This window comes from Cohnella sp. GbtcB17, assembly GCF_019091135.1.
Lineage (GTDB): Bacteria > Bacillota > Bacilli > Paenibacillales > Paenibacillaceae > Cohnella.
On sequence record NZ_JAGXJW010000014.1, the window covers coordinates 23,437 to 138,779 of the forward strand.

The window sequence follows — 115,343 nt, forward strand, 5'->3', positions numbered from 1 at the left end:
ACATAGAATATCGAACCCGTCTTGCCGTCGCTCTCCGCTCGAACCGTTCCGCCATGCGCTTGTATGATTTCTCTGCAAATCGCAAGCCCGAGCCCGCTGCCCGCGATTCCTTTTTCCAAGCCCGGTCGATCATACTTGTAATTGCGATCGAAAATTTGCTCGAGCTGATCCGGAGGAATACCCGAGCCGGAATCTTGTACGCTAATGATCGCATAGCAGGGATCGTTCACGTCGTTCACTTCTAGCGCGATACGCACCAGCCCGCCTCTCGAGGTGAACTTCATCGCGTTCGATACCAGATTAAACAACGCCTGTTCTAATCTTTGCGCATCCACCTCGACGATAGGCAAGTGAAGTCGCTGATCTTCCGTATCTCCGGTATCCAGCATAAAATCCAGCCCTGCGTCACGTACGACCAGCTCATATTGTTCGAAAAAACCACGCAAGAAGCGAATTACGGGAACCGGCTCCATTCGGTACGAGACTTGTCCCGTCTCCAAATGCGACAGGAAGGACAACTCCTCAATCATGCGGTTGATCCGTATCGTGTTATCGCGGATATATTTCAGGTACTGTTCATCACGTTCCGGCTTGACCCTGTCCTGAACGGCTTCTACATAGCCAAGCATACTGGACAGCGGCATGCGCAGATCATGCGTAATATAGGCAAGGAGCTTCTTCCGCCCTTGCTCGGAATGAAGCAACCGGTCATACGATGCGCGTAGATCGTCGTGGGCTGCGGACAAGGCCTGCGTGCGTTCCTGCACGGTCCGTTCCAAATTCGCATTCATTTCGGTCAGCTTATTGTTGGCGTCAAGGAGCTCGCGGGCAATTCGCTCCTCGTTCGATGCCGCCCTCGTAAATCTGGAAGAGAGCAGCATCATCTGGGCGATCGTAAATACCAACAATCCAAGCGGAGATGTATTTCCGATCAGCGACCATCCGTTGTAATATAAAAAATCGTCGATCACCGTAACTAAAGTAACTACCGACACGACAAGGAAGGTTAACGCACCAACCTGACGCCCCACGGCCGCCTGGACCAGCCCGACCATCAGGTACACCATGTGCAGAACGACGATCACGCCGATTATCGGCAGCAATTGCGAATAGATGAGCGCAGGGGTCGCCGCCACAACTAGACAGAGCGCGGCGGTCGCGATCCGGGAGCCCAGACGAAACCATCGCGACACATAATTCGGGAAAATGCAATCAAAATACATGGTGATAATATAACCGCTGACGCAAAGAATCAGATATTCGATCTTGAACTGCAATTCCCACGGAAAACGGGGAAACCATTGCGTAAGCATCAGCTCCCCGACCAGCAAGGATCGGATGCCGAACAATAGGCTGAACAGACCGAAATACAACGGCGCCCTGTCCTTGCGTCGCTGCACGAACAACAGCAGATTATACAAGCCGATCACCAGCAAGCTTGCCGTTATAAACGTCCCTGAGGCAACGCTCAGATTTTTCTTCGCCGTTAATGCATCGCTGGCACCCAGCTCTATGTATTTGGTAATGCCGCCTCGCTTATGATTGAAGTTCGCCACTTGCATAACCAGTTCTACCGTGCTGTCTGCAGGCTGGAAGAACACCAGCTTCGTTGACAGACGCGGCGTCACGGCTTTCCTGTCCTGACCGACCACGCCGACTTCGGCCAGCCGTTCGCCATTCACCCATAATCGATAGGCATGAAAAATGGTAGGCAGCCGCAGCGCAAGCCGCTCATCCCGATCCCGTTCGCTCAGGCGGATGACCAGTCGGAAGGTAGCAAAGCCTTCTCCTGGGAGCTCCTGGCCATCCAGCGAGTAGCCTAGCCAGGATCGGGGGATGTCGATATATCGATTGACCTTTTCTTCTCCTTGTTCCGTACGGCTCTGTATATCCGCAGGCGACAGCAGCTCTTGCCAGTAAAATGTCCATTCTCCTTTTAACTTGATCGGATTCTCGCCGACATGAACCTGCGTTAAATCCAGGATGCCTGCTTCGCTTTGGAACTTGGGGGTATCCGGCCTGGACACGACTGCATAGCTTGCGACCAAACCAACAACCACGACAATAGCGATATGGAGCAGGATAGAACGAGAACCGAATCGGAGAATACCCCTCATCATGAAGTCGACCCCAATCTGCGAGATGCGTCAAAACAAGTTGATTCCTTCATGATAGCATCACGAATGCAAATCCGTACAAAAAAATAGCGGAGCAGGAATGACATCCCTTGCGCCGCTGTTTTTCTAGGGTAAGCTATACGGTTAGGAAAAGATCGACAACGTCCTGAATATCTTGTTTCGTAGACATCGGCGTTCCAAAAGGATTGTTCCTGGACTCCTGATAGGCCAATCGAAGTTCATCTAAGATAGCGTCCAAATTGGCAGCGTCCACACCGGTGATGCCGGCGCGAGCGAATGCTTCTACGGTAGGGGAAGCTCCTCCGCCGACAGGATTTAAATAGGCGTAGATGGCATCTACCGCCATTTGTTGAATCGTCTCGTCGACAATCGCTTGAATGTCGGCCAATGTTCTCGGAAGCGGCGAATGCGTTGATACAGCAGGAACTAAATAATATTGGACGTTGTACAGGTTCTCAGCGGTAACGCCCGTAATTCCCGCATCTGCAAAGGTCGTTTCATCGACATGGTCCCAATCGCCCGACTCCGATGCTTCATTGATCAAATCTAGCGGCGTTTTGGAAAACGCAGGCGTGATCGTACCCGTGTATGGCATGGTTGCCGTTGCCGGAGGCGTGGCCGAATCCGTCGCGCTGATCGTAAAGTCATATGCACCGCTAATGCTTGGTGTTCCGGCAATTTCTCCCGTGCCTGGATTCAAAGTCAGCCCTGCAGGCAGTCCGCCATTCGTCACTGCATAGGTCACGGCGCCCGTTCCTCCGGACAGCTTGGCTACGCTGCCGGTATAGGATTGACCCTCGGTCAAGGGCGAGATCGCGTCCGGCAAAACGATGGGCAGCGCGACCGTATATTCGAATGTCGCGACCGGGCTATCCGTCGAACCGGGCTTAACGGCGATGGCTTTGATCGTTGTACTGCTCGTAAGGACGATCGGTCCCGTATACGGCGTGCTGGATGCGGTCGGCTCGCTGAGATCCGTCGTATAGTACACCGTCGCAGATACGGTCGCCGAAGTCAAAGTAACTTGCGCTCCCGAAGTCACAACGCCGCCTGCAGGAAGTGCCGCAGGCATCTCAACGGCAGCTTGAACCAGCGGCGGAGCCGGTGTCCAGGACTGCGCTTCCTGTTTTTTCTTTTCTTCTTCCGCTTTCTCCCGTTCCTCTTCCTTCTTCTTCTCTTCTTCCTCTTTCTTTTTTTGTTCGACCTGTGCTATGTATTGCGACTGGGCTTCGTATGCGCTCGTAACAAGCAAATCGCGCGTTGCGTTGGTTTGACCGCCGAACTGTCCATCCGCTCCGTTGTCCAACAATTTCTTTTCCAACGCCAAGGCGACATACCTCTTCGCCCAGTCGGATACAGTAGCATCATTCACGCCCGGCGTTGCCTTGGCTTCCTCGTTCATGTCGAGTCCGCGAACAAGGAAAGTGGCGAGCTGCTCCTTCGTTACCTTACCGGCAGGATCGAAAACCCCCTCGCCATACCCATCCGTAATCCCTGCTTTTTTCACCGCCTCGATGTACGGCAACGCGTATCCATTTGCAGAATCGTCGGCTTTGACGTCTTTGAATGAAGACGTTTTTACGTCCTTATCCACCTCCAGGTCAAAAATCAACGCTGCAACCTTAGAAAATTGCGCCCGGTTCATCTCATCCGCGATACCGAATTTGGTTTCGCTCACGCCGTCGAATATACCGGCAGAGATCAACGCGTCGAACTTGGCTTTCGTCGCAGCATCCAGATCCTTCAAGTCCGAAAAGTCGGATGAAGTTTTCGTAGCGCCTGCGGCAAAGCCGATCGAAAAATGGAAGCACAGCAGCACCGCCATCAACACGCCGACCACTTTTTTCCTCATTGTTTGTCCCCCTGAAATAAAATGTCGATTTTTCTCCTCCCATTTTATCAGGGTGTATTCGTCTATATAGGAAACGTAAAGAAAACTTTAAGATTCGCAACAAGGCGCCTGAAACCATCGGAGGCTTCTTTATATTTCTTTTGCATATTCCGTATTTTCAATTGCCCTCGTAAGACGCGGCAATGGGATGCCTGCCTTTTTTGCTTCTCTCACAACTTCACGTACCGCAAAACCTGCCTTACTATTGTTGTATTCCATAAAAAGCCGCGGCAAGCTGCCCTTTGCAAAAATAACTTTGTTAAAAAGGATGCCGAGAAGTACGGGCGGAATCTTAGTCAACAGCAGCAAAATCATATCACTCTTTGCGCCTCTTGCTTTAAGTACAGGGACCATTTCCCTCATATGCTTACCGACATTTGCAAATGAGTCACGATGGTTCATGATCGCTGGGAAGCTTCCCCGTTTTAGCACCTCGGCCTCCATCGCTGCATTCATGGCAAAGTGATTCCATAGCCAGCTTTGCATATCCTTAATCCAACTAATTTTAAAATGGGCACTTTCAAATAGCCCTTTGACCTTGTTGTTAATAAGCTCGGTGCCTGGCCGTGGTTTTTCTAGAAATACCATTTTCATAAAACCGCCCCTAAGCTTATTGTCCGCGATGCCGCCTCCTGCTCCGGGGAAGCCGAAGACAACATTGTTCATTGGCAATGGCGCGATCGACGACTTCAGATCTTGCCAAATGTTATTGAATAGGAGGATAGGGGTATTTCCTGCAGCAGTGGATAGGAATTGTGCGGCTTGCGGAAGTTGTTCTGTGTTGACGCTCACAATAATGAGATCATAATCGGGAAGAATCTCCTCATGCAGTTTGACGTTCCAGCTTTCTTTGATGAGCTTTTTCCCCTTTCGTGCGTCCCACATTTCAAGCGCTATACGGCTTCCTAAGGTTTCTTTCCTCCCCTTTCTAACATAAAACTCAACGGTATGACCTGCCTGTTCGAAAGCCCATGCATATTGGGTCGATATTAAACCTCTGCCGAAAAATAAAATTTTCATGTCAGACTCCCCCAAAGAGTTGATTATCTGTCATTGATGATCCAACAACGTGTTGTATAATGATATTGTATGGATTCGCCATACAGTCATCAACCATCAGATTTTTAATATCTGTCGGATCATCTATGGAACCGGAAATGGAGGCAAAGCATGAACAAGCAACCTGAGATTACGGACAAAACCAGGCAGGCCTTTATCAATGTGTTCTGTGATTTATATAGCCAAAAGCCAATTGAAAAAATATCGATTCAAGAGATCGCCAACAAGTCAGGCTATAACCGCAGTACATTTTATCAATACTTTACAGATATTTATGAGCTGCTGAACTACGTCGAAGAGAAGGTTTTGAAATCCATTAACGAGGAAATGGCAAGCAGGGAGCTTTCTACGCATACTTTCCAGGATGCGCTTCAATGCTTGGAAAATGCAGAAGAAATTTCTGTTCTCAAAGCCCTCCTGGGCGACTATGGTTCCGTTCATTTTGTTGAACGCCTGAAAAGAGAAATTCCCTTTGAGAAATTGATTGTGAACCTTCCAACAAATGATAGTTTGGCGCCATACCTGATTGAGTTTTATATATCAACATTAATGTCTTTGTTTCGCCTTTGGATTCGCAACGGCAAAGACTTATCGTCGGAAGAATTGGTCAAGCTGATCGATGGCCTATTTGCAAATGGGATAACGCCGTTTCATACTCGACTTCACTGACAGCAGTTGTCAGTGAAGTCGTTTTATTATGAGGATAACCACTCATTACAGATGAAGGGTTGCTGTTACCAAAAGAACTTGATGAGGAGATCTAAAAATGAATCGTGCCGTATATCTTTATGTGTTTGATACCATGTCCGATTGGGAAATCGGTTATTTAACCGCCGAACTGAACACCGGACGATACTTCAGACAGGGGCTGGCTCCGGCAAAAATAGTCACTGTTGGCGTAGAAAAAACGCCAGTAACGACAATGGGCGGATTAAAAATAATGCCCGATATTACAGTGGATGAGTGCAGCATGAATAGTTTAGATGCACTGATTTTACCTGGTGGAAATACATGGGCGGAGGCTGTTCACGCACCCATATTAAAAATGGCCGAGATATGTTTAAAGGAAGGGGTAGCAGTTGGAGCCATTTGCGGTGCTACCTTTGGACTTGCTCAAGCAGGATTGTTAGATTCACGTTGGCACACAAGCAATGACTTGTCCTACCTTAAAATGATTTGCCCTTCTTACACGGGCGAAGCCTATTACAAAGCGGAATCTGCTGTCACCGATGGGAGCTTGATCACTGCATCCGGAGTAGCTCCAATAGAATTTACTGTTCATGTTTTAAAAGTGTTAGATGTATTTTCTCCCGAAACATTAGACGCTTGGTATCATCTTAACAAAACGCATGAACCTAAATACTTTTACGAGCTCATGAATTCGATTCAATGACAGTATAGGGATATACCAGCTCAGGTGAAATTACAGCCTGGGCTTTTAAGCGGTACGAGGCCGAAGACGGATGAGGTCGACCTGAATTCGCCAGTCCGATATTGTCGGCTTCCCGAGACATAGTGTAAAGTAAATGGCTAAGCGGGATGTCCGAGGGGAGGGACGGCTTATCCTGATTCGATTCGGGGATATGCCCTTGAAGCAGAAGCTGTTTCTGTGCATCGCCTTGCTGATCGTCGTGCCGCTGCTGCTCGCGGGTTTTTACTTGAACCACCAGTTCTCGCGGGCTACGCTCAGCAAATCGAGCGATATCGCGCTGCAGACGCTGAAGCAGACGAGACAGAACTTCGACTCCCTCATCTCGGACACGAACGATCTCACGCTGCGGATGATGGCGAACGCGCAAATCCAGAAGTTTTTGAAGGAAGAGTACAACAAGGAGTTGGATTACGACCAGATCTACCGGGATTTGATTGCATGGCTGGACGATTTGAAGGGCTCCAAAGCCTATTACGATACGATTAGTATGATCGCCGGCGACCGGATCGTGTTCCAGATGGGTACGCTCGACGCGGTCGTCGACGCCGGGCAAGCGCGAAGAGCCTCGGAGCTGATGGGCAAGCTGTATTGGACCTCCGATGACAAGCGGCTGTATGCGTATCGAAGGATCATGGACTTCAATAAATACGGCAGAGACCTGGGCGTCGTCAAGCTGAATGTTTCCGAAGAAGCCGTGCATCGTTTCTACGAAGGCATCCATTCGTATGAGAGCTCGCGGATCGACTTGCTCGACGCCTCCGGCAAGGTGTTGTCTTCGACAGATCGAAGCGCAATCGGCAATACGTATGCCTATTACGATGCGATCATGCCGGGGATCACCGGCAGCGGCAACGAGGGCTTCTTCGGGAAGAAGCTCGGCGGCGAGAAAAACATCGTCTTGTATTATCGGATCGCAGGCCCGGACTGGGTGCTCGTCCAGACGATTCCGGAGCGCTCGTTCACGTTGTTGAAGACGACGCTTAACACCGTACTCCTGATCGCGATCGGATTATGCGTGCTGTTCGGGTTCCTGTTCTCGCTCGTGCAGCACCGCTATTGGATTAAGCCGCTGGGCAGACTCCGCGCGGAGATGGCCAAGCTGCGCACGGGCAACTTCAACATCGCCCTCGAAGGCGCGTCCAAGGACGAGATCGGGGAGATCCACCTGGGCTTCATCCGGATGGCCGGGCAGCTCAAGCAGACGATCGACGACGTCTACGTCAGCCGCATCAGGCGCAGAGAAGCGGAGCTGACGGCCCTGCAGGCGCAGATCAATCCGCATTTTCTGTACAACACGCTCGATTCGATTCATTGGCTGGCCCTGAAGCACAGGAATTACGACGTAAGCGAGCAGATCGAAGCGCTGTCCGAAATTTTTAAGCATGTATTAAGCAAAGGACAGCCGATCGTGACGATCGGCCACGAGCTGGAATTTCTGGAAAACTACATGTTCATCCAGCAAGCGAAATACGGCCAACGAATCAAGCTGCGGGTCGAGGTCGATCCGGAGCTGCTCGCGCACCAGGTGCCGAAGCTGATCCTGCAGCCGCTCGTTGAGAACGCTATCCTTCACGGGTTGGAAGAGAAGCTGGAGGGCGGAACGATCGAGGTTCGCATCGAAAGGTCTGGCGGCAAAATCCGGCTGGCCGTATCGGACGACGGCCTCGGCGCGGATCAGGAGCGCATCGCCAGGATGTTATCCGATGATGGCGAGCGTCAGGACGGCTTCGCGCTGAGGAACATCGACGAGCGGATCAAGCTGCAGTACGGGCGGGAGTTCGGCTTGACCTTCCGCAGCAAGATTAACGAGGGGACGGTCGTCGAACTGTTCGTCCCCGCTGCCGAGAACGCGAACGAGGAGTTGGCGCGATGAAGCTGTTGATCGCCGACGATGACAGGCAAATTCGTGAGGGCATCAAGGAGGGGATCGATTGGGCTTCCCTGGGGATCGAAGAGGTTCTGACTGCGTCGAGCGGAACCGAGGCATTCGAGCTGTTCTCCGCGGCGCTGCCCGAGCTGGTCGTGATGGAGGATGATATGCCGGGCATGGACGGCTTGGAGCTGCTGAGGCGGATTAAGGACGCCCGGCCCGCGACGAAGGTGATCATTCTTAGCGGCTACAACGATTTTAAATATCTCAAGAAGGCGATCCAATGGGATGCGGCCGATTACGAGATGAAGCCGATTCGCGCCCGGAGCTTGATCCGGCTCATCAAGAAGGTTAGCGAGGAGATCGTCCGGGAACGGGTGTCGGAAGAGACGTTCCGCAAGTATCTGGCGTCCCACAAGGAGCTCTTCGTCGAGGACCTCGCGAACGGGCGAATCGGCGACCGTCTTATTTTGCTGGATGGATTGATGCAATATTATCGCTTCGACGCGAAAGGGACGCTGCTTCTCGTTCGAATCGAGCGCGATAGAAGCGGGGCGGAGGCGGAGGCGGCCGAAGCCCGCTCGTCCAACGAGGCGATGCTGCTTAGCGCGGGAGAAGGGCGGGAGTCGGAAGCCGGCGAACTATGGCTGGAGACGAAGGATGGCGCCTTGATCGGTCTGATTAAGCTGGAGACGGCTTCGTACCTGTATGCCCGGCATGCCGCAGTCTCGTTGAAGAACCGGTTAACGGATCGCATTCGCGAGGCGTATGCGGCCGGCGGATGCTCGTGGTCGGCGGGAATCAGCGGGCCGGGCAGCGCCGCTGAATTCAACGGCCTGCTCATGCAGGCGAAGGAAGCGCTCGATCGGAGACTGTATGCCGGCAAAGGCGCGGTCCATGCGTTCGGCGATGCGGATCGGCTGCGGGACGACACGATCCGCGGTGTTGCCGATGACGAGGATTTCAAAGCGCTTATCCGCGAAGCGGGAGCGGCGCGTCTGGCCGAGCGAATCGACGCCGAGTTCGCCAGGCTGCGCGAGGAGAAGGCTTATAGCGAGAAAAGCGTGGCGGCCTATTGCAAAACCCTGATTCGCTTGCTCGTCCTCGTACGGGAATCGTCCGCCGAGCTTGCCGAATTCGTACGGGTTCGATCCGAGCAGCTGGACAGCCTTCCCTTCAACGAGCTCGGGGAATACGCGGATTTTGTCCGAACGGCCTACGATGAAGTATTCGGGCCTTACGGGCACGCGGGAGCCGCTCGCCTGAGCGCGCTCATGCAGCTGGCGGACGCTTTTATCCGGCAGCATTATACGCAGGAGTTGACGGTCGAGCGGGTCGCGGAATACGTGGGCAAGACGCCAAACTATTTTAGCCACCTGTTCAAGAAGGAGATGGGCGTTCCGTTTCGGGAATACGTCAACCGGCTAAGGATCGCCAAGGCAAAGGAATTGATCGAACGGACGACGGACCGCATCTACGAGATCGGCGAGCGGGTCGGATTTTCGGATTACGCCTATTTCACGCAAGTGTTCCGCAAGCTGGAGGGCTGTCCGCCGACGGCGTTCAGGAAGAACCGGCTCTAACCGGTACTAAGCGGCCGCAAGCGTAAAATCGAAGATTATCAAACGTTTTCGTAGTTTTTTAAAATAGTGGCGGCCATAAGCGAACCGTATAATGGGATCTAACGACGCGCGCTCGTTAAGTTACCCGGAATACGGTTTTTTCTTTTCCCGTTCGGCAAATAGAGGAGGTCTTGGCATGTTGAAAAGAGGGAAGGCGGCAAAGCTTCTGACGGTACTGCTTGGCACGACATTGGCGATCGCGGCTTGCGGCAAGTCCGAGGAGGGAGCTTACGCGCCCGCTTCGGCGTCCGCCGGCGCTTCGGCGACGGCTTCTGCACCCGGCGGCAAGTCCGGAGAGAAGCTGAAGCTGACGCTCATGATCGCTCCCGTGGACGATCCGAGCAGCAAGATCGAAGAGCAAATGGTCGCCGAGCATTTCAAGGATAAATATGACATCACGTTCAAGGCATGGGATTCGAACGCCGAGAAAACGTTGAAGACGACGATCGCTGCGAGCGAGCCGATCGACGTCGCGATGTACTGGCCGGGCGCGATGGAGACGTTCGTCGATTCCGATATGGCGCTGGACCTGACCCCCTATCTGGAGGCGGACGACGGGGCATGGAAAAAGACGTTCGTCGGAAATGCGCTTGCGGCGGGAACATACGACGGCAAAGTGTATGCGGTTCCATACGCGGCGGTGTATCCGTTGCTCGAGGTGAATAAGGATATTACGGACAAAGCCGGCGTCGTTTTCCCCGATGGACCGCTCAGTTGGGACGACTTCATGAAGGCGCTTGCGACGATTAAAGAAAAGACGGGAATCATGCCTCTCGGCTTATATAAGGATTGGGGAGCCTGGGTGCCTCGCAACAATCTGATCACGGTGTGGCCGGACGAGCAAACCCGGAGCGACTTCGCAGCCGGCAAAATCCCGTTCACCGATCCGCTCGCGGTCAAAGCGTTCGATGCTTCCAAGGAGCTGTACGACAAGTTCGTATATCCGGGCAAGGGCGCGCTGTCCACGACGCTGGAGCAGGTGAACGTCGCGTTCAAGGCGGGCAAGATCGCGATCAAGGCGGACGTCAACATTCTCGCCGCGCAGTCGGTCAAGGAATCGGGATTGCCCAACGTCCAGATCGTCAGCTGGCCGATCATGGGACTGAACCATGTCCTGGGAGGCTCGAACGGCTACATGATCCCGGCCAACGTGCCCCATCCGGAAGCATCCGTAGAGATTATCAAATACTTGACCAGCGCCGAGGTGCTTCAGAAACGGGTCGATGCGGGCGCGCCGGTCACCGTAAGCGGGGTTAAATCCGACGACCCCAACTTCGCGTTGTACGCGAAGGATATCGCGAACATCCAATCCGAGGAAGTCATGCATTTGTCGACGAAGATCACCGACATTCTCAATGCGAAGATGCCGGCGAGCTATATCTTCAACGGGAAATCCTCGCTGGAGGAATTGGAGAAGCTGAGGCTGGAAGCGATCAAATAAGGGGCGAAATACGGCGGAGCGGGCAACCCGGGACCCGTTCGTCTCAGGCTGCCCGCTTCGCTCGACAGGAGGTCCGACGCATTGAAATTCGGCAAACAGAGTTCGGCTTTAACGCTCAAAACGAGACTGCTCGGAACGTCGTTCCTGATCCCCGCTTTACTGTTCATCGGGGCGACGATGGTCGTTCCGATCGGATGGAACGCGGTTCTCTCCTTCGCGACCTGGAACGGCATGGGGGCGATGAAGGCGGCCGGATGGAGCAACTACACGGCTTTTTTCCAAGACACGGTGACGCTCAAAGGATTCTACTACTCGATCTTCATCGCTGTCGTGTCCTCCGCGATCGCAGTGCTGTCGGGGCTGCTGCTCGCGCTCTTGATTCACCGGACCGGGCGAAGGGAGGGGGCGTTCTACCGGTTCGTGTTTTTCGCGCCGGCCATGATGCCGCTTGTCGTCATCGGCTTGTTGTTCACGTTTGTCCTGAGTCCCGATACGGGACTGCTCAACCACGTGCTGCGGGCGATGGGCCTTCAAAGCCTGGAGCATGCGTGGCTCGCGGAACCGGGAATTGTCCTGTGGACGATCGCCGTCATCGGCGGCTGGCGGTTCTCGGGATTCGTGATGATGCTCGCCTACACCGCGATCGTCGCTCTGCCCGGCTCGCTGTTCGAAGCTGCAAAGCTGGAGGGGCTCGGATACGTCCGGCAAGCCCGCCTCATCATCCTCCCCCTCATCATGCCGACGATTCGATTGGTCACGATGCTGATGCTGATTCTTTCCTTCAAGACGTACGACATCGTATGGGCGATGACCCGGGGCGGGCCGGGCGATTTCTCGCGGACGGTGCCCGTCAGAATGCTCGACGTCGCTTTTCGGTACAATGAATTCGGTTATTCCGCCGCCATCTCCGTCATGCTGACGATCGTCGTGTCGGTGATCATCGCCTTGTCCAGGAAGCTGACGAAAGGGAATGTGTATGAATACTAGAATGCCGCTGGGCGGGTATGCGATGAGGGCGATTCTCGTCTGCCTGACGGTCGTCAATCTGTATCCGCTATTGTTTACGCTCTTAACTTCGCTCAAGACGTCGGACGAATTTTTCTCGGACATCTGGGCGCTTCCGCGCTCTTTCTTCATCGACAATTACACGCAAGCTTTCGAGGTCGGCCGGCTGGGCGAATATTTCTACAATAGCGTCGTGATCGCCCTGGTTACGCTGTTCATGGTAACGGTCGTAGCCGCTTTTGCCGCCTATGCGCTCGCCCGGCTTCAGGTTCCGTTCGCCGGGGCGATCGTCGGCTTGCTCTTGATCATTCAAATATTGCCGACGGAATCGATGGTGCTCCCGCTCTATATGATGATGTCCAAGCTTAAGCTGCTCGGGGTCACGTACGTTCCCGTCACTTTCGCTTACGTCGGGTGGCTGCTTCCCGGTACGATCGTCATCCTGCGCAACTTTTTTCTCTCGATTCCTTCGGAATTGCTGGAGTCCGCGAGAATGGACGGCAGCGGGGAGATGAGCACGATGTTCCGGATCGTCTTCCCGCTGACGGGAGGAGCGATCGCGACCTGCACCGTGCTAAACTTCTGCTTCGTCTGGGGGGAGCTGCTATGGGCGCAGATCTCGACATTGACGACGGAGAAAGGACTGCCGCTTACCGTCGGATTGATCAATTTCCAGGGCCAATACGCGACGGATTGGGGCTTGATGACGGCGGCGATCTGCATGATCCTCGTTCCGCTGTTCCTGCTCTTCGTATTCCTTCAAAAATACTTCGTGCAAGGTTTGACTTCCGGCGCGGTTAAAGGATGACGATCTTGGAAAGGGAGGCGGCAAACGGATGTTTGCAGAGACGATGCCGCTGCAGGTCGGAAGCGGGAATGCCCGTCTGCAGAAATACGTATTGCACGATTCCCGGGAGTATCGGACCGGCCGGCTGCGGCCGGCCGTCGTCGTCTGTCCAGGCGGGGGGTACCTGAGCACCTCGGACCGGGAAGCGGAGCCGGTCGCGCTGCGGTTCGCGGCGCACGGGTATCATGCCTTCGTACTGAGATACACGACCTGGTTCGGCGAACACGTACACGACTTGAACGAGCGTCCGCCGGGCAACGATAATGCAGCCTTCCCGCAGCCGATGCTGGAATTGGCCGAAGCGATGGCGACGGTGCGGAGGAACGCAGCGGAATGGCGCGTGGATCCGGGGCGGATCGCCGTCGTCGGCTTCTCCGCGGGCGGACATCTTGCCGCAAGTCTGGGCGCGCATTGGTCGGGCGACATGCTGCGGGAGCGGTTTGGGGCGGAGGCGAGCCTCTTGCGTCCGGACGCGCTCGTGCTCGGGTACCCGCTCGTCGACCATACGCTCGCGCTCGAGCGGGAGGAGCAGGAGGCGTACAAGAAGCTCGTCTACCGGGCGCACTTCGGACGACCGGATCCTTCCATTGATGAAATGGAGGCGAACAGTCCGCTGCGATACGTGAACGACGGTACGCCGCCGACTTTTCTATGGCATACGGCGGCCGACGAGCTCGTCAGCGCCCGCAATTCGCTGCTGTGGGCGATGGCGCTCGGGGATCGGGGCATACCGTACGAGCTTCACGTGTTCGAAAGCGGCGTTCATGGACTGTCGCTGGCCGATGACACGTCGGCGGCGGACGATACGCATATTGAAGCAGGCTGCCAAAAGTGGTTCGAATTGGCCCTGACATGGCTAAGGAGCAGGTGACGGGTGATGGCATTCGAAGCATGGGAGACTTGGGAAACGCCGGAGGAAGGCGGCTTCGACGCAGGCAAGCTTAGCCTTGTCGAGGAGCTGTTCGAACGGCGAATCCGTGAGAAGAAGCTGGCGGGAGCGAGCTTCTTCGTATCGCGGGGCGGCAAGATCGCGCTATGCTCGGCCTTGGGCGATGCGGATAAGGAAGAGGGGCGGAAGCTTCGGAAGGACGCGGTATTCCGGCTCGCTTCGATGACGAAGCCGATCGTGGCGGTCGCCGTCATGACCTTGGTCGAGCAGGGGAAGATCGGGTTGACGGATTCGATCGGGACGTTCATACCGGAATTCGGCGGGGAGGGTTATGTTGCGGTTCCGGACGTTCAAACGTCCGTTGCTGCTTATGAACCGGACCCGGAGGCTCCGGCCGGAGCGATGCCGACAATCGGGCTCTCTTATGCGCTGGAGCCTGCGATCCGTCCGATCAAGGTGCGGGATCTGCTCACCCATAGCTGCGGCTTGGGGCAAGGCCCGGTCGGCTTCAGCGAGCTGCGGATGCCCGGCGAAGGCGCGACATTGGCCGGACATATCCCTTCTTGGGCGAGCGTGCCGCTCGATTTTCAGCCGGGCGCGTTGACGGGGTACAGTCCGATCGCGGCGTTCGATCTGTTGGGAAGGATCGTCGAGGTCGCTTCGGGACAGCCGCTTGATCTTTATTTGCGGCGGGCGATATTCGAGCCGCTCGGCATGCGCGATACGACGTTCGTTCTGTCGGCGGAGCAGCGACGCCGGATTGTAGCTATGTATGAGAGCGTCGACCAAGAGCTAAGACGAACGGAACAACAATACCCATTCTTCCATCCGACCTACTATTCCGGGGCCGGCGGCCTGTTCGGAACGTTGGAGGATTACTGCCGCTTCGCCGGGATGCTGGCCGGCGGAGGGGCGTTCGCAGGGACGCGGATCCTCGGTGCGGACACGGTGAGGGAGATGGCTTCGCCGCAGCTTCCGGACGCGATGGAGGGCTTCCCCAAGTGGCAGACGTGGGGACTCGGCATACGCGTCATCACGGACGGGGAGTCCGCGGGGACGCCGCTGACGACGGGCAGCTACGGCTGGAGCGGCGCGTGGGGGACGCATTTCTGGATTGATCCGGGCAAGGACCTCTTCGCCGTGCTCATGACCAACCTGGCCAACGCTGGCGGCTCCGAGGCCGAAGCCTCCCGCGAGTTCGAGATCGCGGTGACGGGAGCCATGTTATAGCGGGCGGCTAAGAAGCTGAAATAGCCAAACGGGATGAAGCAGAGGCATTCGCTGCTTCATCCCGTTTGCGTTTTACTTGTGCGACTGCGAGCCCAGCGTCAAACCGATCTCCCGCGTTGCAGCGTCCCAGGAGACGTCAAAGCCGAGCGCTTCGCCCAGGAAGCGGAACGGCAGCATGGTGCGTCCGTTCGAGAGGTAAGGAGCGCCGAGCAACTGCTTTTCCTCGCCGTTTACGACAGCTGTCTTTTCGCCGATGATCAGTTTCATCGATACATGGGCGGTGTCTACCCGCACGGTGTGCGTGGCCGCGTCCCAGCGAATGTCTCCGCCGACAGCCTCCGTCAGGAAACGAACCGGCAGGTAGGCGCTGCCATCGATCAAGGCGGGCGCCGTGCCGTAGCCGGGATCGATCTCGAACGCCTCGCCGTTCAGCTTAAATTCGCGCTCCCCGATTCGAAGGGTAAGGCGGCTTTCTTCGGCAAACGGGTTGATCACCTTTTTGTCGCTGTACATCACCATATAATCGATAATGATTTTGGCGGCTTCAGGCCGCATATCCATCTCGAGGTCCGGATCGAAGGCCACGTCTGCGACCGTTTTCCACACTTGCGGCCAGCCGGCGTCCTTCATCTCCTCCTGCGCTTGGACGATGGCATGAATCAACGCAGCGGTGAAGCTGTCCGGCAGCAGACGGCGTGCTTCCTCCAGCCACAACTCCGCCTTGCGCGTATCGAGATAATCGTCCATTGCCAGCAAGTAGCCGATGACAAAGCGCTCATCGCCGCGCAGCTCGGACCGCTTGAGCGTTGCAAGCGACTGGCCGTACGCATGCTGCGCATAGGCTTCCGCGCGCTGGGTCGGCTCGGTCTCCCAGCCTATGGCATTGATGACGGCGGCGCGCAGGGCGAGCGGCGAAGATTCATCGGCCAGGTAGGCCGCGAGTTCGGCAGTCATGCCGTCCGCTTGGAGGGCTTTCTGGACGATCGGTTCGTCCTTATACGCTTCATAAAAATCGGTGGAGGTGACTGGAGAATCGGCATGTGCGGCTGGAATCGGCGTTAGCGCAAACAGCATCGCTATCAAAGCGCATAATAGGATGAACGGATTTTTCTTCATATAATAGCGATCCCTTCCCTCATCTTTTTTATGAATTAGCCGAAAGCGCGTATCTCGAAACGGACGACGACATTCAGGGGGATTGGCGGCCGTTGGGTGTATGTACGGATCGCGGTAATCTCTCCGCCCTAGCGGACATAGACGTAGACGGGCGTCCGGTACAGATCGGCGCAGACGACCGTCCGCACCGGCGTCCAGCCCGGCAGCGCGAAGCAGACGCTGATGACGCAGGCGCCGGGCGCCAGATGCCGCCGGAGCAGCGGCGCAAGGCGATTCATCGCGCCGGGATAGAGGTAGCAGATCACCGCGTCGGTGTCCTCGTAAGGGTACGCGAACAAGTCGCCGCGCATGAATCGCATTCCTGGCCGTCCCCTCGCCAGCAGCCGCGACACCGCAAGCGGCAGCGGCGAGTTTTCGATGCCGATCAGCCGCCAACCGGGACAGTGCCGCGCCGTATGCAGCGCCAGGCTGCCCCAGCCGGAGCCGGCCTCTACCGCCGTGCCGCGCGGGCCCAGACGCAGCAGCTCCGCCGCTACCGCACGGCGGACGGGGGCGGACGCCGGCATCGGCGAGATGCCGTTGCGCCAGCTGTGCCAGACGATGGACAACACGGCCAGCAGCACCGCTCCCGCCGAGATCATGCCGAACCACCAGCCGGCCGTATACGCTGCCACGGCCACGTCAGCGCGCCTCTGCCGCGAGCTGGCTGGAGGGCGGGGCCGGTTCGATCGCCGGCTCGTCCTGGTCAAACCTCCTGAGCGTATCGCTCATTTCCGCTAACCGCCCCTTCGAAGTAAACATGGATTTCCGTCCAGTGAGAGGCTTGCGCTCTCAATCTCTCCATAGCATAAGTAGCCTCTAAGGGGGCTGTCAACGTTTTGGGGCTTTGCTTGAATCGCTGCAGTATACGCTCAACCTAGCAGCCTACGATTCATTTCACCACATCAGATATGAAAGTGCAATCAATGGCATTATATTGATATTTAATCCTTTTCGAGGACTTTTATAATGAAATTGTTGCAGCAATGCCAGCTCTACGAGCTCTATGATATTGCATGCGGGAGGATGAGCGATGAGAAGAGGATTGCCGGGAATGAAGCGCGTTCCGCTCGTCAGCTTTCTGTTAAGTCTGCTGATGGCAACACAAGTCTTCGCAGCGGGTTCCGAGGTCGCAGGCGGGTCCGGGGGGACAGCGTCCCCGTCCGTTCGGAGCGTTGCAGTCGGTTCCGCTTATGGCGGGCATTGGGCGGCCAAGCCGTTGGACAGATGGTCCAAGGCGGGGTACTTCAGCATGTTGGCGAATCCGGTGACGGACCCGAACAAGCCCATCACAAGGGCGGAATGGGCTGCGCTCATCGGCGAATTGTTCGGATACAAGGCAACCGATACGGCGAGCTTCAAGGACGTGGCCGAAGACGATTGGTACTACGGATCCGTCATGCTGGCCTCGTCGGCCCACATTCTCAACGGCTCCGGCGATTATTTTCGACCCAACGAGCCGGTCAATCGGGAAGAGGCGGCCGTATCGATTCTGAGAGCGCTGGGTCTGGCGGACGATGCTTCCGATCAGGCGCAGTCCTACGGGGATTATGGCGAGATGTCGAGCTGGAGCAGGAATGCCATCGGCGTGGGCAGGGAGAAGGGTCTCCTGAACGGCACGGCCGGCGGCGATTTTCAGCCGCGGCGCGCCATGAGTATGGCGGAGGCGGTCACGCTGCTGGACCGCATCGCAACGGTGATCGTGAGTGAACCCGTCGAAGGCGGCAAAGGGTACACGCTGACCTACTCGCAGGACGTGGCAGGAAATTTGTTCGTCAATGCCTCTCGTGTCAAGCTGAGCCATATGAAGGTCAAGGGCGATTTGTACATAGCTCAAAGCGGCCCTGATGCGGAAATCCGGCTGGATGACGCGCAGGTGTCGGGCCGCATTTACGTGACCGGCGCGGACCATGTGGCGGTGGACGGGAATGTAACCGAGAAGCAGATGTCCATCTCCCAGGCAGCCGGCCAGGTTTCGGTTGAGGCGCCCGATCCGTCGGTATATACGGCGCAATCTCCCTCTAGCGTCAGATTCGTTCTGACGGAGGGCGGATCGCAGACGGCCGGGCCGACGGCGACGCCGGTGACGGTGTATACGCCGCCGGCGCAGACACCGACGCCAGCGCCGACCGAGTCGCCAACGCCAACACCTACACCAACGCCGACTGAGTCGCCGACGCCAACACCGACACCAACGGGGTCGCCGACGCCGACGCCGGACAACAATGACGAACCCATTCTGATTCACGTGACGAACCGAATGCTGGACGGAGAAGATTACGCCGTCGACAAGATCAAGCTGTTCGACGAGTACGAGCAGGTGTTGGCGGCGCCTCCGAATTCGGCCGATCCCTATATGCCGCCGATCGATAGCACGGCATCTTCGAACGCGAATACATGGCGAACCGCTGGGGCCAGTCAGTGGATCGATGCGTCCGTAACGAACCTGAACCTGAATTTGCTGCGCGACTACAAGCTGACTGAGATCGACCTGTATGACGGCGAGAAATACGCGCCGTCGACGTATACGGCGGACGGCAGCAGTCCCTATGAAGTCATGGGCGGCACGATGGAAGTATACGCCGGAGACCGGAAGCTCATTTCCTATCCGCTCACCAACGAAGGCAAATGGGTGAAGTTCGATCTGGGCGAAGAAGGGGTCACGGCGAGTTCGCTGAGGTTCCGCAAGATTCCGATCGACGAGAAATATTCTTGGTCGGGCGGCGGCAGCGATATTTATTCCAAGCAGTTTACGTGCGACGTGAATATTGTCGAAGCTGCGCTGTACGGCGTTCCACTCGGCGAGGAGCCGCCGGAGGAAGAGGAGTGGCAGCTAAGTCCGCAGGAAGGCGTAACGCCTTTCGATCCGTCGAATATCACGTTCGGCAAGTTTGTCGGAACGAACAGCTTTTTCAACATGCCGCAGGACGTGAATCAAGCGATCGGCTTCATCCGGGAGTATCATACGTGGAACTGGACCGAATGGTCGGCCAACGGAGAGACGGCGGACGGGCAGCTCAACGACTCGGCCACGACGCAAAATCCCGAAGCGAAATTCAACAACACCTGGGGCGCCTTCGACAGCTTCTATCAAGCGCTGAAGGACCGGGGCGTCGGCGTCGCGATCACCTTCCAGGGCGGCGTGGCGAATTCGGGCAGAAGCAATCCGCGGCCGAACTGGCAAGGAGATCAGGACCCGAAGAAGGCCGGCTCCTACCTGGCGCACGGCAGAAGCTTTTTCCAGCACGCCGCGCGATACGGGAGCAACACGAATCTCGATCCCGACCTCGTCAAGGTTGCGCCCGGAACGGAGAAGAAGATCGGCATGGATCTGGTCGAGTACTACGAGAACTGGAACGAGGAAGATCTGCCGGGTCACTTCACCGGCGCACAATTCGCGGCGATGACCAGCGCCGACTACGACGGTCATATGGGGACGATGGGACCGGACGTTGGCATCAAGCAGGCCGACCCCAACGCGAAGCTCGTGCTGGGCGGATTGGCGGGTATTTTCTATAACGACGAGTCGGCCGGGCAAGGGCAATCGACGCGCCAATTTTTCGAAGATATGATGAAGTGGTTCGACCAGAACCGGACGGAGGACCAGTGGAAAGCGGCGCATAACGGCTCTCTGGAGGGCTATGTCCGTTATCCGTTCGACGTCATCAACGGTCATTATTACGCCGGCGAAGGCGTGAAGCATCCGAACGCCGAAAATCAACTGACGGGCATGTCTCCCGAAGAAGATCATATCTATGAGAGAATGTCCAACTTCGTGAAGCTGCGCGACGACTATTTGGCCGACAAGGAAATCTGGCTGTCCGAGTTCGGATGGGATGTCGCGCAGGGGACGCAGTCCAGCGCAACGATCGAATACGAGAAGAACGGCGTAACCTACAATCCGGGCATCAATACGGGACTTGATGCGGAAGAGGTGCAGGCACGCTGGATCGTCCGCGAGTATCTGATGCTGGCCGCGGCCGGCATCGACCGCGTGCAGCAGTACATGATGCCCGATGCGGGCTCGTACGACACCCGCAACGGCCGGTTCAATTCGAGCGGCATGATCGCGACCGACTACGACGATAACCAACAGATATCGACGCGGAAACGGCCGTCGTGGTATTATGTCGGCACGATGAAGCAATATCTGGATACGACCCGCTTCGATTCGATCGTCGAGAAGGGCGGGGCCAGCGGGCTGGAAGGCCCATGGGTGCTTAAATTCAAGGAGACCGCGAGCGACGACGGCGTATACGCCTTGTGGCTGCCAACCTCGCACGGCGACGAGGGCGGCGCCAATAAGCAGGATTATACGCTGAGTCTTCCGGAAGGGACGGCGCATGCCTCTCTCGTGACGCTTGAGGATAAGGTGCTAGGGGGCAATCAAACGCCGCTTGCCGTCACGGACGGCAAAGTGACGGTTTCTGTCTCCGAGAAGCCGATCTTCGTCCGTATGACCCCGAACAACAACGAGTAGAACCGTGCTTTGCATCGAGGAACAACCGACGTCTCGCAAGAGTCGTCGGTTGTTTGCTATATGGCGCACGTCGTGCAATTTCACGAAAGGGGCGGCTCGAAATGAACGTATTTCGGAAACGGCAGTGGAGAATGACGATCTTCCCGAAGCTGATCATCGCGTTCCTGCTGGTGGTCGCTCCGATCTACGGCATCGGTCTCGGGATGAACCAGATGAGCGAAAAAAGCGTCCGCGAGGAGCTGTCGAAATCGCTCAATTCGCGGGTCGATTTTTATCTCAACCTGCTTGAGGTAGAAAACGAGCAGGCAAGGGGGCTGCTGCAGCAGTACGTCGTCGACAAAGACATCCAGCACGCCGCTTTTATCAGCAATATGATGACGATCGGAGAATGGACGGAAACGGTGCAGCGCATTCAGGACAAGCTGCAGCTGATCAAGAGCTCGAACCGCTACATTAAAAGCGTAAGCGCGCATATTTTGACGCTGAAGCGGACGATATCGAGCGACGAGACGATCACGGACACGATCAGTCCCGAATATGAGGCTGTCGCTTCCGTATTCAAGCTCCGCGGCGTCGGCAACTATTACTGGAACGGCCGGCTGTTCATGGCGATCGCTTATCCCGGCTCCGACCTGCCGAAGATGAAGGAAACGTACGCGCTCTCGATCGAGATCAACGAGGAGATGATGAAGCAGTCGCTGCACAATTTCTCCGACTACAAGAACGCGGGAGCGAAGCTCATCAATCCCGAAAATGGCTGGACTTTGGACGATCAGACCGACGGGGAGCTTACCGAAGAGCTGACGGACTATTTGAGGAATCGTCCACAGAGCGACGCGGGCGAAGGCTACGCACAGATCTCTACGGGCAAGAAAGCCTACTTTGTCGCTTACAAGCGTTCGCCTACATTAGGTTATTATTTGATCGCCTACGTGCCGTCGGTCGAGATGGTCGGCGAGATCGAAAAATTCCGGATGCTGCTATGGGGGCTCTCGTTCGTCTCGCTCGTCTTTATCGTCGCCTACTCCTACTGGCTGTATCGGCTCATCCGCAAGCCGCTGCATCGGATGATCGCCGGATTCCGCAAGGTGGAGGCGGGCAAGATGGAGCCGATGCCGCTGCCCAAGACGCAAGACGAGTTCTACTACTTGTTCCAGCGGTTCAATATGATGTCGGACAATCTGAAGGTGCTCATCCAGGAGGTATACGAGCAGAAGCTGCGCGCGCAGACATCGGAGCTGAAGCAGCTGCAGTCGCAGATCAATCCGCACTTTCTGTATAATACCTATTTTATTTTGTATCGCTTGGCGAAGATGAACGATAACGACAACGTCCTCCGCTTCAGCCAGCACCTAGGCGAATACTTCCAATACATTACCCGCAACGGCTCCGACGATGTGCCGCTCGACGCGGAGATCAAACACTCGCGCGCATATGTGGAGATCCAGAATATCCGCTTCGCGAAGAGCCGCATTGCCGTCGAGTTCGGCGAGCTGCCCGAAGGCTGCGGCGACTTGCGCGTGCCTCGGCTCATCCTGCAGCCGTTCATCGAGAACGCGTACCAGTACGGGCTCGAGACCAAACGCAGGAACGGCAAGATCGCCGTGACGATGACCGAGCGGGAGGGGCAATTGCTCATCGCGGTCGAAGACAACGGCGAGCGGCTGTCGGACGCCGACCTTCAGCGGATCCAAGCGAATCTGGAGAAACAGGGCGCGGCGATGGAATACACCGGCATGCTGAACGTTCACCGCCGGCTGCAAATCCGGTTCGGCGCCGCGTACGGCGTATCCGTCGCCCGCGGCGAAATGGGCGGCATGCAAGCGACGCTGAAACTGCCGATGCCACAGTCCCTCGATCAAACCGCGCCATCATCGGATCCCAATGACGCAAAAGGAGCGTGACGGCCATGTACCGAATGGTAATTGTCGATGACGAGCCGATCATCGTGGAAGGCTTAAGCGAGCTGTTCTCGCAGTCCGACTATCCGCTTGAGGTGTATCAGGCGTTCGACGGACAGGAGGCGCTGGCGATCGCGCGGAAGCTGCGCATCGATATTCTGCTGACGGATATCGAGATGCCGGAGCTGAACGGCATCGAGCTGCAGAAGGAGGTGCTGCGCCTCTGGCCGCGCTGCAAGTCGATTTTCCTGACCGGCTACAATGCGTTCGACTATATCAAGTCGTCGATCCGCGCGGGCGCAATCGATTATGTGCTGAAGACGGAAGGCGACGATCCGATCGTGGCCTCGGTCGAGAAGGCGATTCGCTTCCTTGCCGAGGAAGTCACCTACGAAGGGCTGATCGATAGCGCCCGCTCGTCGCTTAAGCTGGCGCTTCCGGCGCTGCGCAAGGAGTATTTGACCGGGCTGCTGGAAGGGGAGACCTCGTCGCCCGCCGCCCGGAGGGAGCGGTTCGCGCAGCTGGAGGTGCCGCTCGATCCCGATCTGCCGGTCGTCATGGCCGTCGGCCGGATCGATCGTTGGCGCGAGGATGCGGCCGGAGGCGACAAGGCGCTGTTCGCCTATTCGATCAACAACATTATGGAAGAGTTCATCGCGCAGGAGTTCGATTTGATTCACTTCAGAGGCGATCAGGAACGGCTGATCTGGCTGCTGCAGCCGAAGATTGCGTCGGGCTATCGTCAGGCGATCGCGGGCAAGCCGCCGCAGCACGCAGGCGCCGACGCGGAGGCCGAACCGGAAGCCGATCTGCACGCTTACTTGCTCGGGATGCTCGAATCCGTGCAAACCGCCTGCAGCCGATATTTGAAGCTCGCGTGCTCGTTCGTCGTCTCCAGCGGCCCGTTCGCATGGGACGCGCTCGCATCCAAATACGAGCGGCTGTCGCAGCTGTTCGGCCGCGGGCTCGGACTCGGCAGCCAGATGCTGCTGTCGGACGGCAGGGCGAAGGGAAGCGGGGACGAGCAGACGCGAAGCAAGGTCAAGCGCATTCGGCTGCTCGACCAATATTTGATGCAGAAGGAGCGCGTAAAATTCGAGCGGCTGTTCGACGAGATCGCCGAAGCCGTCGGCGAGCCGGAGACGCTGGAAGCGGGCTTGCCGCTCGAGGTGTTCTACGAGCTTGCCGCGATCTTTATCCCGCATCTGAACCGGTTCGAAGCGCTCGGCGCGGCGGACGGGATTCCGGGCAAGCTGTTCTCGATCCGCGAGCATCGCTCCTGGCGGGAGGCTGCGGGCTTCTTCCGCGAGCTGGCGAATCTGCTGTTCGAGCGCATGGATGGCGGCAACGAGCAGGAGACGAGCGAAGTCGTCGAGCAGCTTCACCGGTACGTGGAGACGCATATCGAAGGGGATCTGTCGCTCAACCGGCTGGCCGAGCACGTCTTTTTAACACCTTTTTACCTATCGAGATTGTATAAGCAAAAGACGGGCCACAGCATCAGCGACTACATCACGAGGACGAGAATCGAGCGCGCGAAGCGGCTGCTCGGTGAGAGCCCGCTTAAAATTCACGAGGTCGGCATGCGGATCGGGTACGACTCGCCGTCGTATTTCACTCGTTTTTTTAAGAAGGCGACCTTGTTGACGCCGCAGGAGTACCGCGATTCGCTCAAGTAGATATAAAAGGATAAGGAATGTAATCGCTTTAATATATTCGCCGTGCCGTGTCGACCTCATAATGAAATCGTACCGTATTTACCGCAACATACAGGGGAGGCAAGCAGATGGTGTCAAAAAAAACGGAAGCGAAGGCGAGAGGTTCGGTCCTGCTCTCCTTGCTGCTTATCATGACAACTGCAACAGCTTGCAATAACGGCAACGACAGCGGCAGCTCGCCAAGCGCCTCGACCGACGCGACGGCAGGCACAAGCCCGAGTTCGGCGGCTTCGCCGGCGGCATCGGGCCCGAGCGGTCCGGAAGGCAAATACGATCCTCCGATCGAAGTGACGACCGTGCGCGCCGTCAATCCGGCCGATACGTATGCGCCCGGCGAGACTTTCGACGAGAACATTTGGACCAAAACGTTCGAAAGCGATCTTGGCATTAAGGTGAAGAACCTCTGGAAAGTAAGTACGGAGCAGTATCAGAACAAGGTCGCCGTCATGCTGGCTTCGGGCGATATGCCCGACTTCATGGATGTGGACGCGCAGCAGTTCCAGACGCTCGTTGAGGCCGGATCGATCGCGGATCTGACCGATGCGTACGACAAATACGCTTCCGAATTCACGAAGAACTCCTTCCAGGGAAAAGGCGACCTGCGCCTCAAAGCGGCTACGATAGACGGCAAACTCATGGGGATTCCGAGAAACGGCGGAGAAACCGCCGATACCCAGCTCATCTTCATTCGCAAAGACTGGCTCGACAATCTGGGGCTTCAGCCGCCGAAGACGATAGACGATATCAACAAGATCGCCTTGGCGTTTACGAAGAACGATCCGGATAAGAATGGCAAGAACGATACGTACGGATTAAGCCTCGACTACAATCTGTTCAACGGCTGGTCCGGTCTGGACGGCTACTTTAACGGCTACCACGCGTATCCGTTTAATCCGACCAAGGGGACCGGCACGAATCTGAACTTCATCAAAGGCGCGGACGGCAAGGTGCAATGGGCCGACGTTCAACCGGAAGTGAAGACCGCGCTCGGCAAGCTGGCCGACTTGTTCAAGCAAGGCGCGATCTATCCGGAATTCAGCGTTATCGACGGCATCAAGTCCGCCGAGCTCGTGACGTCGGGTAAAGTCGGCATGACGTTCGGCGCGTCCTTTGTGCCGGGATGGCCGCTTGGCAACATGTACAAAGACGTGCCGGGTTCGGATTGGGGCATCTATCCGCTCGTATCGTCCGACGATCAGCCGGTGCTCGTGCAAAGCACGACCGTATTGCCTTCGCGCTACTTTGTCGTCAGCAAAAAGTCCGAACATCCGGAAGCGCCGTTCCTGATGCTCAATACGTATATGGAAAAGCTCTACGCGCACTTCGATAAGAAGTATCATACGGTCACCGTGGATGGCAAAGATTACGGCGAATTCGCACTGTCGCCGATTAGCGGCAACATGCCCGACAACAATCCGAAGGCGGCCGTCGCGGTTCAAGCCGCAATGAAATCCGGCGATACGTCGGCTCTGAACGATGAACAGAGGCAATACTACGATCAAGTGAAAAAGTTCCAGGCCGGCGACAAGACGATGTGGGGCGCGAGCAAGACGTGGCTGGAGGACGGCGTATTCAGCCTTCAAGGCCAATATGTAGCCAACAACCAGGTTTTCACATCGGCGTATCTCGGCAACCCGACGCCGACGATGATCGCGAAAGGCCCGTCGCTCCGCGACGAAGAGGTCAAGATGATGACTTCGGTCATCATGGGCACCAAGCCGCTCGACTACTTCGACGAGTGGGCCAAAAACTGGTTGGCGTCCGGCGGGCAGGATATTCTCGACGAAGTGAACGCCAGCGGTCAAATTCAATAGGAAGCAAAGGGGGGATAGGGGCTAGCCGCTGGCCGCTGTCCTCTTTTGCATCACGGCAGGAGGGATCGCCATTGAGCCGCAGAAATTGGAGACTGGAATGGCCGCTGCACCTGATGCTGGTGCCGGGCATCGTCATTGTGCTGCTGTTCAGCTACGGTCCGATGGTCGGCATCGTCATCGCCTTTCAGAATTTTGTCCCGGTGAAAGGGATCTTTCGTTCTGAATGGGTCGGGCTCGAACACTTCAAGTATATCTATCACTTGCGCGAGACAAGAGAAGTGCTGTGGAATACGGTATTTATCGCTTTCCTGAAAATCGTCGGCGGGCTCGTCGCGCCGCTGGTCACCGCGCTTCTGCTGAACGAGATCGTAAAGAAGTACTACAAGCGCACCGTCCAAACGATCATCTACATGCCGCATTTTATGTCCTGGGTCATTATGGCGGGCATCTTGATCGATGTGCTCTCGCCGACATCCGGGATCGTGAATCAGTTCCTCGCGTGGCTCGGATTCGACAAGGTATTTTTCCTCGGCAATGAAAAATGGTTCCCTTACGTGCTGGCGGTAACCGACGTCCTGAAGGAATTCGGCTTCGGAACGGTTGTCTATCTGGCGGCGATCACTGCCGTCAATCCGTCCTTGTACGAAGCGGCCGTCCTGGACGGCGCGGACCGCTGGCAGCAAACGCTGAACGTGACGATTCCCGCAATCGTCCCGATTACGATCCTGCTGACGACGCTCGCGCTCGGCAACGTGTTGAACGCCGGCTTCGACCAGGTGTTCAACCTGTATAACCCGTCCGTCTATTCGACCGGCGACATTCTCGATACTTACGTTTACCGGATCGGCCTGGCCAGCGCGCAATATGGCGTAGCGACCGCCGTCGGCCTTTTCAAGTCGGTCATCTCGCTCGTTCTTATATCGTTGTCTTATGTCATCGCCTATCGCACCGCCAATTATCGCATTTTCTGACCTGCTGCAAGGAGGATTGACATGGTTCAACACTACTCATGGAGTCGCAAGCTGTTCATTGTCTTCAACTATACCTTCCTTGCGGTGTTGTCTCTGATATGCATTTTGCCGTTGATCAATGTCTTCTCCGTCTCCCTAAGCTCGGCCGCCGCGATCGAAGCGGGCAAGGTGACGCTCTGGCCGGTCGACTTCTCATGGAAGGCTTACGAGTTCGTCGCGAGAAAGCGTGAGTTCCTCGTCTCGATGGGCATCTCGGTAGAGCGCGTGCTGCTGGGCGTCGCCATCAACATGCTGCTGACGGTGCTGACGGCCTATCCGCTGTCCAAGGAAGCGGCGAATTTGAAGTTCCGAACGGGCTATGCCTGGTTTTTCGTCTTTACGATGCTGTTCTCCGGCGGATTAATTCCATCCTATATGGTCGTGCGCAGCCTACACCTGCTCGACAGCATCTGGGCGCTTGTGCTGCCGGGAGCGCTGCCGATCTTTAACGTAATCTTGATGCTCAATTTCTTCAGAGGCCTGCCGAAGGAGCTGTCGGAGTCGGCATTCATCGACGGCGCCGGACATGGGCAGACGCTCTGGCGGATCGTCATCCCGCTCTCGATGCCTTCGATCGCTACCGTCACGCTGTTCGCGATCGTCTCGCACTGGAACGAATGGTTCAACGGGCTCATCTACATGAACGATCCGATCCATTATCCGCTTGCCAGCTACTTGCAGACGATCGTCGTCCGTATGGATATGTCCTCCATTACCGACCCCACGATGGTGCGCTTGCTGTCGCAGTTGAACGACCGGTCGGTGCGCGCGGCGCAAATATTTCTCGGCATGGTGCCGGTGCTGTGCGTATATCCGTTCCTGCAGCGGTACTTTATGAGCGGCATGACGCTGGGAAGCGTCAAGGAATGAGCATCACTCTAAACACGCTTCCCTCTTCCGAACTCGACTCCAATTCAACGGTCCCCTCAAAAAAGCCGAGCAAATGGCGGACGATCGACAGGCCGAGGCCGGCTCCGCCATGCCTGCGCGCCCGCGAAGCATCCACGCGATAAAAACGCTCGAAAATGAGTTCCCTGTTCGAAGGGGATATCCCCTTCCCGGTGTCCGCCACCCGAACCGCAACGCGTCCATCCTCCTGCGTTACCGTCAGCGTCACGCTTCCGTTTGGCCGATTGTACCGGATGGCGTTGTCAAGCAGGTTGCGGAACACCAGGAACAGGAAGCTCTCGTCCCCTTTCACCTTAGCGGAGAAGGGCGCCGCCAAATGGAGCTTCACGCCGTATTCGACGGCCATCGGTGCCATAAAGGAGACGGCATCCGTGAGGATGTCGGCAAGCTCCACCACCTGGTGCTCGCGGTCAGTGCGATCGTACGAACCGTCGGCCAGCAGCAGCAAATCCTCCGTCAGCGACTCCAGTCGCGACAGCGTCCGCTCCGTGGTCGCCCTGTAATCCTGCCAGTCGCTTGGATCGATACCGTCGTCGTCCCCGGAGACCTCCAGGTTGGTGCGCAGGATGGACAGCGGCGTTCTTAATTCGTGCGCAGCCGCGGAGACGAAGCGGGCCTGCTGATCGAAGGCGCGTTCCAGCCCGTCCAGCATCGTATTAAACGCGATGCCGAGCTTCTTCAATTCGTCGTGAAGCTGGTCGATCTCCAGCCGTTTGTCGAGCGTGGTCGCGGTGATGCCGGCGGCGGTCTCGCTCATCCGTTTCACGGGCTTGAGAATCATGGATGCGAGCCATTGCGCGCTTAGGATCATGCCGGCAAGCGCCACAAGCAAGCTGATGATCCGTCCCTGCATCTCCGATACGATCCCGGTAGCAGAGAAAAAGGACTCTAAGCCCGTATAGGCGATAAGCATGGCTGCCAAATAAAGAATGGCGAACAGTGTCAAACGGGATCGGAGGGACAGTCGATTCCATCGGTTCACGTCGTTGCCTCTTTCTCTTCGGCCGCGCGCAGCGTCCACCGGTACCCATGGCCTTGAACGGTTTGGATATACGCGTCTCCTGCCTCCGGATCATGCTGCGAGAGCTTTTTGCGCAAGGAATTGATGTGAACCCGGACCGTTGAGGTGAGCGGATCCGCGTTGATATCCCATACATGCTCGAGCAGCCGCTCCGACGAGATGACCTCGCCGGGATGGAGCATCAAATATTCGAGCAAGCCGAATTCTTTTTTTGTTAATGGAATGAGCGCATGTTCGAACCAGACTTCCTTTGTCTTCGAATCCAGGGCGAGCCGGTCGAACCGCAGCACCGGGCTGCTCACGGACGAACGCCGGCGCAGGAGCGCCCGGATGCGGGCAAGCAATTCATTGAACACGAAGGGCTTGCGGAGATAATCGTCCGCCCCGGAGTCCAGTCCTTCCTCCACCTCGTCGGGGTGGCTGCGCGCGGTCAGCATGAGAATACATACGTCGCGATGGGGCGAGGACCGACGAATGCGTTGGCAAAGCGAGATGCCGTCCAGCTCCGGCAGATTGATGTCGAGCAGGATCACGTCGTATTCGTTGGTGTCCGCCAGCTCCCACCCGGTCAGCCCGTCATACGCGCTGTCTACGGCATAACCTTCTCTTTTTAACCCCTTGGCTAACGCACGCGAAAGGTCTTCCTCATCTTCGACGATAAGGATTCGCATAAGACCACTCCTTCCTGATACCGAGAATAGCACAGCAAACGCGTTTTCGCGATGCAAACAAAACATGCGGACTTTCGGCGAACGACTTAACAAGACTTAACAAGGATTTAACAGCCCGAGCTTTATAATCGGAGCTAATCTTCTTTTTGCATGGAGGATCACGAATTGAACGGAGTGAAGGAGGAGGTCTTTTGTTAATCGAGGTCGTATCGGCCGGACCGGGGTGTTCCATTTGTCAAAAGGCGCTAAGTCTCGTGAGGCAAGCGGCGGCGGAATTTTCGCAGATCGAGATCCGGGAGTTAAATGTCGTCGAGCAATTCGAACGTCTGCAGCAGCTGAATATTTTCAGCGCAGGAGCAATTCTCATCAACGGGAAAACGGAATTCGGCACTTTGCCCAAATTGTCCGAGCTTCGCGAACGTGTGTATGCATGGCTGGATGATGAAGAAGAGACCCGATAAAAGGAGAAACGAATGGAAGACCTCTATCATTTTACAATTACGGGCGGCATATCCGTCTCGATCTACGTCCTGGTATTTGTCGTCGGCATCGTCAGCGCGGTATTGGCCTGCTACTTGCCCGTGCTCGCGATGTTTGCGGGTTACGTTCAGCGAGGCGCTGCCGATAATAAAAGAAGGGCCTTGCTGATCGCGATCAACTTTATTCTAGGTATGGTTGTCACTTCACTGGCGGTCGGCTTGATCGTCGCGCTGCTTGGCCAACAGTTCCTGCCCTTTGTTGAAAAATATCGTTTGCTGACCTGGGTGCCGCCTATCTTTGATATTTTGGCCGGACTGCAGCTGCTTGGCGTCATATCGTTCGCCATGCCGACATTCCAAAAGTCGTTGAACCGACCCGAGCATCCGCCAGGCGCCGCGGCCGCGTTCAAGCTGGGCATTCCGTATGGACTCGTCATCTCGCCCTGCGCGATCCCGATCTTTTTTGCGCTGATCAGCTACATTGCCCTTCAAGGAAGCCCGCTGCACGGCGCGCTGCTCATGACGGCCTATTCGCTGGGAAAAGGCGTAGTGCTTGCGGCGGTTGCGGTCTTCTCGATCTCGATTTTGCGCAAATTGGCCAAATGGGGCGGTCCGGTCAAAAAAATCGCCGGCTATGTATCGATCGCGCTTGGTATCCTTTTCCTCGCGATTGGATTTATGAAATAATAGTAGGATCATATAGGAGGGGAATCATCCATGTCCTTAAATCAAACGCTGGAAGAAATGAAGCAGCAATTTGTCGCGCATTCGCCTATGGAGGTCCAGGCCGCAATGTTCCGTTCGATCCGGGAGCAGCAGGAGTCGGGCGTACAGTATGGGCTGCAGGAAGGGGAGAAGGCGAAGGACTTTACGCTGAAAAACGCGAAGGGCATCCCCGTTCACTTATACGACGAGTTGGCTAAGGGACCTGTCGTGCTCACCTTCTATCGCGGCGGCTGGTGTCCGTACTGCAACGCGCAGCTTCGCGCCTACCAGAAGGTGCTGCCGGAGATTCACGCGCTGGGCGCCAGACTCATCGCCGTCAGCCCGCAAAGCCCGGATAATACGCTGTCCCATCAAGAGAAGGAGGACCTGCAGTTCGAGGTGCTCAGCGATACGAACGGTCTGGTCGCCGCCTTTTACCATATTTTATACGACGTGCCTTCGTATCTTCAGGAGCTGATGTCGAACCAGTTCAAGATGGATTTGGCCGAGTACAACGCGACCGACCGATGGATTCTCCCGATTCCGTCCACCTTCATGATCGATGAGTCCGGCATCGTCCGGTCCGCGTACGTCAACCCGGATTTTATGAAGCGTCTGGCGCCGGAGGATATTCTGGACGAATTGAGGAAGCTGTAAGCTGTAATTGATATAAATCAAAACGAAGACCTATGCGCCTGATGACGCATGGGTTTTCGTTTGGTCTGATTGTCTATCGCATGCGCGACTTACAGATCGTCGAACTTCTTGAGCATCTTGCGACGCAGCTTGAAGCCGAACCGGCGCGTGTACACATCGTTGTTGGCCAGTAGACGATAGGCTTCTAAGAGCGTGAAGTGACGGGTCATGATGAATAGACCGACCGCGATCAGCACAAAAAACAGCGGATAGTAAGACATTAAATTTTCAAAAGCCACAATTTCCTTGCGAACGAGCGCAAGGGGCAAGCATCCCGCCGTGAAGACGGCTATGCCGAATAGAATGAACAGTCTGTTTTTTTGCTTCAAGTGTGCGTGGCGCTGGCGAATTTCCTGCAGAAACGGCTGATCGATCAAGAGCGGTTCCTGCTTTAAGATCTTGTACGACATCTCTTCAAAAAGCGTGGTGGAAGCCAAAAATCCGATGCCGATCGTACCTATAATAACTGTCGGAAGCAAGTAATAAGCCACGTCCCGGTCGAACAAGTAGTACGGCACAAAGGCCAGCGCCAAAAAGAAGATGCCGAAGGAGAGGGATCGGGCATACTTGCGGGAATATACGAAGTATCCCTCGGCCATTTCCTTGCTGACGTAATAGCCCGCCTCTCGCTCCGAGCGCGGTTCTACGGCGTCTTTCAACAGAAAATCCATCGATACTTCAAAGATGTTGCCGATCATGAGCAGCTTCTCCGTCTCCGGGTAGCCTTGACCGTTCTCCCATTTGCTTACGGCCTGCCTGGTCGTTCCTAACTGTTCGGCCAGCGCTTCTTGCGACAATCCTTTTTCTTTGCGCAGACTCACCAGCTTTTCGCCGAATGTCACCTTTAAAACCCTCCCCACCCGCGATTACATGGCTTGCTATTCGATCAGTTTCGTTTTCAGGAAAAGGCCGACGGCCAGCCCGACCACGCTGTAAACGGCGATGCTGACAATATGCCACACAATCACCTTGCGTTTTCCCGTACCCGCAGCCAAAGACGTGAAGGCGGCGATATGCCCCGAAGCGATCAACGGCGAGATCAGAGCGAGTCCCGGCACGCCATACTTATCGAAGAGTTCGCGCGCCCGCTCTGAACGACGGCGAACGAATCCCGATTTCTTGTTCGGACGATTTCTCAACCAGCGGAACAAAGCATGAAAAGGCGCGACGATCGTCATTACGGACAGTAAATTGCCGACGAATCCAAGCAGAAGTACCCATACAACCGGCAGCTCGAGTACGGTTCCGGCCATGGTGGCCAGCATCGCTTCGGCAAAAGGAATGCCGGCGACCAGCAATATCCCTGCATACTGAAGCACTGGGTCCCAGTCCTTTAGATGCTCTACCACAAATTTTAACATATCCTTCGTCATGGTTATCCTCCCGATTTAAGTGATGTGTGCTGATCTTTCGCAAGTCAGCCTTAAAAAATTGTAAAACCCCCCCTTGCCGCAAGCTAGCGACTAGGGGTTGCGTCTTGTCAACTTGGCGTTGCAGTCCTGTTATATCAAGCATTTTTGCAATTTTGGGGCGGGTGCAAGGAAATGGAACGACGCTGTTGAATAGTACTATAAATTGACATTTTTCGAGCGTGACGAGAGGAGCGGATAGCGTTGCTTTCCACTGGAGGTTCGGGTTATCAATATCCGATTCGCGGAAAAAGGGGGACGATGATACACGCCATGTTGGCCAGACTGCTTGCCGCGGTCCTATTGGTCGGGCTGCTTCAGCCTTTGCAATGGTTATCCGGAACGGTAAAAGCGGCTCCGCCGGATCCAAGCGCAGCAGCGACCTCCTTGTTAGCTTTCGGACAAAACGACCGGGGGCAATTGGGGCTCGGGCATACAACCGATCAAAGCGTCCCGGTAGCCGTCGATGTTGGCGCCCAGGTGCGGGCCGTGGCGGCTAGCGGCAACTTCACGTTGTTCGTGACGGAGGGCGGCGATGTGCTCTCGACCGGCAACAACACTTACGGCCAATTGGGACTTGGCGACACGACGACGCGTCATACGGCGCAAGCGATCGCCGGGATCGCGGATGCGGTCGACGCAGCCGCAGGCAGAAACCACTCGCTGGTGCTGACGGGTAACGGCGACGTTTATTCGTTCGGTCTCGGCGTCGACGGGCGTCTTGGGCATGGGAATGCGAATTCCTTAAACGTCCCGGTCAAGATCGCGGGCCTTCCTCCCGCCAAGGCCGTAGCGGCTGGCGGCAGCCACTCGCTGGTGCTAACGGTGACCGGAGAAGTATATGGATTCGGCAGCAATAACTTCGGTCAGCTGGGACTTGGAAAAGCCGTTTCTTCTGCTGCAGTGCCGACCAAGCTCGCGCAGCTTCCTCCTATAGCGGCCATTAGCGCGGGAACGGACTTCTCGCTGCTTCTGACGGAAGCCGGAGACGTCTACTCTTTCGGCCTGGGCGTGAATGGACAGCTCGGCCTCGGCGCGTCGGGGGAAGCGGAGATTCGCTATACGCCTGTGCGAATCTCTGCGTTGGATGCGGAAAATAAACGGATTCGGCAGATTGAGGCGGGCGGTTCGCATGCGCTGCTGCTAACGGAGGACGGCGAGGCCTACGCCTTCGGGCTAAACGGCTTCGGACAGCTCGGACTGGGCGATACGCTGGATCGATCGGTACCTACGAAGGTGGCCGGCCTGCCCAAGCTTACGACAATCGCGGCGGGTGGGTATCATTCGTTTGCGATGGGCGAGGATGGCGCGTTGTATGCCTTCGGCTACGATTCGTCCGGCCAGCTTGGCGATCGGGACACCGAATCTCAGCTTGCGCCGGTGCGCATAAAAGGACTATGGAACATTCAATTCATCGAAGGCGGGGCGTATTCTTCATTTGTATCGGGCAGTCTTGCGTCGCTGATCTCGCCGACCGAGGCGATCTTCGAGAAGTATGAACGCGAACAGCAGGACATCGCCGTATCGCTGGAGCTGAACGGCAATGCGCTGACCGCTATACGCAACGGCGCGACCGAGCTTGTTCCGGGGACGGATTACGTGCTGGAGGATGGCGGGACGACGGCGATCGTCAAAAAAAGTTATTTGGCTGCGCTTGGCGTCGGCGCGGCGCCGCTTCGATTCGAATTCAATCGTGGTCCGGCGGAGCAGCTGAATTTGTCGGTCATTTACACCGCGAGCAAGGAAAAGCGGGCCTTCGGGTTTGGAGACAATGCGTACGGACAGCTGGGACAAGGAGATTCCGCCGATCGGAGCGTCCCGACCGCGATCGATACGCCGGCCGACATTGCGGCGGTGGCTGCGAGCAACGGATATACCTTCTGGCTGACGGAAGCAGGCGCGTTGTACGCGGGCGGGTGGAATGCCAACGGCGAATTGGGGATCGGAGGCGGGGGCAATCCGGATGAACCGCAGCCGGTATCCGCGCTCCAGAGCGTTCCGGTGAAAAGCGTCGCATCCGGCTACCAGCATACGATCGTCGTATCGGCTGACGGCGATGTGTATGCGTTTGGCATCAATTTGAACGGTCAGCTGGGACTCAGCACTGGCACGACGCAAAATATACCGGTGCGGCTTGGATACTTGCCGCCCATCGCCGCGGCCGCAACGGGGAGCGATCATTCGCTGCTGCTGTCCGTGGCGGGAGAGGTTTACGCAGCCGGCTCGAACAAATACGGACAACTGGGGCTTGGACAGACGACGTCCAGCTCCAGCTTCGTGCGGATTCCCGACCTTCCCGAGATCAAAGCGATCGCGGCCGGCGAACAATATTCGCTGCTCATCGCGGCCAACGGAGACGTCTATGCCTTCGGACGCAATCAATACGGTCAACTGGGGCTCGGGCACACGACGGACGTCAACGTGCCGACTTTGATCGAAGCGATGGACAAGCCCGTCCAAGCGGCCTCGGCGGGAGCAAGGCATGCGCTGCTGCTGACCGAGGACGGAACGGTGTACGCTGTCGGCAACGGCAATCGCGGTCAGCTCGGCCAGGGCAATACCGCCAGTCTGAATGTGCCGACGGTCGTGGCCGGCGCGGTTGACGCAGCCAATGTTGCGGCGGGAAGGGATTTTTCGTTGTTTACGACGAATAACGGACAAGTTTATTCGTTCGGACTCGGCGACCAAGGCCAGCTGGGACATGGCGATACCGCGAATCGTCTGGTGCCGGAAAAAATCGCCGAGATGGACGGCTACTACGTGAAGTCGGTCGCGGCGGGAGCGATGCACGCGGTCTTGACGATCGCGCCGCGACCGGCGCGCGATAGCGCGATCAGCCCGACGCAGGCTCCCTTCGATAAAAATCCGCCGAACCAAACGGATATCGCGGTCGTGTTGAATTTGAACGGCAATGCTTTGACCGGCATCGCGAACGTCGGTACCGCGCTTCAGGCCGGGATGGATTACACGCTGTCGGCCGATACGGTCACGATTCACCGCGGCTATCTGTCCGGCTTGGCCGTGGGCTCCGCCAACCTGACGTTTTCGTTCAGCGCTGGCGCGCCGCAGACGTTAGTCGTTGACGTCACAGACAGCACACCGAGTGCAACGCCAACGCCGACGCCGAGTGCGACACCGACGCCGACGCCGAGTGCGACGCCAACGCCGACGCCGAGTGCGACGCCAACGCCGACGCCGAGCGCGACACCGACGCCGACGCCGAGTGCGACGCCAACGCCGAGTGCAACGCCGACATCGACGCCGAGTGCGACGCCAACGCCGACGCCCACGCCAGTCACGCCGCCGAGTGCGCCGACGGGCGTGACGGCGACGGCGGGCGTGAAGGAGGCAACGGTGAGCTTCGGCGCGCCGAGCGAAGACGGAGGCAGCCCGATCACCGGCTATCGGGTCGTGTCTGCGCCGGATAGCGTAGAGGCGACCGGCAGCGACAGCCCAATCACGGTGCCGGGCCTGCGTGCGGGCGTGTCCTACACGTTTACGGTGCAGGCGATCAACGCCGCGGGCAACGGTCCGATGTCGGCGCCGTCGAATGCGGTGACGCCCGAAGCGCCGCCGGCCACGCCGACGCCATCGCCGGCCACGCCGACGCCATCGCCGGCTACGCCAACGCCGCCGCCGAGCACGCCGCCGGTCACACCGACGCCGGTCACGGTGCCGGGCGCGCCGACGGGCGTGACGGCGAAGGCAGGCGTGAAGGAGGCGACGTTGAGCTTCGTCGCGCCGAGCGCCGATGGGGGGAGTCCGATTACCGGCTACCGGGTCGTGTCCGCACCGGATAATCTGGAGGCGATCGGCAGTGGCAGCCCGATCACGGTGACGGGCCTGCGCGCGGGCGTGTCCTACACGTTTACGGTGCAGGCGATCAACGCAGCTGGGAGCGGTCCAATGTCGGCGCCGTCAAATTCGGTGACGCTCGAAGCGGCCCCCGGCTTGAACGGCAGCCCTTCCCTTTCGGATATGACCGGCCACTGGGCGAAGGCGGCTGTAGAACGAGCCGTCACGCTCGGCATCGTCACCGGCTATCCGGACGGCACATTCAGGCCGGGCGCGAACGTGACAAGACAGGAGATTGCCGCGATCCTGATTCGTTCGCTGCCCGTCGATACCGGAGCCGCTCCGCCGGCTTTCCGTGACGCCGGCGCAATCGGCGACTGGGCCTCCGAAGCGGTCGGCCAAGTCGCCGCGCTCGGACTTATGGTTGGCTACGGGGACGAAACCTTCCGTCCGAACGAACGATTGACAAGATCGGAGCTGGCGATTCTGATCCGGCGTGCTCATGCGCTGAACGGCAAAAAAGAATTCAAGCCGGTCGATCCCGCCATGCCTGCGGCATACGCTGACGAAGAAGCGATCCCGCCATGGGCAAGAGAGGCGGTTAGCGATCTTAAACAGCTGGGCATCATGAGCGGTCGCGACGACAACCGTTTTGAGCCTGGCGCATATGTCACGCGCGCGGAAACGATCGTCACGCTGGTGAGATATTTGGAAAATATCCGCGAGGTTTGAGGCAAAGCAAGGGGCTGTCCAAAAGCCGAACAGCCAAACGGGACGAAGCAGAGAATACCTGCTTCGTCCCGTTTGCGTTTCCGATCTCATTTCTACATTTGCGCCTGAACCTCCAGCATTTTGAGCAGCATGACGACCGCTTCTGAACGCGTTACTGCATCGTTCGGAACAAATTGATTGCCGCCACGACCGTTCGCGATACCGAGCTTTTGAATCGCTTCGACTGCGCCTTTCGCCCATGCCGGAATGTCTTCGTCATCCGCGAAGCTGGTTGTTGCATTCACGTTGCGAGGCAGCTTTAATGCATGGGCGATCATAGTCGCCATCTCCGCGCGAGTGATGTGCTTGTCCGGTCGGAAGCTCCCGTCCTGGTACCCGTTAACGATTTCCATTTGCAGGGTGAGCGCGACTGCCCGCTTCGCCCACTGACCAATTTGATCGTTATCTGTGAATGTTGCCGCAGCGCCATTCCCATCCAGCTTCAAAGCGTCAGCCAGCATGACGGTAAACTCGGCGCGAGAGACAGCGTTGTCCGGTTTGAACGTTCCGTCCGGATAACCGCCGACGATTTTTTGCGACACCGCTTGCTTGATGCTGCCTTCAGCCCAGTGTCCGGCAATGTCGGTCAATTCGACGAGCGGGGCAGCCGGTTTCGTCTGCTCTCGATAAATGCTCAGCCTATATTCCTTCCGGATGCCGTTCTCCGCTTGCACAGTCAATACCAGCAGATTATCTTCATCCGTTAAATCGACTTTGACGCTGTCTGTGATAGCCTTGCCATCCAAGGTCACTTTTGCCGAGATATCTGCTTTTATCGGTACAAGGGAGACTTGCTCGGCTTCTGTTCGTGCCGTATATGCTGTCGTTCCCGGAGCAAACGAAGGGCTTAGCTTCAAAGGCTCGCCCTCAACCTCACCCCATACTTGCAGATCCGTCAGATCGGCATTGCCGGATAATACGTAACCGCCTCCGGCCGGTGATTGGACTGTCGTGGCTTGTTGACTTAGCGCTTCGCTGACATTGCCCGCCGCATCGAAGGCTACAATTTTAAACGTATACGTCGTATTCTCCGTCAGCTCCCGGATGGCGGCTCCATAAACGCTCCCGCTTACCGTTTCACGTTCGTTATCGTTGACATAGATTCGATAGCCGCTCACGCCCGCATGATCCGTCGCGCTTGGCCACGTCAGCTCTGCACTCGTCGGTGCGATATCCGATACCGTCAGCTCGCTGCCGCCCGGCCATCGCGGCGCTTCGCTGTCCGGTTGACGCTTCACGTTGATCGTGTAAGTCGATTGTTCCGTTTGATCTTCTGCTGTGACCGACAGTTTTATCGGATTATTCCCTACCTCGAGCGTTTGGACGTTGCCGCCGAGCACTTCATAGGCTGCCGCCGCATCGTAGGTTGCCGCCGTGACCGTCAATCGTTCTGTGGCATAAGAAACTTCAAGGGTATAGGTGAAAATATCGGGCTGAAACCCTTGCAGCAGCGTATCGTCCACGTAAATGCCGTTTAAACGCGCAATTGTATTTTTGAGTACGACGACGGACAGCGCCGGCTGCACTGTTGCCGGGTTGTGAACAAACGCCGGCAGCTGCAATTGACCAACCACCTTGTAGGTGCCCGCTTGATCCGGGTCATAGTCGGTCTGTTCCCAATCCCAATTCACATTCACATCCAATAAAGACTGGTTTTTTACACGCACCTGGACTTTCTCCGGAAAATGCTTCTTCAAATCATCGAGCTGGATGCCTTTACCCACCTTGATGTCCGCCGGAGTTACAACCCCCGTCACAGTCGTATAGGGGATGGCGGCTGCCGGCGTGGAAAATCCGCTTTCTTCCTCCTGCGTGACCGATGTTACCGCAAACCAGTATCGTTTTCCTGCGGTCAAATGGTTCACGACATAAGCGGCTTGCGTCACTTCATTTTCATTGACAAGCGTCCATTCATCAGGATCGGCTGGCATATCCGAGCCTTCATACGTATAGATCCGGTAGGATTCCACTCCCCCCAACGGTTGCCATGACAGATTTACTTTTTCTTCCTCTGCGGTTGCCTGCAGCCCGACTGGAATGGCCGACAAGATGTCGGCATCCGTCAGTTGAACGGTCTGCCATGCCTGAATGAGACGATCCGAATCCACTTCATAGACTTCCAGGTACTGGCCTGCCTGAACATTTGGAATATCCGATCCTAACGTATACGCCGTCGCTTCGGCAGGCAAAGCATCCCATACCCACGGGCGAGCGTTGCCGAGGCTGCTTAACCTGTAGGCGAATGAATGGTTGGACTGGCCGGGCACGGCCGTCACTTTTGTTGTGCCGACCGCGCTCCCCGGGCTAATTTGAAGGGAAGTTATATCGGGCGCCGCTTCCTTGACGACTAGCTCAAGCGTTGCCGTAGCGCTTGCTTGACCGGCATCCGTAGCCGTAAGTTCGATATTGAAGCTTCCGGATTGCCGGGGCGTGCCTTGAAGCACGCCGTTGGCGTTAAGACTCATGCCAGCGGGGAGCCCGGTCGCCTGCCAGGTCAACCCGCCTAGGGCGCCATCGAATGCGGTGAGCGTGAGGGAGTAGGGAGCATCCTTATTCGCATCGGGCAATGCAGCCGTCAAAATCGCCGGGCGCAAATACGGATAACCGTCGTTTACGTTTGGATGTATGGCCCAAGTATGTACGAAGTCCCAGTCCGAATAGGTCGATTGCTGCTTCATCTGGGCTGTCGTTTGGCTGAACACTTCGGGCGTTCCTTCAACAATGCCGACGCCGTTCGCTTGTCCTGTTGCCTCCGTATCGAAATAGGATTTCCGAATTTTGGTTCCGGAAAATGAACTGCCCGCAAATCCCCCCTGTGGCATGGAGCCCTGCGAGCTTACTTTCCCCGTTGCGTAGCCTGTATCCACGTTTGCATAAATGATAAAACCAACGACCCCGCCAATGTAGTCTACCGGATTGGTAACGTCTCCTCTTGCATAAACGTTGCTAATCGTTCCGACCCCTTGCGTACCTGCCAGTCCGCCGCTTCTCCGATTTGGACCGCTTGCGCCAATTACGGTTGCAGTGGAAAAGGAGCTCGTGATCGAAGAATTGAGTGCCGCCCCTACCATTCCCCCCGTTGTGCTGGCGATGGCACCAGGCCCTGTCGTCGCATTGACGCCGACCACTTTTCCCAGAACGTAGCAACGATCGATACGGCCTCCATTAAGTTCCCCAATCAGGCCGCCCGTGAAGGTAGAGCCGTCACTGGTAAATGTGCCGCCCTCAATATCTACAGCGACGCCGAGATTTTTGACAACGCCTGAGGATTGGCCGAAAAAGCCGACATATGGCAAGGATGCGATCGGAATCCGAATGTTCGAGATCCGATATCCGCTTCCGTCAAAGGTGCCGCTAAAGGGGGCTTCACCGTTCCCGCCAAAAGGAATCCACTCATTACCGGACATATCGATATCGTTTATCAATTGAATATGGCGCGACAAATATAACGATTGATGCTCATCGATATAGGCAAGCTGTTCTGCGGTGGACACTTGCACCCAGCCGTCCGCTTCGGGCGGAACCGGGTCGGCAGCGGCATGCGCCTTGGGGGCCAACGACCCGGTTTGACCTGCCAAGGCAAATAGGAGCACCCCGATTAAAAAAATAGAAAAACGTTTCATATTCCAAATCCCTCCACGCATAGATGAGCAATCAACGTAAAGTATAAATGGCAATGTGGGAGCTGGAATCTACCTCTGGTTATAGGGAGGGTTATAGAAGCTGTCTTTTCTCGTAAAATGCAGGAAAATGTCGAATCGAATAGAACTTTACGAGGTGACCTATAAATATAGTGGCAGACATTTGGTGCGAATATGAGAATGAGACAGGAAACGGGTACGACGAGAAAACAATTGACGGTATTGCTCGGCATGATCGGCGTATTTACCGTCGTTTCATCGCTGTTTATTTATGAGTGGCTCAAACCCACGTTTCAGTACCCGGAAGCGCGAGCCGGGGTGTTGGACGCCAGGCAATGGGATTTTGCGGAGCAGGGAATCGTGCCGCTGCAGGGAGAATGGGAGTTCTATGCGAACAAGCTGCTGACTCCGCAGGACTTTCTCGCCAATGGCAGGGCGTTGGAGTCGGAGCGCACAATCGTCCGTGTGCCGGGAGGTTGGAAGAATTCCGATTCCTCCGGCAGCGGGTACGGCGCGGGGACGTACCGTCTGCGCATCGAGGTGAGCGAAGCGAATTTTTATAGCCTCAGAGGCAAAAAGATTCGCTTGTCCAGCCATATTTATATGAACGGGGCGGACCTCGGCGGTGCCGGCCAACCGGCTTTGTCGGCCGACCGATTCGTACCGAGCAACCTTCCGTTTATCGGCATGATCAAGGCGGATGGGGATACCGTCGAAGTCCTGATCCAGATCGCCAGCTACCGCTACATGAAAGGCGGACTGGTGCAGGCGCCGGAGTTCGGTTTGACGGACGACGTGTGGGCGAGGCGGGATAACGCGCGGCTGGCGGATATGATCGTCATGACGACCATGCTTGTTTTCGGCATTTATTTCGCAGGTACGTTCAAGCAATGGAAAAAGGAGCCTTATCTTTTTTTCTTTAGTCTGTTCTGCCTGTCGTTAGGGTTGTTTTTCAGCTTCGACAACGAGATCGTCATGGCGTCCCTGTTTCCCGCGATGACCTTTCCGTTTTTGCAGAAGATGCTTTTTATCCTGCCTTATGTGTCGATCTTGTCGTTCGCGCTCTATGTCTATTTGTACCTGGACTACAAGGGAGGCTGGGGATACAAATGGCTGAGCCGGATTTCATTAACGTTTCTCGCGGTTCTGATCGTCATTCCGAACGCCTATCTCGTTCATATTCTTTGGCTGGGAGTCGCCCTTCATATCGCCGCCTTCGCTTTTGTCATTCGCTGGATTTTCCGGTATCGGAATAGCGGAGTTCATATTTACTATATTTTGTCGGGCTTGTTTTTCCTGATCATCAGCTGGGTGTATGCCCAGACCCGTTATCAGTTGGCGCTCGACAATCCGTACTATATGATCGTCACGCCGCTGCTGCTCGTGCTGTCGCAATCGTTCCTCATGTCGGACAGAGCCCGCGAGGCGTCCGAGCGCAGCGAGCGCTTGGCCGAGCAGCTCATCGCGTACGACCGCCAGAAAGACGAGTTTCTCGTCCACACATCCCATGAGTTTAAGACGCCGCTCCACGGTATTATCAATTTGGCTCAGGTGGTGATCGACCACAGCGATTCGGGGCTGACGCGGCGGCATCGAGACAATTTGGACTTCATCATCGCCCAAGCGACACGCCTATCGAGCCTGGTCAACGATATTATCGATTTTCAGAGCCTGCAGCGCGGCAGTTTGGCGTTCCACAACCGGCTCTTCGATATCGGTGGCACGGTGCAAGGGACGCTCGAGGCGCTTAAGTACATGCGCAAGAACGATCAGGTACAGCTGGTGAACAGGGTGCCTCCGGGAACCTATTATTTGTTCACCGACGAGAATCGCCTGAAGCAGATTCTGGTGAACCTGGTCGGCAATGCGCTGAAGTTTACCGAACAAGGGAGCGTGTCGATCGCCGCCGAGTCCCGCGAGGGCTGGCTTCATTTGACCTTTACGGACACCGGCGCCGGGATGAGCGAAGAGCGGCAGCACGCGCTTTTCAAAGGCGATCCATATACAGGCGAAGGAGATCAGGCGGATTTGGCGTTCCAATCTTCCGGTCTGGGACTTAAGATCTCGAAGGCGCTGGCGCTGCAGATGAGCGGCGATCTGGAGCTGAAGCGGTCGGAGCCGGGCAAGGGATCCGTGTTCGAGCTTCGGCTGCCCGAGGCGGAGGCGCAAAGGGAGCCGGGGGCTGCGCAGAAGGAGACGGAGGCCGCCGCGGCAGAAGCCGCTGCCGGTATGGAGCCGCAGTCGTTGCCGGGGGCAAGCTCGCCGATAAGCGAACACCTATCGCCTCACGAGGTCGTTCAATCCGGCAAGGCGAAAATCTTGCTAGTGGACGACGACGCGTCCAACATCAAGGTGCTTCAAGAGTGGTTTACGTTCAGCGGATATCACATGCTCACGGCTTACAACGGAGCGGACGCGCTTCAGCTGATCCAGGAGCATCGCGGCGACCTGTCGCTTGTTCTGCTCGACGTCATGATGCCGGAGCTCTCCGGGTATGAGGTGTGCAGGCGCATTCGGGCGGAGTACCCGCTCTATAAGCTGCCCGTCTTGCTGCTCACGGTGCGCAACTCGCCCGCAGATGTCGCGATGGGCTTCGAGGCGGGAGCCAACGACTTCCTGGTGAAGCCGTTCAGCGGCAAGGAGCTGCTGGCCCGGGTCGAGACGCTGCTTCAATTAAAGGGAGCGGTCGAGCAGGCCATTCGCATGGAGACGCTGTTTTTGCAATCGCAGATCAAGCCTCATTTTGTCTACAACGCGCTCAGCGGCATCATCTCGTTATGCTACAGCGACGGCGCGCGGGCGGGCAAGCTGCTGGGCGAGTTCAGCAACTATTTGCGGCTCAGCTTCGATCTCGATCCCCGTCACGCCAAAGTCAGTCTGAAGCGCGAGTTGTCGCTCACTAAGTCCTACATCGAGTTGGAAAAAGCTCGTTTCGGCGCACGTCTGCATGTGGAATGGGATACGGATGCTCAAGCGGGGCCGCTGATTCCGGCACTGACCTTGCAGCCGCTCGTTGAAAACGCGATACGCCACGGCATTATGAAGCGGCTGTCGGGAGGCACGGTGATCGTTCGGGCGAAGCTGGAGCGGGAGGGGCTGCAGATTGCCGTTCAGGACGACGGGGTCGGCATGGCCGATGAGCAGTTGAATCGGATGCTGAAGCCGGAACGGATGGATGGAAGCATCGGCCTGATAAATGTACATAAGCGGCTTATGAATGAATATGGGCAAGGCTTGCGGATCGAGAGCTTGCAGGGCAAGGGAACAACGGTCTCCTTCCTGATTCCTTCCCTCGCAAGGGCGAAAGAGGAAGATGCATACGGAGAGGGGGGCGAAGGATGATGAGAGCCGTTATCGTAGACGACGAGCCGCTGGTTGCGGAGCAGATCGACCGGATGCTTGCCGGCGCCGGCGTGGCGGTGCTGGGCTGCTGCGCGAATCCGCACGAGGCGCTCGGAATGGCCAGAGCGCTGCAGCCCGACGTACTCTTTTTGGATATCGAAATGCCGGAGCTGAACGGACTCGAAATCGCGGAGCAGGTATATGCGGACAAACTCGACATGGAAGTCGTATTTATTACCGCTCACAATCAATATGCCATCGATGCGTTCCGGGTCAATGCGCTCGACTACTTGCTCAAGCCGGTGATGGAAGAGGATTTGCGGCGTTCGCTGGAACGCGTCGCAAAAAGGCGGCAGCACCGCACAGGCGCTGCAGGCGGCGACGGGCAACGGACGGTTGCCGTAGAGTTGTTCGGGCAGTTCGCACTTTATTTGGACGGAGGTCTGGAGCCCGTGCGCTGGGTCACTTCCAAGTGTGCCGAATTGCTCGCTTATATGCTGCTGCAGTCTTGGGAGAAGGAGATCAGCAAGTGGGAGCTTTTCGAAGCGCTTTGGCCGACCCAGAACGAGGAAAAGGCAGGCATCAATCTTAGAAGCACGGTGAGCCGGATCAACAAGACATTAAGGGATTGCGGCTCCGGGATCGCGCTGACTTCGATCAGGAACGGCTACAAGCTGGCATTTTCCGAAGAAGCGCTGGGCGTAGACGCGGCTGAGTTGGAGCTATTCGTGCTGGACGCCGTCGAGCCGGGACCGGACAACCTGGCGCATATCGAACAGCTCGTTCAGCGCTGTAGCCGACCGTTCCTGCAAGCGTTCGACGGCGCCTGGTGCGAGCCCTACCGCAAGCAGTATCGCCAGTATTTTCTGCACCTTGGGAAAAGGCTGCTCTCGTATTACGAACGAACCGATACGGAGCCGCTCAAAACATTGCTGCTGGCCGAGCTGCTGATCGAACACGACCCTTACGACGAAGCGCTGCGGATGTCGGCGCTGAAACTTCATCATCGCATCAGCGGCGCCCAACGCGCGGCCGCTTATTATGAGGCGTATGCCAAGTTGCTCCGTGCCGAACTGGGGACGTTGCCGGGGGCTGCGCTTGCCGCGTTGCTTCGCGGTTTGACGAGCTGAATGTGGGTTGGAAGCGAATCGAATGGGAGTTGGGCGCGAGTCGGAAGTGAGTTGAATGCAAGTGCTATCGTGCAAAAGTGCATCATACGAGGCGGAGACGGTGTTTTATGGCGAGCTACCGCGCAAATGTGCGCGATAGCTCATCTCTTTAAGCGAGAACCCGGGAGTTTCGGGTGAAAATCGTGCACTTTTGCGCGATAGAAGGAACGACGAACGGGGACAGCGCTCTATCGTACACTTTTGCGCGATAGCATGAAGGATCGGGGAACTTGCTCCAGCAATCCGGGGGCGGGTTCCTTTTTGTTTGCAACAATTTTGCAACATCGCTCGGGTTATAATGACGCCATCGTATATCAGCATGAAGGCGAGTGAATTTAAACGATGATTAAACGTTGGGTATCGATCGTTACCGTATTGTTTTTAATGATGACACTGATCCCTCAATACGCATGGGCTGGTCCTATCGACACGTGGACGCTTCGCAGCCCGTTGCCGACGGGGAATACGCTAAGCAGCGTTACATTTGGAAACGGTACCTTCGTAGCGGTAGGCAGCAAAGGAACGATTCTAACCTCAAGCGACGGAGCAAACTGGACGAGCCGAACGAGCGGCACTGTGAATATATTGAATAAGGTGATATGGGGAAGCAGCCTGTTTGTCGCGGTCGGTGCAGGAGGGTTGATCCTCACCTCCGCCGATGGAGTGAGCTGGACGAGCCGAGCGAGCGGACTTACGACGAACATTGCCGGGATCACTTACGGTAACGGCCTGTATGTGGCGGTCGGGAACAACGGCAGGATCGTGACTTCCAGCAATGGCGTAAATTGGGCGAGCCGAACGAGCGGCATTAATACCTCTTATATTTTGTATGACGTCGCTTACGGAAATGGTACGTACACGGCGGTGGGGAGCAGCGGAGTCGTTGTAACTTCCAGCAATGGTGGCGTGAACTGGACGAGTCAGACTAGCGGCTATGCTTATTCACTAACGGACGTTGCCTACGGGGACGGCCGATTTGTGGCTTTGGGCGGTCAGAATAGGACGCTGTTCTCCAACGATGACGGCGTGAGCTGGAGAACTAGCGGGACCAACTACTCAACAGCTTATGGCATCAGCTTCGTCAATGAGCATTATGTAGCTGTAGGCGACAGCGGCGCGATCTTGACCGGTGCCAACGGCGTAAGCTGGACGAACCAAAGCAGCGGGACGACCATACCGCTAACGAGCGCGGCATATGGCAACGGAACGTATGTCGCGGTGGGGGAAACCACGATCCTGACTTCCCCTGACCGCGTGAACTGGACGAGCCGTATGAACGGCACCTTAAGTACGCTGCTTGGGATGGCTTACTTAAACGGTATGTTTATGGGGGTAGGCGCAACAGGCACGATTGTCGCTTCCGGCGACGGAGCGAACTGGACGACTCGAACGAGCGGCACGCCGAATCATTTGTATGGCGTCGCGTACGCGGAAGATCTGTATGTGGCGGTGGGCTTAAACGGTACGGTCGTCACTTCTGCCGATGGCGCGAGCTGGACCAAACAAACAAGCGGCACGTCGAGCCAACTAACCGGTATTGCCTACGGTAACGGCAACTTCGTGGCGATTGGCACCGGCGGAACGATCTTAACCTCCGGCAATGGCTTGAACTGGACGGGACGAATGAGCGCAACCGGAAATAATCTGAAGGGCGTTGCTTTCGGAAACGGTCTGTATGTGGCGGTCGGGAACGGCGGAACAATTGAGACTTCTATTGACGGGATCAGCTGGACTTCGCGAACGAGCGGCACATCGAACCCGCTCAATGGCGTCGTTTACGGAAACGATATGTATGTAGCAGTCGGGAACGGCGGTACGATCGTGACCTCTCTTGACGGGATGAGCTGGGCCCCTCGAACAAGCGGCACTGCGAATCAACTCAGCGGCGTTACGTATGGAAACGGCATGTATGCAGCGGTAGGCGTCGGCGGAACGTTATTGACCTCCGGCAACGGAGCGAATTGGACAAGCCGGGCAAGCGGCAGTGCGAATGATCTGGCCGCCGTCGCTTATGGCGACAGCACGTATGTCGCGGCTGGCGCAAATGGAACCATCGTTCAATCCGAAAAGGTGCCGCCGGCCATCAACAGCGTGAGCGTCAACCCGGATCACGCAACCGTGCCGCAGGGAGGCAGCAAGCAGTTTACGGCGGCGGTAGACGCGATTAGCGGCGTGATGACGACGGTCAAGTGGGCGAGCAGCGACGCCGGAGGCAAGGTGGCGGTGGACGGCACGGGGAATGTGACCGTCGCAGCGGATACAGCGCCGGGCGATTATACGATTACGGCAACGTCAACGGTCGACAGTAGCAAGAAAGGTACAGCGACGATAACGGTCACAGCGGTGCCGCCGGAGCCGAAGCCGACGGCGGACGTCGACTACGCGGCGGAGCAGTTGACGGGATTGGTCGCGAATGCCAACTACTCGGTTAACGGAACGGCGGTAACGGCGGATGACAACGGCAAGGTGAAGGTCGAGGCCAGCTGGCTGGGCACGTCGTTAAGCGTCGTGAAGAAAGGCGATGGTACGACGACGATGGACAGCGCGGCGCAGACGCTTGCTCTGCCGGCACGCCCGGCGGCGCCGACCGCGGGCAAGACGGACGAGACGACCATCGGCGGCAACGACGGTGCGTTGACGGACGTAACGTCGGCCATGGAGTATAAGCGCGGAGCGTCCGGCAGTTGGCAGAATGTGACCGGCTCGAGCGTAACAGAACTCTCGCCGGACACGTACTACGTGCGTGTCAAAGCGACGTCTTCTTCCTTCGCTTCGACGGCGCAGACGGTGACGATCGGAGCGTTCGTAGCGACGCCGGAAACGAAGCCAACGGCGGATGTCGACTACGCGGCGGAGCAGTTTACGGAACTGGAGTCGAACGGAGCCTACACCATTAACGGTACGGCTGTGGTTGCGGATGGAAACGGCAAGGTGAAGATCGAGGCTAGCTGGCTGGGCACGCCGGTAAGCGTTGTGAAAAAAGGCAACGGCACAACGACAACCGACAGCGCGGCGCAGACGATTAGCCTGCCGGCACGGCCGACGATCCCGACCGCAGGCAAGACGGACGAGACGACCATCGGCGGCAACAACGGTACGCTGACGGGAGTAACGCCGGGCATGGAATACAAGCGGGGAGCGTCCGGCAGTTGGCAGGATGTAAGCAGCACCAGCGTTACAGATCTGACGCCTGATACCTATTACGTGCGCGTTAAGGCGACGTCTTCGTCCTTCGCTTCGGAAACGCAGACGGTCACGATCGCGGCGTACAACGCGTCGGCTGAGACGAAGCCGGCGGCGGATGTCGACTATGCGACGGAGCAACTGACGGGATTGGAGCTGAACGGCGCCTACTCCATTAACGGTACGGCTGTGGTGGCGGATAGCAACGGCAAAGTGAAGATCGAGGCTAGCTGGCTGGGCACGCCGGTAAGCATCGTGAAAAAAGGCAACGGCACAACGACGACTGACAGCGCTGCGCAGACGATTAGCCTGCCGGCGCGTCCCGCGGCGCCAACCGCAGGCAAGACGGACGAGAGTTCCATCGGCGGCAACGACGGTACGCTGACGAACGTATCGCCGGCGATGGAGTACAAGCGGGGAGCGTCCGGCAGTTGGCAGGACGTGAGCGGCACGAGCGTGACGGCGTTGGCGCCTGATACGTACACCGTGCGCTTCAAAGCGACGTCGACGTCGTTCGCTTCGACAGCGCAGACGGTCACGATCGCGGCGTTCGTCGGGACGCCGGAGCCGGAGCCGGACGCGAAGATCGACTACGCGGCTGAAGAGCTGACGGGGCTGGAGCCGAACGGCGCTTATTCTGTGAAGGGTACGGCGGTAACGGCGGATGGCAGCGGCAAAGTGAAGATCGAGGCCAGTTGGTTGGGCACGTCGATAAGCGTCGTGAAAAAAGGCAACGGCACGACGACGATCGACAGCGCGGCGCAGTCGATTAGCCTGCCGGCGCGCCCGGCTACCCCGACCGCGGGTAAAACGGACGAGAGCTCCATCGGCGGCAACGACGGCACGCTGACGGACGTAACGTCGGGCATGGAGTATAAGCGGGGAGCGTCCGGCAGTTGGCAGGATGTGACCGGCACGAGCGTAACGGGGCTGGTGCCGGATTCGTACTACTTGCGCGTCAAAGCGACGTCTTCGTCCTTCGCTTCGGCGACGCAGACGGTGACGATCGCAGCGTACAACGCGTCGGCTGAGACGATGCCCGCGGCGGCGGTCGACTACGCGGCGGAGCAACTGACGGGATTGGAGCCGAACGGCGCCTACACCATCAACGGTTCTGCTGTCGTGGCGGACAGCGAAGGCAAGCTGAAGATCGACGCCAGTTGGCTGGGCTTATCCGTGAGCATCGTGAAGACAGGCAACGGCACGACGACTACCGACAGCCCGGCGCAGACGCTTGTCCTGCCGGCGCGTCCGGCAGCGCCGGTCGATATCTCCGTGACGGATGTCACTTATAACGGAGCTCATGACGGCTCGATTCTCCATATCCAACTTGAGATGGAGTACAAAGAAGGCAGTAACGGTGCATGGACGAAGGTGAGCGGGACATCGGTTGTCGGGCTCGCACCGGGCATTTATTACGTACGGGTAGCGGCTACGGCAACGAACTTTGCCTCCATCCCTGCACAGGTGACCGTCCATGACTCCGATGCAACCATTCCGGGAGCTCCTGACATAAGCGCCGACGATGCGAGCAATAAGATAGTCGGTTTGGACACGACGATGGGATTCTCGATCGACGGCGGCGCCTATATCCGGTATGACGGCACCAACATGCCGGAGCTAAGCGGCGAGCACACGGTCCAGGTGAGGGTGGCGGCCAGCGGTTCCGTTCCGGCGGGGCCGTCGACTACAGTGATTTTTACAACGAATGTATCCGTTCCTGCCGGTGGTTTGACGGTGATCGCGACGGATCCGAGCGGCGCAGCCCATGACGGCAAAACCTTGATAACGGTAACGCCGGCCGTCGCCGACAGTCACCGGCTGGTCTACTTCAACTTCGGCAGCGGCACCGTAGTCGTACCGAATGTCGGCGACACGCTTAGCGGCTACTTGAACGTCCCGAACGACCGACTCATCACGGCAGCGAACGGCGACAAGATCGGCGTAGCCGAAGTAGACGCGCAAGGGCGCGTCGTGTATTTTGGTCAAACGGCAGCAAAGGTTGTCACGGAGCCGCAGACTCCCGAGCCTTCGAACGAAGCACCGACCGGAACTGCGGGTCCGAAGGAAGATTCGGTCGATGTCCTGGTTAACGGCAAGGTTGAAAATGCGGGCAAAGCAACGACGACTGAGTCGGGCGGCGTCAAGATGACGACGGTCGCCGTCGATCCGGCGAAGCTGCAGGCGAAGCTGAAAGCGGAGGGCATGAATGCAATCGTCACCATTCCAGTCAAGTCGTCGTCGAACGTCATTGTCGGCGAGTTGAACGGCCAAATGGTTAAAAGCATGGAAAACCTTTCGGCGACGCTCGTTCTGCAGACGGACAAAGGAACGTACACACTGCCGGCGAAGGAGATCAACATCGACGAGTTAGCAGGCAAGCTCGGCAGCGGCGCGAAGCTGGAGGATATTCGGTTTAAAGTCGAGATCGCGCAAACGCCGGACACCATGGCCAAGGTCGTCGAAAACGCAGCGTCGAAGGGCGAGTTTTCCGTTGTCGCGCCTGCGGTCGATTTTACGGTGTCGGGCACCTATGGCGGGAAAACGGTCGAAGTCACGACTTTTAACGTCTATGTCGAGCGCACGGTGGCTTTGCCGGACGGCATCGATCCGAATCGCATCACGACGGGCGTCGTCGTTGACGCAGACGGAACCGTACGGCATGTGCCGACCAAGGTTGTTCAGATCGAAGGCAAGTATTATGCGAAAATAAACAGCTTGACCAACAGCACGTACTCGGTCGTTTGGCATCCGCTCGAGTTTGCCGATGTCGCGAACCACTGGGCGAAAGCCGCCGTTAACGACATGGGCTCGCGAATGGTCATTGACGGTACGGGAGGCGGCCGGTTCAATCCCGATCGGGCGATCACCCGAGCCGAGTTTGCAGCCATTCTGGTGCGCGGCCTGGGGCTGAAGCTGGAGCAGGGGGCAACGGCGTTCGCCGACGTGAAAACGACGGATTGGTACGGCGGCGCGATCAACGCGGCATACGCGTACGAACTCATTAGCGGTTATGAGGACGGCACCTTCCGACCGAACGACGAGATTACGCGCGAAGAGGCCATGACGATTCTATCCAGAGCGATGGCGATGACCGGACTGAAGGCGAAGCTGCCTGCGCAAGCGGACGATGCCATCCTTCGGTCGTATAAAGATGCATCAGCCATCTCCGACTGGGCGCGAAGCAGCGTTCAAGACAACGTGCAGGCCGGCCTTGCGTCCGGACGAGGTGCCGCCGTGCTTGCGCCGAAGGCATCTATTACGAGGGCTGAGGTAGCAACTTTGATTCAACGGCTTTTGCAAGCTTCCTGGTTGATTTAAGGCAGGATATCGCTCAATAAAAAGGAGACAACAATGAAATCTATGGCGAATCAGTCGAAAAAATGGGGTATTCTTTCGAGTTTGCTGGCTGCCACGCTGCTGATGCCGTCCGGATGGGGAGGCGGCAAAGCCTATGCCAAACCGACGCCGCAGGCTCCGGCTTACACGGGTTCTCTTACTTGGGTGAATTATACGGAGCCCGCTTATCAATTAAATCCGCCACAGTTTCCTACGAATCCTGGGGAGACCTACATGCCGATGTTCATGGATATCGACAATGCCGGCCATTTTTATATTTCCAAGCTTCGTTTCTTGTCAATGATCGGCAGTACGCCTCTTCATTCGGGCAAAATCGAGAAGCTTTCGGACAACGGTGAGACATCCACCGATATTACGTACGATTCCGGCGTGACGACGCCGATCGGCATTGCGGTGAATGATGCAGGCGATGTGTACGTGGCCGACAATACCTGGATTATGGGCACTGCCAGTAGCGCAACCCCCAATACGGCCAGACTGTTGAAGCTGACGCACGGAACCACTTCCTGGGAGCAGATCACGCCTGTCGGTTTGAAGTATGCCATGGGCGTCGAGGTGGATCGGCAAGGAAACGTATACGTAATCGACGGCATATACGGCAACCAAACGGGGGTAACGCCGCATATTTGGAAATGGAATCAAGCTCAATCGACGTGGACCGATATCGCAACGAGCGCGGTCACAAATCCGCTCGATATTGCAGTCGACAGCGCCGGAAATGTCTTTATCACCAATACAAGACAGTCCCCGAGCATCGGCACGAGTCCGTATCAAGTTCTCAAGCTGACAGCGGGAAGTACGAATTGGACGGATATTACGCCTTCATCTTCAGGCATTTCTTTCGCGGCGTACGGGATTGGAATTGATAGGTACGATAATGTATGGGCTGCGAATATGGCGGCGGGGTTAACGGGTGAATCCATCGCAATGAAGCTCGCAAGCGGAGGAGGTTCCGGGGATTGGGTCGAGACCGGTATCCTTTCGAATGCATCCAACCAATACCAGATTTTCGATGTCGCGGCCGACAGCTCGGGTTACATTTACGGCACCAACTATTTATCGGGCAATATCTCTACTTTGAGAGCTGCTCTCGTCTATGACGGCAACGGCGGCACAGGCAGTTCCCTGGCAGCGACGCCTGTAGGCTACTTGCCGAACGAAACCGCGATCGTGGCCGATCAAGGAGACTTGGTCAGGCCGGGATATGTGTTCAAAGGCTGGAGCACAACAGGCAATATGCCCGTCGATTACGCGCCTGGCGACACGATCGTGATGACCGAAACCAAAAAGCTTAGGGCGGTATGGGGGCTTCCTGCTGTCATAACGGGTATTCAATTGGATAGCACCGCCTACACGCTGGATGTCGGCGGAACACACCTATCGGCAGCGACTGCGCGTTATGACGATAACAGCACGAAGGCGCTCAGCTCCGGCGTGACCTACAGCTCCAGCAACTCGGAAGTCGCCACGGTTGACGCTTCGGGCATGGTGACGGCGGTGGCAGCCGGCGAAGCGACGATCACTGCACAGTACGGCAATTATCAGGCCCAAGCAAGCGTAACGGTTAACGACACGCCGCCGGCTCCTGCCATAACGGGCATTCAACTGGATAGCTCCGCTTATTCACTGGATGTCGGAGGCACGCATCAATCGGTAGCGACGGCGGTCTATGACGATAACAGCACGAAGGCGCTGAGCTCCGGCGTGACCTATAGCTCCAGCAACTCGGAAGTCGCCACGGTTGACGCTTCGGGCATGGTGACGGCGGTGGCAGCCGGCGAAGCGACGATCACAGCCCAGTACGGCAATTATCAGGCCCAAGCAAGCGTAACGGTTAATGACACGCCGCCGCCGGCTCCTGCCATAACGGGCATTCAACTGGACAGCTCCGCTTATTCGCTGGATGTCGGAGGCACGCATCAATCGGTAGCGACGGCGGTCTATGACGATAACAGCACGAAGGCGCTGAGCTCCGGCGTGACCTACAGTTCCAGCAACTCGGAAGTCGCCACGGTTGACGCTTCGGGCATGGTGACGGCAGTCGCTGCCGGTCAAACGATCATTACCGCCGTTTACGGCGATTATCGGGCGGAAGCGAACGTAACGGTTAACAACGCGCCGACTCCTCCTCCGACGACACCGGCACCGGCGAATCCGGACGTTGAGATCTGGGTAGACGGCGTGAAGCAGGATCAACTGGCAACTGCTCAGCATCAAACGGTAGGCGGGCGCACCGTCACGACGGTTAAGCTGGATAACCAGAAGGTGCTGGACAAGCTGTCGCGAGAAAACAGCAAGCTGTTGACTATCCCGGTCGGCGGAAGCAGCGACGACGTGATCGGCGAGCTGAACGGGAGCGTGATCAAGGCGCTGGAATCCAACGCTGCCCGGCTTCAGATTCAAACCGGCAAAGGCACGTATACAATCCCGGCTTCCCTGATCGATATCGGAGGCTTGTCCGCGCAGTTAAGTGCAGGCTCGAATCTTCAGGACATTACGATCCGCATACAAATATCCGCATCGTCCGCCGATAAGACGGCTCAGGTGCATGAGGCTGCAAAGTCCGGTCAACTTCAGACGATCGGAAGTCCTGTCGATTTCGAGATTACTGCAGTCTACGGTACGCAGAGCGTTCCGGTAAACAAGTTTGGCGGTTACGTAGAACGCAAAATCGCGATTCCGGACGATGTGTCGCCAAGCGGCATCACGACGGGCGTCGTGCTGACGGACGACGGATCGCTGCATCACGAACCGACGGTCGTCGTACAAGAGAACGGCAAATATTTCGCGAAAATTAACAGCTTGACCAACAGCACTTATTCCGTCATCTATAATCCTCGCGCAATGGGAGACGTGAGCTCGCATTGGGCGAGCGCCGAAGTGAACGACATGACTTCCCGTCTTATCATTGAAGGCGTAAACGATACGGAATTCATGCCTGACGCGGCGATTACGAGAGCGGAGTTTGCGGCAATCGTGACGAGGGGGCTTGGAATTCAATCCAGGAGCTATACTGGCGGCTTTTCGGACGTCGCTTCGGGCAACTGGTACGCGGGCGCCGTTCAAGCCGCGGCCGACTATGGCCTGATCGACGGATATGTCGACGGGACGTACCTTCCGAACCGGAACATTACGCGTCAAGAAGCGGTGGCCGTGCTGATTCGTGCGGGTGCGATCCCCAAGCTGGAAGCCACTGTGACGACGAATGAAGCGAATCGTGCGCTGAGCGCCTTCGCCGATGGCGGCGACGTGCCGAGCTGGGCTCGTTCCTCTATCGCTAGCGCTATAAACCTGAACCTCTTGAAGGGACGGGGTGGCAAGCTTGATCCAGAGGCCAATCTGACGCGCGCGGAAGCCGCCGTGATCGTACGCCGACTGCTTCAGGCCGCCGATCTGATCAATTAATCGCAAAAGGTGCAAAACCCCGTTTCCGATCGTATCGGAGGCGGGGTTTTTGGGCTGCATGAGCCGAGTCCGTCGGAATACGCCCGCACGGTGCGGGTGAGAATGTCCGATTCATGGTAGCCGGTGAACGAATCGAATCGACGGATCACGCCTGGACAGTCGCAGCGTTCGGTCCGGCTACCCTGCGGCCCGTTAATTTGGATGCCGGCAGAATGCCGGCTTTGGCGGCGCCGACCATTCGGTCGCCGTCAACGGCGACCTCGAACTTCAGATGCAGGCGCATCGGCTTCGCGACCCGCATCGACCACTGCAGATTGCCCTTCGCCACAACCGGGTTCAACAGCTCGACCGTCTCCCCTCCCTGCGTGGCCGTGCCTTGGATACGGCCGTCTCGGGTCGCGATGGAGAGCTGGACCGCAAGCTTCCCGACCGGCGTCGCGATCGTCGTCTCCCATTCTCCGTCATAGACGGACATCGACTCGCTAGTGCTCAACGGACCGGCGATTGTGGATTCCGCGAAGTCCGGCTCCTCCGTCTGCGCTTCGTCCGCCGACAGCGGACGAACGATAGGCGCCAGCCCTTGCTGCCGCCAGGGCGTCCCCCGCCGTTCGTATTCGAACAGCCTCTCGATTTCGTGCGCTATACGCGGCCCCAATTCGCGCTCCACGAGGTACAAGGCGACGTCGAGTCCCGAGGTGACGCCGCCTCCGCTGACCAGATCGCCGTCGTCGACGACGCGCGCCGGGACGGGGATGGCGCCGGTTGCTCCGAATATGCCCATGCCCAGCCGGTGGGTGACCGCATGCCGGCCTTCCAGCAGCCCGCCCATCGCGAGCAGCAAGGAGCCTCCGCATACGGTGGCGACCGTGACGTCCGGCCGTGCGAGCGCCTGTCCCATCAGCCCGGTCAAGTCCGTCGTCATGGCCCGACCGAGAATGGCCGGGACGGAATCGTATCCGTCGCCCTCGACGCCGCCGGCGGCGCCGGGCACGAGCACGATGCCGCCGCGTTCCGGCGACAGCCTACCGCTCGCTTCGATCCGCAGTCCGCCCATGCCGCTCGGGACGAATCTCGGTCCTTCGGCGGTGACGAGCTCCAAAGCGATGGCGTTATCCAAATAGAGCGAGACGGCGCTGAACACCTCGTAAGGCGCAAGGGCGTCCATGAGATCGAAGCCGTCGAAAAGCACGATTTGCACGTTTAACATGAAGGTCTCCTCCTGTCGGTCCTGTCTGACGCGTGACGCTTTCGAATCTCGCCGTCAGCCTTCCTCGTACATCCTAACAACCGAATGTCACGAACGTAGAGGCCAAAGAGTCACAAAATCGTATACGTTTGAGCACAGTCCCGTCAGAAGACGCAGGGGGGCTTTTTGTTTTTAATATTACTTTATATTGACATAATACAAATTTAAATGAAATATAAGGTGGAGGTAGACAGGACGAAGCGCTGCGGCGAGCGACTACAATGTCGTCATCGACGCGTTCGAATTCCGTTAATGCGAGCAACAAGGCGACCAGGTATGAACGAAGGTCGATAGTTGACGGGGCTGCGAGCAACAAGGCGGCCAAGTATGAATGACGAACGATAGTTGACAGGGCTGCGAGCAACAAAGCGGTCAAGTATGAACGGCGGTCGATAGTTGGCGGGGCTAGTAGTCGCGAACGACGGCGAACGGGATACCCCGTTCGCCGTCGTTGTTCAACGTGGCAAATGCCGGTTCAAGCTGTCAGTTCGAATCCGCCTGTTTACGAAACGCGATAGGCGACATGCCCGTCTTTTCCCGGAACCCCCGTTCAAAATGAGCCAGCGTATTGAAGCCCGACGCGTAGCAAATCTCGGTAATCGACGATTCCGAAGCGAGGAGCAGCGATTTCGCGAAGCGAACGCGCAATTGCTGCAAATAGCCCCGGAACGAGAGGCCAGCGCCGCCTGCTTCGCCACCGCCTCTAGCGTCAGATCCTCCCTGAAATGATGCTCCGTGTAGAGCACGGCCCTGCGAATCGCCAGCGGCAGCGTTCGCGAGTCCTTGGTGCGTTCGAGCGATGCCGATCCGCGACAAGCGCGGGCATGCTTCAGCAATATGCGTTCGAGCAAGTTTTCGAGCATCTTCCGTTTTCGGCCGGGTGTCGTTCGCTTCGTTCCAGATCGCGGCAAAATCCGCTGACGCTCCCTCTTCCGGCGCATAACGATGCCCGAGATGGGGCGCCTCCGAGAACAGCAGAAACCGCAGCTCATCGTCCAGCATGTCCTCGGAGAAGATAATGTTAATCAGCTCCAGGCCATCGCTCGTAAGCGGGCTCAGATGATGAAAATCCGCGGGCGTGAGCAAAAAAGTGCTGCCGGGTCCCACCGGATAAGATTGACCGTTCCAATCGTTGGTCCCTTCTCCGGACACGATATGCGTAATTTCATAAAATTCATGCCAATGCAGCCCGGTAGGGCCGCGGAGACTTCCGGAAAACACCTGGATGGAGGCGTCCTTCGGCATAAACTGTTCCATCGTCAGCCGTTCGGGCTGCTGGGTCATCCGTATTTCGCCTCCATCCTCGTCTCCAGCCTCTTTTTCGTCAGCCGCCTATTTCCATGCCTCGCTGCCGCGGAAGCTCATATGCTGCGCCTGATCGAACTTGGGTTTTTGTAAATAGCTATTAACGCCAGGCACCGCGTTTCCTCTCAGCAGGAACGCGCTTGGCCAGTTGTCCACGGTGATGCGCGTGGATGTCGGGATGTACCGTATGGTCAACCCGCAGCGGCGCAGCGGCGAAAGATTCGCTTCCAACCCGTGAATAACGTTCGGATGATGCACGGACACGTCGCCCGAGCGAAGAATCAAATCGACCGCCTTGTCTTCCTCCACGAGCGACGGGTCGACCTCCGACTCCAATACGCTCATGACCTGCGTATTCTGCTTCATTTCCTGCAGCTCCATCGTCTGCGTGCCGGGGATGACGCGCAAGCAGCCGTTTTCCCGCACAGAATCGTCAACGGCCAGCCACAGCGTGACGACGTTCATCGGCGCAAGCGGCCAATAGCTGCCGTCCTGATGCCACAGCACCGGCCTGCCGTCGAAGGGCGGCTTGCTGATGTAATGAGATGCGAACAAGGCGATGTCCGGTCCGATGAACTGTTCGGCGATATCGAGCAGCCGATCGTCGCTGATCAGCCGGATCCAAAACGGATCGTTGGCAAGCAGATCGTTGCCCAATTGCTCCGGCCGCTTCTCGGGATACTTTTTCATGAGCCAGGCAATATGTTCTTTGGCTTCCCCCATCAGCTCGGCATCCAGCACGTTCTGAAAGACGGCGTAGCCCAGTTGATCATATTGCTGCTTTTTTTCCGCCAATGCCATTTGATTATTCATATGAGCACCGTCCTTGAGAGGATTAGTTGATGAATCTCTCGTTATTGTAGGATATGGGCGCGGAAGCCAGCTTTGCATTTCTACATAATGAGTATGCATTTACTCAGGTGTTGAAGGAAGGCGGATCGATCGCTACCGACTTGCGCCCTGATAGAGGTTCGCCTTATACTTTTTCGGACTAACCCCGGTGTATTTGGTGAACACGTGCGTGAAGTAAGCCGGCGTATCGATCCCCACGGCGCTGGCGACTTCGGATACCTTTTTGAAAGGGTCCTTCAGCAATCGCTTGGCGATCTCGATCCGGTGCTTGTTGATCGCGTCGACGATCGATTCGCCGGTTTCTCGCCTGTACAGGCGGCTGAGATAGCTGCTGTTGACATGGATATGGTCGGCGATGATCTGCAGCGTCAAATTCCGGTTGAAGTTCTCGCGGATAAACTTCTGCGTCTCGATGACGATATAATTGTGCGGCCTGTCGCTGGATAGGACGTCCGATAGTTCGACGATGAGCTTCTCGACGATATGCAGCAGGCTATGGATGCTCTTGCTCTCCTGGATTTGCTTGTACAGAGAGGACTCGTCGCCGGCCTGGATCGAAGCCGCCTGCTGTCCGGTCTCCAGCAGCTTGAAGCAGTAAGTGCCGATTAGCAAGCACGCGGCCTTGATGTTCTGAACCGGCTCCTTGGCGCGCCTGTACTTCTCCATCCATTGGTTCAATCGCTGGATGGCCGTGTCGTATTGTCCGGCTTGCAGACATTCGTTGACCTGCTGGGCCACGTTATACGGTCTGTCTTCAATCGCCGGGACGTGTTCGGAACGGGGCGCATAGACCGACACATGATTTTCGTTGTAAAAGCTGCCTTCCATGGCCTGACAGGACTCTGCGTAGGCGGATGCGAGCGTCGTCACGTCCCCATGCATGCCGCTGATGCCGATGCTGACGGAGAAGCGCATAAAGCTCTCGGCCATGAGCAGGATCTCGTTGCAGGTAGCGGCGAGCGTTCGGATGCAGTCGTCGGAGCGGCGACCCGGGTAGGACACGATTGCCGACAGCGAATTGGGGTTCAGTACGAGCATGTCGTGGGGATCCGCTTGAAATGCGAGAGATAGATACTGCTGTATGGCGTCGGCAAATTTGTGGAAGTCCTCGGAGGCGCCTCTGTCCGTCTCGCGGAGAGCCGAGTCTTCATGAATCTCGACGTGAACGATAAAATAATCGGCCAGTTGAACGCCAAGCGCGCGGGCGCCGTTCAAGAGCGCCGCTTTATCGGCCACGATGCCGCATAAGGCGTCCTTTAGAAACTTCTCGCGGACTTCGCTCCTGCTGTCCTTGACCATATTCTCCAGCTGGATCAGCTTCCGTTCGCGGTCTTTTTCCTTCAGCAACAGCTGCTTGGCTTTGCGGACAGCATCCGGGATTTTTTCGCTCGGATTGGTCTTCACGACGAAGTCGACGGCCTGGTATTGGATGGCGGATTGTGCGTACGAAAAATCGGCGAACGCCGTTAGCAGGATCACCTTGATATGCGGATCGTTCTCGTAGACATAGCGAGTCAGCTCGATCCCGTCCATGCCGGCCATACGAATGTCGGTCAGGATAATGTCCACCTGATGCGTCGATAGCAGCTGAACGGCCTCCAGCCCGTCGCCGGCCTCGCAGACCACCTCGCAATCCAGCGCGTGCCAATCGATGAAGCAGATCAGTCCCTTCCGGATGACCGCTTCGTCATCGACGATCATGACTTTATACATAGGATGTCTCCCCCCGATCTGCAGGTATGCGAACCGTTACTTTGGAGCCAAGATTCCTGCGGCTTTCGATATCGATGCCATAAGCGTCTCCGTAGATCAGCTTGATTCGCTTGTTGGTGTTGTTCAGTCCGATATGGTGATGTCCGGTTTTTTTCTTGCCTGCGCTTAGCGCATGGTCTTTGTCCATCAAGCCGCTCTCGAACCCCAGCCCGTTGTCGGTAATCTCGAAATAAATCGTATCGCCTTCCCTGCGAATACGGAGGGTGAGCGTGCCTTTGCCTACCTTTTTCTCAAGTCCGTGCACGATGGCATTTTCCACGAGGGGCTCGATGCTCAGCTTGGGGAGCCGCAGGTCGAGAATGGATTCGTCTTCGACCTCGATGGCGTAGTCGAATTTATCGTCGAATCTTTCTTTTTGGATGTACAGGTAGAATCGGATGAACTCCAGCTCCTGACGGATAGGGATCATGTCCGTCCCTCCTGAATAAATCCCAGCCTGCAGCAGCTCGGTCATGGCGGTAACCATCTTGTAGACGGTCTCGTCCTTGGACAGCCGGGCTTTGTAGCCGATCGTGATCAGCGTATTGAACAGGAAATGGGGATTCATCTGCGACTGAAGAAATTTGATCTCCGATACCTTGACGAGCAGCTGCTTTTCGTAAACTTCGCCGATCAGATGCTTGATCTCGCCGGTCATTTTATTAAAGGTGCCGCTTAGCAGGTTGAGCTCGACGTCCTTGTACGACGGCATGACGGTGTTGTAATCGCCCTGCTTGACTTTGTTGAAGCTGTGAAACAGATCGCGGATGAAACGGGTAAAGCGAAGCGAAACAAGGATGCCCGCCGCTGTGGAGACGGAGGCGATCAGCACGATGATCCATACGTAATTCCGGATGCTGTCGGACAGTTTGGCAAGGATCTGCTTTTTGGGAATGCCGACGATAAACGTCAGTCCGGTGCCGCCGATGCTTTGCGACGCGAATATGTATTTCTGCCCGTCCAGGCTGACATCGTTCACGGTCGTGCTGTCTTTGAGCTGCAAGATCGACGGCTCAACCTGAAGTCCGAGCTGACGCTTATCCGAGCTGGAGTATACGAAGCCCCGATTATCGATGATGTAGGCCATAGAACCCGGAAAGCCGATGAGCTCTGCGTATTTGGCGGACAAGTCCGCCTCGCTGGTGCCGAAGATGAGGACAAGACGCTGCGTCGGAATATCGATATTCGATACGATGCGGGTGAAGTAAAGGGTCGGATCGCCGGCGCTAGGCGGCAGAATCTCTTTTCCCCTCACTTTGTTCTTGCTCACCGTCCGGTACACGCTCAGATTATGCTGGTTGGTCTGCTCGATATTAGGCTGCGACTTCAGGACGGAGATGAAGTTATCCGCGTCGAAAAAGACATAGGCTGTCGACAGCAGGCTGATATTCCAGGCGTTGTTGAACATCAGGCTGTACTTGAGATCCTCCTCGATCTCGCTCTTGTTCAGGAACTTCTTATAAAAGTCGTCGCCAAGGGAGACGTCCTCGACGGACCAGGTTCTGACCGCTTTGTTGGATAGGAAATGAAGGGACGTATTGTCGATGATTTGAAACGAATTTTCGATATTGTCGTTGGTCTGATGAATGAGCTGGGACAAGTTTTCGTTCGCATTTTTGGTCAGCATGTAGGAGATGCTCCAGTGAAAATAAAAGCCGGCCAAGGTCATCGGAAGGAGAATGAGCAGAAAAACGGCAGCGACGATCTTATGACGGATCGGAATGCTCGCCAGCACATTCAAGTATTGAAAGGGTTTACAATTACGGATATTCGGCATGATGACTGCTCCTCGGCGAACGATACTGAAAGCAAAGCCTATTATAATACCATTTGCGCATCCCCGGATAGGAGAACGTGGTCCAGCGGACCTCGTAGCGGACAGGAAGTCAAAAAAACATAAGAAAGTTAAAAATAACGGCAGTAAAGACGTGCCGGCATCTCCGCTTGTATCCTTCCCGATGCAAAGCATCAAAATAACGCAACTCATGATGTCGAAAAACGATTCCCCTTTTGTCTTATAATGAGCTCGTAGCGCTACGGGGGAAATCAAGCAAGCGGTTGCAAGACAGGATCGGCTATTTGGAGGGGGAAGCAAAGTGAAAAAAACGATCTACAAGACAAGCGCCGCCATGGCAGGCGCGCTCGTGCTGCTCGCGTCCGTGACGGCATGCGGCTCCAACAATTCTTCGTCGCCGGCCAGCGGCGCGCCGTCGTCCGACAGCCCGCCGGCTTCGGCGACAGCTTCGGCGCAAGGGAGCGAACAGGCGGCCGCCAAGGCGCCGGTTAAGATCAAATACCTGACGTACCGGGTCGGTACACATGCTTCCGCCAAGCTCGAAGCGGAGCAGATCAAGCAGTTCAACGAGAAATACGGCAAGGAAGTCGAAGTACAAGTCGAGGAGATTCCGAGCGATTCGGCTTATGAAGATAAGATCAAGATCTTGGCGGCCTCCGGGGACATTCCCGACGTGGTCATGGGCAAAAACGGGATCAACGATATTCTGATCAAAGGCAATCTTGCAACCCCTTTCAACGATTACCTTAGCCAGGACCCCGAGTGGGCGAAGGAGATCGGCGACGAGGCGCTTGCGGCCAACACCCGCGAAGGCAAAGTCTGGTCGATCAGCGACCAGAAACAGACGGTGGGCTACTTTTATAACAAGGAAATGTTCGACAAGGCCAGCATCAAGCCCGCGCAGACGTGGGACGAATTCATGAGCAACAACGAAAAGCTCAAGGCCGCCGGCTTCGTGCCGCTGGCGCTGATGACGGGCGAAAATGCATGGACGACGAACCTGATTCTGGCCTCGATCGTAGGTACCAGCGGAGATGCCGGCAACAAGTTCATGAACACGCTGCACCCGTCGGATTTCAATACGCCCGAGATGATCGGCGCGCTTAATCAAGTAAAAACGATGCTGGAAAAATATACGACCAAGGACGCGCTTGGGGCCGGTTATGCGAATGCAGCCAACAACTTCTGCCAGGCCAAAGCAGCTATCATCGCAAACGGGCCTTGGATGATCGGCGACTTCAGCGATACGACGAAGTGCGCCGCGGGCTTCGACCAGAAGGTCGGCATCGCCGCATTCCCGGGGAACGGCATGATCTCTTCCTATGAAGTCGGCTATATGAACGGCGGCAAGACGCAGGAAACGCGCGATGCGGCCGAGAAGTTCATCCGCTTCAAGACGGGTCTTGAAGGCCAGCGGATCGCGCTCGAATTCGGCAACGTCGTGCCGGTGTCCGATCAGGTGCAACCGTCCGAGGAGCTGAAGCAGAAGTACCCGCTGCTCGTGGAGTCGATCGCGGTCGGCAATCAGTCGCAGGTCCATTACGGTTCGCTCGACTCTATCGTGTATCCGAACGTGACGGATGCATGGAAGCTGCTGTATCCGGAATTGGTATTCGGCAAGTCGACCGCCGAGGAGATCGCCAAGAAGCTGAGCGACATCGCCGCCAAAAACAAATAGTCGGCGCAGGCAGCCGGAAATCGCGGCCGGACGCTCCCCATTCGCCGGGGGCGTCCGATCGCCCGAAAGGATTTTGACGAATGACCAACTATAGAGGCTATATCGCGTTGTTTCTGGTGCCGACGGTCGCCTTGTTCTTGCTGGTGTATGCCGTATCCATCGTCATTTTGTTCGGCACTTCGTTTACCGAGTGGTCGACCGGCTTGAAGCCGGCGTTTGTAGGTTTCCGCAATTTCATCGATATGTTCGCGAAGGATACGAGCTTTAAGGAAGGCTTCTGGAACACCGCCTTGTGGGTACTGCTTCAATCCACGGTCCACGTGCTCATCGGCCTCGTATTCGCCATCATCCTGAACATGAAGGAATTTTACTGGAAGTTTGCCAGAACCGTATTCATGTTTCCCAACATCATCTCGGGGGCGGCGGTCGGCATGCTGTTCCTGTGCATGCTCAATCCCAACTTCGGCGCGGTCAACAGCATCGTCCGGCTGTTCGGCGATTCCGAATACGCGCAGAACTGGTTCATGGATTACGCGACGGCGTTCCTGTCCGTTACGATGACCTGGCTGCCCTATGCCGCCGTCGTGACGATTCTGATCCTCGCGGAGATCGCCGCGATCCCGGACAGCCTCTTCGAATCGGCCAGAATCGACGGCGCCAGCGAGCTGAAGATCAATTTGTTTATCGTCATCCCCATGCTTCGCAATATCATCGGCACCTGCGTGATTCTCGCCGGCACGAGCATGCTGCAGAAGATGGACATCATCATGATGACGACCGGCGGCGGTCCGGGCAATACCACGTTGAATCTGCCGATGTACATTTACAAGACCGCCATGATGGACAACAACTTCGGCTATTCGAATGCGGTGGGCGTCTTCCTCATCGGCTTCGGGATCGTCTTCGTCCTGCTGGTCCGCTATTTATTCAGAATAGGCAGCTCTTCCACGTGAGCGGGTCGATTGGAGCAATAGAATGAAAATCGCATTGGCTATCTGCAAATATTTGTTCGTCCTTGTTATCGTTCTGCTCTCGTTAGGCCCTTTTTTATGGATGTTCATGGCCTCCTTCAAGACAAACGCTGAGATCTTGTCCAACTCTCTTGCTTGGCCATCCCATTTTCGCTTCTCGAACTATACGATGGCCTTCAAGATCGCGCCGTTGTCCCGCTTCTACATAAACAGCGTGATCGTCGGTATCCTCGGGACGGCCCTAAACCTCCTGATCCTGGGCATGTCCGCCTACGTGCTGGCGCGGTTCCAATTCCGCGGGAAGAAGCTGCTGATGGTCTTGTTGTCGCTATCCCTACTCATTCCGGGCGCCGCGATGCTCCAACCGCTCTACCTGACCGTGAATACGATCGGACTGTACGACAAGCTGATCGGACTGATCATCGTATATGCGGGGTTCGGCCTGCCAGTCTCGTTATATATTTTGTCGAGCTACTTCCTCACGATTCCGAAGGAAATGGAAGAGTCGGCTTATCTGGACGGCGCGGGGTTCATCCGCACCTTCTTCAAGATTATTCTGCCGATCTCGCGGCCGGGCTTCGGTACGGCGGCCGTCCTGCAATTTCTGCTTTGCTGGAATGAATTTCAGTTCGCGATCATTCTCACGACGGGCAACCAGAGCCGGACGCTGCCGCTGGCGCTTTATTACTTCAAGAGCCAGTTCGCAAGCGACTACGGCGTCATGTTCGCCGCCACAATGATCGTCATCCTGCCGAGCATCCTGGTCTATATCCTTATGCAAAGACAGGTCATTTCCGGGCTTGCGGCCGGCGCCGTCAAGGGCTGATCGCCGCCCCGACCGGCAACGGTCAAAAATAAGAGAGAGAAGGAGATTACGATGCGGAAAATCAGTTTGACGATGCTGGCTTTGATGATCGTCCTTGGATGGTTGCTGCCGAACGCCTCTTATGCCGAGGTCACTTCCAACTACCAGAACCCGCTCACGGGCGGGGCCGATCCGACCATCGCGAGGGCTGCCGACGGCTATTACTATTCGGCTTCTTCGGGCGATAACAATATCACCTTAAAAAGACATGAAACCCTTCTCGGCGTAGCCACCGCCAAAAGCAAAATGGTATGGAAGAAGCCGGACAATTTCGGTTATGTGTGGGGCCCGTACATCTATCGGCTGGACGGAAAATGGTATATCTATTTCTCCTCCGGTCCGGAGAACAGCTTCGGATACGGACATCCCAGCTCCTACGTGCTGGAGAACCCGTCCTCCGACCCTTTTGAAGGCACCTGGACACTAAAAGGAGAGTCCGCGAACGCGGACGAAGACGGACAGGTGACGACGAAGCAGGGGCTGCTGAATACGCAAGGCTACGGTCTGGCGTGCGGCGTGGTCACCCTGAACGGCGAACAATACTTCACGTATACGAAATACTATTATTTCGACGACCCTAAAAATCCCGGCAACCTGAAGTTCGACGAGAGTCCGACGATCGTCAAGATGAAGAACCCGTGGACCCTCGAAGGCGAGGAAACGACGGTCGCCATGCCGCAGTACGACTGGGAAAAGAAGAACGATAATATCAACGAAGGCGCCGCGGTCGTCGAGCGAAACGGCAAAATCTATTTTGCTTATTCCGCCAGCAGCTTCATGAACGATAACTATGCGGTCGGCGTCTCGGTAGCCGATGCCGCCTCCGATATTACGAAAGCGGAATCATGGATCAAACACCCTGTACCCGCCCTTAAAAGATCGGATGAAAACAGCTCCTACGGACCGGGCTCGCCGTTATTCCTGAAGTCCGAGGACGGTACGGAGGATTGGATTCTGTACCACGGCATACCGACGCACGGACAGGGCGGAGGCAACCGCGGCATCCGGGCCCAACAGATTCATTGGGACGACAACGACTTTATCAATCTCGGCATTCCGTCCAATCCAGGCACGGTGCTGAGCAGACCTTCGGGCGAGGAAAAAAGCGAAGTTTACGAGGCGGAAGCGGCAAGGCTGTCGGGGGCTTCCAAAGTCGTCGGCAACAGCGCTTATGCGTCGGACGGCGTGTATGTCGGCTTCGGCAACGGCAGCGCGGACGACTACGTCGAATTTACGGTGAATACGAGCGCTGAAGGAACCTACGCGCTGGATTTTAGATACAACAACGGCTCGGCCGCCGCCGTTAACATGCAATTAGCCGTGAACGGGCAGGCGCCCGCTCCGATCTCGTTTGCGTCTAACGCAGGATCCGCGGCAAACTTTAATCTGAAGACCGTCTACAATATCAAGCTTAACGCCGGGAGCAATACGATCCGGCTGTCCGGCCAGAGCGCGCTGGCGCTGGACGCCATGATCGTCAAGAAAACCGCCTTGTACGAAGCGGAGGATGCGCAGTTGTCGGGCAATGCCCAAACCAATACGGACCATCAGGGATACAGCGGCAGCGGCTTCGTCGGCGGACTATGGATCTCGGAATCCGCGGTCGCCTTTACGGTCAACGCGCCGCATGCAGGCAGCTACTCGGTGAAGCTGCGCTACAGCCTGGGCTTTAACGACGCCAAAGACAGAACGCTCAGCATGTACGTCAACGGCCAAAAGGTCAAACCGGTCGATTTTTTTAGCCTGAAGAATTGGGACCAATGGGCCGATCGCTACGACAATGTTTCCTTGAAAGAAGGAAGCAATACGATCACGTATAAGTACGACGACGGCGATTCGGGCAACATCAATCTGGATTATATCGCCGTGACCGAAGCCACGACCTGGACGTACGAGGCGGAAAGCGCCAAAACGACGGGCTCGAAGGACGCGAAGGTCGTGCAAGCGAAGGAAGGCAATACGGGGATCGGTTATGTGAACGGGCTGTCCAAAGCCAATTCGTCGGTAGAATTCGCTGTAGACGTAGAAAATGCGGCTTCCTATGACGTCAAGCTGAGATATGCGAGCGAAAATACAGGCAAAACGTTGGCGTTATACTTGAACGGCGCATACGTGAAGCAGATCGCGCTCCCGGCTACCGGAGGCGCCTCGGTCTGGAAGGAGCAGATGGAGACGCTTCGCTTGCAGGCGGGAAGAAATACGATTGCTTATAGAAGCGAATCCGATACGGCAAGTGTGATCAAAATCGACAGCATCCACCTTAACAAGCGCACGCCCTGGAAGTATCAGGCAGAGGATGCGGCAAGAGACGGCAGCTTGAACGTGGCCAAAGATCATCTGTGGTACGAAGGCAACGGCTTCGTAGGCGGCTTCGAGCAGGAGGGCGATTCGATCCGGTTCGAGGTCAACGTCCCGAACACGGCTTCCTATACGACCACGCTCAGGTATTCGGGCGCGCAGTCCGCCAATATTACGATGACGATGTACGTGAACGAGGGCAAGGTCAAGCAGGTGTCGCTGCCTCCGACGGCGGACTGGGATTCGTGGATGGACGCCACGGAATCGGTCAACCTGAAGGCCGGCAAAAACATCGTCGAGTTCATTCGCGAGGACGGGGATACTGGCAGATTTAATATCGACAGTCTGACGATCGATAAATTCAGTGGCGGCTATACGCGCTCTACGGCTACGAAGATCATCCCGGAAAAAATGGTGAAAATCCAGCCGAAGCACAGCGGAAAAGCGCTGGACGTCGACCGCGTGTCGAGCGACCCGGGCGCGGTGATCAATCAATGGTCCAACGGAGACGGCAACAACCAGCTATGGCGCTTCCTGGATCTCGGCACGGGCTACTATCAGATCCAATCCGTTCAAAGCGGCCATGTCATCGATATTTTGGCAGGTTCGCCGATCGGGCAGATCGCTCAAAATACGAGAGCGATCGGCAACGCGATACCGGATACGCAGCAGTGGAGCTTGGAACCGGACGGCGACTACTATAAAATCGCGAACAAGAGCAACGGCAAAGTCATCACCGTACAAGATGCATCGACCAAAGACGGTGCGAAGGTGATGGTGGCCGATGACGAGGCAAAGGACAACCAGCGGATGAAAATCGAGATCCGCAACCTTAGCGACAGCGATTTCCGCGTGGTGACGGACGTATCAGCCGTGCCGGCCGCCATGAAGACCGGGCAGGCGCTCACGCTGTTCGGAACGGTGTCGCCCACGAACGCCACGCGCAAGAGCATCGTTTGGAGCGTAAAGGATGCCGGCAAAACCGGCGCCGCGCTCAATAGCAATGTGTTGACCGCAACAAAAACGGGCACCGTGGTCGTAACTGCAACGATCGAAGAAGGAAGCGCAGTCGGCGCCGCCTATTCGAAGAACTTTACGATCAACGTCACCAGGGACGACGCGGAGCTCAGCCCCGAGCACGCGGACTACGATCTCGTCGCACCCGGCGATGTCAGCACCGCGATCGTATGGAACCAAGCGGCCTCTGTCACGGGTGTCGTCTATGGCGGAGAAGACGGGCAGCCGGTTAGCCTGTCCGAGGAAAATTACGCAGTAGCGGACAACGTTTTGACGATCAAAAACGAATTTCTGGCTGCGCGTGGGCTAGTCAAAGGCAGCAAGGTCGAGTTTACGGTTTCCTTCGACAAAGGTCGTCCTGCCGTCTTTACCGTCGATGTCATCGACAGCACTTCCCCGATCAGCCACAGCATCACGGTGGAGACCGAAGGGTCTGGCACGGCGAACGCCGACATGGATTCGGCGGTCAAGGATACCGAAGTGACGCTGACGGCGATGCCCGAGGCGGGCAATGTCTTCAAGGAATGGCGGGCAATCAGCCCGGCCGATCTGAATATCGTCGGCAACACGTTTACGATGCCTAACGAGGCGGTGACGGTAAGAGCGGTATTCGAAAAGATTCCTGCGGCTACGTATTCGGTAACCGTAAACGACAGCTATGCTTCGGCGTCCGGAGCTGGCAACTATACGGAAGGTACGGTCGTTACAATTCAGGCGGGCAGCCGCAGCGGTTATACGTTTGCCGGCTGGAATTCGAGCGACGGGGTCATCTTATCCGACGCCGGCAATCCGGCCACGACATTCATCATGCCTGCGCATCCTGTGACGGTAACGGCTGCATGGATCAGCGTCACGGACGGCAGCGGCACGCCGAACAACACGGGAAGCCCCGCGCCTGCTGCTCCAAGCTATACGGCGGCGATTCGGTTGACGAACGCGTCGGGCAACGGCTCCAAGGATATGTCGCTGCCGGTTCAGGTCAATGCGAAGACAGGAACGGCGGTGCTGGATATGACTTCGAGCAGCGGCCTTGTGCCCAATGCTGGAACCTCGGTCATCACCGTGCCGTCCATCCCGAATGTCGGTACGTTCACCCTGGTCATTCCCGTATCCGAGCTGTCGACGACTGCCCGGCAGGGCGCGCTGACGGTGAATACCGACAAGGGTAGCATCACGATTCCGTCGAACATGCTGACGGGCGCAGCCGGCGCTAAAGCGGAAATCTCCATCGCACAGGGCAACAATTCCGCACTGTCCGAAGCTGCAAAAGCAGCTATCGGGGAAAGGCCGATGATCAGTCTTTCCGTAAAAATCGACGGGAAGGCGGCAGCGTGGAACAATCCGGGCGCGTCCGTAACGGTGGCGATTCCTTATACGCCGTCGGCGGCCGAGCTTGCTCATACGGAGAGCATCGTTGTATGGTACGTCGATGGCAGCGGTCAGGCGACCGCGGTTCCGAGCGGACATTACGATGCGAGCACCGGCACGGTGACTTTTACCGCCACGCATTTCAGCGACTATGCCGTAGGCTTCAATCCGCTCAGCTTCGCGGACGTAGCGGCAAATGCCTGGTATAACCAAGCGGTGGGCTTCATCGCAGCGAGAGGCATCACGACGGGCACGGGCAGCGGCAGCTTCAGTCCGAATGCAAGCCTGACCCGCGGCGATTTCATGGTCATGCTGATGCGGGCTTACGATATCGCACCGGATGCGGGCCTATCGGATAACTTCGCGGACGCAGGCAGCAAATACTACACCGGCTATCTGGCTGCGGCCAAAAAGCTGGGCATCGCCGAAGGCGTAGGCGACAATCTGTTCGCGCCCGACAGAGCGATTACCCGTCAGGAGATGTTCACGCTGCTGTACAATGCGTTAAATACGACCGGTAAGCTGCCGCAGAGCAGCTCCGGCAAGACGCTGTCCAGCTTCGGCGACGTTGGACAGATCGCGCCTTGGGCCAAGGATGCGATGACGGTGCTTGTCGAGGCCGGCACGATCGGAGGCCATGGCGGACAGCTGGCGCCGACGAGCACGACCACACGAGCAGAGATGGGGCAGGTGCTTTACAACCTGCTGACGTAAAGCGTACGCCATCAGTGATGGGATGCGCCGATTTTGAAGCAGAGCAAGTAAAACGGGATGAAGCAGAGATCTGCTTCATCCCGTTTTTATCGCTATAATGATCCAGCACATGCCGGCTTTCTCTTTTACCGGTAATAGTTCATGATCTCTCCTACATATCGTTGAAAATCCGCCACGTAAGAAGCCGGCGCTACGAGCTTTAGTTCCGTTCCAAAGCCGGCCAAGTGCCTGAAAACGATTTGGCTTTGCGGAATGCGTATGGTCGCCGACAGCCACTCCGCGCTATGGGGCGCCAGGCTGCTTCTTCCGTACCTTTCGATAAATTGATCCCTGATTGCGGGCGAGATGAGCGCCTGGACTTCGACGAGCTGCGCCGAGAAGTCTTCTATGAGCTGGCGGTTCTTCGCGTCGTCTCTGGGTACGAACGTCTGCTTGTCCAACGTCAGATGGTCGGTTCTGGACAGCTTGAACGTTCGATACGCCGCGCGCGTCAAGCAGAACCCGATCAAGTACCAGCTCGACTCGCTAAAGTGAAGCTGATACGGCTCGACGGTTCGCTTCGTGGGCTTGCCGTTTTTATCGATGTAGTCGAAGGTCAATCTTCTACTGTGCCGGATCGCCTCCTGGCATAGGCGCAAGCTGTCCGCCATCTCGTCGCGGCCGCTCCAGTCGTAAAAGGACAGCTGAATGGTGTTTTTCAGCGGCGCGGCGCGAACCATCGATTGAATCTTTTTGATCGTGACTTCGACTTCCCGGCTCACATAGATTTGCTCCAACCCGCCCAGGGCAACCAGTATATTCTCCAGGTCGCCGCTGTTCAGAAGGCGCTTGTCGATCTTGTATTCGTCCATAATGCCGTAGCCGCCATTGGCGCCGTGGATCGCGTAGATCGGTATGTTCGACAAGCCGAGCGTCTCCATATCGCGGAGGACGGTTCGTTTGGAGACGTTGAACAAGCGCGAGAGCTCCGTCGTCGAGACGGTTTCCTTTTGCAGCAGGATCATGACGATCGCGATTAACCGCTCGATTTTATCCATCTTATTTCTCCCGCCCGGCTGGAATGATGACAATATGCTGTCACCTATCATAGCTTATGCTGCTCTTATCACAAAGAGGAGGTTTTCAACATGGCGGTTATCGCGTATTTGAACTTTGACGGGAATGCGGCGGAAGCGATCGACTTTTATGCCAAGGCGTTCGAGGCGGATGAGGTGAAACAAGTGAAATACGGGGACCTTCCGCAGGATCCGAACTATCCTTTGCCGGAGCGCGAATTGGACATGATCATGGAGTCGTCGATCGCATTCGCCGGCGGGAAGATCATGATATCCGATCTGCTGTCCGCGATGAAGCAGGGACCGGGCGAGCCGGTGAAAGGCAACAATGTGCTCATCAGCATCGCGAACGAAAGCAAGCAATCGCTGGAACGTTACTTCGAGCGTCTGTCGGTCGGCGGCCATGTCATCATGCCATTATCCGAGCAGCCCTGGTCTTCTTGCTTCGGCATGTTGGTGGACAGATTTGGCATATTCTGGAAGTTTAATAGCGATGCGGACAAGTTTCTGGATCGCGTGCTCGCGATGAATGGAAATTAAAAATCTGCTGGACGTCCAAACGAAAGAGGAACTAAGGGCCTGGCTCCGCGAAAATAGCGGGACAGAAAAGGAATGCTGGGTAGTCGTCGGCATGAAGCCGGCTTCGGGAGCGCTGCTTTATCTGGACGTCGTCGAACAAGCCTTATGTTTTGGGTGGATCGATAGTACGAAAAAGAAAATCTCAGAGACGGAGGTTGCGCAAAGACTTTCTCCCAGGAGCAAAAAAAGCGCATGGACCGAATTGAATAAAGCGCGGGTGCGCCGGCTCGAGCGGCTGGGGCTGATGACGGAGGCGGGCAGAAGCGTCCTTCCGGATCTGCGTCCGGAAGCGTTTAAGATCGATCCAATCATCGAGCAGAGGCTTAAGGCGGACGCGACGACTTACGAGAACTTCGCCCGGTTCCCGGCTCTGTACCGAGCCGTCCGAATCGATACGATTCAAAGCAACAAGAAGGATGACGAATTGTTCGCCAAGCGATTGGAGAAGTTTATTCAATACACCAGGCAAAACAAGATGTACGGCCAGTGGCATGATGACGGACGGCTGCTAAATGAATGAGAAAGGGAGTTATAGCAGGTCAGCCGGATGATCCGGCTGGCTTTTTTTGTACGTCTGCCACTGGGGCAGCGGACCCGGGAGACGTTATTTTCGTAAAAACGGTCCAATTGCAGTCGTTACGGACCGGAGGGACCTTATTAACCAGGATCCAGGCTAAAAAAGGCCGGCGACCTCGAAATAACGGCCACTGGGTCCGCAAGCGGGCCACGAATGGCGAGAGGAACAAAAATAACGTCCCCTGAGTCCACAAACGAACCACGAATCGCGAACCACGAACCACGAACCACGAATCGTGAACCACGAACCGCGAATCGCGATAGGAGGAAATTTAGCGATCCAGGCAGGAAAACGGAGATCGATGTCGAAATCCTGTAGGTCGAGAAGCCGGATGAGTCATCTTCCTATTGTTTTGAAAAGGAAAGGGGCGGACTTATTGCGTTATGCGATCGGAAGCGCGGTAATCAGCGCATGTTTGTTGCTCGGTACGACCGGACCGTCTATTGCACAGGCGGCTTCCTCCCAGTCGAAGAGCGGCGCCGCGGTGAAAACGGCTGACGTGAAGGCGAGCAAAACGTATGCACAGAGCACGGTCGATCGTCTGAACGTTCGGACATCGCCGAAGCTGACGGCGTCGGTCATCCAGATGATCGGCAAGAGCGGCAGCTACGAGGTGTTGGACAAGCAGGGCGACTGGCTGAAAATTCAACTGTCGGACAAACAGGCGGGCTGGGTGTTCGCCGATTATATTAAGCAGACGACCAAAGGTTTGAAAAGCGGCGTTACGACGGCGGTCGTCAAGACGCGTGCCGAGCCGTCGGTCGTGAAGATCACGGATGTCACCAACCTGCGAAAAGGTCCGAGCACCGAGGACGATATCGTGGGCAAGGCGCAGCCTGGAGATACGTATCCCATCCTCGACAAGAAGGGGGATTGGTACCGCATCTCCCTTGGCGCGAAGGGGACGGCCTATGTAGCGGACTGGGTCGTGTCGACGAGCGGGGGCGTGGAAGATTCCGGCACGAAGACGGCGAATGCGGCGAGCGGCCGTCAGGTTTATATTTATCATACGCACAATCGGGAGTCCTGGAAAAACGTCGCAACGCAAACCAAGGGCTCGTCGATCGACGATTCGAAGGTTAACATTACGCTCGTGGGCGATCGACTGGGAACTGCGCTGCAGAAAAAAGGCGTCTCGGCGTTTACGGCGGACGACGATGTCACGGAGCGGCTCGCCACAAAGAACATGAGCTTTTCGCAATCGTATACCGAATCTCGCAAAATCGTACAGACGGCGATGAGAGAGAACGCGTCGCTCGGCTACTTTTTCGATATTCACAGGGATGGCGACGTGCCGCGCAAGCAGACGACGGTGACGGTGGGCGGCAAGACGTATGCCCGGGTGCTATTCGTCATCGGCACGGGCAATGCGGATTACAAAGCCAACAAGCAATTCGCGGAAGCGCTGAGCGCACGGCTGGATAAGAAGTATCCGGGATTGTCGCGAGGCGTGCTCATGAAGGACAAGGCGCACGGAGACGGCGAGTACAACCAATCGCTGTCGCCCAACAGCATGCTGCTCGAATTCGGCGGCGCCAACAATACGCTGCAGGAAGCGCTGAATACGGCCGACGCGTTTGCGGATATATTCGCCGCTTACGTTGGGACGAAGAAGCTGTCTGTCTGAAGAGAGCCAAAGAAAGCCGAAGAGAGCCACGGAAAACTTCCTCAGGGAGGTTCACCGTGGCTTCCTTTTCAGGATGAGCGCTCCTGCGCACTCCCCACGATTGAATCACGTTCCTCGATCGTCTGTTGGATGTACTGTCCGAATGCTTGTAGCGTTGTAAACAGCTTGTCGGGCTGGAGCATTTTCAACTGCTCTATGTCGGCTGTGTCTGCCCATGCGGCGGATACAATCGGAATGCCGGCTTCCCTGGATGCGGTTATATCGCTGGGTGCATCTCCCACATATATACTGTCCGCAGGCGAGATCCCAAGCTGGTTCAGCACGTTTTGAATCCCCTGAACTTTTCTCGGACCTTGCGGAGAGCCGGTCTCAATCACCTCGAAATAAGAACCGATACCGAACAGGTCCAACGTAATTTTAGCGCTTCGCTCACCCTTGCCCGTAACCAGGGCCAGCCGTATTTGCTGGTCTTTTGCGTAATCAAGAACCTCTCTCATACCCTCGAATGGAGCGGTACACATCGTATGCAGGTCTCGATAGTGCCGAATGTAATCTTCAATTCCTTGTTCATAATAGTCGGGAATCAAAGCTTGAATGGATCCTTCTTCGGAAGGTCCAAAGGTATCGATAACTTCCTGATCGCTCAGAGCTTTGCCGGTCAACGGTTCGATCGCTTTTTTGAAAGCGGCGATACACAGCGGTAATGTGTTTCCAATCGTACCGTCGAGATCAAAAATGATGCATTTCATTGAGCTTCTCCTCCTCTTTACGCGTTGTTTCAAGCATTTCGTTCTGCAAGCTTGCAAAACCAACGTAATGTATGGAATGCTTTTCATGTCAAGCAGGCGAAACTCTTATACATAAATCAATAGGAACGGCTCTCGGGAAGGGAGTGGGGATCGTGGCCAACATTAAAGATATTGCAAAACTCGCCGGCGTGTCTGTTACTACAGTATCGCGCGTCATCAATGGCATTCCGTATGTAAGCGAGGAAAAGAAAGAGGCCGTGTTGCGCGCAATGGAAATGACGAACTACGAGCGGAATATGAACGCTGTTCATTTAATTAAAGGAAAAACAAATCTCGCCGGCGTGGTGGTTCCCTCCATAAAAACACCCTATTTTGGTCTCGTCGTCGAGAGCATCGCTGAAGAAGCCTTAAAAAACAACTATAATTTGGTACTCATTCAAACCAATTACGAAGAGTAGCGAGAGCTGGAAGCATTAAAAATGCTAAAACTGAAACAACTGGACGCCCTCATTATTTGTTCAAAGATTAGCAATTGGGAAATTGTTGAGGAGTACACCGGTTACGGTTCCATTATCGTATTTGAGGATGCGAGAGGGCGTTCGGTGTCGTCCGTGTTTGTCGATCATTATAAAAGTTGTAGAGACGCGTTGGCATATTTAAGCGGCAAGGGTCATCGTAAAATTGGCTGCTGCTTGGCCAGGAAATCAGGGACGAGCAGTAAACAAAGGGAGGCGGCGTACCGGGATTATTTGCGCAGCATAGGTGAACCGTTCGATCGGAATTACATCTTTTATGATACCGTTCATTTTGAAGACGGCGAATGGATCGTAGAACGATTGACGGCGATGCACAATCCCCCGACTGCGCTTCTTGTTACGAGCGACCAAGTCGCAGCCGGAATATTAGCATGCTGCAAAGAGCGAGGAATCGATGTGCCGTCCAAACTTGCCATCGTCGGGTTTGATAACCAACCGATCGCCAAAATTTTAAATATCACCACTTTTGAAATTCCCTTAATGGAGATCGGCCGGGAATTATTCCTTCGCTCGCTTGGCGGAGGCTTCGTTCAAAAGGAAATACCGGTCAAGTTGATTGAACGCTCTACCGTTTAAGATCCGGTGCGCCGGGAGAGCCGCCGGATGTTGTGTGCCTCGAAGCAGCGGATGGATGCGGCTCTCGATCGTGTACTTTTGCGCGATAGCCCTATCTATGTCTTTTTGCTGCTCGGCGTGGAGCGGGAATCTCGCCCGTCGCCGCCAAGCGCCAGCACCGCTACGATCCGTTCCTGCGGCCGGACGCCGAACGGCTTGCAATGCTCTGGATCGTAGATCCATTCCGGCATTGTGCGGCGGACGGGCCACGGCTCGGATGCGGCCAGCAATTGAAAGTTCTGGATTAGGCAGCATACGGCCGCGTAATCTTCCTCGCGTTTATGGGAATCCGATTCCTCCTTGGCCACGACCAGGAGGAACGCCGCGGCAGCATCCCCGTTCAGAGCGCGAAGCCGATCCGCCGCTTCGCCGCCTCCTGCATAAATAAAACGCCACGGCTCGCGCAGTCCGTCGTTGGGCGCCCAGACGGCATCGTTCAGCAGGGCCAGAACGCTACGCGAAGATACCTGAAGATGGTCCGCATACCCGCTCACGTCACCTTCAACGATCGTCCACTTCTGCTCCGCCGGCGTTCTTTTGCGCGCTCTCGGCACTTTTTCATAGTACCCCATGCTTAAAATGCCGGCGAATCGCTCGCCCTCCCGCAGACCGATCTCCCGCTCAAACGCAGCGCTGTTCAATATTTGATCCGTATACCACAGCATGCCGATTCCCAGTTCCCAGCCCAGCAGCTGGACGTTTTGCATGATGCTGCATACCGCCGCATAATTTTCGTCGCTCTGCCGCTGCGTGCTGCCGGATTCCGCGATGAAGACCAGGTGTGCGGGCGTATCCGTCGCTTGCTTTTTGATCAGATCGATCATTTTGCCAGGCAGGAGCTTGCCGAGCGTGCTTCCCTTGATCTTGGCGATCATGCTGTCGGCCAGCCTATGGCGCGCTTCGGGCGTGCGATAGCAGAGGCTCCGCCAATGCGAAGCGCCATCTCCTTCGGCCCGGTATAGATGCGCGGCTTCATTCAGCAAGGAATCGATCGTCTCTTGAGCAACAGGCCGTGAGCTATAGCGGCGGACGGATCTTCGTTCCCGAATCGTCTTGGACCAATTCATGATAGATGCCTCCCCTTCGCATCGACGGAGCGATGGTTCATTCAATATTGTTTACAGGTAAACTATAATCACGGAGTTCGATTCTGTCAAATTAATTTCATCCCGCGATTTCAATGTGATATATTTGTTTATAAATAAACGATGTTCTACCAATCCGGCAGGAGGCGCTTTGACATGACGAACACATCCGACGGACTGAAGCGATTGCTGCACAGCCGATTCAACCACTATCTGCATGTATTCGAGCAGACGGTCTCTTCCGAGATCGATGCGTTTGCCGATCTTGCGCGCGTGCAGGGCATCTCGTCGATTCCAAGCCATATGACCAGCGTTCACGTCATCGATTGCATCGGGCGCCACGAGCCCATTAACAACACGTCGATCGCGGAGAAGATGAATCTGTCCAAGGCGAGCATCACGAAAATAAGCGCCAAGCTGTTAAAAGAGGGCTTCATCAAGCGAAGCCAGTTGAACGACAACAAAAAGGAAGTGTACTTCAGCCTGTCGACCAAAGGCAGGCAGATCTTCGAGGTGCACGATATGATGCACGACAAGATAGAGGCTTCTTTCATACGCGCGCTAGACGCCTTTTCCGAATCCGAGCTTGCGGCATCGCTGAAGTTTATCGAGACGCTGATCGATCAGACCGATAAGATGGTGAAGGGCGAGATGAAGCTGTAAGGCGGTCTGTCGGCCGGGCTTGACTGGAATCGCCCATCCGGCGAAGATAGAGGCAGAAACGCAAAGGGGTGACTCGGCCATGACCGTTTCCGCGCGCAGCAAAGTCGATTTTTTGCAATTGGCGCCCTATGTCCGTTATATCCACGAATACGACGGGCCGGGAGACATCAAGGTGCCGCCCCGCTATATCTACGACCATGAGCTTGTCTTCTTCACGCATGGAGGCGGCGTCTACGCCATTGACGACGTGACCTACGCGGTGGGCGCAGGCGACCTGCACGTCATTCGGCCCCATCAGCGCAATTCCTGCGTCATTCCCCCCGGACACTCGCGTTATTTCGCGGTTCACTTCGATTTTCTGTATATGGGCGCCACGCTCGATTTTCCGCCGGAAGTGTACACGGACTGCGATTATACGCAGGAAACGCTCCCCGTCGAGGAAGGCTTGGACGAACGTCCGCTCGTCGAGCCGGGGGAAGTCGAATTTCCGTCCTTGATTCGGACCGGCGATCCGCTTCATTACGAACGATTGTTCACAGACCTGCTTCGCGCGTTCACCGAGCGGACACCCGGCTTCCAGCTGGAGATGCGCGCGATTTTGCTGAAAATATTGCGCCTCATGTATCTGGATACCGCGTATGCGGAAGAGAGCGCCAGAAAGCAGCAGGGGAGGGAAGAGATCGACGCGGTCGTTCACTATCTGCGCGACCACTACCGCGAGAACATCGACTTCGCGCGGCTGGCGGCCGATCTGGCGCTGTCGCCCAACCACTTGCGCGCGATGTTCAAGAAAGCGACGGGAAAATCGCCGATGGCATACGTCATACAGTGCCGCATGGAGCGGGCCAAGGAGCTCATTCTGGAAGGGAAGCATTCGATCAAACGCATCGGCGAGATGGTCGGTTACGACGACGCGCATTACTTCAGCCGGCTGTTCAGGCGATACGAAAAAAGATCGCCGAGACAGTATGCGGACGCGATGCTTCCCGACGTAAAATCGTCCACCTTTTCCGATATCCCCTCTAACTACAATCCGGCTCCCCGCGCCTATAATGAAGGCAAAGCAATGAAGCGGGTGTTCGAAGGAGAGCAGACTAAAAATTAGACAAGGAGGACGTTGTTTGCAAAAGACGCCATTCGATGACGAGGCCATGATCGCTCACGTTGCATATGAAGGCAAGGAGGGGCCGGCATGCTAGCCGGCCTTGTTCGTACGATTCGCTCCCGTCTGCTGTACAAGATGCTCATCAGCTATTCGATTCTGACGCTCGTCCCGCTCGTCGTCGTCAGCGCCGCCTTCTATGTCCGCTCCGATCAGCTGCTGGAGAAGAAGGAGACGGAGACGGTGCAGCAGGACCTGAACGCCACCGCGAGCAAGATCGACGCCCGGCTGCATGAGGTGCGCAAGCTGCTGTCGGAGCTCGGGCGGCAGGAAGCGATCCGTTCCCTGCTGCTGATGGACGCCCGCGAGGGAATCAGGCCGGGGGACGAGGACCACCGGCGGCAGGAAGCGGCCGCGGCCGAGCTGATGCAGTCGGAGCTGGAGCAGGCCCGCAACAATGTCGGCGAATTCGTCGACAATATGTATCTGATCAACAAAGCGGGCGACATCTATGCTACGGATTCTGGTAAGCGCTTGCAATACGTATCGGCGTTTGGGCTGCTGCCCTTCGAGTTCCCGAACGTGCCGCAATGGGCGTTTTTTACGGACTACAAGCGGATGGCCTGCGATCTGAAGCTGTATGCCGGCGGGGCTGCGATGACTTCGGAAACGGAGATCGGCATGCTCGTCCTGACCCTCGATCCGGCCAAAGCCTCCCAGCTATACGAGACCTACGAGCCTGGTACGTTTTATATCGCGAACGCGGACAATTTGATCGTATCCTCCTCCGACCTGTCCGACATCGGCAATTTGCTGGACTCGGGCGTTCAAGAGGACCGGCTCGTCGTGCGGCAGAAATCGCAAACGTCCGATTTTCAATATGTCCGTATCGCGACCGCAGGCGCGAACGCGCTGGTCAAAAAGCAAACGCTGTTCGCGCTGGCGGTGACACTGGCGGCCTGGGCGGCCGTGTTTATTACGACCTATCAAATTTTGAAGCGGATCACCCATCCGATCCGGCGGTTGTACCGGCTCATGCGCCAGGCGGAGCTTGCGGAATACCGCCTCTTCCCGAACATCCGCGGACAGGACGAGATCGCCATGCTCTGCCGCGGCTACAATCAATTGGTCACCCGGACGGAGGAGCTGATCGAGACGAACTATAAGAACGAGCTGAGGGTGCGCGAAGCGGAGCTGAAGGCGATCCGCATGTATATCAACCCGCATTTCCTGTACAACATCATGGAATATATCAGCGTCATCTCCCAGGCGCCGGATAAAGCAAAGTACGTGCCTGATGTCGTGCGGAAGCTGTCGGCCATTTTCCGTTATTCGATCACGCCCGGCGGCACCTTCGTGCCGCTTGCGACGGAGCTGCAATACGTGGAGAGCTTTCTGCAGATCCATCAATACCGCTTCGGGGAGCGGCTTCAGTATTCCATCGTCCTGCCCGCGATGTTCCGCCAGGCGGCCGTCCCCCGGTTCATGCTGCAGCCGCTCGTGGAGAACAGCATTCTGCACGGCATCGACCGCTTGCCCGAAGGCGGCAAGATCGAGATCGAGGTCAAGGAGGCGGACTACCATCTGGAGATCGTGATCCGCAATCCTTCGCCCGAGGAAGAAGCCGCGCCGGACGGCTATTCTCCGCGAGCCGGCGAGAAGCGGGCAAGGCGCGGGCTCGGCTCCGGCATGGACAATGTGAACGACCGCATCCGGCATCATTTCGGCAGCGAGTATGGCGTCAAGCTGACTCGCGACGGGGGCTTCGTAACGGTGCGGGCGACGATACCGATCCAAATATGGCAGGAGGAATCGACGGGATGAAAATGCTGGTCGTGGACGATGAACGGGAAATTCGAGACTATATCGCAGGTATGCCGGAATGGGCGGACATCCGCTGCAGCGTGGCGGGGGTCGCCGCGAACGGGGCGGAGGCGCTGACCCTCGCGCGCAGCATCCGGCCGGATATTCTGCTGACGGATATCCGCATGCCGGTGATGGACGGCATCGCGCTCGCGGAGGCCATTCGCAAGGAACTGCCCGAGCTGCCGATCGTTTTTCTGTCCGCCTACAACGAATTCGAATATGCCAGGCAAGCGATCCGCCTCGGCGCCGTGGACTTTATTACGAAGCCGTTCGTCGCGGCCGATCTGGTATGGGCAGTGAAGCAGGTGCAGCAGCAGCTCATGACGGAATGGAAGCACCAGGAGGCTTTTTTTGCCTTGTTCGGCGGGACGGCGGAGCGCGACGAGGAGAAGCTGACGTGGCTGCGCGACCGCAATCAGCCGGACGAGCCGTTTATCCTGCTCTACGGCGAGCTGGATACGGTCGCGGGAGCGGCCGGAGAGCGAAGTCCGTTCCGCGAGCGCGCCGTGCTGGCGGCGGTGATGCCGGCGCTGGAACGAAGTCCCGTTCCCTATTGGACACAGGGAACGAATGCCGGCCTCTATGTGTTATTGCGCGGGAGCGGGATCGATCCCGCAAGCCTGCAAGAAGAGGCGTTCGAGCTTGCCAGGCGAATGGTGGAGCTGGGAGGCACTGCGAACGAGCTCTCCCTGTCGGTCGGGATCGGCCGGGCAGAGCCGTCGCTGCTCCGCTTGCCGGACGCGCTCCGGCAGATCGCGGAATGCATGGAATATCGGATGCTGATCGGCAAGCGGTCCGTCATCGCCTACGAGGCGATCCGGTCGATAAGAAGCGAGAAGGATCGGCAGCTGCTGTTGTCCACTAGCCGACTGGAAGACCTGCTGCGCATCGGCGATCGCGATGGCATCGCGAACGCGCTGCGTGAGGCCTACCGGGCGATGCTGACCGTGGGCGCCGGCAAACCGGACATTCAGCATTTTTGCATCAACCTGGTCGAGAAGGCGGAGAACGTGATGGAGGAGTTCGGTCTCTCGATCGATCCGAAGGACAAGCTGCGGATCCGGGAGAAGCTGCTGTCCAGCGTCATCCTGACCGATATGATGCGGGATATCGAGCAGCTGCTGCAGGGCTGCGCCGTCCGGATCGGCACGCTGGTCGAGCAGGCGCCCAAGCGGCTCGTCGCCGAGACGAAGGCGATCATCGGACAAGCGTATGCGGACGAGCTGACGCTGCGGATGGTCGCCGAACGGCTGAGCGTCAACTATTCCTATCTGAGCCGCGTGATCAAGAAGGAGACCGGCAAAAACTTTTCCGATCTGCTGTGGCTCACCCGCATCGAGGCGGCGAAGGCCAGGCTGCTGAGCGAAGACTTGAAGGCGTACGAAGTGGCCTACGCGGTCGGGTTCAAAAATTACGCGCATTTCAGCCTGCTGTTCAAAAAGGTCGTGGGGATGTCTCCGAGCGCCTACAAGCTCCACGCCTCTGCGCAGCGCGACGGAGGGAAGTAAAACACAGCAATGATAAACCAGAATGCAAGTATCCATGCGAGAAAGTGAAGCGATTACAATTGAGCTAGCAAGTTATCCTGTTGGAGATAAGCAGGAGGGAGCTCTCGAATGGGCAGCGGTTACGAGGTAGCGGTTTACTACTTTCCGCAGTGGCATGCGGATCCGAAAAACGAAGCGAGCAAAGGGAAGGGATGGACGGAATGGCCGTCGCTGCGAAGTGCCAAGCCCCGCTTTCCCGGGCATGAGCAGCCGAAGCGGCCGCTCTGGGGCGAGATTGACGAAGCGGATCCGCGCGTGTCGGAGATGCAGATTCGGGAGGCGGCCGACCACGGCATTACCTGCTTTTTGTACGATTGGTATTGGGACATGGGCGGGGGAGAGGGGCCGTTCCTGCAGCGCGCGCTGGAAGAGGGATTCCTGCAGGCCGGCAACCGGGATCGGCTGAAGTTCGCGCTCATGTGGGCGAATCACAACGAAGCGTCCCGGGCGCGGTTCGACGCGATGACCGATTATATTGTGGGGCATTATCTCGGTTACGACAACTACCTGACGATCGACGGGAAGCTGTACTTCTCGATCTACGAATGCATGACGCTAATCCGTGGGTTGGGCGGCATCGAGGCGACGGCGGAAGCGCTGGCCGACTTTCGCCGCAAGGTCAGGGAAGCCGGCTATGCGGATCTGCATCTTAATTTCGTCGAGTGGGGATTAAATCCGCGGCATGCCGACATCATCGGCCCCGACGCGAACGCGCTGCTCGCCAGGCTTGGCGCGGACAGCGTCACGTCCTACGTATGGCTGCATCATACAGAGCCAGAATCGTTCCCCGGCGTCGACTATGGGGCGTGGTCGCGGCAAGCGACGGGGATGTGGGACGACTTGCAGGCGCGGTTCGCCTCCGTACCCTACTATCCGAACGTAACGATGGGGTGGGACCCGAGCCCGCGCTGCGATCCGGATCTACCGTACGTCCGAGGGGATTATCCGTATACGCCGGTCGCCACGGACAATACGCCGGCCGCTTTTGAAGCGGCGCTGCGAGAAGCCAAGGCGTATCTGGACCGCACGCGGCTCTCGCTCCCGATGCTGACCGTCTATGCATGGAACGAATGGACGGAGGGGGGGTATCTGGAACCGGACACCAAGCACGGCATGGGTTATCTAGAAGCGATCCGAAACGTATTTCATTCTTGACCGAGAGGGAGAGATTCAGATGCGAAAAATCGTTTGCTTCTGTGTGTTGTTCGGCTCAATGCTGGGATTGGCGGTGCTTGGGGGAATCCCCGGCGCCCGGACGGCGTATGCCGCCGACTATTCGGTACAGCAGTGGCAGGCAGTCGAAATTTCGTTGAACAGCTCCGTTACTTACGCGGATCCGTTCAACGGCGTGGACGTGACGGCGACCTTTACGGGGCCGGGCGGCACGATCATTACGCGTCCGGCGTTCTGGGACGGGGGCAACGTGTGGAAGGTCCGCTTCGCGCCCACGAAGACCGGGAGCTGGACGATGACGACGACCGCTACGGATACGGCGAATGCGGGCCTGCACAACGTGACGAAGACAGTTGATGCCGTGAGCTATACGGGCAGCAAGGATATCTACAAGCACGGCTTCCTGAAAGCGAGCACGAATGGCCGTTACCTCACCTACGCCGACGGTACGCCGTTCTTTTACCTGGGCGATACGCACTGGATCCTGCCCCATGAGCGGTTCTCAACGTCGAACGTGACAGGTGTCGCATCTCAGTTCAAGTACACGGTCGACAAAAGGGTCGCCCAAGGCTTCACCGTCTATCAATCGGAACCGATCTGGCAGCCGCACGGCGGCGGGACGCACGCGGGCGCCGACGAGGAAGCGGTCGCCAATCTGAGCGACGGCTTTACGAGCGCCGATCTTGCGGGCTTCGCGAACCTCGATCGAAAGTTCAAGTACATCGCGGATCAGGGCCTCGTCCATGCCAATGCACAGGTGAGCTGGGCGAACGATCCCGCAAGCTACGGCGTCTACACGAACGCGTATATGGCCAAAGTCGCGCGATACTGGGTCGCCCGCTATGGGGCATATCCTGTTATCTGGACGATCGCGCAGGAAATAGATAAAAATCAATACGGCAATTATGATGCGACGACGATCCAGAAATGGTACGCGGTCGGCCAAAGCATCTCCGACAACGACGCTTACAGCCATCCGCTGCTGCCGCACATGGAGGATACGAGCTACACGGTCGCTTCGACCTCATGGTGGGCGAGCAAAGCCTATCACGACGGCTGGGCCGTGCAATGGCAGGGCGACATGACCGGGATGAGCATCGCCAAAAACTTCTGGAACAATGCCGTCGCCAAGCCTTCGGTGCTTTATGAGAGCGCTTACGACCAATTTTGGACCGACGGAAACGGTGCGTTAGGCGCTGCCTACAAGGCGTTCCAGTACGGCATTTACGGCTATGGCTACGGGGCGGCCGGCGTGTGGAACGACATTTATGCCAAACCGGGAGTGCCGGACGATTATGGCACTGGCTATGAGATGCCGGCCAAGTATTACTGGTGGTACGATGGCGCTAATCTGGCGACGGGAGATCGGCTCTCTTATTTCAAAGCCTTCTATACGAGCCTTGAATGGTGGAAGCTCACACCGCGGTTCGACGACGGCGCTTGGGGTTCTTTCAGCGACGGATCGCGTTCTCTTCTCTCGTCGGACGGCAACAGCACCTACGTGGTGTTTTTCTTTAACGGCACGACGGCGTCCGGGACGCTCAAGCAGATGGACAACAGCCGCCTGTATACGGCACGGTGGTTCAATCCGCGCACCGGCGCGTATTCGACGATCTCCAGCACGGTGCATGCTTCGGGCGGGCTCTGGTCGATACCGGGTAAGCCGGACGCCTCCGACTGGGTACTGCTCGTGCAGAAGACGACCGCCGCGGCGCCAACCAATCTGGCGCTGGGCAAGACCTATTCCAGTTCGTCGTCCTGGGATACGAGTCAAACGGCGCCCAAGGCGTTCGACCAGAACTATATCACCGATTGGCAAGCGTGCAACGGCTGCTGGAGCGGGCAATGGCTGGCCGTCGATTTCGGCGCAAATACGACGTTTAACCAAGTCGTGTTGACCGAATACAACAACCGGACGCAGGGATACCGAATCGAATACTGGAACGGCGCGACCTGGCAGACCGCGTATACAGGAACGACGATCGGCGCGACATTCATTCCGAAAGTGCTGACGTTCCCCGCCGTGACGGGGAGCAAAGCGCGAATCTATTTTACGTCCGGCAACGAGAACGCACCGATCCTTTACGAATTCGAGCTCTATCATCTTTGAGCGCCTCTGGCAGGGTGACAACCGAGACGACAAAGAACAGAAGTAAAATAGAGCGATGATAAACATGAATGCAAGCATCCAAGCGTTGCGGCAAGGCCATTATACTTTGGGGTGTAAGCCATCATTCTTAGAGAGAAGGTATGTGTATGAAAAAGAGGGCGATGATCCTGTGCGCGCTGACGCTGCTGGCGAGCACCGTGTTCGCGGGCTGCAGCAATTCCAAAAATGCGGGCGGCAGCTCGGGGAGCTCCGAGACGCCTGCTAGCGCAAGCAGCAGCGCAACGGATTCCGGAGCGCAGCAAAGCGAAGTCGTTTCCAACGACAAGAAGTTTACGATTCGTGCCGGAGCCTGGTTCCTGGATGACCGGGCATACCAAGTGGCATTCAAAAAAGCGATTGAAGATGGTTACAAGAAGCTTTATCCGAATGCCAAGATTCAATGGGACGTTACGCTTGGAGCGACTTACTTTGACAAGCTTAAAGCGCAATTCGCCTCTGACACCGCGCCGGACGTGACGTTCTACCAGACGCTCGACTACGCAAAAGCCGGCAATTTAATGGACCTGTCGAACGAGCCTTGGGTCTCCAAAATGTCCGAATCGTCGAAGAAGGATCCTACCTTGAACTATGAAGGCAAGATCTATGGAGCGTCGGGCTGGGGCTACTTAGGCGGAGGCATATGGTACAACCAGGAGCTGTTCGACCAATTGGGCATTCAACCGCCGAAGACGGCGCAAGAGTTTCTTGACGCTTGCGAAAAAATCAAGGCGGCCGGCAAAACGCCGATCGCGCTCGGCTTCAAGGACTTGTGGACCGCGGATATGTTTCTCATGTGCTGGCTGCAATCGTATACGTTCCCGAACGATCCGGACTTTGGCAAGAAGCTGTACGACGGGACCATCAAGTTCGACGACGCGGTCATTCAAAAGGTCTATCAGAACATCGAGACGATGAAAAGCAAGGGCTACTTTAACGAAAACGCGCTTAGCATAGACTGGCCGCAATCGGCACAGCTATTCGCTTCCGGCGAAGCGGCGATGATCGTTCAAGGCCCATGGATGCCTGCTTCGAATAAAGAAAATATCGCCAAGGGCGGTTACGATTCGTTCCAGATCGGTTTCTTCCCGTTCATGGACGATCAGGGCCATCAAAGCCTCGTCGTGAACTCCGGCAGCGGACTGGGCATCAACGCCAAAACCAAGCTGGTGCAGGAGTCGAAAGACCTTGTCAATCTGATTCTGAGCCCGGAAATTATGGGGCCGTGGCAGGAAGGAGAGGGCAGCCTGCCGACGCTGGAGGGCGTGGAAGTGAAAAGCACGGATCCTGTAAACGATACGATTAAGCAGTATTTGGACAGCGGACTTACGCTGCCTTACAAACTCAGCGCGTTTATGCCGGCCAGCGCAAGCAATGCCATGGTAGACGTTCTTACCAAGGTCGTCTCGGGCGTCAAGTTCGATCCTTCGGATCTGCAGGCGGCGCAGAATGCCATGGAAAAGGATAAGGCGACAGTCGTGCTGCCTCAATCGTGATTTTGCCTGAATAAAGGAAATCTAAAGGCTTTGTATCGACTTTAAGCCGCTACCGTTCAACCGCAGCAACTGCGGTTGAACGCATTATTACTTGAGAGAGGGAATTGCGGCGATGAATTTGAAGCGAAAGCAGGTCGTGGCGGCGAGCCTTTTTTTAGTTCCCGCAGCCGCCATATTCCTTTTGTTTTTTTATGTTCCTTTTATCCAAAGCATTTATTATTCATTCACCGACTGGAGCGGAATCGGGGCACCGACATTCATCGGTTGGGACAATTACCTGCACGTCTGGAAAGATCCGCATATGACGGAGGGGCTTAAAAATTCGTTGAAGATGGCGATTTTTGGCCTCCTCGTGCAAAACTCGCTGGCGCTGCTTGTCGCGATCTCGCTTAATCGGCAATTTCGCACGCGCTCCTTCATTCGAACGGCCTTTTATTTGCCGGTCATCATCAGCCTGGTCGTGGCGTCAGTCGTATGGGGACAAATGCTGCAATTCGATGGATTTATCAATGCGGTGTTGAACCAGATCGGACTCGGAGCCATCACGGAAGATTGGCTGGGCAATGTAAAGACTTCCTTCCCGTCCATCATCTTGCTGACACAATGGCAGGCGATCGGCTATTGCGCCATTATCTATCTGGCGGGCCTGCAGGCGATTCCCAAGGACATGTACGAAGCTGCGGAGATCGAAGGTGCAAGGGGCTTCTCGCTGTTCCGTTACATTACACTGCCCATGCTTATGCCGGCTGTATCTATCGTACTCTTCCTTACGGTGGTCGGCGCGCTTAAGCTGTTCGATTTACCGTATATTCTGACCAACGGCGGTCCGGGCACCTCATCATATACGCTCTTTTTGGCGGTATATAATGCGGCGTTCAAGGAAAACAACTACGGCTATGCCACCGCGGGCGGCATCGTGCTGGCCATCTTTATCGTCATTGTATCCATCGTACAATTGACCTTCACGCGCCGTAAGGAGGTCGAGCTCTGATGAACGATTCCAAGCGGGCCTCTCTCGGCATGGAGATTGCGCTGATTATAGCGGCATTGCTATTTATGCTGCCGGTGCTGTATTTGGTCGCCATGACGTTTAAGGAACCCGGCATCTTCTACAAGCCGCTTAAATTACCGGACCAGCTGTATCTGGAGTATTACAAGCAGGCGCTAGGCGTGGAATTTTTCCGCAGCTTGTGGAACACGCTGCTCATCACGATCGGAGGCTTGTCGCTGACCATTTTCGTCGCCTCCATGGCCGGATATGCGCTGTCACGCCGGAAGGAACGGGGCTTCCAGATTTTTTTCTACTTGTTTATGTCAGGCATGATCATTCCAACCGTAGGCTCGCTCATTCCCTTGTTTAAACTGGCGACTTCTCTTCATCTGATCAATACGCGACTCTTGCTTGTCTTTTTATATACGGCAGGGTTCATTCCGTTTGCTTCCTTCCTTTATGCTGCGTTCACGAAGTCGATTCCGCGCGAGTTGGAAGAATCGGCAAATATAGATGGCTGCGGATCCGTACGGACATTCTGGGTCATTATTTTTCCCTTGCTGCTGCCGGCTACCGGTACTTTTATTCTCACGAACGCCTATGGAATCTGGAATGACTTCCTGACTCCGCTTATTTTCCTGAACTCGTCGGAGAAAATGACGCTCATGCCGATGATCGTACAGTTTATTTTCAACAAGCAGTCCACCAATTTCGGTCCGGTATTCGCGATCAGCGTCCTGGCGATGCTGCCTCTGCTTCTCTTTTTCATATTGACGCAGAAACATATGCTTAAAGGGCTCGTTATGGGCTCGGTCAAAGGATAAGCAAGCAGTGCTGCACCGGCGAGACAAGCTTGAGACGGGTTTGAGAGGAGCAATAGCAGCTAAATGAAGGAACTATTTTCAAAGTTTAAGAATCCCGGCAATGAATATCGGGGCAAGCCCTTCTGGTCCTGGAACGGAGAGCTTGATCGCGCAGAGTTGCTCAGGCAGATCGACGTATTCGAGCAAATGGGGTTCGGCGGTTTTTTTATGCACTCGCGGACCGGGTTGATCACGGAATACTTGGGAGACGAATGGTTCGAGCTGACGAAGGCTTGCGCGGAAGAAGCGCAGAAACGGGGGATGGAGGCCTGGCTGTACGATGAAGACCGATGGCCGAGCGGCACTGCCGGGGGGATGGTCACAGAGGAGCCGCGATTCCGCCGGAAGTTTGTGAAGATGCAGATTGTTCCGTCAGATCAAGCTCGTTGGCAGGATTCATGGATTGCCGCCTTCGCATGCAGGCTGGAAGACAATGCTTATTATGACGGTCGAAGATTAAGGGAAGAGGACTTGTTAGTATCTGTGTCAGAATCATATGTCATTGCCTTCGAGATCGTCGAGATGGAACCCGACAGTTTTTATAATGGACAGACCTATGTGGATACGATGAACCGCGAAGCAACGGAAGTTTTTATAAAGATTACGCACGAACAATACAAGAATCGCATGGGAGACCTGTTCGGAAAGGCAATCACAGGTATATTCACGGACGAACCCCATCGCGGACCGCTTATGACCTCCTTCAGCATAACCAACGCGTCCCCTGAGTTTTTGCTTCCCTGGACGTATGAACTGTTTGAACGCTTCTCTGCCAAATTCGGTTACGATTTGTTGGATCGGCTGCCCGAGGTGTTCTTGTTGCCGGAAGGTCGAAAGATCTCGCAAGTGAAATGGCATGTGGTGGACCTGCTGCAGGAGCTGTTTATCGACGGCTACGCAAAGCCGCTGGATGAGTGGTGCCGTTCGAACGGCTTGGTGTTAACCGGGCATGTTCTGCATGAGGATTCCCTTAGTGCGCAGACGGCCATGATCGGATCTGTCATGCGTTACTACGAGCATATGGAGTATCCCGGCATCGATATCCTGAACGAAGGGAACCGATGCTATTGGGTAGCCAAGCAGCTGTCGTCGGTGGCCAGACAAATCGGGCGGAAGTGGCTGCTGTCCGAATTGTACGGCTGCACCGGCTGGCAGATGCCGCTCGAAGGTCACAAAGCGGTCGGGAATTGGCAGACGCTGTTCGGGATTAACTTGCGCTGTCACCACTTGTCCTGGTACACGATGGAGGGCGAGTCCAAGCGGGATTTTCCCGCCAGCATCTCCTTCCAGTCGGCGTGGTGGAAGGACTATCGGACGGTGGAAACCTACTTCGCCAGGCTGGGTACCGTGATGAGCCATGGGGAACCGCAATGCGAGCTTCTGGTCATTCATCCGATCGAGAGCGTATGGTGTCAGGTCCGTGCCGGGTGGGCCGACTCCCTGGAAGCCAATACGCCGGAAATCCGGCTGCTGGAAACGCAATTCGCCGATGTATTCCATTGGCTCGCGGGCTCGCGGGTCGACTTCGATTACGGAGACGAGGAGATCATGCAGCGACTGTCCGCGGTCGAACGGGATGAAGATGGCCATGCGGTGTTCAGAGTCGGTAAAGCAGTATACAGAACGGTTCTGATTGCGGGCATGACGACGATCCGTTCTACTACTCTGCGGCTGCTGGAGGAATTCCGGAATGCCGGAGGTACGGTAATCTTCGCGGGAGAAGCGCCTGCATACGTGAATGCCGAACCCTCGGGCGAATGCCGGGCGCTTGCCGAGCAGTCGGTACAATTGCCGCTGCTTGAAGAAGCGGTATCGCAGATCGGGATTCATCTGCGGGGTGCGCAGGTGTCTGTATGCGACGAGCAAGGAAGGCCGATTGCCGACATCTTCGCGCAGGTTCGCAGAGACAATGACGACACGTATGTCATTTTACTCAACATCAATCGCGATGCCTATTATACGAACGTGAAAGTGCAAATTCCGTATGCCGGATGCGTGGAAGAATGGAACTGTATGACGGGAGAGCGGTTTGCGGTGCCTTTCAAGCAGATGGCAGACTCGGCGGAGCTTATCGCCGATTTTTCCCCGGCAGGCGAGCGGATATTCGTACTTGCCAAGCAACAGGAGGATGAACTGCCCCAGCGGAGCAGCTTGCAGACTGCGGCGGCATATGAACTCCAGGGCCCCTATAAGTTCAAGCTTGACGAGCCGAATGTATGCGTACTGGATCGCGCTTCCTGGAGGCTGGGCGAAAACGAATGGGAAGAGGCGTGCGAGATTCTGAAGCTGGACCGCAAAGTCCGCCAGGAACTCGGGTTCCCCTTCCGATCGGGTGACATGGTGCAGCCTTGGCATGTCATCAAACATAAATCGCCGACGCATCGTCTCGGGCACCAATTAACGCTGGCCTATGAATTTTATCGACAAGGAGCAGCCGATGCTGATTGCTGGCTTGCCGTAGAGAGACCGGAACAGAAAAACATTGCCGTCAATGGTGAGACGCTCACGTTGCAGGGCAACACGGAATGGTGGGTCGACCCTGTATTCCGAACGATCCCGATTCCGGCGGCATATCTTCGGGATGGAGAGAACCGGATAGAGATAACGGTTGACTTCGACGCGGCAACGGACTTGGAGGCGGTCTATCTGCTCGGTCACTTCGGCGTAGAGGTGCAGGGGACGAGAAAAACAATCCGCGATTTGCCGGATCGGCTCGTAATCGGCAATCTGGCGGACCAGGGACTGCCGTTCTATGGCGGGACAGTCAGCTATGAGCTGCCTTACGATTCGTTAATCGAACAGGTCATGGCACATTTTGAATCTATCGGAGGATCCTCTATTTCATTGGAGATACCCGCTTACGAAGGTGCATGCCTAAGAGCGGGAAGCCCAAACGCGGCGATGGCCTCAATCCCCTGGAGGCCTAATGTAACCGATGTTTCTGAAATCGTTTTCTCCCATGCGCCGCTATGGCTGGACGTTGTTCTGACGCGTCGAAATACGTTCGGCCCGCTCCATATGGAGCCGATTCATAGTTCGTCTTATGGCCCGGATCATTGGTTGACGGAGGGAGACTTCTTCAAGGAGCATTACATGCTTGTCCCCGCCGGGCTCATGCAAAACCCGCGGCTTTTACTGAAAACCAATAGACTCGCCGAGGAGTGAATCGAATCATGGTTAATAAACGGCTAGTAAGACTGATTGCACCACTGCTTCTTCTGTGTATAATAGTCCAAGTTTTGCCTATTGGAGTCGTGCAAGCTGAAGAGAGCAAGACATACAGTGAAGCGCCGGCAGAATCCTATCTTGTTTCTAATGGAGCTTCTGTTAACGTGCTTAACGGCATGGTATTCCACGAAGGCGATCCGGCTAACTTGACGGACGGCAAGGCGGATACGTTGTCCGGAGGGTATGGACTGGTCGACTTCTATGTGGATCTGGGGCGGAAAATGCCTTTAAATTATGTGAACATTCTATTCAGCCGAATGTGGGACGGCGTGAATACGGTTTATGTTTCGGATGATGCTCAGAGCTGGCAGCAGATTATTACCGGTTCAGGCAGTCAGTACGAGTATATCAAGGATACGACCGCTACCAACGGAGAAACCCAGACGAACGAGTTGGGGGCACTGTTGCCCGAAGGAACCGAGGGGAGATATGTCCGCATATCGACCAAGGATTGGGCTAATTTTTATGAAATACGGGTGTATTCCTCACAGGAGGTTGTTGCTCCGAATACCGATTACAGCGAAGCGCCTTCCGGATTAAGAATCGTCTCCACAGGGGCTCGGGTTACCGGCTATAACGGCATGAAATTTAACGATGGAGATCCGGTTAACCTGACGGACGGCAATCCTGCAACGATGGCAGGGGGCTACGGTCTGGTCGACATGTACGTGGATCTAGGCCGCAAGCTTAAGCTCGATTATGTTAAGGTGCTTTTCAACCGGATGTGGCACGGGACGAATAAGCTCTATGTGTCCGACGATGCTGTGCATTGGACAGTGGTCGTGAGCGGCAACGGGGCCGAATACGACTATATGAAGGATAAATCCGCTACGGACGGAGAGCGTCAGCCGAACGAGCTGGGGGCGCTGCTTCCCGAAGGGACGGAAGGCAGATATGTTCGTTTGACGGCACGCGATTGGGCGAACGTATATGAATTGCAAGTCTATTCTTCTCAGCCAATTGCGGCGGAGAGCATCTTGGTAAGAGGACCGGCGAAGCTTGAGGTCGTCAACGGTCTGTCCATGAAAATGAATGCCGAAGTTCAACCCGCAACGGCCACGGAATCATCGGTCACATGGAGCGTATATGCTAAAAATGGCTCGCCAGGCGCAGCGGTTATCGATCCCGCGACCGGTCTGCTGACTGCCAAGTCGCCGGGTGTCGTAACCGTAGAAGCAACGGCTGCGGACGGCTCGGGAATAGCCGGCTGGACCGACGTCGTCATTTTGCCTGAGGCAGAAGTGTGGCGGGAACTGGAAATGTCGCTCGAAAGCGGGAAATCCTATGGAGATCCTTTCCTGGATGTAGACGTAACCGCTACCTTTACGGGTCCGGACGGCGAGGTATTAACTCGGCCGGCTTTCTGGGACGGAGGGAATACGTGGAAAGTCAGATTTGCTCCTACGGCAGCGGGAGAATGGAAAGTAACGACGGTATCGAACGATACCGCGGACGAAGGCTTGAATCGGACGGCGCCGATCACGTTTACGGCCGTACCTTACGAGGGAACGCTGGAAATCTATAAGCGGGGTTTTCTAACGACAGGCGAAAACAAGCGTTATTTTATGTACCACGACCAGACGCCATTTTTCTATTTGGGAGACACGCACTGGCTCATGCCGGACGAAGATTTTGAATCGTCAAATGTCGACGGCATCGATTCTCAGTTCAAATATGCGGTCGACCATCGCGTCAGCCAAGGCTATACCGTCTATCAATCGGAGCCGCTGTATGCCAATGGGATCGGACTGAATGTGACGCGGGGCATTCAAGCGGACAGCTTGGCCAAGCTTGCGGATATCGACCGGAAATTTCAATATGTCGCGGATGCCGGGCTTGTCCATGCGAACGCGGCGTTGACCTTCCATAGCGTGCTGAATGTGACCGATCCTGATTTGCTCCAGCGTTTGGGCAGGTACTGGCAGGCCAGGTATGGCGCTTACCCGGTATTATGGACGACGGCGCAAGAAGTCGATCCTCCCGTGTTCAATAGCGACGATAAGTACTGGCACTTTGTAGCCCAGGGCATACACGACAGCGACAGCTACAAGCAGCCGCTAACCGCCCACATGGCGGTGGTGCCGACGTTCGAGACGACATGGGGAGATAAGCCGTATCATTCTTGGTTTGCGGCACAAATTTTAACCTTTACCAAGGAACTGTTTGCGTCCTATATGGCGTTTCCGATCATCAAACCGATCGTCACTTATGAATCGGCTTACGAGCATAACGGGGTGACGTCCGATAAGGCGCGGACCGCGCCGTACATCGCATTCCAGAACGGCTCGTTCGGCTTCGGCTATGGCGCCCAAGGGGTATGGGCGATTCAGCATTCGCCGGACGACTGGTTCCACTATGGCCCTTATTACCGCTGGTTCGATGGGCTGCAAGCAACGGCGGGCAGCCAGATGACTTACTTTAAACGGTTCTATTCGGATATGGAATGGTGGAAGCTGACACCCGTGTTCAGCGACACCAGTTATGCGGACTTCGCGGCCGATGCCCAATCGTTCCTAAGTACGATTGGCAACCATACGTACGTCGCCTATTTCGCCGATAGCTCCAAGAAGACAGGGAAGCTGAAAAGGATGGCGAATACAACCTATAAAGCGCAATGGTACAACACGAGGACGGGCGAATATACGCTCATTTCCGATCAAGTGGTACCGATTAACGGAGAGTGGACCGTTCCAGAGAAGCCGGACAAGCAAGATTGGATATTGCTTGTCGCCTCGGCCCAATCCGCTGTTGCACCCAAGCTCACGGTATCCAGCGAGAACAATGCGACTACGATTTTTACGCAGCATGGCAAACTTCAGATGACGGCGAATAGGGCCGGCAGCGACAGGACGAACGATGTGAACTGGAACGTGGTCAATCCGGACGGCTCGGTTACCGATCTGGCTTCGATTGATGCGACCGGTATGCTGACGGCGCTGGGCAACGGTATCGTTCGCGTTACCGCAACTGCCAAGGACGGCAGCGGAATGGCCGCCAAAACGGTTATTATTGCCCGGCAAGACAAGAGCGAGCCTCCTGCCCTGGCTCGGCATATTACGATCAAGGACGGGGGCAACCGTCAACTGCTGGCTTACTTCGATCCTGCCGATTCGCTCAATCAGTTGGTCGAATGGGCCGTATACGAGCCGGATGGCGTTACGCCTACCGACAAGGCAAAAATCAGCGATACGGGCGTTATTCAACTTCTCCAGGAAGGCGCAGTAAAAGTGGTGGCTACCGCGCTTGACGGCTCGGGCGTCAGCGGAACCTACGATTATACGATCGAATTCAACGACGTCATCGTTAATCCGCTATTCGAGGGGGCGACCGTCACGGCATCCTCTACGGATTATGTTAACGACTATCGTCCGATCAAGGCCATTACGAGCCAACATGGAAATTGGACAGGGTGGACGTCAGGCCTGGATGAAAAGACCTCGTATGACAACCCGCAATGGCTTGAGGTGCAATTCAAGCAGCCGACGGCTTTTAATCATGTCGAGATCTATTCGACCAGCGGGTTCCAAATGAAGGATTTTGATGTCGAATATTGGGACGGAGGCCAGTGGCTGCCACTTTATTCAGTCAAGGGCAATGGATCCGAAGCGGTTAAGGCCCTGATTCCCGAGGTTTTAACGGAGAAGATTCGAGTTATCTGCTATAAGGGGGATTCACTGGGAATCACCCGGGTCAGCGCAATCGAAGTGTACATGGATAGCGAATCTCATGATGCAAGACTGAAGGGGATTGCCGTTGACGGCAGTTCGCTTGCAGGGTTTGATTCGGGTAAAACGAGCTATGATGTCCAGCTTCCTGCCGGAACAACTGTCGTACCGGTCGTCACCGCAGCGTCCATGCATCAGAAGGCAAAGGTCACGGTTACGCAGGCGGCGTCTACGACGGGTAAGGCCGTTATTCAAGTGACGGCGGAAGACGGGATCAGGAAGTCTGTCTACGAGATTCAGTTCTCTGTCGCTTCGATCGTAGATCCGCAGCAGCCAGGATCCGGCACGGGAACGAATCAAGGGACGGATCCGGGTAAAGTGCCGGACCCGGATAAAGATCCGGATACAAAGCCTGACGATTCGGATTCGGGTGTTAAGGTCACTTTGTCCGATGTGCCGGGCAGTCACTGGGCGGCGGACAGCATTCGCAAGGCCGTGGAGCTTGGGATCATAACCGGCTATAAAGACGGGACGTTTAAGCCTGAGAGGGAAGTGAGCCGCGCAGAATTCATTGCCATGCTGGCTCGCGCGTTGAAGCTTCCGACAGAAGATGCATCAGCGGTTACGTTCACCGATGCTGGCAGTATCGCCGGTTGGGCGCAGTCGTATGTCGCTCAAGCAGCACAAAAGGGTCTGATTACCGGCTTTGCTGACGGTACATTCCGCCCGCTGGCAATCATTAACAGGGCTGAGCTGGCGGCGCTCCTTGTCCGGGCTGCCGGATTGCAGGTACCGTCAGATGTAGAAGCGTCTTCTCTTTCCTTTAGCGACGCAGACCGGATTCCTAAATGGGTAGTACGTTATGTGGCGACCGCTGTGGATGAAGGATTGTTGCAGGGCGTGAGCGGCAATCGCTTCGACGCAACGGGGATCGTCACAAGGGCGCAAGCGGCGGTGGCTATCATGAGGCTCTTGAACGAATAATGACGAGCGCCCCGAACATTTAGCAAACGGCAAAAAGCCGTTCCTTGGTAAATGGAAGCGACAAGCAATCATTTACGAAAGGGAGACGGCCAAAGCACTCTTTCGCCTCACATAGAACAAGCGCCGGGCTTCCCTGACCGGCGCTTGTTCTTATTTTCTACGGTAGAACTTTTCCCAGTGATTGATCCATTCTTCTTGGGTTTTGGCGCGTCTTTGTCTCCATGCCCAGCGTTCGGTCTCCCACTCCAAGATCGCTTGCCGCTTCGTCTGGTAGAACCGATAATCGCAAATGATCCAGGAGCAATAAAGCTTTCGATACCACTTGCCGTTCGCCATCTCGTCTTTGTAGCGTCGAACGGCCTTGGAAGCCATCCGCTTGGCCTGACATGTGCCCGGAGTCGTATGATCGTTGCAAACCGGCGCTTTTTTAAAACTTCTGCTCATCTGTTCTCCAACCTCCTTGGGGGAAGCTAGAGACCGTCGAGTATGCTCATGTTTCACCTCTTTCGCGGAAACGCCATGATTAACTCTCCAGCAAGCTCGCCACATTCATCAAACTATGAACGACGTACTTCGGGCGAACTTCCGCATCGATCGGCAGGCCCGACCGATTGTAATAGCAGAAGTCGATGCCGGCGTTGACGGCTCCAACATAATCGTCCCGCAACGAATCGCCGACGAACAAAGCCTCGCTGCGGTCAATGCTTAATTGCCGGAGCGCTTCGTCGAATATTTGCTTGTCGGGCTTCCAGTACCCTACTTCATCTGAGATAATCAGGGCATCGAAAAAGTGGTTCATCCCGCCCGCCGCAAGCCTGCTGCGCTGCGCTTCGCCGATGCCGTTGGAGATGATGGCCAGCTTGTGCCTGCCGTGCAAGTGAGTCAGGATCTCCATGGCATGCTCTTCGAAATCGCAGGCGCGGCAAAAGGTTTCCCAGTATAACGTAGAGAGGAGTCTCGCTTCCGAGTGATCCAACGCGAGACCTTGGAGCGTATCCCGGAACGAGTATTCGAGAACTTGATAAATCGTATAGTTGGATACCATGCGCTCGTTCCAATAACGGAAGTTGACGTCGCTGAAAAGCGCCCAGAAAGCGTCCCAAGAAAAAGTCGCTTTATGAATGAGCCCGTGCTTTTCTACGGTGTTCTGCATGGATTTGAGCTCGCTCATCGAGTAGTTTAACAGCGTATTGTCCAGATCAAAGAGAATCGCCTTGTAGCTCACGTACTACCTCCCGGAATGCGATGCTAGAATTTTCGGATGCGTATTATGATTATACCGGTGAACGGTTCGTTTGGAGGGGGACTTTTGAAAATTATTTATGCGACTGAGGCCGACTATCAATACATAAGAGAACATGATCGACATGTGTTGGAAAGCTTAATTGCGCCAAAAATAAGGCAAAAAGAAATATATCTATTTAAATCGGACAATGATGACACGATCGGCTGGATGCGCTATGGATACTTTTGGGACAATACGCCGTTCATGAATATGATTTGGATCGATGAACCTTATCGCGGCAAGGGATTCGGAAGGACAGCTATACGTTTCTGGGAAGAGGAGATGATGCAAAAGGGTTTTAGGCTGGTGATGACGTCCACTTTATCTAACGAAGAGGCGCAGCATTTCTATAGAAAGTCCGGCTATCGGGATTCGGGTTGCTTGCTGCTTGAGCGGGAGCCTTTAGAAATGATATTTACGAAAAACTTGTCTTAAAGGAGTGAACGAGATGCCCGTAAGCAGTCATAGTCGCCAAGCCGATTCGACTCAGAACACGGTCGCTAACTATCAATTATTTCTCCCCCATGACTATTCCTCGACCGAAGCGGACTATCCGATGATCTTATTTCTTCACGGCATGAACAGGCTAGGCAGCGATATTGAGCGTTTGGAGGGAGTGTCGCTGTGATCAGCTTGGGCGCCGATACGATCGTTCTTTTTAAGCAATTCACGGACTGGACGGACACTTTGCGGAGGATCGACGAACGGATATGGTCGGGGCCCGTTGCCGAGGGGAAAGCGACCGTAGCGGAGATTATCGCGCATTTGCAGCATTGGGACCAGTACCTGATCGATACGGTCATTCCCGCGATCAAGCGCGGCGAAGGGGTGACGTTTCCGGCGTTCGATGCGTTTAACCAGATCGCGTATGCGTACGCCCGATCGGGGGTAGCCCAGGATCGCCTGCTCGACGAATTCAAGCAAACGCGCCATGCGTTGGTCGAACGTTTGTTGGACGAGCCCGAAGTTGCAGCAAAATACGTCACGGTAAACGGCATCGAGACTTGCCCGCACACCGGTACGCCCTATTCGCTGCTCTACATCATCCATGAGTTTAACGATCACGACCGCCATCATCAGGGTCAGATTGCAGCGGTTGTTTGAGTCTTTGCAGCTGGTTTGTAACGATAAGTGCAAAAAGGCGCTATCGGCGCCAGCGAAGCGCTGGCAAGAGGGCCTATAAGTGCAAAAGGGCATTATCTGGGCCGGCGAAGCGCTGGCAAGGGGGCCTATAAGTGCAAAAGGGCACTATCGGCACCGGCGAAGCGCTGGGAAAGATGCCGATAAGTGCAAAAGGGCACTATCGGCACCGGAAATGAGCGGAAAAACCTGCTAACTGGGCCGAATGTGTGTGTGCGAGCCGGAGATAGCCGAAAAAACCTGCTAACTGGGGCCGAATGTGGGTGTGCGAGCCGGAGATAGCCGAAAAAACCTGCTAACTGGGCCTGACGCGGGTGTGCGGAGCCGGGGACAGCCGAAAACGATCGATAAATCGACCTGCTGCGTCGCAAATTAACTTTATCAAGAAGGGAACCGCCCCCTCGCTGTCGAAAAGGCAAGAAAAGAGCCAAAATTTGGCGAAATGGAATAGGGAGACAAATCCGTATGATTCGCGTGGTGCTTATTGACGATGAAGAAGATGCCCTGGATTTGCTGGAGATCCTGCTTGGGCAGATGGCGGATATCGAGATTGCGGGCAGGTACGTGAATCCGGTGCAGGCGCTTGGAGCGCTGGAGCGGTTGTCTGTCGACGCGGTGTTCCTGGACAATCAGATGCCGGGCATCATGGGGACGGAAGCGGCGAGAAGGATCCGGCAGACGCTGCCGAAGCTGCCGATCATTTTCACGACGGCTTATTCGGAGTATGCGGTTGAAGCATTCGAGATCCAATCGACCGACTATTTGCTGAAACCGTTTACGATGGACCGGCTGCAGAATGCGGTGGCGCGCATCCGGCAATCTTTGCCGCAACCGACGTCCCAATCGGACCCGGACGGGAACGCCGCGTCGAGCGCCGCGCCTGTCGTTCAGTGCCTGGGCGGGTTCCAGGTCCATGCGCCGGAAGCGGGCAAGGGAGGCGTGTCCTGGAAAACGAAAAAGGAAAAGGAGCTTTGCGCGTATCTCATCCACTACGAAGGAAAGTCCGCTAGCGCGGCGGCGATCATCGAAGCGCTATGGCCGGGCTACGATCTGAACAAGGCGAAGACGTATTTGTATACATGCTTGTCGTATTTGAGGAAAACGTTGATGGAGCATCGCGTTCCGATCGGCATTCGCAAGTTCGATCAGGGCTTCGCGGCCGAGCTGGAGGGCGTAACGGTCGATGTCGCGGCGTTCGAACGATGTCTGGGAGACGCGTCATCGGTTGAGGACACAAGCGTGTACGGCCGGATGAACCGTTTGTACCAGGGAGAGTACATGGACGCTTGCGATTTCGGCTGGGCGCTGCCCAGGCAGCTCGAGCTCAGGGCTTCGTATATTCGCGCGCTTCGCGCATGGCACGCCTCGTTCAGACGCCAGGGCCGTCGCGAGCTCGCGGCCGACAGCCTGGAGCGCATATTGGCGCTCGCCCCGGAGTCCGAGCAGGACGGACGCGAGCTGATGCGCCTGCACCTGGAGGCGGGCGATCGTCATGAAGCCTGCCGTGTCGGCCGGCAGCTCGAGCAGGCGGTGCGCATTCAACTGGGCGCCGAACTGGAAGACGAGACGCTGAAGCTGCTGCGACAGGCGACAGACGATGCTTTCAGGGGCATCCGATGAGGAAAAAAGTAGCGGCGGCGCTGATCACGCTCGTTTTGCTGATCGCGACCTACAGTTTGTTGTTGCCGTTCTCCTCCTGGCATCAGAAGTCAGGGCCGGCTGCGGCGAACGGATACATGGACCTCAGCGCGTGGCGGTTCGAGGAGGGCGGCGTCGTTCGGCTGGACGGGCAGTGGGAGCTGTATCCGGACAAGCTGCTGACCGTACGGGACTTCGCCGCAAGCGGAGAGCGACTGACGCCGGCTATGATCCAGGTGCCCGGATCTTGGTCGCGGCAGATGGATACGTTCGGCATGGCGACCTATCGATTGCGCGTTCAGGTCCGCGATACGGGCGAGGTCTACGGTTTGAAAACGGCGTCGATCCCGATCTCTAACCGTCTGATCGTCAACGGCCGGATCGTCGGCTCGAGCGGAAATCCGGCGGAAGAGCGGGAATACGAGGCCTATAACCGGCCGTATGTGAGCTACTTTACGCTGCAGCCGGGCTGGAACGAAATTTTGCTCCAGGCGGCCAACTTCGATTTTCGCGCCTCCAGCGGCATCGTCGAGTCGCTTCAACTGGGCAAAGCCGGTCAGATCGCCGAGCTGCGCGACCGGGCGACCGCGCACGATTGGATCTCGGTCAGTGTTTTTCTGATCATGGGACTTTATTTTTTCGGCTTATATACGCAGCGCAGGAACGATTTCTCGCTGGCCATGTTCGGCCTCGTCTGTCTCTGCATCGCGCTGTTCATAAGCGTCAGCGGCGAGCGGGTGCTGCTTCTTGCTGCCGGCAAGGTTCCGTTCTGGCTCTATTATCGCATCCAGCTGACTTCGGCGATCGGCGTGGGACTCGGTTTTTTCCTGTACGTCAACACCGCATTCCGGCCCTATTGCTTTAAATGGCTCGTTCGCGGCGGCGTGGCGGCGGGAACGGTACTGGGCGTGCTCAATGCCGGATTCGCGCCGCAGCTCTCGGGAGGGTTGACTCGCCCGCTGACTTCTTTATTCGCGACCTTCGCGCTGCTGTACGCGACTTATGTGTTCATATTGGCCGCGCTGCACCGCGTGGCCGGCAGCCGATATCTGGCCGTGGCCGTCTTGGCCTTGAACGTAATGGCGCTAAGTCTGAATATGAACTTTTATTTTGGCGTGCCGATCTATGCGCTCCCGCCGATCGAGCCTTTCCTCGTGCTGCTGATGCTGGCTTTGCTCATGTCGCTTCGCTTCTCGAACGCTTTCCGCAAAATCGAAGAGCTGTCGGGTCAGTTGCTGCAGGCGGACAAAATAAAGGACGACTTTCTGGCCCGCACCTCGCACGAGTTCAAGACGCCGCTGCACGGCGTGATGAACATCTCCCAGTCGATGCTGGATAATGCCGCATCGCCGCCGACCGCCGATCAGCGGGATAAACTGCGGCTCATTACGGATATTACGAAGCGTCTGTCGCAGCTCGTCTACGACATCTTGGACCTCTCCATGCTGAAGCGCGGCGAGCTCGGGATCGCGCCGGCGCCGATCGACGTCCGCTCGATCGCGGAGGTGCAGGTGCAGTTCTATTCCTATCTGTGTGCGGGACGGAACATTGTGCTGGAGAATCGTGTTCCTGCGGATTTGCCGCTTGCGCTGGCCGATGAGAGCCGTCTGAGTCAGGTGATCGGCAACCTGCTGGATAACGCGATCAAGCATACCGAGAGCGGCAGCGTCGTCGTTACCGGAGCGGAGCACGGCGGCAGGCTTGAACTGGCGGTGCAGGATACGGGGAAGGGCATCGAGCAGCAGGATCTTCCGTTCATTTTCGAGCCGTTCAAATCGCTTGAAGGCAAGCAGGGCCGCAGCTTCGGCCTGGGGCTGTCGATCGCGAAGCAGCTGGTCGAGCTGCAGGGCGGCACCCTGTCGGTCGCTTCTTCGCCCGGCGTCGGCTCGACGTTTACCTTTACGCTGCCGATCGCGGAGCGAAAGCTCGAAGCAGCCTCGTCTCCGTCGCCCCCTTCGTCCCCGTCACACGCTTGGGCCGAACCCCCGGCAGCCGAATATTCATTTGCGACGCCCCATTATGCGAACCCGGACGGCGAGCGTACGGTGCTCGTCGTCGACGATCAGCACGTGAACCTGAAGGTGCTGCTGGACGCGCTTCAGCCGCTGGACTACCGGGTCATCGCGGTCAAGAGCGGGTATGAAGCGCTGGCGGAGATCGACCGGCCGGGCCGGATCGACCTCGTCATCCTTGATCTGATGATGCCCGGCTTGTCAGGTTACGAGGTATGCCGGGAGCTCCGCAAGCGCTACTCGCTGCTGGAGCTGCCCGTGCTGATGGTGACGGCGGCCATTCAGCCGCAGGAAAAGGTGGCCGCCTTCCAGGCCGGCGCCAACGATTACTTGCCGAAGCCGTTCGATCTGGTGGAGCTGAGGGCGAGAATCGGCAGCCTGTTGGCGATGAAGGAATCGCTCGGAAGGGCGGTTTATCTGGAGGTCGCGTTTTTGCAATCGCAGAACAAGCCGCATTTTCTGCATAACGTCCTGAACAGCATCGCGGCATCCAGCTACACGGACGCGGATCGCGCGCGGAAGATGATCGTCGATCTCTCCGACTACTTGCGCGGCAGCTTTCGTTTCAGCAATGCGGAGGGACGGATCGCCTTCGCGGAGGAATTTCAGCTCATTCGAACGTATGTCGATATCGAGCAGGCCAGGTTCAAGGATCGAATCCGCTTTGAATACGACATTGCAGAAGAAGCCCATGCGCTCCTGTTGCCGCCGCTTCTGCTGCAGCCGCTGGTCGAGAATGCGATCCGGCATGGGATCGGCGGTCGGATCGAGGGAGGCACGGTCAAGCTGACGGCCGCCTTGTCGGACGGGCAATGGCAGCTGGTCGTGGCCGACGACGGTGTTGGCATCTCGCCGGAGCGATTGAGGACGCTACTCGACCGCGCCGATGAGAAGGAGCGTCATGGCGTCGGCCTGCTGAATATCAACAAACGGCTGAAGTACGAATACGGGATCGCGCTCGAGCTTGCGAGCGAGCAAGGCCGCGGCACGACCGTCACGGTGCGCATCCCGGATAAAACGGCTTGAATCTAAAACGACAGGCTCTTCCGTTCCTGGAACGGAGAAGCCTGTTTTTATTTGACGACCGCAATAGAAAAATGTCGATTTTTAAGGTTTCTTTAAGGTGCCGTCCGCTAAGCTGAGCGTTGATTGGAATCTCTTGGACAAAGGTGGGTACGACGTGAACACACGGTACGGCGCGCGATGGAACATCGCTTTGCGTGACAGGAAATGGCTTGTGCTCCTCTCCAGCCTGGCGCTGGTCATCTCGCTGTTCTCCTCCGCAGGCGGGAGGGCTTATGCCGATAGTGGCATGAGCGGGGAAGGGACGGAGCAGGATCCATGGAAGGTCACGAATCCATTTACGTTGAGTCTCATCGGTTCCAGCAATTATCCGTTAAGCGGCAACTTCAAGTTAATGAACGATATCGAGCTGAAAAGCGAGTGGACGCCGATCGGCCTGGGATCCGACACAGGCTTCACCGGCACGTTCGACGGCAACGGTCATACGATCTCGGGCCTGTCGATCGGTCTGCCGGCGGAGGACAACATCGGATTGTTCTCCCGAATCGTCAACGGTGCTGTATACGATCTTACGATCGAGGCAGATCCGGAGATCGGCGTCTTCGGCGCTACGAATGTAGGGCTGCTGGCGGGAACGGTCGAGCAGACGGACGCAAACAAGCCGGCCTGGGTGTCTTTAGTCAAGGCGACAGGTGACGTAACAGGGAACAAAAACGTTGGCGGCTTGGTCGGAAGCGCGGAAGCGATCAAATCCGGTTACGCTGTTTTCGCCTATAATCGCATGGAGGCTGGTCTTGTGACCGGCGGTAAAAACGTTGGCGGACTCATCGGCTTGTCCGACAAAATCCAGGTGTACAATTCCTCGTCCGCGGCCAACGTCGAAGGCGGAGAAGGTCTGGGCGGCCTGCTCGGCAATGGTGCAGGCACGAGAGTGACGAGAAGTTATGCGACGGGGGCGGTCACGTCTTCCGGGGGCAGCAATATCGGTGGTCTCATCGGCGCATCGAACGAGAACGATATCCAGATGAACTACGCTACCGGCGATGTGAGCGGCTCCGTGACCGGCGGCTTGCTCGGTGTCTCGACCGATGACAAGATTGTGCACAATTACGCAGCCGGACATGTCGCATCGACGGGCCTTACCAACGGTTTGATCGGCGAAAACTTCGGTTCGCAGCGAGCAGTTGTCGCGTCCTACTGGGATACGACAACTTCGGGCGTGCTTGACGTGGACGAGTCCGACGCCGCGCAGTACGGCATCGGGCGCAGCACGTCCGAGCTGCAGGACGAGACGACATTCACGTCGGCTTCGGCGGCGAACCAGAAATGGGATTTTGAACACTACTGGTTCATGCAAGCTGACGGTTATCCGCAGCTGTACGGCGGCATGGATCTTGAGTTCGACGTGGAGCCGGCCGCCGTATCGGATCAGGTAGCTCATTCGCACGAGCTGACGATCAAAGCAAGCTCTGCCTTTGTCTCCTATGGACAGGAGGTCGCGGTCTATCGCGCCGCAGACGACCAGAAGCTCGGTTCGTTCGATCCTTTTACAAGCACAACGATTCCGGTCACGCTGGACACGACGGACGAGGTCGACGGCGAGCTGACGCTGGAGGACGGCTATTATCTGGTCGATCAAGACGGCCGCCGGACGAGCGTCTTTTATCCCGAGGTTCTCGTAGATAACACGCCGCCGACATGGGCGGACGGCGCTTCGATCGCGCCGAGCGAGAACGGCGGCCATATCGATCTGTCCTGGGGCAGCGCCGCCGACGACGGAAGCGGTTTGGACTATTACAATCTGTACGTCAACGGAACGCCTACCCAAGTTTACGGTACGACGACTACCGTGAACAATCCTCCCGCCGATGCTTTGTATGAGGTCGAAGCGGTAGACAGGGCGGGGAACAAGAGCGCGAAGCTCTCCTTCGGCGGCACGCCTTCGACGACAACGATCAGCGGTTTGAAAAACATTACGTTCGGGCAGATTAACGGCTTCTACCTTTCTTACGTAACGGGCGCCCCTACGTCTTCGGGGATCGGCAACCAGAGCTATGCAGGCACGCAGTCCTTCTACATCGACGGCGCTCTGCATCAAAAAGACGTGCAGTTGGGCTCGTTAACGGGGGCATACAGTGTATTTACCTTCAATCTCAGCGGTCTCTCGGAAGGACCGCATACGCTTAAAGCGGTATACTCCGGCTACGTCGGCAAGTTCGGCGGAGTCGATTATGCCGTCAGCGGGAGCGAGGGAACGCTGGAGATTACCGTCAACGGACTGAAGGTCGACGCGAGCGATCCGAGCGGCGCGGCGAACAACGGCAAGACCAAGCTGACCGTGACGCCGGCTCCGGCATCGGGCAACAAGCTTGTATATCGCAATTTTGGCAGCGGCGACGTTGCTGTGCCTACAGTGGGCGATGTTCTGGATATGACCGAATATGCGGATCTGCCGGAGAGCGGACTGGCTGAGGCGACGAACGGCGATCGCATCGGCGTGGTGGAGATCGATACGGCAACGGGGAAGGTGGTTCACTTCGGCCAGGGGGTGGCCGTGTCGACGGACGAGAATGGAGGACCGGATCCGGTTCCCGCGTCGGGGCTGACGGTCGTGTCGACCGACCCGAGCGGCAGGGAGAACGACGGCAAGACGCAGCTCGCAGTAACGCCAATGCCGGAGCCGATGTCGGTGAACAAGCTGGTGTACTACAACTTCGGCGGCGGCCAAGCGGCCGTGCCGAACGTGGGCGATACGCTGAACCTGTCCGCGTATGCGGACTTGCCGGCTGACGGCCTGATCGCGGCGGCGGATGGCGATCGAATCGGGGTTGCAGAGATCGACGCCGCGGGCGCCGTCGTTCGCTTCGGCCAGACTGCGGCCGTCGTAGCGGATGAATCCGAAGGACCGGGTCCGGGTCCGGTTCCTGCGTCGGGGCTGACGGTCGTCTCGACCGACCCGAGCGGCAGGGAGAACGACGGCAAGACGCGGCTCGCGGTAACGCCAATGCCGGAGCCGATGTCGGTGAACAAGCTGGTGTACGAAAACTTCGGCGGCGGCCAAGCGGTCGTGCCGAACGTGGGCGATACGCTGAACCTGTCCGCGTATGCGGACTTGCCGGCGGACGGCCTGATCGCGGCGGCGAATGGCGATCGAATCGGGGTTGCGGAGATCGACGCTGCGGGCGCGGTCGTGCGCTTCGGCCAGACGGCGGCCATCGTCGTGGCCGAGGATGATGTTTACGTGCCGCCGATTGATGTGCCTGCGAACCCTGTCCCGACGGATGAGGTAGAGGTACTCGTAAACGGCAAGGTGGAAAAGCTGGGCAAATCGAAAACGTCCGAGGCCGGCGGCGTGAAGACGACGACCGTCACCGTCGATGCGGCCAAGCTGCAAGCGAAGCTGGACGCGGAGGGCAGCAACGCGATTGTCACGATACCGGTTGCCGGAGAGTCGGCGCTGAAGATCGGACAATTGACCGGACAACTCGTCAAAAATATGGAGAACGCATCGGCTACGCTCGTTCTTCGGACAGACAATGCGAGCTATACGATTCCGGCGAAGCAATTCAACATCGACGCCTTGTCCGGGAAGCTTGGCCAATCGGTGAAGCTGGAAGACATTCAAGTGCAGATCGAGATTGCCGCTCCGGGTGCGGACACGACGGCAATGGTGGAGAAGGCAGCCGAGAACGGCGCATTTACGCTTGTCGGGCCGCCGGTCAGCTTCACGGTTCGCGCCATTTATGGCACGGAGTCGGTGGAGGCAGCTCGATTCAACACCTATGTTGAGCGAACGATCCAGATTCCGGACGGCGTGGATGCGAGCAAGATTACGACGGGCGTGGTCGTCGATCCGGACGGGACGACGCGCCACGTGCCGACGCAAGTCGTCGTCATCGACGGCCGTTATTACGCCAAGATCAACAGCTTGACGAACAGCACGTATGCGGTCGTCTCGCACGAGCGGTCTTTTTCAGATATGACGAATCATTGGGCGAAGGCCGCGGTGGAAGACATGGGCTCCCGGATGGTCGTCGAGGGCACCGGGGGCGGACTGTTCAGTCCGGATCGCGAAGTGACTCGCGCGGAATTTGCGGCGATCGTCGTGCGCGGACTCGGACTGAAGCCGGAGAGCGGCGCTTCTGCATTCTCCGACGTGGCGGCCGGCGACAGGCACGGCGCCGCGATCGCTACGGCAAGCGCATATGGCTTGATCGATGGCTATGCGGACGGCACGTTCCGGCCGGAGGACAAGCTCACCCGGGAGCAGGCTATGGTCATTCTCTCCAAGGCTATGGCGATCACCGGGCTGCAAGGCAAGCTGCCGATTGCATCGTCCGACGCGGCGCTTCGCCCGTTCAAGGATGCGACGAACGTATCCGCATGGGCGCAAAAGGGCGTTGCGGCGAGCGTGACGGCCGGCCTCGCCACGGGACACGGCGACACGAGGCTCGCCCCGCGAGAAGCCGTCACCAGAGCTGAGGTCGCGGCACTCGTGCAGCGACTGCTGCAAAAGTCGGGCTTAATTTAACCAAAGCGAGCATCCGGGCCTCCTTGGCCTGGGTGCTCGCTTCGGTTTGTGCCGATAAGCGCAAAAGGGCACTATCTGGGCCTACGAAGCGCTGGTAAAGGTGCCGATAAGTGCAGAAGGGCGCTATCTAGGCCGGTAAAGCGCTGGCAAGGGTGTCGATAAGTGCAGAAGGGCGCTATCGGCGCCGGCGAAGCGCTGGAAAAAGTGCCGATAAGCGCAAAAGGGCACTATCAGCGCTGCGAGATGTCTGTTTAGCAATAGTACAGATGGTTAAGGTGTGTGCAAAACCGAAAATAGATGGAAAAAACGGCTAATTTATCCTGGTGCAGGTGAGCGAAGCCCGAGATAAGCGGAAAAATCGGCTAACTGAGCCGAGTATGAGTAAGCGAGGCGGGAGATAACCGGAAGCAGGCCGCGCTGGCGGCGTTTTTTCAATAAACGGGCGCCTAATTACGTTCATAATATGCCATAAACCGCCTGAAACTCGGGGCGGTTATTTTTTATCTTTTTTTCGCGCGCGTGTCGATTCCGCCCTCAGCCGTTCGTTGTCTGTATAGAAGCAGCCCAACCAACCGTTCATCGGCAGATCATTAAGCAATAAACGGCTCGGCGCCGGCTGCTCGCATCCACCATAATCGAAGGGGAGATCAATTCATGATGATCGAACGTGAAACGAACATGCAGGCCGCCGCCCAACGCTCGAATATCTCGGGCGTTAGGCGCTGGACGTCGCGGGCAATGGGAGGCGTTGCCGTACTTTTTATGCTTTTTGACGGAATCGGCAAGCTCGTTGGGCCGGCACCGGTCGTCGAGGCAACCCGAGAACTCGGATTCGCGGAACACCACTTGGCGATCATGGGCATTCTCAGCTTGCTTGCTACTTTGCTGTATATGATGCCTCGTACCGCCTTCCTGGGCGCGATATTGCTGACCGGGTACCTGGGCGGAGCAGTGGCGGTGCAAGTTCGAATCGACGCGCCTCTTTTCTCGAACACACTATTCCCGGTCTATGTGGCCGTCCTCGTCTGGGGCACGCTCTGGCTGCGGGACGAACGGCTGCGCAGGCTGCTGACAGGCGGCTGACAGGCGGCGCTTGACGCGATAGTGAGAGTCGACAAACCCCGGGTTCAAGCTCAAAACATCCGCTCCAGCTCATCCACGATAGAGCTCACATACCCGACCGCGGCCCGGATCGGCGCGGGGTTGCTCATATCGACGCCCGCCAGCCTGGCCAGCTCGAGCGGCGAGTGCGTGCCGCCCGCTTTGAGGACGCGCAGCCAGCGGTCTACGGCCGGCCTTCCTTCCGCTTCGATCGTCGCCGCCACCTGCGTGGACACGGTCAGACCCGCCGCGTACGTATACGGGTACAGCCCCATGTAATAGTGAGGCTGTCGCATCCAGGTCAGACCTGCGCCGGGGTCCTGCTCTACGGCGTCGCCCCAGAACTCCCGCAGCACCGCTTCCTTCAAGGCGGTGAGCTTGGCCGCGGTCAGCGGCGTGCCGAGCTCGGCAACTTCGTATACGCGGCGCTGCATGTCCGCCTCCAGCAGATGGGTCACGAAGTTGTGGCAGTAGGTGTTCATGAGCTGCAGCAGCACCCAGCGCTTCAGGCGCGGGTCCTCGGATTGCCTCACGATATGGCGCGCCAGCAGCAGCTCGTTTAAGGTCGAAGGCGCCTCAATGAAAAACATCGAGGACTTGAAGTTGACGTACCGCTGCGACTGCGCCGCGAGCATAAAGTGCGCCGCGTGCCCCAGCTCGTGCGCGAGGAAGAAGGCGCTTCGCATCGTGTTCGTCCAGGTCAGCATAACATAGGAGTGCGCGCCGTAAGGGCTGGAGCAGAACGCGCCCGTCGATTTGCCGATATTGTCCGCATAGTCGACCCAGCGTTCCGTAAGCGCCGCATGGATGATATCCGAATATTCCGTGCCCATCACGGCCAAGGCTTCCTTCACAAGGCGGCCGGCTTCCTCGATGGTGACGGGGGGACTAAAGCTGGGATCGAGCGGCGCTTTCAGATCGGAAAATCGGATGCGGTTGAGCCCGAGAACACGCTCCTTCAGCTTGGCAAACCGCCGCATCGCCGGCGCAAGCTCGACACGAATGGTATCGATGACGTTGTCGTAGAGCCGACGCTCGACCTCCTGCGGTTCCAGAAGCATATGCGTAACCGACGGATACCCTCGCAGCCTGGACAACACCGTCTGCTTCTTCACCTCCGTCGCATAAGCCGCCGCGATCGTATGGCGATAGGTCGTCAGCGTCCGCGTAAACGATTCAAACGCCGCCCGGCGAAGCACGGGGTCCGGCGACTCCTCGTAGTCCGCCTCGAACAGGGCGAACGACACGGGCTTCTCCGCTCCGGCGCCGTCCTTCACCGGGGCGAACGTCATATCGGACAGCTTGCTCCGCTGGTAAACCGTATACGGAGAGCCGAGAACTTCGCCGAGCGCCGCGAGCGCCGCCTCGGTATCCGGGGACAACGCATAGGGCTTCGTCCGCAGCAGGTCCTGCAAGCTTTTGCGATAGACGCCAAGCGCCGGCTCCTCCTCCAAGTAGCGCTCCAGCAAGCCGTCCGGCATGTGAAGCAGCTCTGAGCGGATAAAGGCCAGCCGGGCATTCACGGCTGAGATCAAATCTCCCGCGCGCGCGGCATTCGCTTGATATTCCGGATTCGTCCCGTCCTGCGCCTGCTGAAGCCTGGCGTAAGTGGACACCCGCACGAGCTTGACCTGCAGGGTCTCCTGCGCTTGGAGACATTCGGCAACTGTGCACGCGCCTTCCGTCAATTTTCCGCGATAGGCCTCGAGCGCGGGCAGCAAGCCTTCGATTTCCGCCAGCGCCGCTTCCCAAGCCGCCTGATCCGCGTACAAATCCTTCAAGTTCCACGTCAGCTCTTCCGGAGCCGACTCCCTCGTTATCCGCACCTTCGTCCCCCCAACGCTTCAGCTGTCTTTCCGCCTGCTACCCTGATTTTATACGAACTTGCGCTTGCGTGACGAGCCTTCGCATTCGGCTTCGCTTGACGAACTACTACGTGTTGTAGTAATTTAAGATTACTACGTAGTGTAGTAATCGATGCCGTCATGGACGCATGACGGAACATGAGGTGTTCACCTTGACCCAAATTCAGAAGCTGTCGGATACGGAAATGGAGTTAATGGAAGCGATCTGGGCATGCACGCCTCCGGTCACGTCGACGGAGCTGCTGCGCATGTTCGCGCAAAAGGGGAAGGCATGGAAGGCGCAGACCATCTCCACCTTTTTATCGCGTCTGGTGGACAAAGGCGCGCTTGCGGCTACCAGGGACGGCCGGACGAACAGGTACGTGCCGCGCATTTCGCCGGAGGACTACAAGCTGCTCGAGACGCAGCACGTCCTGGACGGGTTGTATCAAGGCTCCGTTAAGAACTTGATCGCAGCCATGTACGACGGCGACAAGCTGTCCGATCAGGACATCGCCGATCTGAAAAAATGGTTTTCGGAAAAGTAGGTGCTCCGATGAACGCGATGCTTGAAGTGCTGTTTACGCTCGCCGTCGCCGGGAGCGTCGTCGCTGCTATCCTTGTATTGTCGCGGCAAGTCCCCATAGAAGCGTTCCCTGCCAAGTGGCGTTACCGGCTTCAAAAGCTCGCGCTCTCGTTCTATCTGCTGCCCTTTGCCGTCGCAATCTCTCGGTTGGTGCAGCTGATGAGCGCGCATGCGCCGACCGTGCCGGATTCGTCTCCCTTATCCAGCGCAGGCGCGACATTAACTGGATCTTTCTTATCGGGTCGGACCATTCCGTCCGGTGCGGCCATTGTCATTTTAGGGATATGGGCGATCGGCGCGATCGGATTTGCGGTGCGGCAGCTGTACGATTATCGTAGATTCACCTCGGCGCTGGCGCGCACGCGCATCGCTCTTCCGGAGCGCGGCGAAGCGGCCGAACGGCTCTCCCTAGTCAAGAAGGAGCTCGGTGTAAAAAGCAACGTCGCGCTTGCCGCCAGTCCGATCATTCGAAGCCCGGTCCTTGTCGGCCTATGGCGGCCCGTCATTTATTTTCCGCCGACGCTTGCCGCAGACGTAGACTTGGACATGGTGCTCCGTCACGAATGCATACATCTGAAGCGGAGGGACTTGTGGGTCAAGGCGTTCGCGCTGGCCGCAGGCGCCTTGCACTGGTACAACCCGCTCGTTCATTTGCTGCGTAAGGACATTCAGCTCTGGAGCGAGCTGTCCTGCGATGAAGAGGTCGTCATCGGCATGTCCCATGCCGAGCGAAAAAGATACGGCATTACGCTGCTTAACGTCATGGCCGGATCGGGGAACCTGCCGGCGCAGTTTAGCGCCTCCTTATCCGGCGACGGTCAACAGCTCAAAAGGAGATTAACGCTTATGCTGAACGCGAAAACAATGAAAAAGAAAACGATGCTGCTGACGGCAGCCGCCTTGTTCCTGGTCGCCGGCGTCAGCACGACCGCGGCCGTATGGGCTTCGGACAATACGCCGACCGTAGTCGCGGAAAAGGAATTGGCGCCTTCGGAGCCCCAAGCGACCGCGACCGCGACTGTGGCCGCGGCCGGAGAGAAGGCTCCCGTGCCGACAGCCGCAGCCGAAGCCGCGGCAGCCGGCCCCAACGACGAGCCGCACCCTACGGCAGCGCCGGCAGGAGAAGCGGAAGCGGCGCCCGCTGAGGAAGCGAGTGCGGTCCCGACCGTAGCGCCGGCACCCGCTGGAAGCGTACATGCCGCATCAGAGACGGTACCCGGCCCGTCGATCGACCAAGCTGCTGAAGCAGCGCCAGTGCCCGCTGGAAGCGTGCATGCCGTTTCGGAGGCGGTGCCTGTCCCGAAGGCCGATCAGACTGCCGTTTCCGAACCGAAGGCGGTTCCTTCTGTAAAGTGACTCGTACGACAGACAAGAAGACCGAGACCCGGTCTTTTTGTCTGTCTGCGCTTATATAGACGGCAGCAGCCGAGGCATACGCGAGCAGGGCTATTGCGTCGAACGCGCGGATTTTCGCATCTTCAAGCTGGCGCGGGCGAGCGGGATGCACGTATTGCAGGACCGTTTTTCACCGAGAGACTTCAAGCCGCTGCCGATGGACGGGGGAGCGTGGATGAGCGGGGATTGGGTCGAGGTCAAGATTCGCATCCATCGCTCCGTCGTCGATCGGGTGATCGAACGTTTCGGCGAGTCGCATGTTCTGGAGATGGGGGAAGAGACTTGTTTGGCCATGTATCCGATCGTCAACCATTCATTCGGT

At 56.7% G+C, this 115,343-nt stretch carries 73 protein-coding genes (1 of these 73 running past the window's edge); 52 read left to right on the plus strand and 21 right to left on the minus strand.

From position 1 onward, the window contains the following. The 3 genes from KVT38_RS09745 to KVT38_RS09755 all read right to left on the minus strand — a co-directional run. Positions 1–2,120: sensor histidine kinase (locus KVT38_RS09745; protein ID WP_254639113.1), on the minus strand; the 2,120-nt coding region annotated here is incomplete at its 3' end. 133 nt (positions 2,121–2,253) lie between these two features. Then, entirely contained in the window at positions 2,254–3,990 is a 1,737-nt protein-coding gene (locus tag KVT38_RS09750; protein WP_217593515.1) for a chitobiase/beta-hexosaminidase C-terminal domain-containing protein, read from the minus strand. Between the two features lie 129 nt (positions 3,991–4,119). Then, positions 4,120–5,049 (minus strand): ketopantoate reductase family protein, encoded by a 930-nt coding sequence (locus tag KVT38_RS09755; protein ID WP_217593516.1) that lies wholly within the window; start codon positions 5,047–5,049, stop codon positions 4,120–4,122. Between the two features lie 150 nt (positions 5,050–5,199). On the opposite strand from KVT38_RS09755, the gene KVT38_RS09760 reads away from it, so the two are divergent. From KVT38_RS09760 to KVT38_RS09800, 9 genes are all read left to right on the plus strand, one after another. Next, on the plus strand, positions 5,200–5,757 hold the full coding sequence (locus tag KVT38_RS09760) for a TetR/AcrR family transcriptional regulator (RefSeq protein ID WP_217593517.1): 558 nt from the start codon (positions 5,200–5,202) through the stop codon (positions 5,755–5,757). A 97-nt stretch (positions 5,758–5,854) separates the two neighbouring features. Beyond that, positions 5,855–6,481 carry a type 1 glutamine amidotransferase family protein gene (locus KVT38_RS09765; protein WP_217593518.1) on the plus strand — a complete coding sequence of 209 codons (627 nt, stop codon included), beginning with the start codon at positions 5,855–5,857 and terminating at the stop codon, positions 6,479–6,481. Between the two features lie 196 nt (positions 6,482–6,677). Next, on the plus strand, positions 6,678–8,393 hold the full coding sequence (locus KVT38_RS09770; RefSeq protein ID WP_217593519.1) for a sensor histidine kinase: 1,716 nt from the start codon (positions 6,678–6,680) through the stop codon (positions 8,391–8,393). After that, positions 8,390–9,973: a response regulator transcription factor gene (locus tag KVT38_RS09775; protein WP_217593520.1), complete on the plus strand. Its 1,584-nt coding sequence runs from the start codon at positions 8,390–8,392 to the stop codon at positions 9,971–9,973. Before KVT38_RS09770 ends, KVT38_RS09775 begins: the two co-directional genes overlap by 4 nt. Before the next feature lie 175 nt (positions 9,974–10,148). After that, complete coding sequence (locus KVT38_RS09780; protein WP_217593521.1) at positions 10,149–11,453, plus strand: ABC transporter substrate-binding protein; 1,305 nt, start codon at positions 10,149–10,151, stop codon at positions 11,451–11,453. An 81-nt stretch (positions 11,454–11,534) separates the two neighbouring features. After that, a complete protein-coding gene (locus KVT38_RS09785; RefSeq protein ID WP_217593522.1) occupies positions 11,535–12,440 on the plus strand; it encodes a carbohydrate ABC transporter permease in 906 nt (301 codons plus the stop codon). Then, positions 12,430–13,266, plus strand: coding sequence for a carbohydrate ABC transporter permease (locus KVT38_RS09790; protein ID WP_217593523.1), 837 nt, complete (start codon positions 12,430–12,432; stop codon positions 13,264–13,266). Before KVT38_RS09785 ends, KVT38_RS09790 begins: the two co-directional genes overlap by 11 nt. Before the next feature lie 28 nt (positions 13,267–13,294). Next, positions 13,295–14,176: an alpha/beta hydrolase gene (locus tag KVT38_RS09795; protein ID WP_217593524.1), complete on the plus strand. Its 882-nt coding sequence runs from the start codon at positions 13,295–13,297 to the stop codon at positions 14,174–14,176. 6 nt (positions 14,177–14,182) lie between these two features. After that, on the plus strand, positions 14,183–15,424 hold the full coding sequence (locus tag KVT38_RS09800) for a serine hydrolase domain-containing protein (protein WP_254639118.1): 1,242 nt from the start codon (positions 14,183–14,185) through the stop codon (positions 15,422–15,424). Positions 15,425–15,496: 72 nt separating this feature from the next. Here KVT38_RS09800 and KVT38_RS09805 read toward each other — a convergent pair whose 3' ends face one another. Beyond that, positions 15,497–16,540, minus strand: a complete 1,044-nt coding sequence (locus tag KVT38_RS09805; protein ID WP_217593526.1) for a copper amine oxidase N-terminal domain-containing protein — start codon at positions 16,538–16,540, stop codon at positions 15,497–15,499. Positions 16,541–16,668: 128 nt separating this feature from the next. After that, the gene (locus KVT38_RS09810; protein ID WP_368859076.1) at positions 16,669–17,220 is read right to left on the minus strand and encodes an SAM-dependent methyltransferase; all 552 of its coding nucleotides are present in this window, start codon (positions 17,218–17,220) and stop codon (positions 16,669–16,671) included. Between the two features lie 392 nt (positions 17,221–17,612). Here KVT38_RS09810 and KVT38_RS09815 point away from each other — a divergent pair, with 392 nt between their 5' ends. The 6 genes from KVT38_RS09815 (at position 17,613) to KVT38_RS09840 (ending at position 28,372) form a co-directional block, all read left to right on the plus strand. After that, positions 17,613–21,059, plus strand: a complete 3,447-nt coding sequence (locus KVT38_RS09815) for an S-layer homology domain-containing protein (protein WP_217593527.1) — start codon at positions 17,613–17,615, stop codon at positions 21,057–21,059. Between the two features lie 101 nt (positions 21,060–21,160). Next, a complete protein-coding gene (locus KVT38_RS09820; RefSeq protein ID WP_217593528.1) occupies positions 21,161–22,963 on the plus strand; it encodes a sensor histidine kinase in 1,803 nt (600 codons plus the stop codon). A 5-nt stretch (positions 22,964–22,968) separates the two neighbouring features. Continuing rightward, the gene (locus tag KVT38_RS09825) at positions 22,969–24,639 is read left to right on the plus strand and encodes a response regulator (protein WP_217593529.1); all 1,671 of its coding nucleotides are present in this window, start codon (positions 22,969–22,971) and stop codon (positions 24,637–24,639) included. Between the two features lie 107 nt (positions 24,640–24,746). Continuing rightward, positions 24,747–26,492, plus strand: a complete 1,746-nt coding sequence (locus KVT38_RS09830) for a type 2 periplasmic-binding domain-containing protein (protein WP_217593530.1) — start codon at positions 24,747–24,749, stop codon at positions 26,490–26,492. Between the two features lie 71 nt (positions 26,493–26,563). Further along, positions 26,564–27,463, plus strand: a complete 900-nt coding sequence (locus tag KVT38_RS09835; protein WP_254639114.1) for an ABC transporter permease — start codon at positions 26,564–26,566, stop codon at positions 27,461–27,463. Positions 27,464–27,484: 21 nt separating this feature from the next. Next, entirely contained in the window at positions 27,485–28,372 is an 888-nt protein-coding gene (locus tag KVT38_RS09840) for a carbohydrate ABC transporter permease (RefSeq protein WP_217593531.1), read from the plus strand. On the opposite strand, the gene KVT38_RS09845 is transcribed toward KVT38_RS09840, so the two are convergent. After that, entirely contained in the window at positions 28,362–29,393 is a 1,032-nt protein-coding gene (locus KVT38_RS09845; protein ID WP_217593532.1) for a sensor histidine kinase, read from the minus strand. The two genes, KVT38_RS09840 and KVT38_RS09845, sit on opposite strands and share 11 nt — an antisense overlap. Further along, positions 29,390–30,103: a response regulator transcription factor gene (locus KVT38_RS09850; protein WP_217593533.1), complete on the minus strand. Its 714-nt coding sequence runs from the start codon at positions 30,101–30,103 to the stop codon at positions 29,390–29,392. Before KVT38_RS09850 ends, KVT38_RS09845 begins: the two co-directional genes overlap by 4 nt. Positions 30,104–30,294: 191 nt before the next feature. Between KVT38_RS09850 and KVT38_RS09855 the strand changes: the two genes are divergently transcribed. The 3 genes from KVT38_RS09855 to KVT38_RS09865 are packed head-to-tail and all read left to right on the plus strand — an operon-like array spanning position 30,295 to position 31,944. Then, positions 30,295–30,564 carry a thioredoxin family protein gene (locus tag KVT38_RS09855; RefSeq protein ID WP_217593534.1) on the plus strand — a complete coding sequence of 90 codons (270 nt, stop codon included), beginning with the start codon at positions 30,295–30,297 and terminating at the stop codon, positions 30,562–30,564. 12 nt (positions 30,565–30,576) lie between these two features. Further along, on the plus strand, positions 30,577–31,269 hold the full coding sequence (locus tag KVT38_RS09860) for a cytochrome c biogenesis CcdA family protein (RefSeq protein ID WP_217593535.1): 693 nt from the start codon (positions 30,577–30,579) through the stop codon (positions 31,267–31,269). A gap of 30 nt (positions 31,270–31,299) precedes the next feature. After that, the gene (locus KVT38_RS09865; protein WP_217593536.1) at positions 31,300–31,944 is read left to right on the plus strand and encodes a peroxiredoxin-like family protein; all 645 of its coding nucleotides are present in this window, start codon (positions 31,300–31,302) and stop codon (positions 31,942–31,944) included. An 89-nt stretch (positions 31,945–32,033) separates the two neighbouring features. Here KVT38_RS09865 and KVT38_RS09870 read toward each other — a convergent pair whose 3' ends face one another. After that, on the minus strand, positions 32,034–32,825 hold the full coding sequence (locus KVT38_RS09870) for a helix-turn-helix domain-containing protein (protein WP_217593537.1): 792 nt from the start codon (positions 32,823–32,825) through the stop codon (positions 32,034–32,036). Positions 32,826–32,861: 36 nt separating this feature from the next. Then, positions 32,862–33,356, minus strand: a complete 495-nt coding sequence (locus KVT38_RS09875; protein WP_217593538.1) for a small multi-drug export protein — start codon at positions 33,354–33,356, stop codon at positions 32,862–32,864. Between the two features lie 240 nt (positions 33,357–33,596). Between KVT38_RS09875 and KVT38_RS09880 the strand changes: the two genes are divergently transcribed. Then, complete coding sequence (locus KVT38_RS09880; RefSeq protein ID WP_217593539.1) at positions 33,597–37,919, plus strand: RCC1 domain-containing protein; 4,323 nt, start codon at positions 33,597–33,599, stop codon at positions 37,917–37,919. A gap of 92 nt (positions 37,920–38,011) precedes the next feature. Here the strand turns inward: KVT38_RS09880 and KVT38_RS09885 are convergent, their stop codons facing one another. Next, on the minus strand, positions 38,012–41,581 hold the full coding sequence (locus KVT38_RS09885) for an S-layer homology domain-containing protein (protein ID WP_217593540.1): 3,570 nt from the start codon (positions 41,579–41,581) through the stop codon (positions 38,012–38,014). A 198-nt stretch (positions 41,582–41,779) separates the two neighbouring features. Here KVT38_RS09885 and KVT38_RS09890 point away from each other — a divergent pair, with 198 nt between their 5' ends. The 4 genes from KVT38_RS09890 (at position 41,780) to KVT38_RS09905 (ending at position 56,058) form a co-directional block, all read left to right on the plus strand. After that, entirely contained in the window at positions 41,780–44,941 is a 3,162-nt protein-coding gene (locus tag KVT38_RS09890) for a hybrid sensor histidine kinase/response regulator (protein ID WP_217593541.1), read from the plus strand. Then, a complete protein-coding gene (locus KVT38_RS09895; protein ID WP_217593542.1) occupies positions 44,938–46,071 on the plus strand; it encodes a response regulator in 1,134 nt (377 codons plus the stop codon). Before KVT38_RS09890 ends, KVT38_RS09895 begins: the two co-directional genes overlap by 4 nt. A gap of 381 nt (positions 46,072–46,452) precedes the next feature. After that, positions 46,453–52,614, plus strand: coding sequence for an S-layer homology domain-containing protein (locus KVT38_RS09900; RefSeq protein ID WP_217593543.1), 6,162 nt, complete (start codon positions 46,453–46,455; stop codon positions 52,612–52,614). Positions 52,615–52,647: 33 nt separating this feature from the next. Beyond that, entirely contained in the window at positions 52,648–56,058 is a 3,411-nt protein-coding gene (locus tag KVT38_RS09905; RefSeq protein WP_217593544.1) for an Ig-like domain-containing protein, read from the plus strand. A gap of 145 nt (positions 56,059–56,203) precedes the next feature. On the opposite strand, the gene KVT38_RS09910 is transcribed toward KVT38_RS09905, so the two are convergent. The 5 genes from KVT38_RS09910 to KVT38_RS09930 form a co-directional block, all read right to left on the minus strand. Beyond that, on the minus strand, positions 56,204–57,265 hold the full coding sequence (locus KVT38_RS09910; protein WP_217593545.1) for a DJ-1/PfpI family protein: 1,062 nt from the start codon (positions 57,263–57,265) through the stop codon (positions 56,204–56,206). 522 nt (positions 57,266–57,787) lie between these two features. Next, a complete protein-coding gene (locus KVT38_RS09915; protein ID WP_217593546.1) occupies positions 57,788–58,588 on the minus strand; it encodes an AraC family transcriptional regulator in 801 nt (266 codons plus the stop codon). Positions 58,589–58,636: 48 nt separating this feature from the next. Continuing rightward, entirely contained in the window at positions 58,637–59,422 is a 786-nt protein-coding gene (locus KVT38_RS09920) for a phytanoyl-CoA dioxygenase family protein (protein ID WP_217593547.1), read from the minus strand. A 132-nt stretch (positions 59,423–59,554) separates the two neighbouring features. Beyond that, positions 59,555–61,174 carry a response regulator gene (locus tag KVT38_RS09925; RefSeq protein WP_217593548.1) on the minus strand — a complete coding sequence of 540 codons (1,620 nt, stop codon included), beginning with the start codon at positions 61,172–61,174 and terminating at the stop codon, positions 59,555–59,557. Continuing rightward, a complete protein-coding gene (locus KVT38_RS09930) occupies positions 61,167–62,990 on the minus strand; it encodes a sensor histidine kinase (RefSeq protein WP_217593549.1) in 1,824 nt (607 codons plus the stop codon). Before KVT38_RS09930 ends, KVT38_RS09925 begins: the two co-directional genes overlap by 8 nt. A 319-nt stretch (positions 62,991–63,309) precedes the next feature. Here KVT38_RS09930 and KVT38_RS09935 point away from each other — a divergent pair, with 319 nt between their 5' ends. The 4 genes from KVT38_RS09935 to KVT38_RS09950 all read left to right on the plus strand — a co-directional run bounded on the left by KVT38_RS09935 (position 63,310) and on the right by KVT38_RS09950 (position 71,919). Beyond that, positions 63,310–64,686 carry an ABC transporter substrate-binding protein gene (locus KVT38_RS09935; protein ID WP_217593550.1) on the plus strand — a complete coding sequence of 459 codons (1,377 nt, stop codon included), beginning with the start codon at positions 63,310–63,312 and terminating at the stop codon, positions 64,684–64,686. 80 nt (positions 64,687–64,766) lie between these two features. Continuing rightward, complete coding sequence (locus KVT38_RS09940) at positions 64,767–65,639, plus strand: carbohydrate ABC transporter permease (RefSeq protein ID WP_217593551.1); 873 nt, start codon at positions 64,767–64,769, stop codon at positions 65,637–65,639. A 22-nt stretch (positions 65,640–65,661) separates the two neighbouring features. Further along, positions 65,662–66,483, plus strand: a complete 822-nt coding sequence (locus KVT38_RS09945) for a carbohydrate ABC transporter permease (RefSeq protein ID WP_217593552.1) — start codon at positions 65,662–65,664, stop codon at positions 66,481–66,483. Positions 66,484–66,534: 51 nt separating this feature from the next. Then, entirely contained in the window at positions 66,535–71,919 is a 5,385-nt protein-coding gene (locus tag KVT38_RS09950) for a CBM35 domain-containing protein (RefSeq protein ID WP_217593553.1), read from the plus strand. 125 nt (positions 71,920–72,044) lie between these two features. On the opposite strand, the gene KVT38_RS09955 is transcribed toward KVT38_RS09950, so the two are convergent. Then, complete coding sequence (locus tag KVT38_RS09955; RefSeq protein ID WP_217593554.1) at positions 72,045–72,956, minus strand: helix-turn-helix transcriptional regulator; 912 nt, start codon at positions 72,954–72,956, stop codon at positions 72,045–72,047. A 90-nt stretch (positions 72,957–73,046) separates the two neighbouring features. Between KVT38_RS09955 and KVT38_RS09960 the strand changes: the two genes are divergently transcribed. The 3 genes from KVT38_RS09960 to spoIIP all read left to right on the plus strand — a co-directional run bounded on the left by KVT38_RS09960 (position 73,047) and on the right by spoIIP (position 75,757). Further along, complete coding sequence (locus KVT38_RS09960; protein WP_217593555.1) at positions 73,047–73,514, plus strand: VOC family protein; 468 nt, start codon at positions 73,047–73,049, stop codon at positions 73,512–73,514. Beyond that, the gene (locus KVT38_RS09965; RefSeq protein WP_217593556.1) at positions 73,504–74,073 is read left to right on the plus strand and encodes a YdeI/OmpD-associated family protein; all 570 of its coding nucleotides are present in this window, start codon (positions 73,504–73,506) and stop codon (positions 74,071–74,073) included. Before KVT38_RS09960 ends, KVT38_RS09965 begins: the two co-directional genes overlap by 11 nt. A gap of 433 nt (positions 74,074–74,506) precedes the next feature. Beyond that, on the plus strand, positions 74,507–75,757 hold the full coding sequence (gene spoIIP / locus KVT38_RS09970; RefSeq protein WP_217593557.1) for a stage II sporulation protein P: 1,251 nt from the start codon (positions 74,507–74,509) through the stop codon (positions 75,755–75,757). 68 nt (positions 75,758–75,825) lie between these two features. On the opposite strand, the gene KVT38_RS09975 is transcribed toward spoIIP, so the two are convergent. Further along, a complete protein-coding gene (locus tag KVT38_RS09975) occupies positions 75,826–76,506 on the minus strand; it encodes an HAD family hydrolase (protein ID WP_217593558.1) in 681 nt (226 codons plus the stop codon). 152 nt (positions 76,507–76,658) lie between these two features. Here KVT38_RS09975 and KVT38_RS35360 point away from each other — a divergent pair, with 152 nt between their 5' ends. Further along, complete coding sequence (locus tag KVT38_RS35360; protein ID WP_368859077.1) at positions 76,659–76,964, plus strand: LacI family DNA-binding transcriptional regulator; 306 nt, start codon at positions 76,659–76,661, stop codon at positions 76,962–76,964. A 21-nt stretch (positions 76,965–76,985) separates the two neighbouring features. Further along, complete coding sequence (locus KVT38_RS35365; RefSeq protein WP_306795310.1) at positions 76,986–77,618, plus strand: substrate-binding domain-containing protein; 633 nt, start codon at positions 76,986–76,988, stop codon at positions 77,616–77,618. Positions 77,619–77,713: 95 nt separating this feature from the next. On the opposite strand, the gene KVT38_RS09985 is transcribed toward KVT38_RS35365, so the two are convergent. Beyond that, positions 77,714–78,724, minus strand: coding sequence for a nitroreductase family protein (locus KVT38_RS09985; protein ID WP_217593559.1), 1,011 nt, complete (start codon positions 78,722–78,724; stop codon positions 77,714–77,716). Between the two features lie 174 nt (positions 78,725–78,898). Between KVT38_RS09985 and KVT38_RS09990 the strand changes: the two genes are divergently transcribed. From KVT38_RS09990 to KVT38_RS10040, 11 genes are all read left to right on the plus strand, one after another. Next, positions 78,899–79,405 carry a MarR family transcriptional regulator gene (locus KVT38_RS09990; RefSeq protein ID WP_217593560.1) on the plus strand — a complete coding sequence of 169 codons (507 nt, stop codon included), beginning with the start codon at positions 78,899–78,901 and terminating at the stop codon, positions 79,403–79,405. A 79-nt stretch (positions 79,406–79,484) separates the two neighbouring features. Further along, a complete protein-coding gene (locus tag KVT38_RS09995) occupies positions 79,485–80,510 on the plus strand; it encodes an AraC family transcriptional regulator (RefSeq protein WP_217593561.1) in 1,026 nt (341 codons plus the stop codon). 87 nt (positions 80,511–80,597) lie between these two features. Beyond that, positions 80,598–82,331: a cache domain-containing sensor histidine kinase gene (locus KVT38_RS10000; RefSeq protein WP_217593562.1), complete on the plus strand. Its 1,734-nt coding sequence runs from the start codon at positions 80,598–80,600 to the stop codon at positions 82,329–82,331. Beyond that, positions 82,328–83,881: a response regulator transcription factor gene (locus KVT38_RS10005; protein ID WP_217593563.1), complete on the plus strand. Its 1,554-nt coding sequence runs from the start codon at positions 82,328–82,330 to the stop codon at positions 83,879–83,881. The genes KVT38_RS10000 and KVT38_RS10005 overlap by 4 nt, the downstream gene beginning before the upstream one ends. Positions 83,882–83,989: 108 nt before the next feature. After that, entirely contained in the window at positions 83,990–85,075 is a 1,086-nt protein-coding gene (locus KVT38_RS10010) for a glycoside hydrolase family 99-like domain-containing protein (protein WP_217593564.1), read from the plus strand. A gap of 19 nt (positions 85,076–85,094) precedes the next feature. After that, positions 85,095–87,203, plus strand: coding sequence for an apiosidase-like domain-containing protein (locus KVT38_RS10015; RefSeq protein WP_217593565.1), 2,109 nt, complete (start codon positions 85,095–85,097; stop codon positions 87,201–87,203). Between the two features lie 146 nt (positions 87,204–87,349). After that, on the plus strand, positions 87,350–88,735 hold the full coding sequence (locus tag KVT38_RS10020) for an ABC transporter substrate-binding protein (protein WP_217593566.1): 1,386 nt from the start codon (positions 87,350–87,352) through the stop codon (positions 88,733–88,735). 112 nt (positions 88,736–88,847) lie between these two features. Next, positions 88,848–89,726 carry a carbohydrate ABC transporter permease gene (locus KVT38_RS10025; RefSeq protein WP_217593567.1) on the plus strand — a complete coding sequence of 293 codons (879 nt, stop codon included), beginning with the start codon at positions 88,848–88,850 and terminating at the stop codon, positions 89,724–89,726. Further along, positions 89,726–90,550, plus strand: coding sequence for a carbohydrate ABC transporter permease (locus KVT38_RS10030; protein WP_217593568.1), 825 nt, complete (start codon positions 89,726–89,728; stop codon positions 90,548–90,550). The genes KVT38_RS10025 and KVT38_RS10030 overlap by 1 nt, the downstream gene beginning before the upstream one ends. Positions 90,551–90,613: 63 nt before the next feature. Continuing rightward, positions 90,614–93,754, plus strand: coding sequence for a hypothetical protein (locus KVT38_RS10035; protein ID WP_217593569.1), 3,141 nt, complete (start codon positions 90,614–90,616; stop codon positions 93,752–93,754). A gap of 167 nt (positions 93,755–93,921) precedes the next feature. Further along, positions 93,922–98,466 carry an S-layer homology domain-containing protein gene (locus KVT38_RS10040; protein ID WP_217593570.1) on the plus strand — a complete coding sequence of 1,515 codons (4,545 nt, stop codon included), beginning with the start codon at positions 93,922–93,924 and terminating at the stop codon, positions 98,464–98,466. Positions 98,467–98,616: 150 nt separating this feature from the next. On the opposite strand, the gene KVT38_RS10045 is transcribed toward KVT38_RS10040, so the two are convergent. Both KVT38_RS10045 and KVT38_RS10050 read right to left on the minus strand, forming a co-directional pair. Beyond that, entirely contained in the window at positions 98,617–98,910 is a 294-nt protein-coding gene (locus KVT38_RS10045) for a hypothetical protein (protein ID WP_217593571.1), read from the minus strand. Positions 98,911–98,989: 79 nt separating this feature from the next. After that, positions 98,990–99,691, minus strand: coding sequence for an HAD family hydrolase (locus KVT38_RS10050; protein WP_217593572.1), 702 nt, complete (start codon positions 99,689–99,691; stop codon positions 98,990–98,992). An 84-nt stretch (positions 99,692–99,775) separates the two neighbouring features. On the opposite strand from KVT38_RS10050, the gene KVT38_RS10055 reads away from it, so the two are divergent. The 6 genes from KVT38_RS10055 (at position 99,776) to KVT38_RS10080 (ending at position 111,178) form a co-directional block, all read left to right on the plus strand. Continuing rightward, positions 99,776–100,186 (plus strand): GNAT family N-acetyltransferase, encoded by a 411-nt coding sequence (locus KVT38_RS10055; RefSeq protein WP_217593573.1) that lies wholly within the window; start codon positions 99,776–99,778, stop codon positions 100,184–100,186. A 189-nt stretch (positions 100,187–100,375) separates the two neighbouring features. After that, positions 100,376–100,855, plus strand: coding sequence for a DinB family protein (locus KVT38_RS10060; protein WP_217593574.1), 480 nt, complete (start codon positions 100,376–100,378; stop codon positions 100,853–100,855). Positions 100,856–101,356: 501 nt separating this feature from the next. Continuing rightward, entirely contained in the window at positions 101,357–102,511 is a 1,155-nt protein-coding gene (locus tag KVT38_RS10065) for a response regulator (RefSeq protein ID WP_217593575.1), read from the plus strand. Next, complete coding sequence (locus KVT38_RS10070; protein ID WP_217593576.1) at positions 102,508–105,567, plus strand: ATP-binding protein; 3,060 nt, start codon at positions 102,508–102,510, stop codon at positions 105,565–105,567. The genes KVT38_RS10065 and KVT38_RS10070 overlap by 4 nt, the downstream gene beginning before the upstream one ends. Before the next feature lie 154 nt (positions 105,568–105,721). Further along, entirely contained in the window at positions 105,722–110,095 is a 4,374-nt protein-coding gene (locus KVT38_RS35535) for an S-layer homology domain-containing protein (protein WP_217593577.1), read from the plus strand. Between the two features lie 654 nt (positions 110,096–110,749). Next, positions 110,750–111,178, plus strand: coding sequence for a DoxX family protein (locus tag KVT38_RS10080; protein ID WP_217593578.1), 429 nt, complete (start codon positions 110,750–110,752; stop codon positions 111,176–111,178). A gap of 50 nt (positions 111,179–111,228) precedes the next feature. Here the strand turns inward: KVT38_RS10080 and pepF are convergent, their stop codons facing one another. Continuing rightward, the gene (gene pepF / locus KVT38_RS10085; protein WP_217593579.1) at positions 111,229–113,022 is read right to left on the minus strand and encodes an oligoendopeptidase F; all 1,794 of its coding nucleotides are present in this window, start codon (positions 113,020–113,022) and stop codon (positions 111,229–111,231) included. Between the two features lie 191 nt (positions 113,023–113,213). Here pepF and KVT38_RS10090 point away from each other — a divergent pair, with 191 nt between their 5' ends. The 3 genes in view from KVT38_RS10090 to KVT38_RS10100 are tightly spaced (at most 37 nt apart) and all read left to right on the plus strand, a layout consistent with a single transcriptional unit that may run on beyond the window. Beyond that, the gene (locus KVT38_RS10090) at positions 113,214–113,588 is read left to right on the plus strand and encodes a BlaI/MecI/CopY family transcriptional regulator (RefSeq protein ID WP_217593580.1); all 375 of its coding nucleotides are present in this window, start codon (positions 113,214–113,216) and stop codon (positions 113,586–113,588) included. An 8-nt stretch (positions 113,589–113,596) separates the two neighbouring features. Further along, positions 113,597–114,982, plus strand: a complete 1,386-nt coding sequence (locus KVT38_RS10095; protein WP_217593581.1) for a M56 family metallopeptidase — start codon at positions 113,597–113,599, stop codon at positions 114,980–114,982. A gap of 37 nt (positions 114,983–115,019) precedes the next feature. After that, positions 115,020–115,343, plus strand: the 5' portion of a protein-coding gene (locus KVT38_RS10100) for a WYL domain-containing protein (RefSeq protein ID WP_217593582.1). 135 nt of this gene lie beyond the right edge of the window; 324 of the gene's 459 nt are visible here — the first part of the coding sequence; the start codon lies at positions 115,020–115,022; its stop codon lies beyond the right edge, outside the window.

Excerpts from the sequence above, each read along its gene's own strand:
- KVT38_RS09750 (WP_217593515.1), bottom strand. The coding sequence starts at position 3,990 with ATGAGGAAAAAAGTGGTCGGCGTGTTGATGGCGGTGCTGCTGTGCTTC.
- KVT38_RS09755 (WP_217593516.1), bottom strand. The coding sequence starts at position 5,049 with ATGAAAATTTTATTTTTCGGCAGAGGTTTAATATCGACCCAATATGCA.
- KVT38_RS09760 (WP_217593517.1), top strand. The coding sequence starts at position 5,200 with ATGAACAAGCAACCTGAGATTACGGACAAAACCAGGCAGGCCTTTATC.
- KVT38_RS09765 (WP_217593518.1), top strand. The coding sequence starts at position 5,855 with ATGAATCGTGCCGTATATCTTTATGTGTTTGATACCATGTCCGATTGG.
- KVT38_RS09775 (WP_217593520.1), top strand. The coding sequence starts at position 8,390 with ATGAAGCTGTTGATCGCCGACGATGACAGGCAAATTCGTGAGGGCATC.
- KVT38_RS09780 (WP_217593521.1), top strand. The coding sequence starts at position 10,149 with ATGTTGAAAAGAGGGAAGGCGGCAAAGCTTCTGACGGTACTGCTTGGC.
- KVT38_RS09790 (WP_217593523.1), top strand. The coding sequence starts at position 12,430 with ATGAATACTAGAATGCCGCTGGGCGGGTATGCGATGAGGGCGATTCTC.
- KVT38_RS09795 (WP_217593524.1), top strand. The coding sequence starts at position 13,295 with ATGTTTGCAGAGACGATGCCGCTGCAGGTCGGAAGCGGGAATGCCCGT.
- KVT38_RS09800 (WP_254639118.1), top strand. The coding sequence starts at position 14,183 with ATGGCATTCGAAGCATGGGAGACTTGGGAAACGCCGGAGGAAGGCGGC.
- KVT38_RS09805 (WP_217593526.1), bottom strand. The coding sequence starts at position 16,540 with ATGAAGAAAAATCCGTTCATCCTATTATGCGCTTTGATAGCGATGCTG.
- KVT38_RS09815 (WP_217593527.1), top strand. The coding sequence starts at position 17,613 with ATGAGAAGAGGATTGCCGGGAATGAAGCGCGTTCCGCTCGTCAGCTTT.
- KVT38_RS09820 (WP_217593528.1), top strand. The coding sequence starts at position 21,161 with ATGAACGTATTTCGGAAACGGCAGTGGAGAATGACGATCTTCCCGAAG.
- KVT38_RS09825 (WP_217593529.1), top strand. The coding sequence starts at position 22,969 with ATGTACCGAATGGTAATTGTCGATGACGAGCCGATCATCGTGGAAGGC.
- KVT38_RS09830 (WP_217593530.1), top strand. The coding sequence starts at position 24,747 with ATGGTGTCAAAAAAAACGGAAGCGAAGGCGAGAGGTTCGGTCCTGCTC.
- KVT38_RS09840 (WP_217593531.1), top strand. The coding sequence starts at position 27,485 with ATGGTTCAACACTACTCATGGAGTCGCAAGCTGTTCATTGTCTTCAAC.
- KVT38_RS09850 (WP_217593533.1), bottom strand. The coding sequence starts at position 30,103 with ATGCGAATCCTTATCGTCGAAGATGAGGAAGACCTTTCGCGTGCGTTA.
- KVT38_RS09860 (WP_217593535.1), top strand. The coding sequence starts at position 30,577 with ATGGAAGACCTCTATCATTTTACAATTACGGGCGGCATATCCGTCTCG.
- KVT38_RS09865 (WP_217593536.1), top strand. The coding sequence starts at position 31,300 with ATGTCCTTAAATCAAACGCTGGAAGAAATGAAGCAGCAATTTGTCGCG.
- KVT38_RS09875 (WP_217593538.1), bottom strand. The coding sequence starts at position 33,356 with ATGACGAAGGATATGTTAAAATTTGTGGTAGAGCATCTAAAGGACTGG.
- KVT38_RS09885 (WP_217593540.1), bottom strand. The coding sequence starts at position 41,581 with ATGAAACGTTTTTCTATTTTTTTAATCGGGGTGCTCCTATTTGCCTTG.
- KVT38_RS09890 (WP_217593541.1), top strand. The coding sequence starts at position 41,780 with ATGAGACAGGAAACGGGTACGACGAGAAAACAATTGACGGTATTGCTC.
- KVT38_RS09895 (WP_217593542.1), top strand. The coding sequence starts at position 44,938 with ATGATGAGAGCCGTTATCGTAGACGACGAGCCGCTGGTTGCGGAGCAG.
- KVT38_RS09900 (WP_217593543.1), top strand. The coding sequence starts at position 46,453 with ATGATTAAACGTTGGGTATCGATCGTTACCGTATTGTTTTTAATGATG.
- KVT38_RS09905 (WP_217593544.1), top strand. The coding sequence starts at position 52,648 with ATGAAATCTATGGCGAATCAGTCGAAAAAATGGGGTATTCTTTCGAGT.
- KVT38_RS09910 (WP_217593545.1), bottom strand. The coding sequence starts at position 57,265 with ATGTTAAACGTGCAAATCGTGCTTTTCGACGGCTTCGATCTCATGGAC.
- KVT38_RS09915 (WP_217593546.1), bottom strand. The coding sequence starts at position 58,588 with ATGACCCAGCAGCCCGAACGGCTGACGATGGAACAGTTTATGCCGAAG.
- KVT38_RS09920 (WP_217593547.1), bottom strand. The coding sequence starts at position 59,422 with ATGAATAATCAAATGGCATTGGCGGAAAAAAAGCAGCAATATGATCAA.
- KVT38_RS09925 (WP_217593548.1), bottom strand. The coding sequence starts at position 61,174 with ATGTATAAAGTCATGATCGTCGATGACGAAGCGGTCATCCGGAAGGGA.
- KVT38_RS09930 (WP_217593549.1), bottom strand. The coding sequence starts at position 62,990 with ATGCCGAATATCCGTAATTGTAAACCCTTTCAATACTTGAATGTGCTG.
- KVT38_RS09940 (WP_217593551.1), top strand. The coding sequence starts at position 64,767 with ATGACCAACTATAGAGGCTATATCGCGTTGTTTCTGGTGCCGACGGTC.
- KVT38_RS09945 (WP_217593552.1), top strand. The coding sequence starts at position 65,662 with ATGAAAATCGCATTGGCTATCTGCAAATATTTGTTCGTCCTTGTTATC.
- KVT38_RS09950 (WP_217593553.1), top strand. The coding sequence starts at position 66,535 with ATGCGGAAAATCAGTTTGACGATGCTGGCTTTGATGATCGTCCTTGGA.
- KVT38_RS09955 (WP_217593554.1), bottom strand. The coding sequence starts at position 72,956 with ATGGATAAAATCGAGCGGTTAATCGCGATCGTCATGATCCTGCTGCAA.
- KVT38_RS09960 (WP_217593555.1), top strand. The coding sequence starts at position 73,047 with ATGGCGGTTATCGCGTATTTGAACTTTGACGGGAATGCGGCGGAAGCG.
- KVT38_RS09965 (WP_217593556.1), top strand. The coding sequence starts at position 73,504 with ATGGAAATTAAAAATCTGCTGGACGTCCAAACGAAAGAGGAACTAAGG.
- KVT38_RS09975 (WP_217593558.1), bottom strand. The coding sequence starts at position 76,506 with ATGAAATGCATCATTTTTGATCTCGACGGTACGATTGGAAACACATTA.
- KVT38_RS35365 (WP_306795310.1), top strand. The coding sequence starts at position 76,986 with ATGCTAAAACTGAAACAACTGGACGCCCTCATTATTTGTTCAAAGATT.
- KVT38_RS09985 (WP_217593559.1), bottom strand. The coding sequence starts at position 78,724 with ATGAATTGGTCCAAGACGATTCGGGAACGAAGATCCGTCCGCCGCTAT.
- KVT38_RS09990 (WP_217593560.1), top strand. The coding sequence starts at position 78,899 with ATGACGAACACATCCGACGGACTGAAGCGATTGCTGCACAGCCGATTC.
- KVT38_RS09995 (WP_217593561.1), top strand. The coding sequence starts at position 79,485 with ATGACCGTTTCCGCGCGCAGCAAAGTCGATTTTTTGCAATTGGCGCCC.
- KVT38_RS10000 (WP_217593562.1), top strand. The coding sequence starts at position 80,598 with ATGCTAGCCGGCCTTGTTCGTACGATTCGCTCCCGTCTGCTGTACAAG.
- KVT38_RS10005 (WP_217593563.1), top strand. The coding sequence starts at position 82,328 with ATGAAAATGCTGGTCGTGGACGATGAACGGGAAATTCGAGACTATATC.
- KVT38_RS10010 (WP_217593564.1), top strand. The coding sequence starts at position 83,990 with ATGGGCAGCGGTTACGAGGTAGCGGTTTACTACTTTCCGCAGTGGCAT.
- KVT38_RS10015 (WP_217593565.1), top strand. The coding sequence starts at position 85,095 with ATGCGAAAAATCGTTTGCTTCTGTGTGTTGTTCGGCTCAATGCTGGGA.
- KVT38_RS10020 (WP_217593566.1), top strand. The coding sequence starts at position 87,350 with ATGAAAAAGAGGGCGATGATCCTGTGCGCGCTGACGCTGCTGGCGAGC.
- KVT38_RS10025 (WP_217593567.1), top strand. The coding sequence starts at position 88,848 with ATGAATTTGAAGCGAAAGCAGGTCGTGGCGGCGAGCCTTTTTTTAGTT.
- KVT38_RS10030 (WP_217593568.1), top strand. The coding sequence starts at position 89,726 with ATGAACGATTCCAAGCGGGCCTCTCTCGGCATGGAGATTGCGCTGATT.
- KVT38_RS10035 (WP_217593569.1), top strand. The coding sequence starts at position 90,614 with ATGAAGGAACTATTTTCAAAGTTTAAGAATCCCGGCAATGAATATCGG.
- KVT38_RS10045 (WP_217593571.1), bottom strand. The coding sequence starts at position 98,910 with ATGAGCAGAAGTTTTAAAAAAGCGCCGGTTTGCAACGATCATACGACT.
- KVT38_RS10065 (WP_217593575.1), top strand. The coding sequence starts at position 101,357 with ATGATTCGCGTGGTGCTTATTGACGATGAAGAAGATGCCCTGGATTTG.
- KVT38_RS10070 (WP_217593576.1), top strand. The coding sequence starts at position 102,508 with ATGAGGAAAAAAGTAGCGGCGGCGCTGATCACGCTCGTTTTGCTGATC.
- KVT38_RS10080 (WP_217593578.1), top strand. The coding sequence starts at position 110,750 with ATGATGATCGAACGTGAAACGAACATGCAGGCCGCCGCCCAACGCTCG.
- KVT38_RS10095 (WP_217593581.1), top strand. The coding sequence starts at position 113,597 with ATGAACGCGATGCTTGAAGTGCTGTTTACGCTCGCCGTCGCCGGGAGC.